The sequence below is a fragment of the Qipengyuania intermedia genome, assembly GCF_019711615.1.
Classification (GTDB): Bacteria; Pseudomonadota; Alphaproteobacteria; order Sphingomonadales; family Sphingomonadaceae; genus Qipengyuania; species Qipengyuania intermedia.
In genome coordinates this window covers 865986-981328 of record NZ_JAIGNS010000002.1, presented here as the reverse complement: position 1 = coordinate 981328, position 115343 = coordinate 865986, and the positions used below count along the sequence as shown (strand labels likewise).

The window sequence follows — 115343 nt, the reverse complement described above, 5'->3', positions numbered from 1 at the left end:
ACAGGCAGGCAGGTTTCGGCAACCGGAGAGCCCCTTTTTCCGCGGTATTCGCCAAGCCGCGCGCAAGCCTTGCGGAAGTTCGATCCGCGCACGCAGGGCCTGCTGCAGAGCCTTGGCCATCGACGCATTACCGGCATCGCTTGGATGGATGCCGTCGACGAGCACGCCGGGTCGCGGTTGCGTCTGGCCGCTACTATCGACCTCTCCGTCGAGCCGGCCGGCAAAATCGCAGACGGTGACGCCCCGCGCGGCTGCGTCGAGAAGCTCGCGGTTCAAGGCCCGGCGCAGGCCATCGGCAGTACCTACGGGAAACAGCGAGGGGGAAGAGGAAACCCCGGTCCACTGGATTACATCCACGCCCGCCTTTTCCAGAAGATCGATCGCCTGGCCGAAGTAGAGGCGCATGCTCTCGATAGCCGCCTCGGACGGGGCGGAAAGGAAGCCGTTCGGGGTGAAAACCGGCAGTACGGCCACACCCGGTACCAATCGGGCTTCGAGACAGTCCTGCAGCTGAAGGATTGTCTGGCTGGCACCCTGTCCCGCCCAGCCGAGGTTCGACCATTCGAATGGGACGCCGCTCGCATTGCTCGACATGGCGACACAGGCGGGAAAGCCGAAGCCTTCGCCAAGGTATGTTGCCCTTCCTTCAATAATGCTGTCACCGAATCCCGCCACGCTAACGACGCGTCCGCGCGCGACGTATTTGGTTCACAGCAGGCGGAACCGCTTGTCGCCGCAAGGGATCGTATCGCCGCCAATGATCGTGCATGGAATAATTAAAGGTTACGGAGGCTAGCCCGGCTTAAATAAGCATACGTGCTGATCACATATTGAACGGAGGTTCGCCACTTTTTCGAGCGGTGTCATAGAAGCCTTCGCAGACCGCGCGAAGGATCGCCGCGCCGACAGTACCATCGCTATAAGATCGTTCGATCATTTCGTCCTTTTGGAACATCGTCGAGCCCGTAACGCGCCATTTTGGATCATAATTTATACGAAGGAGGGTTCTCGATGTCCCTCGTTCGCAATTAAACCATCTATTTTCGCGTAGATTCCGGGCGCCGCTCGGAAAGGTCCGGCCTGAATGAATTACAAGCGCAGCTCTGCGGTTATTACGGTTCCCAGTTACTGATTTTGGATCCAACTCGAAAATAATTCCATCGGGCGTTCTCGCAACAATGTAATTTTCGGCTGGTCTTTGAGAAGCTGAAGCGAACGCGTTTCTATCCATCAGGATTTCCTCTCTTCGTTCATCATCAGCCCAAATCTGGAGATAGCCAACCACGATCAAGCACACCCCAGCGGCCCCAATCCAACTTCGTTTCTGAAACTGAGCGAAATTCATTGCGGCATGCCTTTGTATCAGGGGACAACCTATGCAATCCCGCATTTCAATCGGAGCCTGAATTCTCACGCCCCTGCGTATTCGCCCCACACTCCTCTCGAAATCTGATCGATTCCGCTAGTTGAGCAGTCTTGGGCTGCGTTTTGCACGATATTAGCGACGTTGAATTCCATGACCAACCCGCCAGCATCTTAAGTGAGGCGAAGGTTTTGACCGACGCGGGCAAAAGCGTTCAGTGAGGAAAGCTGACCCTGGTGGATTACCGGTTTAGCAGAAGTGGATAACCAATCGATGCTAGGGGCTTCGTGAGCGATAAAATTGTATTTACGATTTTCTAAACCCCACCGCTGCTTTTCAATGCGCACGCTCAAATTTTTAATCACCCCGCTTTCGGCAACGAATTCTTTTCATCCAGAAAGTCGTAAACTTCAAGATACGTCGATAATTCCAGACTCCATAAGCTTGCGCTCGATGTATTGAGCATACATTGGATAGGCTGTAACCGTCAGGTGGGCATTGTCCCAAATTAGAGGCAAACCTTCATTATTAAATAGATCACATGTCTCGCGAGTACGATCGCAGAAAAAAGCGTGTCGCGAGATCCAACCAATCTGCGAAGTTCGCTCGGTGGCATCGCGTAATTTGTCGTTAGTTCGTAGACGGTCCCAACGCTGGTAGCGATAGAGAGCTCGGTTCAATTTCTCGCCTCTGCTATAGCCGTTGCGCCAAGCCTTCACTGAAAATGACGCTAGGTCCGTGAACATGGCGGAACCGAAGATCACGACCGGCTTTCCCAATTCGTTGTGTAACATATCGGCAAGGTCTAGTCCGTCGCGCCATGTGTGTTCCTGCCATTTCGCCGCAATCAAGATTACGTCGGCTTCACGCAGCAAGGTTCCGATCTCGTTGATCGGCGCCATGCAGGGTTCGCGCAATTCGATTTCGCGAACCGAACTCATGCCACTCATGCATGTATCGTCCATCCGCGCGAAGCGAAATTGTCCAATCTGACTACTGGAGGCCAGCGCGAAAAAAGTATCCTCGGCTAACGAATCTCCTATCACTAAGTAGCGCCGGCAACCATCGTTACAATCGAATGACGCATTGGCCGGAGAAAAACGCTTCCGCACCTCCTCGATTTTTCTTTTTTCCTTTTCGGCGTTTGCAAGGGGTGTCATCCCGCGCGCCTGATAATACTCGGTGAGCGGTTTCTGAAAACCGTTCATTAAATGAATTCCCAATCCAATTGCGGCGACAGTCGCGATCCCGCCAGTCGCCGTCGCAAGAACGGCGCTCCGGTTTAGTTTTTTCCCTCTAAGGGCTGGTCGTTCAACCAAATGCAGACTGGCGAGCGCAATTATATAGACCAATGGGATAAGAGCGATCTTGATGCGGGAGGTTTCGTCCCCAAGGTAATCGAAGTAAACATCGACGTAGCTGAAAAGCGGGTTATGGTAGAGATACAATCCATAGGACATTAGTCCGATATGGACTAGCGATCGGCTCGAAAGAACCTTGTATGCTGCAGTGTCGGGTTGAGCATAGCGAATGAGTAAGGCGGTTGCGAGCACTGGGATCAATGTAACAACACCAGGATGAGCCACGTCTTTCGGAATCATCATTAGAGAGGCGACCAAAATCCCAAGCGAGACCACTCCGATTACGTTGGCGGCTCCGCCTGTGATGCGTCCCTTGTCTGTTAATCTGCGCATGTGGAGCGCCAGTCCCGCTCCGACAGCAAGCTCCCATGCTCGCGTGTGGATCGAATAAAATGACAATTGCGCATTGACTTGGGTGGTCCAGATTGCCGCGACCAAGCTCGCTGTGAAAATCAATACAATTGGGAGGGTGTAGCCTGATCGAAACCGGTGAAGGATGATCAGGAGGACGGGGAAGATGACGTAGAACTGTTCTTCGACAGCGAGGCTCCACGTGTGGAGAAGCGGTGCTTTCGAAGCGAAGGGATTAAAGTAGTCTATTTCGAGATAGAAAAAATAGTTCGATGCGAAGAGAGTGGATGCAAATACGCTTTGTCCTACATCCTTTATCTGTTCTGGCATCAGAACGAAGGGGGCGAGTAAGAGTGTAAGGAGGATTGTAAGGCCAAGCGCCGGCAGAATTCTCCGGGCGCGTCGTTCATAGAAGTGAAGAAGGCTGAAACCTTGCTTACTCTCTAAGCCCTGCACAATGATTGAGGTGATTAGATATCCACTGATCACGAAAAACACGTCCACACCGAGATAGCCGCCCGAAAAGGCAGAAATCCCCGCATGGAAGAGAATGACCGGCAGGACAGCGATAGCCCGTAGACCATCGACTTCTGGACGATAATACAATGTTTGACTTTCCGACCACTATAGGGCGCCCATCCAAGGAAGCGAACCCGCCTTGCCGCCCTAAGGAAAAAGACTTGCGACGCCAAGGGTGCCATTGCCTTAACGCTCATTATCGTTTTTAGTGGCAATGTTTGCGACGGGCACCTATTATTTTTTCAACGTCAAACCTTCCTGCTTCTTCGATCCGCATCTACCGAAGGATGACGACATGCCATTTTATCTAGCGAAGTTCGCGTAAGACCTCCGGCAAATTGTTATCGGGTAGGGCTATCAAATTCGGATAGCTTTAGGAATGCGCCTATTTGGTTCGCTTCAGCAGGGGCCGCCACCATGCTTCGTTATTGAGATACCAGCGCAGCGTCGTGGCGAACCCGTGCTCGAAATCACGGGCAGGAGCGTAGCCGAGCTCACCGCGCGCCTTGGTCTCGTCGATAGCATAGCGCCTGTCGTGACCCTTGCGGTCCTCGACGAAGGTTTTCAGCTCTGAAGTTGGGCGTCCTTGCGCCGCGGGGGCATTGGGGAAGCGTTCTGCCAGCGACGGATCGCTGGCAAACGCCGCATCGACGCCGCGGCAAATCTCTTCGATCACTTCGAGATTGGGCAATTCCTGTCCGCCGCCGATATTGTAGACTTCGCCAGGACGGCCCTTCTCCAGGACCAGCTCGATACCGCGGCAATGGTCCTCCACGTGCAGCCAGTCGCGCACGTTCATGCCGTCACCATAGATCGGCAGCGGCTTGCCCGAGAGGGCGTTGAGGGTGAACAGCGGGATCAGCTTCTCGGGAAACTGGTAGGGACCGTAATTGTTCGAGCAATTGCTCGTCCGCGTGTCGAGCCCATAGGTGTGGTGATACGCCCGCACGAGGTGGTCCGAGCCTGCCTTGGACGCGGAATAAGGCGAATTGGGTGCATAGGCCGTCGTCTCGCTGAACGCGGGATCGTTCGGACCGAGCGAGCCGTAGACCTCGTCGGTCGAGACGTGGTGGAAACGGTGCGGACGGCCCGTACCCTTGTCGAGCCATGCATCCTTTGCGGCTTTCAGCAGGCTGTGCGTGCCCACGACATTTGTGGTGACGAAGGCATCGGGGCCGGTGATCGAACGATCGACATGGCTCTCGGCGGCGAAATGCACGATCGTATCGACATCGCGTTCGGCCAACAGGCGCGAGACAAGCGCTGTGTCGCAAATGTCGCCTTCGACCAGTTCGACACCGTCCAACCCGTCGAGATTGGCAGGGTTGCCGGCATAGGTCAGCGCATCCAGCACCGTGATGGAATCGTCCGGATGCGCCTTGCGCCAGTGGTAGACGAAGTTTGCACCGATGAAGCCGGCGCCGCCGGTCACGATCAGATTAGCCATTGGTTTTTATCTCGTTGAGCATCTTGCGAAGATTTACCCGCCAGTGCGGCGGAGTGCGGCCGAGCGCCGCTATGGTCGAAGTCTTGTCGAGCACCGAATAGTGCGGGCGCTTCGCCGGAGTGGGATAGGCCGAGGTCGCGATCGGCGCGATGGGGATCGCGCGGCTAAGCAGGCCGATTGCCAGTGCCTCCTCCTGGATCGCAAAGGCGAAATCGTACCAGCTGGCCACACCGCTGTCGGTGTAGTGATGCACCCCGGTGACGCGCTTGTCCGCCAGGTCCCACAAGGCAGCGGCCAGATCGGGAGCGTAAGTAGGAGTGCCGATCTGGTCGGCGACGACGCCCAGTTCCTCGCGCTCGCCCATCAGGCGGAGCATGGTTCGGACGAAATTGCCGCCTTCCGGTGCGTATACCCAGGCCGTGCGCACGATCAGCGCATCGTTTGATGCGAGGCGCTCTCCCGCAAGTTTCGTGCGGCCATAGGCGCTGATCGGGGAAGGTGCTGCTTCGGGCGCATAGGGGCGCGACGCAGTGCCATCGAAAACGAAATCGGTAGAGACGTGGACAAACCGCGCCCCAGCTCCGCGCGCGGCCTGCGCAATGTGGCCGACAGCATCGCCGTTCACCGCTTGTGCGAGCGCTTCCTCGTCTTCCGCGCGGTCGACAGCGGTGTAGGCGGCAGCGTTGAACACGATATCCGGTGCGGCGTCTTTTACCGCCCGGCCGACTGCATCGGCATCGGTAATGTCGAGCGTGTCGACATCGTGCTGGACGAGCTGCGATCCCTGCGGAGCCGTTGCCGCAAGGCCCCTGCCCAGCTGCCCCTTGCTGCCGAAAATCAACGCCTTCACGAGAAGGCCTCGATCTCGGAGAGTGGCTTGCCTGCTTGATCCTTCGCCGACAGCTGCGGTTCGATGCCTTCGAGCGGCCATTCGATGCCCACTGCCAGATCGTTCCACAGCAGGCTATGTTCGTGGGCCGGATCGTAATAACCGGTGCACTTGTAGACGAAATCCGTTCCGTCCTCGAGCGCAACGAAGCCATGCGCAAAGCCAGGCGGGACCCAGAACATGCGCTTGTTCTCCGCACTCAATTCCAGACCTTCCCACTTCCCGAAGGTCGGCGATCCGCTCCGCAGGTCGACCGCCACGTCCCACGCCCTGCCGTTGATGACACGGACCAGCTTGCCCTGCGGGTTGGGGTTCTGGAAATGGAGGCCGCGCAGGACACCGCGCGCCGAACGGCTATGATTGTCCTGGACGAAATCCAGATCGAGCCCGAGGTCGGCAAAAACCTTGCGGTTCCAGCTTTCCAGGAAGAACCCGCGCTCGTCCCCGAACACGCGCGGTTCGAGGATCAGCAGGCCTTCGATCGATGTTTCGATGATCTTCACTGGGCCGCCTTGCCGTGCAGCAGGCCGAGCAGGTATTCGCCGTAACCGCTCTTGCGTAAGGGCGCGGCGACACGCTCGAGCTGTTCGCTGTCGATGAAGCCCTGACGCCAGGCGATTTCCTCGGGGCAGCAGATCTTGAGGCCCTGGCGTTCCTCGACGATGCGCACATAGGTGGCAGCGTCCAGCAGCGAAGCGTGCGTACCGGTATCGAGCCAGGCATAGCCGCGGCCCATGATTTCCACGTCAAGCTTGCCAGCTTCGAGGTAGCGCATGTTGAGATCGGTGATCTCGAGTTCGCCGCGCGGACTCGGCTTGAGGTCGCGCGCGAGGCGCACCGCATCGCCATCGTAGAAATAGAGGCCCGTCACTGCGTAATTCGATTTCGGATTCGCAGGCTTTTCCTCGATCGTGAGAGCCCTACCCTCACCGTCGAATTCGACCACGCCGAAGGCCGAAGGCTCGTCCACGTAATAGCCGAATACCGTCGCACCTTCCTGGCGGGCATCCGCATTCTTCAGCATGTCGACGAAACCGTGACCGTAGAAGATGTTGTCGCCGAGCACGAGCGCCGATGGATCGTCCCCAACGAAATCGGCCCCGATATGGTAGGCCTGGGCGAGACCGCCCGGATCGGGCTGGACGGCGTAGGTCAGGTTGATGCCCCATTCCGATCCGTCTCCGAGCAGGTTCTGGAATGCGGCCTGATCGTGAGGGGTCGTGATGATGAGGATATCCCTGATCCCCGCAAGCATCAGCGTCGAGAGCGGGAAGTAGATCATCGGCTTGTCGAAGACCGGCATAAGCTGCTTCGACACGCCCTTGGTGAGCGGGTAGAGGCGCGTGCCCGATCCTCCTGCCAGAACTATTCCGCGTCGCATTATCAAGTACTCCGAATATAATTTTCCGCGCGAAACCAGTTGGTCTCTTCGCAGTCAAGGACAGTGAAGGGTTCGGTCGGAAATCGCGGAGAAGCCGTGTCGCCGCAGCCTCATTCGAGAGGAACCGGTCCGCTTCAGGAAGCGATCCGATCTATGCTGACCTCCAGCCCCTTTCTCACCCCGCGTCGGGCAGTAAGAACGACGTACTGGATTCCGCATTCTGGCCCGATTTCAAACGTGAAACTTCCCTCCGAACTTCTATCCAGTGCTACGTCCCTGCCCTCGCGGCGCGATCCGCACAGAATGTGTGCGTTCATTTCGGCTTCCTGATCGAAGGAGGAGTAACTCGAACTGGCGTCCGAATTGAGCGAGAGCCGGTACGCCCCCTGCGGTAAGCGCAAGTATTTGGTCGCGATGGGCCGTTCGACCAGGTCCCTGTTCTTGAAATAAAGCGTACCCTCGTCGCGGCCCGGGCGGGTCGTCACACCGGGCACGTCATGGAATATCCATCCGAAGGGATTCGGCGATGCGGAGCGCCCGAACGCCAAGTCGTCGGGGTCCATCGTTCCGCAGCGGCTCGGCCAGACTGTCGCCTCCGATCCTGTCTTGCCAGAATCGTACCCAATCAGGGTAATTTGCGAAAGGATGGCACAATCGGTCTTCGCACCCTGCGCCTCGGCTTCGCGCAAAGTGGCGGCAAACAGCTCGCTCGAATCCTGATTGGCCATTGCGGCCGCACGGAAATTGTTCTCGAAGCCGGGGCTCTGCGCGAGCCGTTCGGACAGCACCTGGCGCCCCTGCTCCTGAGTGATGAGTTGCATGATAGCGAGGTTCACAACGCTCTGGTCGCGCTGGCCGCGAGCCAGCGCTTCGAGGCGGAGGGCTGCCGCCTCGTAATTACCCTGCGCGACGGCCGAGCCGAATACGGTTATCTGCACGTAAGCATCCCGCCAGCCCCGTGCAGCCGCCAGCGTAAGGACGTCCGAGGCCAGCTCGACCTCGTCATTTTCTACTGCGGCCCTGGCGAACAGCCCGAGATTGCCTGCGGACACGGGGCGATGCGCGAGGACGCCTGCCATCAGAGACTGGGCCAAGGCGGGATTGCTCTCGATAACGAAGAGCGCCTTGCGGGCGTCGGCAAAACCTCCGAAGCCGGCGGGCATCATCAAGGCAAGACCGGCACTGTTCCGAGCGGAGCGGTCAAGCTGCGCAGCGGTGATGGCAGCCCCTATGAGGAGGAACGCCACCATCGCGACCAAGCGGCGGACATTATCCCGCACGCCCTGACCTACCCTTCTTCTGCGGATTCGTAGGCATAATAGGACGAGCCGTAATATGCGTAGGCGCTACCGGAATGGCGAGCGTCGAACTTCGTCAGTACCACGCCAATGATGTTCGCGCCGACCATCTGGAGACGGCGGACCGCCGAACGGGTGCCACCGCCCTTACCACGCTGCGAATCGATAGCGAGGACGACCGCGTCGACATGGGCGGCAAGCGTAGTCGCGTCGGCAAGGCCGAGCAGCGGCGGCGCGTCGAATACGACGCAATCGTACTGCGAACGAAGCGTATCAACGACCTTGAGGAAGCTTTCCGAGCTCAGCAAGGCAACCGGATCCGGCGGCATTGGAAGTGCCGTCATGAGGTCCAGATTGGCATTGCCCGACTTGAGGATCGCCTTCTCAAGCGGAAGCTCGCCTGCCAGCACCGCGGTGAAGCCGTCGTGTTTGCCGACTTCCTCGCGGCGATGCATCGTCGGGCGACGCAAATCGGCGTCGATCAGCAGGGTCCTGCGGCCAAGATCGGCAATATCGGTCGCCAGCTTGAACGAGGTCGTGGTCTTGCCTTCGGAGGCGACCGAACTGGTGACGACGATCGTTTCCGGAATGCCATTCCCGCTGCTGTAGCGGATGTTCGTGAGCAAGGCGCTGTAGGCTTCGCTGATCGGCGATTTCGGATCCTGCAGCTCCTCTTTCATCTCGTCCTGGTCGACCTGCGGGATCAAGCCGAGCAGCGGGAGACCGAGCTTCTTCTCGACATCGTCCGGATTGCGCATCGCATCGTCGAGCTGTTCGCGGAAGAATACGAAGCCGCCTGCAAAGACCAATCCGCACAGCAGGGCTGCGAGCAGGTTGATCAGCGGACGTGGGCTGGCCGGTTCGCGCGGCGGTTCCGCCGCATCGATCAGCGAAACATTGTTCGAAGTCGCACCAGCGGTCGCATTCAGTTCGTTGAACCGCGTCAGCAGCGTGTTGTAGAGCGCGCGGTCCGTTTCGGCGACACGCTTCAGTACGTTGTACTGGACACCGCGATCCTGCTCATCGAGCGCATCGGCCCGCAGCGTATCGACTTGGTTGACGATCGAATTCTCCCGATCGCGCGCGGATTCATATTGCAGCCTGATCGAATTCTTGATCGATTGTGCGAGCGCCTGGATCTGGGCGTCTAGCTTGTCCACCTGCGCTTTGGCTGCAAGCACATTCGGGTGATCGTCGAGATAGCGCGAGCTAAGCTGCGCCAAGTTCGCTTCCGCGGCGCTGCGCTGTTCCACAAGCCGTTGTACGGCGAGGTTCTGCAGAACTTCGGGAATATTCAGGAGCGGGACATTTGCGATATTCCGCCACTGCTGCTCGGCCGAGACGCGCTGCGCCGTCGCCTGCGCGGCCACATCGTTCAGCTGGACCAGAGAGTTGTTCGTGATGGAGAGGGTCGTCTCCTGATCGGCGTTGACACCCTGCCCCGCGACGCGGATCAGGCCGGCGGCGCGGGAAAACTGGTTAAGGTCGCGCTCGCTCTGCTCCAGCTTCGATCGGGCATCCTGCAGCTGCTGCGCGAGAAATTCGCGGGCATAGGAAGAACTGTCGAACTTGCGCGCCAGATTTCCTTCGATGAAACTTTCGGCGAATGCGTTGGCGATGCGCGCGGCAAGCACCGGATCTCCGCTGAAGAAGGAGACGGAAACGATCCGGCTATCTGGCGGCAGTGTAACCACTAGGTTTTCCGAAACCACGTCCGCGGCGATTTCGGCGCGCAGTTCCTCGATACTCAATGTAGTATCATAGACGTCGATATCTTCTTCGACCGGATACTCTACGCCCTGCGCCTCGAAGAATGCAGGGCTTTCGGCCAAGCCTTCACGATCGACGACCTGCACGGCCAAGGCCCTGCTGGTGACGATGTCTGCCTGCGTCTGGAGGAAGCGGTCGGCATCCATGTAGCTCGCCGCTGCTGCACGCGCGTCGGAACCCTCGATAATCTGGTCTTCCTGCTGCTCGATCAGGATACGCGAGGTCCCGATATATTCCGGCTTCATCAGGATGGTGGCGAGAATGCCAAGCCCGATGAAGACTGCCAGGATAATGGCAATCGCCACGATATTGCGGCGGATCGCAGTAAGGATAGCGCGCGGGTCGATCTCACTTGGACCGGCATTCGCCGAATCGGAAAAGTTCGTGGCGGGAGCAGCTTCGTCGAATTGCAATTCGCCGCGCGAACTGGAGAAGCTGTGTGCATTCGTGTTCACGTTAGAACCTCGAGAAGACGTTTAGGATGGGCGCCGCGCGCAGGAAGTCCTGATAGGCACCTCGCACGGTCGAGTAGCCGACCACGATGCGGTCGCCGCCCAGGATTTGCGGGTCCGGTGCCCGGCCCTCTTGAATATGGCGCAGATTGAAGACCGCGCCGTAACGCTCGCCGTCGATCTCGCGGAAAATCAGCACTTCGTCGTCCACGGCCCGGTCGGTCAATCCCTTCGCGCGGGCGATGGATTCAACGAGCGAGGATGCGCCGGCGATTTCGTAAACACCGGGCTCGACCACACTGCCGGTTACGGTGACGCGCTGGGCAGCGGATTCGACCACCCCGACGACCACCTGGGGATCGCGGATGAAGCGCGAACCAAGCCCGGCTTCGAGTTCATCGCTGAGCTGCTGCGGGGTCTTTCCGACCGCCTCGATCTGGCCCACGAGCGGGAAGTTGATAAAACCGGAAGCATCGACCGAAACGGTTTCGAAGGATAGCTCCGGCTCCTGGAAGACGCGGATCGAGAGACTGTCGAGAACACCGATGCGATACAGGTTCATCCCGCCCCCTGCCTCGGCAGGCGGCATGACGGCATACGCCGCTTCGTCTTTCGGCAATCCTGCCGAAGGAGAGAAGCACCCGCCGAGTGAAAACAGTGCGGCAACGCACGTGAGACGAACAAGATACGACAAATCAACGAACTCTTTTTTGAACTATTGGTCGCGCAAGGATGGCCACCAGTAGTGCAGCAACGCACAGAAGCGTCTGGTTACGAAGCGGATAGTCGACGAAGGATTGCAATGCGATGCAGACAAGCGCAAGTCCCGCAGCCGCGCCCTCCTTCGACCGATTTACGCCTAGCGCTCGATACCAACTTAGGGAACCCCAAATTAACCAGGCCGAAACGATCGCCAAGCCGAAAATACCGGCTTCCACAGCTATCTCGATGTATTCGTTATGCGCACGTCGGGCAAAGCTCGGGCTGATCGTTTCGAGGCTTTCATCGAGCTGGAATACCTCGTCGAAAGCGCCCATTCCGGCACCGACCGGGAAGAAGCGTTCTGCGGATACCAGTCCGTCCTGCCAGATATCGGGGCGCGCGTCCTCCAGATTCTCGAAACGCTCCAGCGTTGCTGCAAGCCGGGTCTCTGCGGTCAGGTAACCCACGGTCAGGAGGATTGCGCCGAGGCCGAGCACAGCCTGGACGACAAGCTTCCGGCTCATCGACAGCTTGCTATCGCGCAAGGTCAGAAAGACCAGATAGGCGAGCGGCAGGATAAGCAGGGCAGTACTCGATCGCGATTGCGTGAGGATGGTGGCGATCGCGAGAATGCTGGCAAGGACAAGCTTTGCCGTGCGCGGTGATACCACACCGCGATCCGAGAAACGGACGCCGGCCAGCGCGCACAAACCGATGACCGAGAACAGGCCGCTGGTGTTGTGACTGGCGAAGAAACCATAGCTCCGCGAGGCGTCGAGGATCGGATAGGGAAGCGGCGACAGGCCTCTCGTGGCAATCTGGAAACCGCCTAGCAGAAGGTTCAACAGCGCGAACAGGACCAGCAGGCGCAAACCTGCCTGGGCAAAGCCGTGCCGGGAGCCGGACTTGCGGACCAGAAGGAGGACGGTGACGGCCGGGACAAGGCTCGCAAATGCAACGATTGTACGGCCGCGATCGAGGGTCATGGGGAACCATTGGTTCGCCACTCCGACAATATCGCGACTTTCGACGGCAATCTCGCGACCAGGCAATGCCTGCCAGATACCAGGCGGCAGCGGCGCGAGTTGAAGCAGCGGCAATGCGATCGTGGCCGCAACGAGGGCCAGAAGCCCCGCACCTAGCGAGCGCATCGAAGCGCGCGCTTCGGTATTGAACCAGCACAGTAGCGCAAGCGCGAGGAGCTGGATGGTGAGGTTGAGCAGGCCGTAACGCGAACCGCCCCCGCCGATGAGCAAGGCGGCACACAGAATCAGGATTGCCGGCCAACCCAGGGCCACAAGCCCTTCGTTGAACACCCCCAACGCGCGAGGATAGGTCTTACCCCGCCTCATAGACCCTCTAACTCTGCTGAAATTTCAGTAGAAACAAAAAAACCCGCCGACCGAGGCCGGCGGGTTCAATTTTATTCAGGCAATTATGCGCCCGGCGACAGATCGTCGTCGTCGTCGTCGCTAGCAGCAACAACGATACCGGCGATGACTGCAGCAGCAGCCAGAACTGCGATGAGGACCGACGAACCACCGAGTTCAGCTTCCTTCTTGGCAGTCGCGGAAGCGCGGCTGACGTTCGAGAGCTTAACCGGCTTCACCGAAACGGTGCCGGCATCGGCTGCACGGGTACCAGCCTGAGCTGCAACCGGTGCGGTCATCATTGCAATGGCGCCTGCGCCTGCAAGAATCTGCTTAATCATTAAAAACACTCCTAAGAATCTATTTTCACTAGAACTCAGCCCTTGGCTAGCAACATTCACTAGGCCACGCAACCTGCAAAAACGTAAACATGCGTCGATTAAGTTACTGAGTATCGACGAAAAGCCACGCTCCAACGCAAGCAAATTCAACGCTGTGGCAATGCTACCACAGTCATTTGGTTCCGAAGCTGGTCAATATGCATTCGGATGCACGAGAACCCCCACCGTCGCGAATATAATTCTGAAATCACGAATTAGCGACCAGCTTCTAATGTATTCGAGATCCGCCTCGAGCCTATGGGTGAGATGATTTTCACTCTCTGTCGCACCGCGATGTCCGCGGATCTGAGCGAGACCGGTCAAGCCGGGCTTGAGCGAATGGCGATGCCAATACTTGGTTTCGATTTCCCAGAACAACTTCGCATTGGCGACCGATCCCAGCGCATGCGGGCGCGGCCCGACAATGCTCATTTCACCGCGCAGAACATTGAGAAGCTGGGGCAATTCATCGATGCTGGTTGCGCGAATGAAACGTCCGACCTTCGTCACGCGAACATCGCCGCGCGATGTCGACTGCCTCCCGTCGCTGTCGAGCATATTCACCCTCATCGAGCGGAACTTGAACATGGGGAACATGCAATTGCCCTGCCCCATGCGCTGCTGCACGAAGAAAATCGGGCCGCCGTCCTCCAGCTTGATAAGCAAGCCCACCAGGAAGAGCAGCGGAGAGAGGAACAGCAACGCAGGCACGGTCAGCGCGAGGTCCATCGCCCGCTTCATGACACGGGCCTGCAGAGGAAGCGATCCGGTCGAGACAACGATGAAAAGCTCGCCGCCCTCACGCTTGAGCGCGATTGCCCCCAGATGCTTCAGAGGTTCCGAGAGGACATCGCCCCGTACCCCTGCAGCGCGCAGGATTTCCGCCCAGTGCGCCCTGCGCTCCGGCGGGCAGCTTATGACAACGCGGTCCTTGCCGCGCATCCACTTCCCGATCGTGTCCAGGCTGGACGGTGACGACTGCACTTGCGTGACGTCGATATCGCCGACCTCGACGGATACCGCTCCGGGAATTTCGATCCTCGGGCCGCCGTCGATGATGACCAGTGCCGAACTGATAGTGGGCCCGTAGACCATCCGAAGGACCCGGTGGAGAGCGTAACGGAACGCCGCCATTGCGCCGAACCCGAAAATCAGGGCGAGCGACAGCATCACGCGCGAAAAGCTTTCCGACGCCTTCGCGTAGAAGATTATGACCGTACACAATACCGCCGCAATCACGATTGCCAGGCCCAGCCTGCCAATCGCGAACCGCAGGTCCTCGAGCGCGCGTAAAGAATAGCAACGCTGGTATACCATGATTACAGTAAAGATCGGGGCGAATGCGAAGAACATCGAATTCACGAAGTCCGATGCCCATTCAGAGCGGTACAGACCGCCGGCGAGCACGAATGCGCCGCCGAGCAGGATCAGGTCCGCGACCAGCATGAAAGTGTATATCTGTAGACGGCGCCGTTCCATATTCGTGTCGGTCGTCGGCACCGCTTCTGGTGTCATTAACATTTGATATCTTGTACTTTTTGGTCAACCACGGTCCGCAGCAAGTCGCGAACCACCCTCATCCGTTCTGTATATTACGGTTAAGTGTAATTGTCGCCCTGCGGATGACATGCACGATAATATTCCGCCACAGATGTCGTATTTGTGCACAACGCCGGTCGGGCTGCGATGATCCCCACCTGCCTTGCCCTTACGCTATCCTCTGCTAAAGCGCGCGCAACTCAATTCGAACTGACAGGAAACCCATGGCCAAGATCAAGGTAGCCAACCCGGTCGTCGAACTCGACGGCGACGAAATGACGAAGATCATCTGGAAGTGGATCCGCGAGAGGCTGATCCTTCCCTATCTCGACGTCGACCTGAAATATTACGACCTCTCGATCGAGAAGCGCGACGAGACCGACGACCAGATCACGGTCGACGCGGCCAACGCGATCAAGGAACACGGTGTCGGCGTCAAGTGCGCCACCATCACCCCCGACGAAGCACGCGTCGAGGAATTCGACCTCAAGAAGATGTGGCGCTCGCCCAACGGCACCATCCGCAACATCCTTGGCGGCGTGGTCTTCCGCGAGCCGATCGTGATCGACAATGTGCCTCGCCTCGTTCCCGGCTGGACCGATCCCATCGTGGTCGGCCGTCACGCTTTCGGTGACCAGTACCGCGCCACCGACACGCTGATCCCCGGTGCCGGCAAGCTGCGCCTTGTGTTCGAAGGTGCCGACGGGAAGAACATCGATCTCGACGTGTTCGAATTCGAAAGCCCGGGCGTGGCCATGGCGATGTACAATCTCGACGACAGCATCCGCGATTTTGCCCGTGCCAGCTTCCAGTACGGTCTCGACCGCAAGTGGCCGGTGTACCTGTCGACCAAGAACACCATCCTCAAAAAGTACGATGGTCGCTTCAAGGACCTGTTCCAGGAAATTTTCGACGCCGAATACAAGGAACAGTTCGACAAGCACGGCATCACTTACGAACACCGCCTGATCGACGACATGGTCGCCGCCGCCCTCAAGTGGAACGGCAAGTTCGTCTGGGCCTGCAAGAACTACGACGGCGACGTCCAGTCGGACATCGTTGCACAGGGCTTCGGCTCGCTCGGCCTGATGACTTCGGTCCTGATGACGCCCGATGGCAAGACCGTCGAAGCGGAAGCCGCTCACGGCACGGTCACGCGCCACTATCGCCAGCACCAGCAGGGCAAGGCGACTTCGACCAACCCGATCGCCAGCATCTTCGCCTGGACGCGCGGCCTCATGTATCGCGGCAAGTTCGACAACACGCCCGACGTGGTGAAGTTTGCCGAAACGCTCGAGCAGGTCTGCATCAAGACCGTCGAGAGCGGCAAGATGACCAAGGATCTTGCGCTGCTCATCGGCCCTGAACAGAGCTGGATGACGACCGAACAGTTCTTCGAAGCCATCGTCGAAGGCCTCGAAGCCGAGATGTCCGCACAGGGTCTCGGAGCGTAAAAACATGCCGCTGCGCCGATATGCAGGCATAGCATTTGGCGCAGCGGCACTGATCCTGGCATCGCCGCTCATCGCGCCGCAAGTTCTCGCTTTTCCGCACTATACGGAGATCGAAGGAAATCGCGTCTGGTCGGAAACGCCGATCGACCGAGCAGATCTTGCGCGCGTGATGGAGCGTGCCGACACGCTGGTTGCGGCGAGCCCGATCGCGCGTGACAGTGAAACCCGCGATATTTTCTTCACCCGCGACGGTTGGAGATGGGTCTGGCTGGCAAACCAGTCACGCGGTGCATTCGGCCTCACCCGGCTCGCGGGTCAGAAGCTGATTATCAATCGCGCCGACTTTGACGCGGATCGTGTCGTACGCGGGCCCGGAGTTGGCGGCTCGCGCCAGCTTTCCTCGGTTATCGCCCATGAGAAAACGCATGGTGTCCTGCTCAACCATTTCGGTTTCGTCGCCATGGCCCTGCAGCCGCGATGGAAGGTCGAGGGGTATTGCGATCATGTTGCGCAGGAGAGCGCCCTCAGCCCCAGTGACGTAAAAAATCTGGAAGAGAGCGGCCAAACCCATCCGGCTTTGATGTATTATCGAGGTCGGAAGCAGGTCGAGCAAGAGCTTGCATCCAACGGCGGTGATGTAACCGCCTTGTTTTCTGCAGAAGATTTTTAGTCGCTGGCCACGCTTGCGGGACAGGTGCAACCAGCCGCGTGAAACCGCCATGCGACTTGCTCGTTAGCACGATAAGCCAGATCATCGGGGTCGGCACAACGCCGGCCCCGTTTTCGTTTGGGGTCGATCGAAATACACGGGGTTAAAATGGCCAAGCAGCCGGCAAAGAAGCGCACCACTCGCCGCAAGGGCAGCGAAAAGTTCGGGCAGAAGCGGCTCGACGTCCGCAATGCGAAGATCAAGGATATTCCCGGCATCGCGAACCTCGTGCGGCGGGTTTACGAGGACATGCCCGCCTATACCCACGGCGAAATCCGCGGCCAGATCAACAACTTCAAGGAAGGGTGCTTCGTCGCCACTCTAGACGACGAGGTGGTCGGCTATTGCGCGACGATGCAACTTGCCGAAGCGCTGGCTTTCCAGGAGCATGACTGGGACGAGATCACCGGCAATGGCTACGGCAGCCGCCACGATCCGACCGGCGACTGGCTCTACGGCTACGAGATGTGTGTCGATCCCAAGGTGCGCGGCGTGCGCATCGGGCGCCGTCTTTACGAAGAACGCCGCGCGTTGGCCGAGGAGAAGGACCTGACCGGCATCGTCTTTGCCGGGCGTATGCCGAACTACCGCCGCCTGCGCCGCAAGGTCGATGGCCCGCAGGATTATCTCGACCAGGTCGTGGCCGGGAAGCTGCACGATCCCGTCCTGCGCTTCCAGCTCGCCAACGGCTTCGAGCCGGAGCGGGTGATGGAAGGCTATCTTCCCGAAGACAAGGCCAGCATGGCGAACGCCGTGATGATGGTCTGGCGCAACCCCTATGTGGAGCGCGACCAGCCGGTGAAAAAGCGTATCCCACGCGGGGTCGAGGCGGTTCGTGTGGCAACCTGCCAGCTGCAGGCGCGCGCAGTGGCGGACTATGAAGAGTTCATGCGTCACGTCACATATTTCGTCGATGTTGCAAGCGATTACGAATCGGACTTCATAGTCTTTCCAGAACTTTTCACGCTTATGTTGCTGAGTTTCGAGGAGAAGGAACTTTCTCCGGTCGAGGCGATCGAGCGGTTGTCCGAATACACCCCTCGCCTGCGCGACGACATTTCCGAAATGGCTATGCGCTACAACATCAACATCATCGCAGGTAGCCACCCCACCCGCATGGACGACGGCGACATCCATAACGTCGCCTATGTCTGCCTGCGCGACGGATCGGTGCATGCGCAGGAGAAGATCCACCCCACCCCGAACGAGCGGTATTGGTGGAACATCAAGGGCGGCGACAAGGTCGAGGTGATCCAGACCGACTGCGGCCCGATCGGCGTGCAGATCTGCTACGACAGCGAATTCCCCGAACTATCCCGCCGCCTTGCCGACGAAGGCGCGCGCATCATCTTCGTGCCCTTCTGCACCGACAGTCGCCAGGGCTATCTGCGTGTGCGCTATTGCGGCCAGGCACGCGCCATCGAGAACCAGTGCTTCGTCGTGCTCTCCGGCAATGTCGGAAACCTGCCGAACGTCGGGAACATGGATATCCAGTATGCGCAAAGCTGCATCCTGACACCTTGCGACTTTCCCTTCGCGCGCGACGGGATTGCGGCCGAGTCCACCGAGAATGTCGAGACGCTCACCATCAGCGATGTGAACCTCGCCGACCTGCAATGGGCGCGCGCGGAAGGCACGGTCCGCAACCTCGCCGACCGCCGCTTCGACCTCTACCGCATCGAGTGGGATGAGGACGGCAAGCACCCCGGAAAACCCCGTCCGCGCCGGGAGCCGCTTGGTCCTGCCGGTCCCGGTGGCGGCTGAGGCTAGAAGCGGGCGTTGAAAGTCGCTGCCGCGCCGACTTCCGCCGGGCTGTCTGCGACATGGTCGGGCTGGTGACGATAGAACAGCGAAGCGCCGCCCCAGCCGAAGGACACCGGCCCGGTCCAGCGTGCTTCGCCAACGACTTCCCGCCCGCTGGGTGCCAGCGAGAGACGTCGGTTGGAGAAAAGCGCGCTTTCGGTCGCGTAATCGTAGCCGGTCGGTACGCGCAGGTTAAGCCCGCCGCGCTCCACGCGGATCGGTTGCGACAGGCGGAACGCCATGCTGTCGGCGAGGCCGAAGACACCGCGGCGCTGCAAATCCACCGACCAGCCGGAGGACCTAAGACCCTTCGAATTGCTTATGAGCCCTGCCTCATCGGCAAAAAACCACCCGTTCTGATACGCTCCGCCGAGCGTCCAGTATGACCCGAAGGAATGCGCGAGCCGCGTCGTTACGGTGAGGCTCTGCGATCCCGCGCCGCCCAGGGACCCGCCGAACCAGCCGCCGAGCAGCGTCTTGTCTTCCCGCATCCAGTCCACCGCGACCGAGCTTTCGACCGGCAGCCCCAGGCTGCTGAGTTCGATACCTGCGCGCGCGAAGCCCAGACGGTCGAACACTTCGGGCTGGCGGTCGATAAGCAATGCATCCGTCCCCAGAGCGATGCGCCCCTCTTCGAACGTCACCGTCGCGCTTGCGTCCGGCGAGAGATCGAAACCTGCCGCAAACGCGCGCTGGTCGCGGCTTCGGAAGGGGGACGCGCCGTTACCCGAACCGGCGATCAGGAACGCCGGTTCGCTCGCGCCTGCCAACTGCGTCGTCAGGCCGCGGGCGCCCTCGTTGACCGAAAAGCCGAATGCCATCTTGGGCGACAACCGCGCGATGACCCTGCCGGCGAGCAATCTGGCAGTGTCCGCCTCGCCGCTCGAAAGGAGGAGTTCCGTGGGAGCTTCCAGCCCTCCCCGTGCGGCGAGCCTGTCCGAAACGCTGAATGCCATCGATAGCGCACCCTCGTTCACGACATGGCGCGTCGCACCCGTCGCAAGGGCTGCGCGCAACCTGTCGTTGTCGCGGTTCGCGTCCTTCAAGCCCCCGCCAAGATCGACCGAGAAGGCCCGATCGTATTTGTCGGTCGCGATTACGGCCATGCCGCCGTATGAAGAAAGCGCGTCGCCCATCGCCGGCGATCCCACCGCAGTCGGCTGGTTTCCGGTCAGACGAATTGTGGTCCCCGCAACCGACATTGCGCCGGCGGGACGGAAGGCCTGGGCAACGTCGAGTATTCCCCTGCCGAAGATCGCATCCGTGCCGACGGCCCCGCCGTCCCTCGCGCTTTCGAGCAGGAGCTCGACGATCTCCGCGCCGCTGAGATTGGGGAATGCCTGCCGGATCAGGGCAACCGCACCAGCGACTTGCGGCGCGGCGAAGCTGGTGCCGGAGAACAGGATGACGAACTGCCCTTCCGAGGTCGTCTCGATGTAGATCTCGCCGTCTTCGTAAACACAGCAGACCGCCTCGCCGCGCGCCGAGAGGTAATATTGCGCGTCGTTGCCGGCCGGATTGGCGAAGCTGGAAAAATCGCCGTTCTCGTCGACCGAGCCGACGATGATCACATTGTCGCCGCCGGCAGCCCGGATATCGCTGGCGAAGGGGGTGGGCTGGAACTGGTCGAAATCGGGATCGCTGCCGTCACCGTAATTGCCCGACGAAACGACGATCACGACCCCTGCAGCAGAGGCACGCCTGACAGCGTCGAGAACCGCATTACCCGGTGACTGGCCACCAAGGCTGAGGTTCACCACGGTTGCCCCGGCGCTTACAGCTACGTCGATCCCGCGAGCGATGTCGCGGTCGAAAAAGCTGCATCCCAGCGAGGGATCATCGGGCGTGTCGGTTGCGCAGCTGCCCGGTGAATCGGCGCGCAGTGCAAGGATTTCGGCGTCGAACGCCATGCCGAGCACACCGATGCCATCGCGCGCACCCGCCGCGACCAGGCTTACATTGGTCCCGTGGTCGTCGACCCCGTTGACGGACCGGTTGCCCGCGACGTCCTGCGACTGGGGATGGATACGATTGGCGAATTCGGGGCTGTCGAGATCGATGCCGGAATCGATGACCGCAATGATCGACCCCGCTCCCGTCGCGCCATTTTCCCACGCGGTGATCGCGCCATGGAACTTGGGACCGTCCGACTGGTCGAACTCGCGTGTCTGGAAGTTGGTCGGAGACGGCGTCGGACTTGGCGTCGGCGTGGGACTCGGCGTCGGCGTCGGGCTCGGTGTGGGCGTAGGCGCCGGACGCGGCGTGCTGATCGGGCGGTCGCTGCCACCCCCTCCTCCACAGGCGTAGAGGACGGACGCCATGCTCAATGCAGCGCATGCACGCAGCAGGTTCGAACGCATTGGGTTTCTCTTCAAAGTGCGACCTTTCACCGCCGATCTATCGCTTTTGCGTTAGCGAACCCTGAACCGGCCAATTCTCCCGTGCATTCAGCGCGCAAAGCCGGATGACAAGGACAGCCGAAGACCATAAGGCAAGTGCATGGCATCTGGCGACCTCGCTTCTCCCGCAATTTCCGACGCACTCGTCATCCTGGGCGCGGCGGGCCTAGTGATCCCGGTCTTCACGCGATTCCGCATCACACCGGTCATCGGTTTCATCCTGATCGGCATTCTCGTCGGCCCCTATGGCCTCGGGCAGCTGGTCTACGAAAGACCACTGCTGGAACATATAACCATATCCGATCCCGAGGCGCTGGAGCCATTTGCGGAATTCGGGATCATCCTGCTCCTCTTCGCAATCGGTCTCGAACTTTCCTTTAACCGCCTATGGCAACTGAGAAGGCTGGTCTTCGGACTGGGTGCGATGGAGCTGATGATCGGCGGCCTGTGCCTGGCCGCGGTTCTGGCCATGATGGGGCAGTACTGGACCGGCGCGCTGGCGCTGGGCTTCGCCCTCGCCTTTTCCTCGACAGCCATCGTCCTGCCAATTTCGGGCAGCACCAGCCCGGTCGGACGGGCGGCGCTGTCCATGCTGCTGTTCGAGGACATCATGATCGTTCCGATCATCTTCATCCTCGGCGCCATGGCCCCCAATGCGCAGGCAGAGGGCTGGAGCGGGATGATCGACACGCTGTGGCAGGGTGCCCTGGTCATCGCGGTGATGATGATCGCGGGCAGGATCGCCCTTCCCCGCCTCTTCGCACAGGCCGCGCGCACCAAGAGCCCGGAGCTATTCCTCGCCGCCGCCCTGCTCGTTGTCATCGGTTCGAGCCTGGCCACGGCAGCCGTCGGGCTGTCGCCCATCGTCGGCGCCCTGATCGCCGGCCTGCTCATCGCGGAAACCGAATATCACGGCGAAGTCGAGACCATCATGGAGCCGTTCAAGGGCCTGGCGCTCGGTATCTTCCTCATTACGGTGGGAATGAGCATCGACCTGCGAACGATCTGGGATAACATCGGCATGATCGCCATCGCCGTGCTCGGCGTCCTCGTATTCAAGGCCCTGCTCACCGGGACGCTACTGCGCCTGATGGGCGCACGCCGGAGCACCGCTGCGGAAACGGGCATCCTGATGGCCAGCCCGTCGGAAACCACCCTGATCGTGCTCGCTGCCGCCAGCAGCGCCATGCTGATCCAGCCCGGGACTGCGCAATTCTGGCAGATCGTCACCGCTATCGGTCTCACCTTCACGCCGCTTCTTGCACGGCTAGGCCGCGTGGTCGGCCGCCGCGTCGAGCCCGCTCCCGAGCTTCCGGAAGATGACGAGGGCGAACCGCGGGTCATCATCATCGGCGCGGGCCGCGTGGGCCGGCTGATCGCGCAAATGCTCGACGAGCATGAGAAACCCTACATCGCGATCGATGCCGATGCCGACATCATCGAAAGTGCGAAGCGGAAGGGGTACCGCGCGGTCTTCGGCGATGCTGCCAGGGGCGATGTGCTGCAGCATCTCGGGATCGAGAATGCGCTTGCGGTCGTCCTCACCATGGACGAGCCGATCCTCGCCCAGCGCGTGGTCGCCAAGCTGCGCGCCAGTTACCCCGATCTCCTGATCGTGGCGCGCGCACGCGACATTGCACATGCGTCCGCGCTCTATCGTGCCGGAGCAAGCCATGCCGTGCCCGAAACGCTGGAGGCGACGTTGCAATTGTCCGAAGCGGTGCTGGTCGACATCGGCGTCGCCATGGGGCCTGTCATCGCCTCCATTCACGAAAAGCGGGACGAATTCCGCGCCCGGATCGAGGAGGACGGCGCGCTGACCTATAAGCCGAAGCTACGCTCGGGCACGATAGACGGCTGATTTTATGTGAACTCTTGCGTTTCCGATGCGTTGGTTAGGCAAAGGAGACACAAATGAGCGACACAGATCCAACCAAACCGATCCCGAACGACGAAAAGTTCAAGCCGCAGAACGTGGCTGATCCCTTGAAGGACCAGGCCCCCGATCAACTACGCGGCAAACCCGGCGATACCGAAGGTTACGATATCGAGCAGGGCTCCAGCGGCGTGACGAAGAAAACGCCCAGCGCCTGATCTACGGTAAGATTTGAAAGCGCCTGACGGACCCCGGTCCGTCAGGCGTTTTCGCGTTCGAGCGCGGTGCGGACGGCGGCAAGCGCATCGTCCGCCTTGGCCCCGTCGGGACCGCCACCCTGCGCCATGTCGGGACGGCCTCCACCGCCCTTGCCGCCCAAGGCTTCGACGCCGGCACGGACGAGGTCGACCGCACTGACGCGATCGGTAAGATCGTCCGTCACGGCAACGGCAAAGGCGCCTTTTCCGTCGTTGACGGCACAAATCGCGGCAACGCCCGATCCCATGCGCTTTTTCGCCTCGTCGAGAAGCGGGCGCAGTTCCTTGGGATTGAGGCCCTCGATCACCTGGCCGGAGAAGGTGATACCACCGATGTCTTCGTCGGCAGTCGCAGCATCACCCGAGCCGCCGCCACCCAACGCAAGGGCGCGCTTGGCTTCGGCAAGTTCCTTTTCGAGGCGCTTGCGCTCTTCAACTAAGGCCGACACGCGCGCGGCGGCTTCGTCCGGAGAGGTCTTGAGAGCGCCCGCGATTGCGCGCACCGTTTCGTCGCGGGTCAGCAGCCACTGGCGTGCCGCCTCTCCCGTCAGCGCTTCGATACGGCGTACGCCGGAGCTGACTGCGCTCTCGCTGACGATCTTGAACAGGCCGATATCGCCCGTCGCTTCGACGTGGGTGCCGCCGCACAGTTCGACCGAGTAATTCGTGCCCTCGTCGCCCCTGCGACCCATCGACAGGACGCGGACTTCGTCGCCGTATTTCTCACCGAACAGCGCCAAGGCGCCGGCAGCCACGGCATCGTCGGGCGTCATCAGGCGCGTGCCGACGGTTTCGTTTGCACGGATTTCTTCGTTCACCTCGGCTTCGATCGCCGCGATGTCCTCGTCCGACAGCGGCTTGGGGTGGGAAAAGTCGAAGCGGAAACGATCGTCCGAAACGAGCGAGCCCTTCTGCGTCACATGGCCGCCGAGACGATTGCGCAGCGCTGCGTGAACAAGGTGCGTCGCCGAGTGGTTCGCACGGATGCGATCGCGGCGCCCGGCATCGATTTCGAGATGGACGGCATCGCCGACCTTGATCGTTCCCTTGGCGACCTTGGCGACGTGCGTGTGCAAACGCCCAAGCGGCTTGTTCGTCGTCGAAACGGCGATCTCGAGGCCCTCGGGCGTCCAGATGCGCCCGGCATCGCCTGTCTGGCCGCCGCTCTCGCCGTAGAAGGGCGTCTGGTTGGTCAGCACGATCACGTCGTCACCTTCGGACGCGCTGTCGAGTTCCACTCCGTCCTTTACGAGAGCGACGACTTCCGCCTCGCCCGTGTCGGAGCTGTAGCCGGTAAACTCGGTCGAGCCTTCGCGCTCTGCGATGTCGAACCAGACTTCCTCGCTGGCCGCCTCGCCCGAGCCTTTCCACGCTGCGCGCGCAGCTGCCTTTTGCTGCGCCATGGCGGCATCGAAGCCGTCCTTGTCGACGCCGATACCGCGATTGCGCAGCGCGTCTTCGGTGAGGTCGTAGGGAAAGCCATAGGTGTCGTAGAGCTTGAACGCGGTCTCGCCGTCCAGCGTGCCGCCCTCGCCCATGTCGCCGGTGGCTTCGTCGAGGAGCTTGAGGCCCTTGTCGAGCGTGCGGCGGAACTGCGTTTCTTCGCGCTCCAGCACTTCCTGAATCAGCGGCTGGCCGCGTACCAGTTCGGGATAGGCAGCGCCCATTTCGCTGACGAGTTCGGGCACGAGGCGATGCATGAGCGGCTGGCTCGCACCCAGCAGGTGGGCGTGGCGCATGGCACGGCGCATAATGCGGCGAAGGACATAGCCGCGGCCTTCGTTACTCGGCAGGACGCCGTCGGCCAGCAGGAAGCTGGTCGAGCGCAAGTGGTCGGCGATGACGCGGTGGCTGGCCCGCTGGTCGCCTTCGGCCTTCACTCCGGTAAGCGCCTCGCTGGCTCCGATCAGCGCCTTGAAAGTGTCGGTGTCGTAATTGTCATGCACGCCCTGCATGACCGCCGCTACGCGCTCGATGCCCATACCGGTATCGATGCTGGGCTTTGGCAGGTCGCCGACGATCTCGTCCGCTTCCTGCGTGAACTGCATGAAGACGAGGTTCCAGATTTCGACGAAGCGGTCACCATCCTCTTCCGGGCTGCCCGGAGGGCCGCCCCAGATGTGATCGCCGTGGTCGTAGAAGATTTCCGAACACGGGCCACACGGACCATCCGATCCCATGGCCCAGAAATTGTCCTTGGTCGGGATGCGGATGATCTTGTCGTCGGCAAATCCGGTGCGCTTCTTCCACAGGTCGAAAGCTTCGTCGTCCGTGTGGTAGACCGTAACCAGCAGCTTTTCGGGATCGAGACCCCACTCCTTGGTCAGCAGCGTCCACGCATGGTCGATCGCCTGTTCCTTGAAATAGTCGCCAAAGCTGAAATTGCCGAGCATTTCGAAGAAGGTATGGTGGCGCGCGGTGTAGCCGACATTGTCCAAATCGTTATGCTTGCCGCCTGCGCGCACGCATTTCTGCGAGCTCGTCGCACGCGGCGCCGGCGGCGTTTCGAGGCCGGTAAACGCATTCTTGAACGGCACCATGCCCGCATTGACGAACATCAGTGTGGGATCGCTGAAGGGCACCAGGGGTGCGCTCTGCACTTCCTCGTGCCCATTGGCGGCAAAGTAATCGAGGAAGGAGCGGCGGATTTCGTTGGTCGACGTCATGGCAAGCGCAAGTAAGCAATCGGCGCGCACCCGACAAGCGCGAAAGACCGCTGAAAGTGTGCAGATTCCCCGATTATCGGGCCGATGTGGCGCTTACGATCCAGCAACTGGCGGGCAATTCGATACGCTCTGCCTCGCGATGGGCACCGAGCATCGTGCGCAATCGCGAGATCGCCTCCTCCCGCTTGTCGCCCGACATTTCCGAAATCGCGCGCGCCGCAGGGCCGATCCTGAGGAAATAGCTCGTCGCGTCGTCCAGAGCATCTGCCCCCTCGCCTGCAATCATGCCGTAATCGATAGGTTCGAACCGGGGGGATCCCCACCCTGCCTTCTCAAGGATGCCCGCCACGTAATCCTGCTCGCCGAACGCGAACGGCCCGGGCGCCCGCGGGTCGGAAGGCGCTGTCGAAACGTCGAGGACCGACGCCAACTCGCGCGCCCACTCATTCTCGGACCGCTCACGAAAACAGGAGAAAACGAGGCGCGATTTCGCAGCGGCCTGGCGCGAAATATGAGTAAATGCAGCGACCGGATCGTCGAAGAACATCACGCCATGGCGCGAAATCACGAGGTCCGGCTTATCATCTGCTGCCGCGTTCCAGCGCGATGCGTCGGCCAGTTCGAAGCTGGCGTTCGGCAAGTCTACCGCACGCTCGCGTGCGACGGCGAGCAATTCGTCGCTTATGTCGACACCGGATACTTTTGCCGAAGGAGCCATTTTCGCCAGGCGTATGGACACCTCTCCCGCGCCGCACCCGATATCGAGAGCACGTTGGAAAGGCACTGCGGTCGCTTCGGCCACGAGTTCCTGCGTGAGCGGGCCGAAACTGCGATCCGTCCGCTGCCACTCGTGCGCCCAGCTCTTGCCGGTCCTTCCCGTCCATTCGGAGCCTGAGACGCCCGCATCAGACATCGTAATAGTCCCTGTACCAGCGCGTGAAACTCGCAACGCCCTCCTTTATATCGGTCGAGGGCACATATCCTGTCAGCCTGCGCAGGAGTTCCGCATCCGCCCATGTCGCCGGAACATCGCCGGGTTGCATCGGCATCAAATTGCGTTTGGCCGTTACGCCGAGCGCCGCCTCGATGGCCGCGATCATGTCGCCAAGCTGCACAGGCTTTGAATTGCCGATATTGACGACCCTCCACGGCGCGACCGGGGAAAGGCTGTCCCCTTCCTCGATATCGACCGGATCTCCGGGCCGCACCGGCGACGCGTCGATCAGGCGGCGAACGGCCTCGACGAGGTCTTCCACATAAGTGAAATCACGCATCATCTCGCCGTGATTGTAGACATCGATCGGCTCGCCCGAGAGCATCGCGCGGGTGAACTTGAACAGGGCCATGTCGGGCCGCCCCCACGGGCCATAGACCGTAAAGAAGCGGAACATCGTGATCGGTAGGTCGAAGAGGTGCGCGTAGGAATGCGCCATCGCCTCGTTCGCCTTCTTCGTCGCCGCATAGAACGACATCTGGTGATCCGCCTTCATCGTCTCGCGATACGGCATCTCCGTATTCGCGCCGTAGGCAGAGGACGTGGAAGCCAGCAGCATGTGCTGCGGCGGATGCGCGCGCGCCGCTTCGAGCAGTTCGAATGTGCCGACGAGATTGCTCTCCAGATAGGAGCGCGGATTGTCGATCGAATAGCGAACCCCGGCCTGCGCCGCGAGATGCACTACGACATCCGGTCGCTCGGCTTCGAAAAGACCCATCAGCAGGCCGGGCTTTTCGATCGCCTCGTTGATCATGCGGCAATTCGGATCTTCGAGCAGTTCGGACTGGCGACGCTTCTTCAGCTCCGGATCGTAATAATCGCTGAGCGAGTCGACGCCGATAACCCGGAAACCATCTGCCAGCAGGCGCTTGCAGGTGAAATACCCGATGAAACCGGCCGCCCCGGTAACGAGCGCCGTGAGGTTTTCCTGCATCAATCCGCTCCGAAGAGGTCGCGCGTGAAGACCTTGTCCCGCACATCGGCCAGCTCTTCGGTCAGCCGGTTCGCCACGATGACATCGCTGGACCGCTTGAATGCCTCGAGGTCCCGCTCGACCCGCGAACCGAAGAAGCTGTCTTCCTCCATGACGGGTTCGTAGACGATGACCTCGATGCCCTTGGCCTTGATGCGCTTCATGATGCCCTGGATCGAAGACTGGCGGAAATTGTCCGACCCGGCCTTCATCACGAGCCGGAAGACGCCGACGGTCTTGGGCTGCTTGGCAATGATCCGGTCGGCTAGGTAATCCTTACGCGTGCGGTTCGCATCGACGATCGCGCGGATCAGGTTTTGCGGAACCTCGCTGTAATTCGCCAGCAACTGTTTCGTATCCTTGGGCAGGCAATATCCGCCATAGCCGAACGAGGGGTTGTTATAATGCGACCCGATCCGCGGATCGTGACCGATGCCTTCGATAATCTGCCGCGTGTCGAGGTCGCGCGACAGGGCGTAACTGTCGAGCTCGTTGAAGAAGGCCACCCGCATGGCGAGATAGGTGTTGGCGAACAGCTTGATCGCTTCGGCTTCGTCGGCATCGGTGAGGAGCACGGGGACATCCTCGTCGAGTGCGGGTCGAAGCAGGAGATCGGCGAATTTGCGGGCCCTGTCCGACTGTTCGCCGACGATGATGCGCGAAGGGTGGAGGTTGTCGTAAAGCGCCTTGCCTTCGCGCAGGAACTCAGGGCTGAAAATGATGCGATCGCTGCCGAAGCGCTCCCGCGCCGATGCGACATAGCCGACCGGGATCGTCGACTTGATGACGACCGTGACCTCCGAGTTTGCGGACAGCACCTTCTGCGTGACGGAGTCGACGGCGGAAGTGTCGAAGAAATTGGTCTCGGGGTCGTAATTGGTCGGCACTGCGACAACGGCGAATTCCGCGCCTTCTACCGCTGCGTCGAAATCGGTCGTAAACTCGAGGTCGAGATCGTCCCTCGGCAGATATTCCTCGACCAGTTCGTCCTGGATGGGGGACCGGCGGTCGCGAAGCATGGCAATCCGCTCTGCAGAGACGTCAACGCCGACGACGCTGTTATGCTGGGAGAGCATGATGGCATTGGACAATCCGACATATCCAAGTCCGAAAACCGCGATCTTCATGGAGTTACCTGTCTTGTCTTACGTGTGTGGGCGTCTGCACGCGAAGCGGCGCCGCCCGGTACATGGTTGGCGCGCCGGCCTGCCGCAATGCCGGGATTACCAGACAAAATAGGCGCCGCCCTTTTCGCGCGCACGCTGCCAGGCCGGGCGTTGATGGATGGCTTCGACGAAGCGGGCAAGCTTGGGCGCCTTGTCGGCAAAACCCTGCATGACGGCGATCTCTGCCGGGAAGCTCATCATCACGTCCGCCGCGCTCCAGTCCCCGCCGACGAAATGGAGATCGTCGCCGATCTTCTCTTCGGCATAGGCGACATGTGCCGCCAGCTGCTCGTCCACCCGGGGCATCAGCGGAGCGGCGGCGTCTCCCAGCCTGCCGGCATAGATTTTCAGCATGACCGGCACGAAAAAGGAGCTTTCGCCGAACTGCATCCACTCGAGATGATCGATCCAGGCATCGCTGCCGCGGTCGGGCAGCCAGTCCTTGCCGCCGTGCCGTTCGCACAGATATTCGATGATCGCCCCGCTCTCGCTGATCATCCGTCCGTCATCCTCGATAACCGGCGACTTGCCGAGGGGGTGGACCTGCTTGAGTTCGGGCGGTGCGAGATTGCTTTCGGCGTCGCGCTGGTAGGAACGGATCTCGTAATCGGCCCCCAGCTCTTCCAGCAGCCAGAGGATGCGCTGCGAACGACTGTTGTTCAGGTGGTGGACGATTACGGTCATTCCGGGCTCCCGATTGATAGCCGGAACTGCCTAGTCGCACCGGAAACGTATTGCCAGTGGCGGATACGGAAAAGCCGGTGCGGCAACATCCATCAAGGAGTGCGCGCACCGGCTTTCCGTTTCATCGGGAGCACCGGGGGACAGTCCGGCTTGCAAGTGGCAGGGGTTGAAGTGCCACCCACGCTCCCGCTTCGAGGGTCAGTGATCAGTCGTCCGCGTCCGGACCGGTCATCATCTCCTCGGCGACCTCGTCGGTTTTGCCGCGAATGGCGGCTTCCAACTTGGCACACATCTCTGGATTTTCTTTCAGGAAGGTCTTCGCGTTTTCGCGGCCCTGGCCGATGCGGACGCTGTCGTAGCTGAACCAGCTGCCCGACTTTTCGACGATGCCGGCCTTCACGCCAAGATCGAGGATTTCACCGATCTTGGAGATGCCTTCACCATACATGATGTCGAATTCGACCTGCTTGAACGGCGGCGCGACCTTGTTCTTCACGACCTTCACGCGGGTCGAGTTGCCGACCACTTCGTCGCGGTCCTTGATCTGGCCGGTGCGGCGGATGTCGAGGCGCACCGAGGCGTAGAACTTGAGCGCGTTACCGCCGGTCGTGGTTTCCGGGTTGCCGTACATCACGCCGATCTTCATGCGCAGCTGGTTGATGAAGATCACCATGCACTTGGACCGGTTGATCGAACCCGTCAGCTTGCGCAGCGACTGCGACATGAGGCGCGCCTGGAGGCCGACATGGCTATCGCCCATCTCGCCTTCGATTTCGGCGCGCGGCACCAGCGCGGCGACGGAGTCGACCACGAGGATGTCGATCGCATTCGAACGTACCAGCGTATCGGTGATTTCCAGCGCCTGTTCGCCCGTGTCAGGCTGCGACACGATCAGTTCGTCGATATCGACGCCCAGCTTCTTGGCATAGACCGGGTCGAGCGCGTGTTCGGCATCGACGAAGGCAGCGGTGCCGCCGGCCTTCTGCGCTTCGGCGATGCAGTGCAGCGCCAGCGTGGTCTTGCCCGAGCTTTCCGGGCCGTAAACTTCGATCACGCGGCCCTTGGGCAGGCCGCCGATTCCGAGCGCGATATCAAGGCCGAGCGAGCCGGTGGAAATCGATTCCACGTTCATCGCTTCCTTGCTGCCCAGCTTCATCGCCGAGCCTTTACCGAACGCGCGGTCGATCTGTGCGAGGGCGGCATCGAGCGCCTTCTGACGGTCTGCAGACATTTCTTTATCCTTCACGAGCTTCAGACTGGCCGCCATGACACATACCCCTTTCGCTTTTCCAGAGCCGTTTTCGACTCTTCAACACAACAGGGTGTACCGCGTTTGTTCCACAAGAACAAGAGTGGAACGAAATTTTTGTAAGAAAGCTAGTCGTTACGTTCGCGAAACCGCACGATCCTGCGGGAATTGGCCGGGATTTCGGTCTCGTAAATCAGCCTGCCATCCTTGATCCGCGTGTTCTTCAGTCCGCGAATTTTCGTGTAGCCCGCTGTTCCCAGGTCGAGCCGCACCGTGACAGGCGTGTCGTTGGCGTTCGAAACCTGCGCGCGCTTGCGGACCCAGCGGCGTTCCTTCTCGGTGTCTTCGCGGTCGACCTCCCCGCACTGGGCGAAGACCTGCGTGCTTTGCGGCAGGTCGAGTTCGATGTCCTCGGACAGTGCAAAATCACGCAGGCGGGTTTCGGCTACGAGCAAATCACCGAACGCGGTGGGTTCGTAAATGGCGATGCCGCCCATCGGAAGGGATTGCCCGAGACCCCTCGCCTTGTCGTTTTTAGTGACGAGGAGCAGCCGGGCTGGATCGAAATATTCGACCTCGTCCGCATCGTCGATCTCGCCATAGTCGCAGGTCACCACGTAGACGAAGCGCGCATCGACCTCGTCCTTGTCGAGGAAAGCGACCTGCTTCTGGCCCTGCGCGGCGACCGTCACGGGCTCGGGTATGCGATAGAGCTTCAGGTCGCCCAATGCTTCTTCGGCCGCGATCACGGACAGCGGCGCGGCCGCTTCGGCCATGACCTTCTGTATCCGGCTGCCTGTCACGACGATCGCTTCGCTGTCCATCGCCATGACCGCGGCCGGCGGGGGCGGAGGAGGAGGCGGTGGCGGCGGGTAGGCAAGCGGGGACCCGGTAGCCGTACTGCCCAATGGATAGCAGGTCAGGCGCAAGGGACGCGCTTCGGGTTCGTCCGCCAGCTCCTCGAAATCGCTTTCGACATTGAGCGTCCCGGCCACCGCCATGAGGTCGGCGTCGGGAAAGCTCTGGCCATTGTCGTTGAGGATCGTCAGCCAGGAAAGCAATTCCATCCTCAGGCCGCCGCCCGCCCTCGCCTCCTGCAGCCGGGCGACGTAGTTGGCTTCCCAGTCGAACCCCCAGGCAAGATAGGACAGGGTGACGGCATAGGTCCCGCCCGCATCGCTGCGCGTGTCGATCGAATAGACCGGTTGCGAGGAAAGGCCCGATGGCACCTCGTCGAAGGTCAGTTTTTCCGGCAGGCCGGAGCACCGCACCGCCTCGAAGCCGTCTTGTGTCTGAAGGACCAGCCCGCCGTCGGCGCGGGTCCTCACGATGGCGCTTTCGGAACTTGCCACCCCGCTGGCCGGATCGGTCCGGGTGATCGTGACGCGATTGCCGAGCGAGCGGTCGACCAGGGCGGCGGGGCTGAGCAGGTCGGCATTGCGGTTCTTCTCGATCGTCCCGCCCGGCAAGCCTGTCACGATAGCGCTGACGGCCACCATGCCTTCCGCGACACCAGTGAAGCGAATGCGTGATTCGCCCGGCGGCAGCGTAACCGTCCTCACTTCGCTGATCATGGCGAAGCCGCGCGGCCAGCGGCGATCCATGCGCTGGTCCTGGCCCCTCTGCGGATCGCGATAGACGGTCACCGCGAGCTCGTTCGGCGCAGACGCATCGACCGTTTCGCGTGCCAGCAGGTCGCCGGCCGGAACGATGGCCGCGAGCGCCGCAACAAGGAGGAGAGGACGGATCACGCCGGGTCGGCGATCAGTAGCGCGTTTCGAAAGTCACGGTGACTTCACGCTTGCTGTTCGCAGCCACGGGCACCGTCCACTCGCGCCGGTCGAGCCCTACGCTGCGCCCGGCGACGTCTTCGCTGATCACGCGGTAATCGCGCGACCACCAGCCGCGATAGAGGCCGCCCTGCGCCAGTTCGACTTCGACCGGCGTCGGCTTTGCGTTGGTGATCGTATAGCGCATGGTGGTGCGCCAGAAGGTCTTGGCCTCCTCGACCTCGACTTCGCGGGTGACCTCACCGTTCTCGATGACACGATAGCGAGCGCTCTTCTCGTATTCGCTGGCGGTGATCTTCTCACGGTCGACGACCTCGGCAAGCACCAGCACGTCAAAGGCGTCACCGGTGCGCAGCGTCAGTTCGCTGCCCATCGGCGTGTGGCCGATGCTGTTCTCGCCGATGAACTGCGGATTGCCCTCGGCATCGCGCTGGTAGAAGCGGACCGCCCCGGCAGGCAGCGCATCGCCAAGGCCCTGGTCGCGGCTGGTGCCGAACTGCACCTGGCTGGCGACGTTGATCGAGCGGTCGTCATTGGTCAGCCAGTCGACAGTGCGCTGGTAGCGCCTGCGTGCAGGAACGCTCTGCACATCGAGGAAGCTCACCTGCTTGGTCTGGTTGTTCGCAATCGTGGTGCGCTCGGAGAGCGGATAGAGATAGAAATCGCCCAGCCGTTCGCGATCCGCGGTTTCGGTGCCCGGCACCATCGAACTGCCCCGCGGCGGCGGTGGCGGAGCGGGCCGGCGACGCGGATCGTAACCGTTCGAGCCGGGCGATCCGGCGACAAGCAGCGTGTCCGCATTATGGAAGGTCGTGCCGGTCTGGTTGGTCAAAGTCACCCAGCCTTGCATGTCGACCGTCCCCTTCTCCTCATCGAACAGGGCGACATAGTCGGCGCTCCAGCCAAGGCTCGGCGTGAGATAGCGGATCGACGCGGGCCGCGTTCCGGCGCGAGTGCTGTCCACGGTCACGGAGAGGGTGGGCCGCGCCCTCAGATTGGTCGGCACGCGGTCGAAGACGGCCCTGACCGGAAGCCCGTCGTCGCGCAGCACCTCGATGCGGTCGCCGATCTTGACCACGACGCCCCCCGCCGTGGAAAGCACGGTGGCGCGCTCGCGCGTTTCTGCGCCGGTCGCCGGATTGGTGCGGATAAGCGTAATGGTCTGGCCGATGGCCTTCTCCATCAGCTTGGTAGGGGTCAGCAGGTCGAAATCGAAATTCTGCTCGACGATGCCCGCTCCGGCAGCCGCAAAGCTGAGCGTTTCCGGTCTGATGCGGGCGGAGACGTCGGGAAATTCGATCCGGCTGCGTCCGGCAGCGATGGACAGCTGGCGCACATCCTGCACCAGCGCCTGTCCGTTGTTGTAGATGGTAACGGAAACGTCGCCCTGTGCGGTGGCATCGGGGTCCGTCAAAGCCTGTTCCGCGGTCTGGGCCAGCAGCGGAGCACCGCCGAGAATTGCCAGTCCCGCCAGTGCCGAAATCGAATACGCCTTCATCGCAGTCCCCTTACCGCTGCCAGGGGCGCCCGATTACTTAGGCGTCCGTCTTGGCCTGTTCTCCAAGTACCTCTGATACCTTGCCGTTTATTTGCTGTACGCTGAACGGCTTGGGAATAAAGTGCATGTTGTCGATGTCGATATCGTTACGCAACTGCTCTTCTGCATAACCCGACATGAAAAGTATGGGGATTTTCGGTTTTACCTTGCGAATGGCCCGCGCCATTGCCGGACCGTCCATCGCGGGCATCACCACGTCGGATACGATCAGGTCGAATTCGGTCGTGCCATTGGCAATCGCTGCCAGGCCTTCCTCGCCGTCGCGCGCGGTGGTGACCTGGTAGCCGGCGCGGGTAAGCGCACGTTCGGCGACCGCGCGGACCATGTCCTCGTCTTCCACCAGCAGCAGCTTGCCGCCGCCCGACCATTCGCTGGCCTTGGTCTCTTCCGTATCCTCCGGACGGGTCACGGCGGGCATCTCGCCCTTGTGGACCGGCAGGTAGATCGTGAAGCGGGCACCGGCAGGCCGTCCGTCGGGGCCGCCGATATTGTCGGCGAAGATAAAGCCGTTCGACTGCTTCACGATACCATAGACGGTAGAGAGGCCGAGACCTGTGCCCTTGCCCTGTTCCTTGGTCGTGAAGAACGGCTCGAAAATCTTGCTGAGATGTTCGCCCGGGATGCCGCCGCCCGTGTCCTGCACGATGAGGACCGTGTAATCGTCGGCAGGCATGATATCGATGCCCATCTTGCGCACATCGCGCGCCGAAACGCGGCGCGTGGCGAGCGTCAGGCGACCCTTCCAGTTTTCCTTGCCGGACTTGGCCGCATGGGCCTGCATCGCATCGCGCGCATTCACCGCGAGGTTGATGATCACCTGCTCCAGCTGCTGCGGATCGGCACGGACCGGTCCCAGCTCGCGGTCGTGGCGCACGGCGAACTCGATCTTGTCGCCCATGAGGCGCTTCAGAAGCTGGCTGACCTCGCTTACAACATCGGGAAGCTGGAGCACCACGGGGCGCAGCGTCTGCTGGCGACTGAAGGCGAGCAATTGCCGCGTCAGGCTGGCCGCGCGGTTGGAGTTTGCCTTGATCTGCTGGATATCGTCGTAATCACTGTCGCCCGGCGTGTGGCGGAGAAGCATGAGATCGCAATAGCCGATGATTGCGGTCAGCACGTTGTTGAAATCGTGCGCGACACCGCCTGCCAGCTGGCCCACGGCCTGCATCTTTGTCGCCTGGGCGACCTGGCGGCGAAGGCGCTTCTCCTCGGTGGAATCGGAGATCGACAGCAGGACCGCCGCATCGCCAAGGCCGCGCACACCGGCTAGGCCGATGGAAACCGGCTCTTCCTTGTCGCCCGACAGGCGGACCGCCATGTCCCCGCTCGACGTGGCGCCTCGCGCAAAGCGGCGGACGGTGTCGGAAATGGCCGGCTTGTCCTCGCGCACCACGAGGTCGGAGGGGAATTGCGGCAAGCCCTTTTCCTCGCGCTCGACTGCGCGCAGGAACGCCTTGTTGGCATAAAGGAAACGCCCGTCGCGGTCGGTCAACGCAAGACCAAGCGGTAAGGCAGATAACAAGGCCTCAAGCTGCGGGACGGCAGCCTTGCCGCTGCCCTGCCAGCCGCCACCGATACCGACATTGCTATCGACCAGCAACATCAGCGATGGCGACTGGTCGGCGGCCTTCTTCTTGTCCGCCTGCGGCTGGGTGAGCGGAATGTGCACCAGCGTCTGCGGCGTGCCCTGCTGGCCTTCCTGAGCGAAAAAGATGCGGTCGCGGTCGTCGGACCGCAGCAGCTGGACGAACTCCTGCCCGGCGAGGCTGTCTGCGGAATTGCCGGCGGCGCGTTCGGCAAGGCCGGGGGTAGCCGCCTGGACGATGCCGTCGGGCGCGACCAGCGCCAGTTCGATGCCAGCGCTCGACAGGATCGCGCCGAAGGGGCCGGAAACCCGCTCCGCCAGCGTGTCGTGGCCATCTTCCTCGACCCGTTCGCCGAAGCGCCAGACAAGGTAATCCTCGCCCCGCCCCACGCGCTCGATACGCAGGCTGAACTTGCGCTCGGCGGACGGCGTCTCGAGCTCCTCGCTTTGCGCCTCGCCTTCGCGCCACGCCTGGCGCGCGGCGTCGGCGAGCCGCTTCCTGCCTTGTTCCGACAAGCTGATCTCGTGCGGGGCAACCTGCCCGCCGAACCAGTCTTCGTAGGTCGCATTGGCGCATACCAGGCGGTTGGCGCGGTCGATGATCGCCACTGCCCGGCGCCGGTTCTCGATTGCGGCTGCCGTCACCGCCCAATCCGGCTGGGCAAGCTGGCCTGCCTCCTCGGGTGCCTTCAAGCGCGCTGCGAGCAGCAGCGTAAGCAGGACCGTCAGCAAGCCGCCGCCATAGGCCAGCGCCACCAGTGACGAGCCTGCCACCAGCCAAACCAGCACGACCGAGGTCACAAGCGCGAAAACGATGCCGAACAACAGCGGGATCGGCGGGAGGATCTGTGCCTCGCCTGGATCGGCCCGGCTCATTGGCCACGCTCCTTCAGGCGTTCGCTAAGCCGCTGTTCCATCCGGATCAGCCGCTTGCGACGCTTGCGGGCGACGATATAGCGCCATGCGAAACTGGCGATCAGGTACCCGAGCCCCGCACTGAAGAGGGCTAGCACAAGGAAGCCGAAAGCGGTCACGCCCCCCACCTCGAGCCAGCGTGCCAGCGCCCCGCCATCCTCTGCCAGAGAACCGGCCCCACCGCCCAGCGTCGCGTCTATGTTCAGCATGGTCTTGCCGGTCTTGTTGGCGACCAGCAGCCAGAACGGCAGGGTAAAGGGATTCGTGACGAAAGTAACAAATGCCGAAAGCGGCACGTTAGCCCGCGCGGGCAGCGCCAGGAAAGCCGCGAGGAAAATCTGCCCGATCGGCACGATAAATGCCGCAAAAAGGCCAAGCGCCACCCCGCGCGGTACGCTGCGGCGGGTAAAGCGCCACAGCTCGGGCGTCAGGAAACGGTGCGCGATGGGTTTGAGGTACTTGTTGCGCGCCATTTCTTCGCGCGTGGGCATGTATTTGCGGATCATGTCCGCTGCCCAGGTTTTCGACCTCTTACCGCTCATCGCCATGATCCCGACATGGCGCTGGCCTGTGCGCTGCACAAGCCGGTCTTGCCAGTTTTATGCGGTGAAGAGACCATGATGGGAGACACGCCTAGCACGATGGACGTTTCCGTCGCCTGAAGCCTCATCCCTTTTCGCGCATCAGGCGCGCCTTGTCGCGCTTCCAGTCGCGGTCCTTGATCGTCTGGCGCTTGTCGTGCGCCTGCTTGCCCTTGGCGAGCGCAAGTTCGACTTTCGCCCGTCCGGTCGAGTTGAAATAGATCGACAGGGGGACCAGCGTCATCCCCTTGCGCTCCACCGCGCCGAAAAGCTTTTCGATCTCGCGCTCATGCAGCAGCAGCTTGCGCGGACGGCGCGGTTCGTGATTGAGCCGGTTGCCATGCGAATATTCCGGGATGTTGGCATTGATCAGCCAGACCTGCCCGTCGCGCACTTCCGCATAGCTTTCCTTGATGCTGGCCTCGCCCGCACGCAGCGCCTTCACCTCGGTCCCCTGAAGCGCAAGGCCGGCCTCGAAGGTTTCCTCGACATGATAGTCGAACCGCACACGCCGGTTGTCGGCGACGGTTTTCTGCTTGTCGAAGGTAGCGGGTTTGGGTCGTGCCATATCGGCGGTGCATGTAGGCGCTTGGGATCGAAAGGTGAAGGGAAAGCTCGGCGCTTGCCCTTCCCTTCAGAATCAGATCAGTCCGGCGTGCTCCAGCGCTTCGTCGACCGCCTTGCGGCTGGCGTCGCTCGCCTTACAGATCGGCAGGCGCACGTCGTCGGGGAACCAGTCGTGCACCCGGCTGAGGGCGTATTTGACAGGGGCCGGACTCGCGTCGGAGAACATCGCGTAATGCAGCGGGAAGAGGCGGTCGTTGATCTCGCGCGCCTTGATCAGGTCGGCAGCGGCAATGGCCTCGTGGAACTCGGCACATAGGGCCGGCGCGACGTTCGCCGTCACCGAAATGCAGCCCGATCCGCCCGCGGCGCTATGCGGAAGCCACAATTCGTCGTTTCCTGAAAGCTGGCAGAAATCGCGGCCGATACCCATGCGGTGATCGGCCACGCGGGACAAATCGCCGCTCGCATCCTTGATCGCGACGATGCGGTCCGGATATTTGTTGACCAGTTCGCAGACCGTATCGTCCTCGATGTCGGTCACCGTGCGGCCGGGAACGTTGTAGAGCACGATCGGCAGGTCGCTGTTCTCTGCAAGAAAGCTGAAATGCGCGATCAGGCCCGCCTGGCTAGGCCGGTTGTAGTAAGGCGCAACGCACAGGCCCGCCGCCGCCCCCGCCTTCTTTGCGAACTGCATGTGGAGCAGCGCGTTGCGCGTATCGTTCGACCCGCAACCGGCGATCACGGGCACCCGTCCGGCGGCCTGTTCGATGCAGACCTCGATCACCCGGTGGTGCTCTGCATTCGAGATCGTGGAGGCCTCTCCGGTCGTGCCGCAGGGGACCAGTCCCTTGCTGCCATTCTCGATCTGCCAGTCGACCAGCTTGCGAAACGCAGCCTCGTCGAACGATCCGTCGCGAAAAGGAGTCGCAAGAGCGGGAATTGAGCCAGAGAACATTTACGCGAGTCCTGCGTTAGAGGTATGAAAACGGGACGCTTTGTGGCGACCCGTGCCGCAATTCATTCAGCGCCTGATAAGGAGGGGCCGGGCACTATGTCCAGCATGGCCAATAAAACTTTCGCTTCGTTCGCATTTCTCGCCGGTACTGCACTGGCGAGCCCCGCAATCGCCCAGACGATCGCCGTACCCGAACGCAGCTTGGTGGCACAGCAACCCACCCGCATGACGCAGGCGCTGTCGCAGTGGGAATACCTGACGAAGGAAGACGATCTCTCCTTCTCGCAATACGCCGGTTTCCTGTCGACCTATCCCGAATTTCCCAAGGCCGCGCTGATCCAGCGCCGGGCCGAGGCCGCGCTCGATAACGAGGCGATCTCGCCGCAATCGCTGGTCGCCTTTTTCGAGAAGAACCCTCCCCTCTCGAATGGTGCCAAGGCGCGCTACGCATTGGCACTTGCGGCGATGAACCGTCCGGAAGCATTCGACCTTGCGCGTGAAGCATGGCGTGGCGGTTCGATGAGCGGGCCGGCAGAAGCCTATATGCAGGGCCTGTTCGGCCAGCGCCTGTCGCCCGAAGATCACGATGCGCGCATGGACGCGCTCCTGTGGCAGGGCCAGCAGGAAGCGGCTGCACGTCAGATCGTGCGCGTCTCGCCCGCTTATCGCGACATGGCGCAGGCACGCCTTGCGCTGCTCCAGGGCACTGATCCGGCCAGCATCGGCCTCACCGTGCCCTCCGGCGCGATGAACGATAGCGGCTACGTCTATAATCTCGCGCGCTATTACCGCAGCAATGGCCGCCTGCCACAGGCGATCAACCTGCTGGCAACGCGTGCACCCGCATCCAGCCCGGCGTTCGACGGGGCCGACTTTGTCACCGAAGCGCTGCGTGCAGCCCAAGGTGCCGGAACTGCCCAGGCGGTCGCCATCGCCAGCAAGGTGGACGACCTCTTCGCGCCCGGGACCGATATCTCCGAAGGCTCCTTCCAGCTGCGCGACAAATACACCGACCTGATGTGGCTCGGCGGAACGAAGGCGCTCTGGTCGATGGGTGACGGGGCGAAAGCGGCTCCGCTGTTCTATCGCTATGGTGCTGCTGCCAAGACGCAGCTCACCCGCGCCAAGGGCTTTTACTGGGCGGGTCGTGCAGCCGCCAAGGCGGGCGACCGCGATGAAGCGCGCCGTTACTGGGAAATGGCCGCGAGCCACCCCGAATATTACTATGGCCAGCTGGCGCTCAGCGAGCTTGGCCGTCCGGTCAAGAATTTCGCCAAGGCCGCTCCCGTCCAGCCCACCGCTGAACAGCGCGCTGCTTTCAACGCGCAGCCCCTGACACTCGCGTTGCGCGAAATGGCTCGCAATCGCCGTGCATGGCAGACCGAGCGTGCCTTCTTCGAGGCTATCGCGGATAATGCCGAAACGCCTGCCGAAATGGCCCTCGTCGCCGAACTCGCACGCGAGACCGGGCTCGAGGAAATGGCGGTGGTTGCCGGAATGGTTGCCGGGGAGCGCGATTTCGCGGACTTCGAATGGCTGGGTTTCCCGACCGTACCGACACATTCGGGCGCAAACTGGACCATGGTCCACGCCATCGCCCGTCAGGAAAGCGAGTTCGACCGCACACGCGTCAGCCACGCCGGCGCGCGCGGTATGATGCAGCTCATGCCCGGGACTGCGCGCGAGGAAGCGGGCAAGATCGGCGTCCAGTACATGTCCGCCAGCCTCACGGGCGATCCCGGCTACAACATCCGCCTCGGCGACGCGCATTTCGCACGTCTCATGGATCGCTATAACGGCGCCTATCCGCTGGCCATTGCGGCCTATAACGCGGGTCCGGGCCGGGTGAACCAGTGGCTGCGCCTCAACGGCGACCCGCGCACCGGAGCGGTCGATTGGGTGTCCTGGATCGAGCAGATCCCCGCCAATTTCGAAACACGCTATTACGTCATGCGCGTGATCGGGAACGCGGTGACCTATGCCAATCTGCACCCCGACAAGTCCGCCTCCTACGAGCGCGATATCCGCCATTACGTCGGGCGCTGATCTGCGCTAGGGCTCGCCGCCTTATGCAGACCCGCAGCAACCCGATTACACCGGCCGGCTATGCCGCCATGAAGGCACGATACGACCATCTCCTGGGCAAGGAACGCCCGGAGATCGTCGAAATCGTCAGCTGGGCTGCGGGCAATGGCGACCGGAGCGAGAACGGCGATTACCTCTACGGCCGCAAGAAAATGCGCGAAATCGACCGCGAGCTCGCCCATCTTGCCCGGCGGATGAAGGCAGCGCAGGTCATCTCCCCGACCGACCAGCCGGACAAGAGCAAGGCCTTCTTTGGCGCGCGCGTCACAATGGCCGACGAGGACGATAACGAGAAGACCGTCACTCTTGTCGGCGATGACGAGCAGGACGCAGGCAAGGGCCGGATCGGCTGGTCCAGCCCCCTCGCCCGCGCATTGAGGGGTGCCAGTGTCGGGGATTTGCGCACGGTAAGGCTTCCATCCGGCATGAAGGAATGGGAAGTCGTCGCCATCGATTATGACTAGGTTCGCCGCAGCCCTCGCCGTAATGATCGCCGCAGCCACTCCGCTCGCGGCCAAGGACAGCCTTGGCGTCTTTTCCGGCTGGGCCGCATTCCTCGACGCCAATGTGCCGCGTTGCTATGCAATCGCCGCTGCCGCACCCGCGCGCGACGGCGCCGCATCCAGCGGCTATGCGACCGTAGGACACTGGCCGAAGCGAGGCATCCGCGGGCAGGTCCACCTGCGCCTGTCGCAACCCCTGCGCGCCAAACAGGCCAGTTTGCGCATCGGCCGCCAGAGCTTTTCCATGATTGTAGACGGGAACAAGGCCTGGGCGCGGGACAAAGCCATGGACGCCGCGATCATCGCCGCCATGCGATCGGCACCGACCATGCGTGTCACGGCGATCGGGGCCAATGGCCGCCGCTTTACCGATGCTTACAAGCTTGCAGGCGCCGCGACCGCGATCGACGCGGCCACCCTGGGCTGTCGACGCTTCAGATAAGGAAAGGGCCGATGGCATCGCTGCCACCGGCCCTTCACTTCACTCAGCTACGATTAGAAACGGTAGCCGAAGCCGACCATGACCTGGTGACGGTCGGTATCGATTTCACCGACATCGACGTCGGCAATATCGCCTTCGAAGTCGAGTTCCGCATCGCTGTAGTTCGAATAGCGATATTCGACCTTGGCGAAAGTGTTCGCATCCAGCGCGTATTCGACGCCGGCACCCAGACGATAGCCATCGGTGTCGAGCTTGGCGGCGTACTCTTCACCGTCGAACGAGCTGTTGATGTTGTAACGGCCGTTCGTATAGCCGCCCTTGGCGTAGACCAGCAGGTCCGGCTGTGCGAGCACGCCGACGCGGGCGCCGACATAAAGGTCACGGCCGGCGTTCACGTCGCCGAGGCCGAAGCCTTCGAAGTCACCATCGTCGAATTCGACGTCTGCGGTGGAATCGGTCAGTTCACCTTCAAGGCCGAGGACCACGCCGCCGGCATTGAAGTCGTAACCGAGGCCAACGCCATAAACGACGCCTTCGATCGACTGGTCGTTGTCTTCGTTAACATCGTCATCGATCGAGCTGCCAGCCTTGCTGACATCGTAACCGCCGACGACTTCGGCGCGCGGGCCGGTGAATGGCGAATTGTCCTGTGCCGCGGCAGGGGCTGCCATGGCGATTGCCGAACCGGCGACCAGAAGTGTTGCAACCTTTTTCATAGTAAACTCCATTGTTGTTTTCGACGCGCCATGTGCGGCGCGTGGAACCATTCAACGGCGGTTTCCGACTGGCGTTTCATTAACCTTGCACAACAAGAAAGTGTTGCAGGCGCGCAACAAAATTAGCGACGAAATGCATCCTGCCGTCGACCAAATGCAGCGGGCGAAAATTTCGACGAACGGTGCAGAGCGCAGGCGAATTCACGGAAACCGAATGCATGATCCTGCATTGTGCACGCCCCTTTCCTTTCACCCTTCACGCGCCTATATGCGTCGCTCCCATGGCCGATACGAATTTGATGAGCATCCCCGGGCAGGTAGACCCGGTTCCCGTCGCGCGTGACATCACGCCGCGTCCCGACGGGCGCGTGGATCTGATGGGCCTGCCCAAGGCGCGCATCCGCGAACTGTTCGAAACCGCCGGGCTGGATGCGAAGCAGGCGAAGCTGCGCTCAAAGCAGGTCTTCCACTGGCTCTACCATCGCGGCGTCACCGATTTCGAAGCGATGACGGACATCGCCAAGACGATGCGCCCTTGGCTGACCGAACGTTTCGTCATCGGCCGTCCCGAAGTGGTCGAGGCCCAGCATTCGAACGATGGCACCCGCAAATGGCTGCTGAAGACGGCCGACGGGCACGAGTTCGAAATGGTCTTCATCCCCGATGCCGATCGCGGAACTCTGTGCGTGTCGAGCCAGGTGGGCTGCACGCTCAACTGCCGGTTTTGCCACACCGGCACCATGCGCCTCGTGCGTAACCTGACGCCGGGCGAGATCGTGGGACAGGTCATGCTGGCGCGCGATGCGCTGGGCGAGTGGCCCAAGGGCAAGATGGATTTCGGCGAGGAAGCGGACGAGACCGAATACCGCGCAGACGGCCGCTTGCTCACGAATATCGTCATGATGGGCATGGGTGAACCGCTCTACAATTTCGAGAACGTGCGCGATGCGCTGAAGCTGGTGATGGATGGCGAAGGCCTCGCCCTCTCCAAGCGCCGCATCACGCTGTCGACCAGCGGCGTGGTTCCGGCAATGGAACGCTGCGGCGAAGAGATCGGCGTGAACCTTGCCGTGTCGCTCCACGCGGTGACCAAGGAAGTCCGCGACGAGATCGTACCGATCAACAAAAAGTACGGTATCGAGGAACTGCTTGCCGCCTGTGCCGCCTACCCCGGGGCCAGCAACGCCCGGCGCATCACCTTCGAATACGTGATGCTGAAGGACAAGAACGATTCCGACGACGATGCGCGCGAACTGGTGCGCCTGATCAAGGAATACGACCTTCCCGCCAAGGTGAACCTGATCCCGTTCAACCCCTGGCCCGGCGCGCCCTATGAATGCTCCACGCCCGAACGCGTGCGCGCATTTTCGAACATCGTCTTCGAAAACGGCATTTCCGCACCCGTACGCACCCCGCGCGGCCGCGATATCGATGCGGCCTGCGGCCAGCTGAAGACCACTGCCGAGAAGAAATCCCGCGCCCAGCGTGATCGCGAAGCGGCAGAGGCCGGAGCCGCGCAGGAGTGAGCGCGGACGCGGACACGATCGCCTATTACGAGGCGAACGCGCCGCGCTACACCCTGTCATTCGGCCAAGGTCCGAGCCGCTTTCTCGACGCATTCCTCGACCGGCTGGATTCCGGGGCTGAGATTTTGGAACTGGGCTGCGGGAGCGGCCGGGATTCCGCGCGCATGCTCGAACGCGGGTTTGCGGTCGATCCGACCGACGGGACCGAGGCCATGGCCCGCAAGGCGCGCGAACGCTTCGACCTTCCGGCACGCAAGCTGCTGTTTTCCGAACTCGATGCGCAAGGTGCTTATGATGCGATCTGGGCACACGCATGCCTGCTGCACCTGCCCCGCGTCGATCTTCCGCCCGTCCTGCGATCCATCCACGCCGCCCTGCGTCCCGGCGGCCTTCATTTTGCCAATTACAAACTTGGCGACGAGGCGCATCCGGACGAAGGCCGCGATCCGCTGGGACGCTGGACCAACCTCCCCTCGCCCAAATGGCTGGAGGAGCGTTACCGCGAAGCGGGTTTCACGATCCTCGATGCCGTGCGCTATCGCGGCGAAGGGGCCGACGGCGTGCAGCGAGACTGGTATGCCCTGACTGTCCGGCGCGGTGACGATTGACCGCAGCGGACGAAGCCTTTCCTACTTTGGCGCCATGTGCTGGAATGGGCCGATGACCGTGCCAAGCCCTCGAAAAACGACCGGAATGCGCCGCTTGGGCGGTGGGCAGGATTTCCTCCCTTGGACCGTGTTCCACCCGTTCCACTCTGTAGGATTGCGGGGCGGTATATGAGCCTGCGCGTGGATGCGATCTGCATCGGCCTACCCAAGCCATTCAACGGCGCGGAACTGAGCGCCATCGACAAACGCCCGCTGGAAGGAACGGCGACCTTTCGCAGTTTCGGCATCGAAGGGGATATGGTCGCCGATACGAAGCACCACGGCGGGATCGACATGGCGGTGCACCACTATCCGACCGACCATTATCGCGCTTGGAATGGGGTACTGGGTGGACATCCCCTCCTGGCAGGCCCTGCCCCCTTCGGCGAAAACCTGATGGTCGCTGGCCTGAAAGAGGACGACGTCCTGATCGGCGATCGCTTCCGTCTCGGGACTGCCTTGCTCGAAGTCAGCCAGCCGCGCCAGCCATGCTGGAAGATAGAGCACCGCTTCGGCCGCAAAGGCATGGTCGCGCATATCCTCGGCGCGCACAATTGCGGCTGGTACTACCGCGTCCTCGAGGAAGGCGAGGCCGAGGCGGGCGACGAATTGCGCAAGGTCGAGGATGGTCATGCCGACTGGCGCGTCGCGCGCGTTTTCGCCGCTCTCTACGACCCGGTGGCAAACCCGAATCAAGACGAGTTGCGTGCGATTGCCGGGCTCGACCGGCTCACCGGAAAATGGCGCGAGAAGGCGTTCGGCAAACTGAAATCATAGCATTTCGTCGCAGGCCTCCGGTCGGTTTATCGCTAATTTCGAGTTAAAGGCGTTTGTTCATCCGCGGTTGTAATCCTCGCCGCAAACTGGCGACAAATCACTCTCGTTAGGGGACGCATAATGAAGAAGATCGCACTCGCCTTCGCCGCCGGCACGATGGCCGTGACCGGCCTCGGAACCGCCGCTCCGGCAGCCGCTGACCCGCCCAGCTGGGCGCCGGCTCACGGCAAGCGCGCCAAGGACCGTATGTACAACAACCAGGGCTATTACGTCACGCCGCGCCGCATCACTCGCGACAGCTACATGTGGCGTGGCCGCGATGGCCGCTATTACTGCAAGCGTGACAACGGCACGACCGGTCTTGTCATCGGTGCCGGTGTCGGCGCACTTGCGGGCCATGAACTCGCCGGTCGCGGCGACCGCACGCTGGGCGCAATCCTCGGCGGTGCCGTCGGCGCAATCGTCGGGCGCGAAATCGACCGGGGCAGCCTGCGCTGCCGCTGATCGACCTGGGATAACAGCAAGCGCCGCGGGCCCATTGGCTCGCGGCGTTTTGCTTGTCCGCACCTGATGCGCGCAAAGGGCTTGATCGCACACGCATTGCTGGTCCAGACCAGCACCATGGATCGATGCGACGAGCTTTCCCGATGACCCGGCCCGCTGTTCTGGTGACGGGTGGCGCGAAGCGGCTCGGGGCCGCCATCGTGAAGGCCTTCGCTGCCGAAGGCTGGCACACCATCATCCACTACCACAGCTCCGACGGGGCCGCGCAGGAACTGGCCGACAGCCTGCCTAGCGCGGAAACGGTCTGCTGCGATCTGCGCGATGGCGAGGCAGCGGTTCAAATGATCGAAGAGCTTGCGCAGCGCCACGAGGATTGGCGGGTGCTGATAAACTCCGCCTCGGCTTTCTCGCCCGACGATGTAACCGGGCTCGATCCCGAAACGAACCAGAGGGCGATGCAGATCAACGCCCGCTCCCCCGCCCGCATGGCACAGGCCTTCCTGAAAGGCGCCAAGTCCGAAGATGGGCGGTGCGTGATCCAGGTCACCGACCAGAAGTTGCGCAACCCCAATCCCGACTTCTTCAGCTACACGATGAGCAAGCATGCTCTCGACGCCACGATCTCGATGCTTTCCATGGGCGCCACCCGTGATAGCGACCGAGTGTACGGCCTCGCTCCCGGAGCGATCCTGCCGAGCCACGACCAGACGGAAGAGGAGGCCGAGCGCTCGCACCGGATGAACCTGCTCCGGCGTCGCACCGGGGCGGATGAAATTGCCGATGCCGCCGTATTCCTTGCGCAAGGCGACCTTGCCAGCGGCCAGACGCTCTTCATCGACAGCGGCCAGCACCTGATGCAGCAGGACAGGGATGTCATCTACCTCGCCCGGGAAGAGGGAGCCGAGGCTTGAAACGTCACGCCCTTTCCACGCGCTTGTGGCATTGGCTGAACGTGTTCTGCGTGGTCGTCCTGTTCATGTCGGGGCTGACGATCTCCAATGCCCACCGCCTGCTCTATTGGGGCGACTGGGGATTTTCCCGCGAGCAAGCCTGGCTCGAAGTGCCCCGCTTCCCCGACTGGATGACCATCCCCGGCTATTACAGCCTGGCGGTTGCACGCGACTGGCATATCCTCGTCGCCTGGCCGTTTGCACTAGGCCTCCTCTTCATGTGGGCCGCCATGCTCCTCAACAGGCACTTCAAGCGCGACATCGCCACCAGCAGACGCGAGTGGCGCTGGTCGAACATCAAGCGCGATATCATCCAGCATCTGAAGCTCGATTTCGACCACGGAGAGGGCAAGTACAACTTCCTCCAGAAGCTGGCCTATGGGCTGGTCCTCGGAGTCTTCCTGCCGATGATGATCATCACCGGAATGGCGATCAGCCCGGGACTGGAGCCGCTGCTCGGATGGATGGTCGACCTCCTGGGCGGAAGGCAATCGGCACGCAGTCTGCACTTCATCTTCGCTTTCGCCATCTTCGGCTTCTTTGTCGTGCATCTGGCCCTGGTCGTCCTGGCAGGCCCTTACCGGCAAATTCGGGACATGATCACCGGAGGACGCATCGATGAAGCGTAGGGCTTTTCTCGCTGCGCTCGGCGCCGGGTTCGTCGCCGGGTGCAACAAGTTCGCCGATAGCGACGCTGGCTCGAAACTGCTGGGCGCCGCGGAAAGGTGGCACAAGAATGCGCACGAGTTCCTGACGGACAGGAAAGCGCTCGCCCCCGAGTTTCCGCGCAGCGCTATCTCTCCTTTCTTCCGGGGCAATGGTTCGGTCGATCCGCAAAACGGCGACTATCCTGCGCAGGCCGAGGCAGGCTTTGCCGACTGGCGGCTGGAAGTCCGCGGTCTCGTCGAAAACCCGCTTTCGCTCAGTCTCGAGAACATTCGCAAGCTGCCCCAGCGCACGCAGGTAACGCGCCATGACTGCGTCGAGGGCTGGAGTGCGATCGGCGAATGGACCGGTCCGCAGCTTTCCCTGCTGCTCGACGTGGCAAAACTGAGGCCCGAAGCGAAATACATCGTCTTCCGTTGCGCGGATAACCTCAACGGGCAGGATTATTACGAGAGCGTCGACCTCATCGACGCTTACCACCCGCAAACGATCGTCGCGCATGAGCTGAACGGCGAACCGCTCCCCATCCGCAATGGCGCCCCGCTACGAATGCGCATCGAACGCCAGCTAGGTTACAAGCACGCCAAGTATCTCACCGCCATCGAAGCGGTGGCCAGCCTCGATGATATCGCAGGCGGCAAAGGCGGCTATTGGGAAGACCGCGCCGGCTACCAATGGTACGCCGGTATCTGATCAATCGGTGTATTTGCGCGCCATTGCGTCCCAGTTGTTGCGCACCAACTGCCCGAGCGCTTCCATGTCGACGTCGGCGCGCTTGATTATGAAGAGGCAGCTCTTCCCCGTCGCATACTTGCCGAGTTTGGCAAACAGTCCGTCGCGCCGCTTTCGGCCGGCTAAGCGCTTCTTGATTGCCTACCGCCTCGCGCTCCTGCTAGCCGCGCGGCCAAGCTAACCAAGGTGCACTCCATGTCCGAAATCAAACGCGTCGTCCTCGCCTATTCCGGTGGCCTCGATACCTCCGTCATCGCCAAATGGCTCGAAGTAGAGCGCGGACTGGAAGTGGTCACGTTCACGGCCGACCTAGGTCAGGGCGAGGAAATCGAGCCTGCGCGCGAGAAAGCGCGAGCTATGGGCATTCCCGACAAGCACATCTTCATCGAAGACCTGCGCGAGGAATTCGTGCGCGATTTCGTCTTCCCGATGATGCGGGCCAATGCGCGGTACGAAGGGGATTATCTCCTCGGCACTTCGATTGCCCGGCCGCTTATTTCCAAACGCCTTGTGGAGATCGCTCACGAGACCGGCGCGGATGCAATCGCACATGGAGCGACCGGCAAGGGCAACGACCAGGTGCGCTTCGAATTGTCCGCCTACGCGCTTGATCCCGATATCAAGGTCATCGCTCCTTGGCGCGAGTGGGACCTGACGAGCCGTACCGCGCTCATCGCATGGGCCGAGAAGCACCAGATCGCCGTTCCGAAGGACAAGCGCGGGGAAAGCCCCTTCTCGACCGATGCCAACCTCCTGCACACCTCCAGCGAGGGCAAGGTGCTCGAGGATCCCTGGGAAGAGACGCCGGACTACGTTTATTCGCGGACCGATCACCCGGAGGACGCGCCGGACACGCCTGAATATATCGAAATCGGCTTCGAGAAGGGCGACGGTGTTTCGCTGAATGGCGAGACCATGAGCCCCGCGACCCTGCTTACCGCCCTCAACGCGCTGGGACGCAGGCATGGCATCGGGCGCCTCGACCTTGTCGAGAACCGCTTCGTCGGAATGAAGAGCCGCGGGATGTACGAAAGCCCGGGCGGCGAGATTTACGCCCGTGCACATCGCGGTATCGAGCAGATCACACTCGACCGCGGCGCGGCGCATCTCAAGGACGAGCTCATGCCGCGCTATGCAGAACTTGTGTACAACGGCCTTTGGTTCAGCCCCGAGCGCGAGATGTTGCAGGCGGCCGTCGATCTCAGCCAGGAGAAGGTCAGCGGGACCGTCAGGCTGAAGCTGTACAAGGGCAACGCAATGGTCGTGGGGCGGAAGTCCGATCAGTCGCTCTATTCCGAAGCCCACGTCACTTTCGAAGATGACGCAGGCGCTTACGACCAGAAGGATGCCGAGGGCTTCATCAAGCTGAATGCCCTGCGACTTCGCCTGCTGGCCAAGCGCGACCGCTAGAGAATTACCAACGAGCCTATCCGTAGGCGCGTAAAATTGCGCGGATGGCGGCGGTAGCGTTCGAATCTTTGCGACGAACGGTTGACTTATCCACCTCCCTCCACAGCGAATTGTGTGGAAAGTGGATAACTCGCCTCTTGTGCGCTTGAAGAATCGGGCGATCAGGCGCAGCTTCAAGTCATCGGAACGGCGAAGAAAGCTTCCGGTCTAGACGGTCTAACGACCTGAAAGACTTAGGAAATTCGGAACCGGAAAGACGTAGCGGAACCTGTCCGCGCGACTTACGAGACCCTCGTGCCGAAGGCTCACGCCGGACGCAAGGCGGGTCGATGACGAAGACGCGTAACGTTCCATTACGAGCCGGGCCAACCCGGTCGGATGCCGAAGGAGGCGTCGCAACAAGGTCTTCGGACCGGATGGCGATGCAACCGTTCGAGGCTCCGGCCATGAACGGAAGGTCGGGCTGCGGAGCTGCCTGTTGAAGGTCGGCTGGGGAAAGTAAGCGAACGGCTTCGGCCGCGACGCGACTGGACCGGGCTGATTGGAGGGTGGAGCCGGATGCCGGTGCGAGCGCCGGTGACAGAACCGGAAGGGAAGTCTTCGGACGGAACGGAAGGGAAAACATCGGATGCCAAGTCTGCGTCCCTTGAACTTCGGTTGAAGGAACACGGCCACGTATCGGTGAGAGTGGGGTCGGCAGCAATGCCGGCCCCATTTGCTATGCGGCACCCTTCCCTCGCGATCCGGCAGCCACAGCGTCCAAATCCACCGAATCGCTCTCTGGTATGCACGCCACCTGGCACACCCCAGATGCAGTAGGAAAGCACGGCCACCTCCGTATCCGCGCGCCGAAACGTGGCCAAAACGAGGCAGTTTACGTCCACGTTAACGACTCCGCGCGCGCCATCGCCTATATCCTCCCGAACCGAACGGGAGGTCCATTCATGGCCAAACGCGCGCTACGCAGCGCACTCTTCGTTGCAGCACTGGTGCTGCCCGGCACTGCCGGTCATTCGGAAGAGCGCGAGCTTACCCCAGTAACCGACACCCATTTCCAGGCGAGCTTCGCCGAATACGCCCCCCTGCCCGCTGCGCCTGCGCCGGGTCCGGAGGCGGTGGATCTCGACACCTTCGATCCCCCGGTCGAGGTGGAGCCCGTCACGACCTCGCTCGGCAGCGGGGTTGCCTCCTATTACGGCCGCCGCTTCCACGGCCGCCGCACCGCGAGTGGCGAGCGGTTCGACATGAACGCCATGACAGCTGCGCACAAGACGCTGCCCTTCGGAACGCTGGTCCAGGTCACCAACCCGCGCACGGGGGCTTCGGTCATCGTGCGCATCAACGACCGCGGTCCCTACGCACATGGCCGCACCATCGATCTCAGCCGCGCCGCGGCCCAGCAGATCGGCATCATCCAGCGCGGTCACGGCTCGGTAGAGCTGGAGCTGCTGAAGTAGGCACCGCGCCTTCGCGCCAGCCCCTCGCCGCTACCACACGAACGCGCCCTTCCCGTCCTCTCCGGTGAAGAGCCACCACTCTCGCCTGCGCCCCTCGTAGGCGGATAGCTGCAGCTCCTCCAGCGCGAGAGGCTCCATCCCCAGCGCCTGCGCCTGTTCCTCGATGCTCGGCGCATCGGCAGGCCGCGCATCGTGCATCGCCAGCACCCGCTCGACCCATGTGACGCAGCACGCGCACAGGTCCTCCTCGTCCAGCGTGTCGGATTGCTCCCCGCATTCCCTACAGAGTGGAACGGGTGGAACACACTCTTGCGCCAATTCTTCGGGCGAGCGCGCCGCCGCCAGTTCCTCGCCCCGCTCCAGCGCCTCGATCCGCTCGTCGAGCACATCCAGCTCGGCCGCGATTTCGGGCTTTTCCTCGAGCCGGTCGAGCCGCGCGAGCAGCAGGCGGTCGGAATAGCGCCTGCGCCGCGCCACCTCCTCGCCGTGATAGAAGACAGCCTCCTCCACCCCGTTGATCGCGCGATCGGCGAGCGTCGCCTCTGCCGAAGCCCGCGCCGCGAGCAGCGCCGCATCCCACGCCCGCGCAAAGCCGGAGGAGCGCCGCCGCGCCCGATAAGCCGTCTGCGCCGAGCACGAGGCCGCCCGGCACGCGAGCCGGACATTGCCGAACAGCTGGAGGCTCTTGAGAAACTCCGCCTGGAGCGAAGGCGTCAACACCGTCCGCCCCTCCCCATGCGGACCGTGAGTGGGAGCGGGTTCGATCGGGACGATGGCGTTCATGGTTCACCTGTGTGGAGTGGAGTGAACCGGACTAGTTATAGACAGGAATGGGAGTAGGACAGCGCTAGATACTGAGCTACGCGACTGGCGAAAAGTAGGGGTCCGAACCTGCTGGCCCGGACCCCTCGATATTGGACGGAACTTGAAGTCCTGCCCAGGAGATCACTTTGTCGCGCTAATTGAGATGCCAATATCAACGGGTTCTAACGACGACTGGGCGGCATCTGTGGCAATCGGGGTTCTAGTGCCATTCGTACCGCGGCGATCGCATTAGGCACCTTGAGTTTGGCGATAATGTTCGAACGGTGAGCCTCTACTGTCCGGTGACTGATCCCAAGAACCTTGGATATCTGCCGCGACGACGCCCCGGTGGCAATCTCATTGAGGACCTCCGTCTCCTTCCGTGTCAGGGTTTTCAGGAGGAAGAATGCTCGTTCACGCGCCGCTTTCTCACGCAGCAACGCTTCAGAACTCTCTTCAATCGAGGATAGCACTTCAACCAACTGCGCTTTGGTGGAAGGCCAACTCAAATAGCTCATCGCCCCGCATCGTATCGTGTCGACGACACGCTGCGGTACGACCTCATCGCTATAGGGAATTATCGGGTAAAACACCCCTCGTTCCCGAACAAACTCGATCGCGTCGTTCAGTTGATCGGCCCGATCCGCCACGAAAATCATGCAGAATTCCGGCCACTCAGCACCCACTTCACCTAACGTGGCCACGGGGTAGGCATAGCCGAAATCGCCCAATGCCCTAACGAGAGCATTCGCGGTCAATGGGTCTCGATCTACTATAATAAACTGAGATTTTGACATCTAACAGCCCCTAAGTTCACGATCGAATCACGCATTTCCCGTTTGAATTTAATCTTGGGAAGCGATCCGTAAGTGGGAACTACGTACGTATTTACTTGTACTCTGAGTAGTCACACAGCCTAATGTCATCTAACTGAATGATACTAAACATGTAGGTTGGCATATTTTAACCGTGTTTCTAAGCTAGCCATCGAAATTGAGCGTTTTCAGGAAAAAGCTCACCACTTTGGAGAACCGATGCCGGGTTTCGAAATATTCAATTCAATCGACCATGCCTCTGATGCTGACGAGCTTCTCGAAGTTGTGAGTGAATTTTTCCGCTCGTTTGGATTTCAGGCCGTCTGCTATGTCCTTCCCAAAAAGAACGATCTTGACGACTATCAGCTATTCGAGCGCGGGATGCCGCGCCGATGGATGAATCGTTACATGGCTCTGAACTACCAGGACATTGACCCACTTCCGACTTATGTAATGTCCCAAGAAAAGGTCATGTCGATAAGAGAAGCTCTAGCCGAACTCGAACCCACTGAGGAGCAAGCTGCTTATTTGGCAGAATTTACCGATTCCCCGGTTACAGACGGCCTTCTCATGCCCACTGTGGGAAGAAAACGCGTGCAAGGTTTCTTCGGTGCAACCCAAGTGAGCGACGAAGATTTAGCGGCTGCTGACAGGTCATTGATGCATGCTATCGCGCAACATACACATTGGAGATTCGATCATTTCGGTACCGGTCGAGAGGAGCCTAGCAAAAAGCTTTCGCCGAGGGAGATCGAGATCCTTCGATGGATCGGCGCCGGAAAATCAAATCCAGAAATAGCAGTGATACTCGGGATCAGCGCTCCGACCGTTGCCACTCACCTCAAGCGATTGTTTGCAAAGCTCGAAGTAAATGACCGCGTGTCGGCCGCCTTGAAGGGATACAAGCTCGGCTTCCTCACGGACGCATGATGCGACCGGCATGTAATAAGAGCATTCCGGCTGCCCGACGGCTCACCTAGCGTCAGGCTCACATTATGCTCTGATTGCGACCGTCAGCTTCGAAGTGCTGACCAGTCCAATCTTCTGAAATTTCGCAACTACTTTCTATGCCCATCAGGCGATAATTTTGGCCCACCCTACATCGCGTTCCGCGCGCACCCCTGCACGACGGTCCGCATCTCCGCATTGTCCTCGCCGAAGGCGTCGGTCAGTTTGAAGCCGCGGCGGTCGAATTCGCGTTTCATGCAGCCGCAGATTTGCGGCGCCTTGGACTGGAATTCCGCCGGGAAGCGCGCGCGAGCGACGCATTGCTCGGCGAAGTCCTCGTCCAGCTTGCGGTCCACCTCCGCCCCGATCTCATCGCTGTTCGACCAGCCGAAAGCGACCAGGAAGCCGACCACTGCGGCGACGAGAAAGACAAGCCATTTCATAACCCACCCTCCCTGAGCTGACGGGTGTGAAGGCTTGGCTATACCACAGGGTGGTTAAGGACTTGCGGGGAGTTTTCTGTTTGCGCCCTCAGACGCCGGGCGCGGCCCATCCGGGCCGCTTGGCTTCGCGGCATAAGCCGCGACGCGCGCTTGCGCTTTGGCGACGCTGGCGCGTCGCGCAAGCGCTCCTACGCTAGCTCGTCTACGTCGCTACTCTGCCGCTTCCTTGGTGGCTGACTGCCGTTCCAGCATCGGCTTGAGGTACTGGCCGGTATAGCTTTCGGGCACCTCGGCCACGTCTTCCGGCGTGCCTTGCGCGACGATCTCGCCCCCGCGCACGCCGCCGCCCGGGCCCAGGTCCAGAATGTGGTCGGCGGTCTTGATGACGTCGAGATTGTGCTCGATCACCACCACCGAATTGCCCTGTTCCACCAGCCGGTGGAGCACTTCGAGGAGTTTCCTCACATCCTCGAAATGGAGGCCCGTGGTGGGCTCGTCGAGGATGTAGAGCGTCTGGCCGGTGCTGCGCTTGGACAGTTCCTTGGCCAACTTCACGCGCTGCGCCTCCCCGCCCGACAGCGTGGTCGCCTGCTGGCCGACCTTGACGTAGCCCAGCCCCACCTCGTTCAGCATGTGCATCTTGTCGCGGATCGGGGGGACGGCCTTGAAGAAGACTTCCGCATCCTCGATCGTCATATCGAGCACGTCGGCGATGGAGTGGCCCTTGAACTTCACCTCCAGCGTTTCGCGGTTGTAGCGCTTGCCGCCGCATTCCTCGCAGGTGACGTAGACGTCGGGCAGGAAGTGCATCTCGATCTTGATCAGGCCGTCGCCCTGGCACGCCTCGCAGCGGCCGCCCTTGACGTTGAAGCTGAAGCGGCCGGGCTTGTAGCCGCGCGCCTGCGCTTCGGGGAGGCCCGCGAACCAGTCGCGGATCTGGGTGAAGGCGCCGGTGTAGGTCGCCGGGTTGGAGCGCGGGGTGCGGCCGATGGGCGACTGGTCGATCTCGATCACCTTGTCGCAATATTCGAGGCCGGTGACCTTGTCGTGCGCGCCCGCGACCACGCGTGCGCCGTTCAGCTGGCGCGCAGCGGAGGCGTAGAGCGTGTCGATGGTGAAGGACGACTTGCCCGAGCCCGAGACGCCGGTGATGCAGGTAAAGGTCCCGAGCGGCAGGCTGGCGGTGACGTTATTGAGGTTGTTCGCCCGCGCGCCGTGTACGGTAAGCTGGTGGCCGTTGCCCTTGCGGCGGGTGGCCGGGACGCTGATCTCGCGGCGTCCGGTGAGATAGTCCGCAGTGAGCGACTTCTTGCTTCGCAGCACCTGCTTCAGCGTGCCCTGCGCCACCACCTCGCCCCCGCGCACACCGGCGCCGGGGCCAAGGTCGACCACGTGGTCCGCCTGGCGGATCGCGTCCTCGTCATGCTCGACCACGATTACCGTGTTGCCGAGATCGCGCAGGCGCTTGAGGGTTTCGAGCAGCCGGTCGTTGTCGCGCTGGTGCAGGCCGATGCTGGGTTCGTCGAGCACGTAGAGCACGCCCGAAAGGCCCGAGCCGATCTGGCTGGCGAGGCGGATACGCTGGCTCTCCCCGCCGCTCAGCGTGCCGCTGGTCCGGTCGAGGTTGAGGTAGTCGAGGCCCACATTGTCGAGGAAGCCCAGCCGCTCGTTGATTTCCTTGAGGATGGCCTTGGCGATCTGGCTCTGCGTGTCGTTGAGATCCTCGGGCAGCTTGAGGAAATAGTTCTTCGCATCCGCCACGCTCATCTTGGTGGGGGTGGCGATGTCGGTGCCCGCGATCTTCACCGCCAGCGCCTTCTCGTTGAGACGCTTGCCATGGCAGGTCTCGCACGGCTGCGCGGTCTGGAATTTCGACAGCTCCTCGCGCATCCACGCGCTCTCGGTCTGGAGCATGCGGCGGTTCAAGTTGCCGATCACACCCTCGAACGGCTTTTTCACCGTATACTGCTTGCGCCCGTCCTTGAAAGTGAGCGGGATGGCGCGGCCCTTGGTGCCGTAAAGGATGATATCGCGGATTTCCTTGTCGAAATCTTCCCACGGGGTGGTGAGATCGAACTCGTATTCCTTCGCGAGGCTAGCCAGCACCTGCATGTAATAGGGCGATGGCGGATTGCTCTTCGCCCACGGCACGACCGCACCTTTCTTGAGGCTCAGAGCCTCGTTCGGCACGACCAGCTGCGGGTCGAACAGCTGCTTCTCACCGATCCCGTCACAGGTCGGGCAGGCCCCCTGCGGCGCGTTGAAGGAGAACAGGCGCGGTTCGACTTCCTCGATAGTGAAGCCTGAAACCGGGCAGGAGAAACGCTCGGAGAACACGATGCGGTTGGCAGGTAGGCCCGCCCCCTTCATCGCGCCGCCACCCTCGGCTTCGTCCTCACGCCCCGGCACCACGCCATCGGCAAGGTCGACATAGGCGAGCCCATCGGCGAGCTTCAGCGCAGTCTCGAAACTGTCGGCGAGGCGCGTTTCCAGCCCCTCCTTCACCGCAAGACGATCGACCACCACTTCGATGTCGTGCTTGAACTTCTTGTCGAGCGCGGGGGCTTCCTCGATCGGATACATCTCGCCATCGATGCGCACGCGGGTGAAGCCAGCCTTCTGCCACTCGGCCAGTTCCTTGCGGTATTCGCCCTTGCGCCCGCGCACCACCGGCGCGAGCAGGTACAGCCGCGTGCCTTCGGGCAATTCCATTACCCGGTCGACCATGTTGGAGACGGTCTGCGCCTCGATCGGCAGGCCGGTGGTCGGAGAGTAAGGTACGCCCACCCTCGCCCACAGCAGGCGCATGTAGTCGTATATCTCGGTAACCGTCGCCACGGTCGAGCGCGGGTTGCGGCTGGTGGTCTTCTGCTCGATCGAGATTGCAGGTGACAGCCCGTCGATGTGCTCGACATCGGGCTTCTGCATCATCTCGAGGAACTGGCGAGCATAGGCGGACAGGCTCTCCACATAACGCCGTTGCCCTTCCGCGTAGATCGTGTCGAACGCGAGGCTCGATTTGCCCGAGCCGGACAGGCCCGTGATCACGATCAGGCTGTCGCGCGGCAGGTCGATATCCACGCCCTTCAAATTGTGTTCGCGCGCGCCGCGTACGGAGATTTTCGTAAGTGCCATGAAGGAAGCGTGTTCCCGAATTGTTCGCTTTGGTCAAGGGGCCGCGATTATGGGAGGTCCAGCCCTTCACTGAGGGCAGCGGACGAGAAGCGCGGGGGTTCCGCGAATGTGGGTTTTGCCTTGGGCGAATACAAGCGGGGACCCGGATTGCCGCCACGCGAGTTTCCTTTGCATGGTCACAACCAACCCGCTCATCGCAATCGGCGCTTTGCTTTCAGTCACTTGCCTCACCGGGTGTAGCGATGCGTCGTCTTCGAAAAGCGAAGTTGTCGCATCCGAAACTGCGACGCCAACGCTCGAAATCGGCCCTGCCGTGACCTCGCTCGACGAGATCGAGGGCTTTTGGCTGGTCGAGCGGTTCAACGAGTTTTCTCCGAGCTGGCGCGAAAACATCGGTTGGCGGCGCGCCTATGTGCAGGTGGGGAACGATGGGCTTGCCTACTCTATCGGTTGCAATCATTCCGGCAATCCGGCCTCGCTGGATAGAAATGGAACCCTGCGCGATACCGGCAACGGGACGCGCACGCAGACACTGATCGGGTGCCCCCCGGAATGGGAAGGCCGCGATGGCAGGTTCTTCGGCTTTTTCGGTTCGAACCCGACAGTAAACCGCGTCGGGGACAGCCGCCTGCTTTTGAAGAGCGGGGAGACCGAACTCGTCCTTGTCGAACCCGAAGCCTGGCGCCTCGCCAACATCCCCGACCGCGACTTCGTGACCGGCAAATGGGTTCCGAGGATGGCCTCCAACTACGACGGATGGGGTCATTCGGGTTTCGGCATCGGCGAGAATGCAGGTGTCATTACGCTCGGTGCGAACAGCATCGATTGGTCGGAATGCCCCGACACCTCGATCGACATCGAATGGACCGAAGACGGTCGCCTGAAAAACAGGAACGGCTCAACGATCCGTTGCGAGGCCCTGACGCGCAGCAGCGACAACGGCCGGAGTCTCGTGATGGGCCTGCTGTCGGCCAGTCCAGCTGTTATCAGGACCGGGAAAGACCACATGACCTTGCTCGTCGGGACCGGGCAAAAAGGCCGCCGGCTGGACTTGCAGACGCTGGAGAGCGTCATGAACCCGCCCGAGCCGCCACCAGTGCCTCCCGGAGAGGTGGAACCGCCGCCCCCACCGCCCTTGTCCGTAAGTAACTGAAAAATGGTTATTTGCCATACGCCTGCCCAGCAGGGGTCGCTCTCCCAAGCGAGTGCCAGGCGCGGTGAAGCGTGGACCCAATCCGCGGGTCTATCCGTTGATTGGGTAAGACAGGCCGCAGATCGGCCCTCCCCTCCGCCCTCGAGCGGAGGATTTCAGATACAGAATTCACGGGAATAGAAACAACAATGAAGCAGGAAGTCGAGCAAAAGGATCGGGTCGCACCGTCATCCGACCACTTGCGGCCTGCGCCCGTTTCCGGTTCGCTTCAGGACGAACGCATTCGCGCGATCATGCGCGAACTCGATCGGCCGCTAGAAAACGAGAAGTGGACCGCGACGCCCCATGCGGGTGAGCAAAAGCGTGCGCGCAGGCTCCTTAAGCGGATAAAGCAACACCGCCGTCACCGCCGGGAATTGAAACGGGCCCGTCAGGCCGCCCAGCAAGTGTTCAATGTCAATCCGAAGTTCTCTACGCGAAAGAGGGCCACATTGATGATGGGCGCGGGTGCAGTGGGACTGGCTGCCTTTACCGGTCCCCCGACGCAAAAGACCCGCGCCGACCAGCAATTGGCAGCTACTTATGTTATGAGCGCGGAAGAGCAGGACATTCGCAAACCTGCAGCGCTCATGAAGGCCAGCGAAGAGTTCAAGCAGGCGCTTATCGAGGAAGAGGGTGTCCGCTATACCGTCTATCGCGACGTGGCAGGCTATCCGACGGTCGGCGTTGGTCACCTGATCACGCCGGGAGACAATTTGCGGGTAGGAGACCGGATTTCCGAAGAACAGGTCCTCTCCTTCTTGGAAAGTGACCTGGCGACTGCCGAACGCGGCGTCCGGATCCTGGTCGGCGACTTGCCATTATACCAGCATGAGTTCGATGCGCTTCTGGACCTCGTCTACAATGTCGGGCTCGGAAACGTTTCGGAAGCGGAAAGCCCGCGACTTAACGCGGCGATCCAGGCCGGCGATTACGAGAAGATCGCAGCGGAACTCGACTACACGCATGCGGCCGGACAGGTTGCTCGTGGGCTGGAATTCAGGTCGGAGCGAAGGGCCATGATGTTCATGGACGCAAGCTACGAAGATCCCAGAGAGACGTAGATCTTTCTAATCGTGACAAAGGTAATGTGCTTCCGCGCAAGATTGTAAGTCTCTGCCAGATGTCATAGGGCATTTATTAGGCCTCACCCTACGGAGGTTGTAGGTGGGGCGAGAAGGGGAAGCCGCGTGAAGACGGCCAATGGGTTTACGGTCGCACCCGAACGGGACGCAGACTGGCTACGAGAAAGCTGGCGTGAGACGGTCCGTTCCGTCCTCATTACCGAACAGCGCGCGTTTTCTGCGAACGTACTCAGCGTCGTCGCGATTGCGGCTGCGGTGCTGTTTCTCGCCGATCCGAACGCTTACGTCCTCCCGTTGATCATGCGTGTGCTTGCACTTGTCGGCGCTCACATGTCCTACAACCACCTGCGCCGACAGATCGACACAGGCCGATCGCTCGATCCGGCGCTACGTATCCTGTCGATCATGCTGTTTTTTGGCGGGATGAGTTGGGCTTACCTCCTGCTTCCCTCCCTTGCCCAGCCGCTGAATGAACCGCTGCGCCTGCTCATTGCCGCCGGAACGATCACCGGTGTCGGTCTGATCGTGACGATGACCGCGCCTTTGCGGGAGCAGACCTTTGCCTTCATGGTCGGTTTCCTGCTCACGCTGTTCGTGGCGCTTTACCTGTATGCCGGGGACGCCCTGCTGCCCTATGCTTTCGGGACGACGGCATTGGTGGTCGGCGTGTCCATGTTCGCCTTCGCCACCGCCCAGCAGCGGAGCGTCTCCGCAGACATGCTGGTGGAGAACCGGCGCCTGAACGAAGACCTCGCCGACGCGCTCGCCCAGGCGGAATTCCTTGCCAAGCACGATCCGCTTACGGGCCTCTACAACCGCCGCGCGCTCTTCGAATACGGTCTCGTAGACGGACAGACCCGGGAAACCGCCCATCTGATGCTGGTCGACCTCGATCATTTCAAGAAGATAAACGACACCTACGGTCACGACATGGGCGACAGGGCTTTGATCGAGGTGGGCAAGCTGATGCGCGACGCCTTGCGGGCCTACGGCGAAGGGCATCATTTCGCAGCAAGATTGGGCGGTGAAGAGTTCTGCGTATTCCTCGACGAGCCCGATGCGGAGCGCGCTCTCGTGTTTGCAGAAGACCTGCGCGAGGGTCTTTCGATGCTGCACGAGACCGTCGGACTGCCGAGCGGTGCGACCAGTGCCTCCATCGGCATCGGGCCGCACGTCCGCACGAGCACTATTGACGACAGCATCAGGCTTGCCGATGCCGCGATGTACGATGCCAAGACCGAAGGCCGCAACCGCGTGCGACAGGTCGATCGCTGAGATCACGCAGTTTCGGACCACATCATGAGCCATCGCCTGTTTGTCGGACTGCGCCCGCCCCCGCCCATTCGCGACACCCTCACCGACCTCATGGAAGGCGTGGACGAGGCACGCTGGCAGGATGACGACCAGCTCCACCTCACCTTGCGCTATGTGGGCGATGTGGAGACGCACCAGGCCGACGATCTTGCCGAGGCGCTTGGCACGATCACCTTCGATAGCTTCGATCTTGTGATTGCATGCTCTGGTTTTTTCGAACGAAAAGGCGTTGTGAGAGCCTTGTGGGCGGGAGTGAAACCCTGCGAGCCGCTGATCCTCTTGCAGCGCAAGGTGGAGCGTGCCTGCCAGAGTGTCGGGATCGAGCCGGAAGGGCGCAAGTTCCTGCCCCACATCACCCTCGCCCGGCTGAATACCGCGAGCGGCCCTGCACAGCCCTTCCTGTCGGCCACCAGCCGCCTGCGGCTCGAGCCGTGGACCGTGCAGGAATTCGTCCTGTTCGAGAGCGAATTGCACCCCGAGGGGTCGATCTACACCCCGATTGTCCGCTATCCTGCCCGGCAATGAAGTTCTCAGCGCATCTCTTCCCGGCGATCGGCCTCGCGACTGCACTGGCGGCCTGCTCGCCCGCGCCCGCCGACATTCTCGCACCGGAGGACCAGAGCGAACCCCTGGTGCAGGTCATCGAAGAGCAAGCCCGCACCGATCCGGTCGAGAATTGCCTCCTGCTGGTCTGGTCCGAACAGGAAGATCCCGACGTGGAGTTCGACCGGGCCAACGATGCGGTCAACGGCGGCGCGATCTCCTGCGCCACCGGCACCAGTCCGAGCCAGTTCGAGGCTGCAATCGAGACCCTGCGCGAGGCGGCGCAAAGCGGCGACAAGGCGCGCCTGCTCGAACAGGTCGGACTTCCGCTGCTTTATATCGACGCCGACGGAGAACGGCGCGAATTGAGCGAGGACCAAATCGACACGCTCTTCGACGAGGTGTTCGACGAGCGCATGGTCGCCGTCCTGCGCGATCTCGACCTGTCGCAAATGACGGTCGACAAGGAACAGGGCGCTTATTTCGAGCTCGGCTCGCTATGGCTGGTAGTCGACGATACCGGAGGCAAGCCGCGCATCGTCACGGTGAACCGCCAGGCGCTGGAAGAAGCGGCCGAAGCTGCGAAGGAACAGGCCGAGCGCGGTCAGGGCAAGCGCTTGGACTAAGCATTTTCCGCCGACCGCTATCGACCGTTCGACGCTGGAAACTTGCACTTAGCCTGCAATTCCTGTTCATGCGCCATTGTCGCAAACGAAACCATATTACGGATGCACACCCGTCCATTCGTTTTTCGCCAATTATTGGAGAGACCATGAAGGCCCAAATCTTGGCCACCACCGCCGCCGCAGCCCTGCTTGCCGGATGCGCAACCATCAACACCGAAGAAGGTGACCCCTTGGCAGACCTGCAAGAAGCCCAGGCCTACAATCCAGATATTCCCGCTGGCACCGGCTATTTCGCCGAGCGCAGCGACCTGCCGTTCCACGCGCCGGACTTCACACGAATTTCGGAAGACGATTACCTGCCTGCCTACGAGCAGGCCATGATGATCCACAAGGCCGAGATCGAGGCGATCAAGAACAACCCGGCGGCCCCGAATTTCGAGAACACCATCGTCGCGCTGGAAAAGGCCGGCGGCATGCTGGGGCGGATCAACACGGTCTTCTTCGCCCTCACCGGTTCGAACACGACCGATCGCCTGGACGAGATCAACACCGAGATCAGCCCCAAGCTGACCGAGCATTATGACGCGATCACGCTCGATCCCGCCCTCTTCGCCCGCGTCAAGGCGGTCTATGACAACCGCGCCGCGATGACGATGACGGTCGAGGACGCAAAGCTGCTCGAAACGACCTACGAAGGCATGGTCCACGCCGGCGCGCTGCTCAGCGATGCCGAGCGCGAACAGGTCAAGGCGATCAACTCGCAGCTGTCGACGCTGACGACCGAATTCAGCCAGGACGCACGCGCCGCGATGAGCGACCAGCCGGTCATCTTCGACAGCCGCGAAGAACTTGCCGGACTTTCGGACAGCGACATCAAGTCGGCTGCCGATCTTGCGACCGAAAAGGGCTTCGACGGCAAGTATGCCATCGCGCTCCAGAACACGACGCAGCAGCCGCTGCTGCCGAGCATGGAAAACCGCGACGCCCGCGAAAAGCTGTTCATGGCGAGCTATCACCGTGCGGACGGCACGACCGATGTCGACACGCGCATGCTGATTGCCAAGATCGCCAAGCTGCGCGCCGACAAGGCGGCGCTGTTCGGTGAAGCCGACTGGGCCAGCTATGCGATGTGGGACCGCATGGCCGAAAAGCCGAAGACCGCGCTCGACTTCATGGAACAGATGGTCCCCGCCCTCGCCGCGACCCAGCGTCGTGAAGCGGCCATGCTGACCGCCGCAATCGCTGCCGACGGCGGCGATTACGAAGTGAAGCCGTGGGACTGGTATCGCTATGCCAACCGTATCAAGGCCGAACAGTTCGACCTCGATGAAGACGCGGTGATGGAATATTTCGTGCTCGACAAGGTGCTCGAGGACGGCGTGTTCTACATGGCCGAAAAGCTTTACGGCCTTACCTTCCAGAAGCGCACGGACCTGCCGGTCTATCACCCGGATGTGACGACCTACACCGTCTTCGACCGCGACGGCAGCGAACTGGGCATCTTCTATTTCGACCCGTTCCAGCGCCCGTCCAAGCGTGGCGGTGCATGGATGAGCAACTTCGTGGAGCAGAGCCATCTGTATGGCACCAAGCCGGTGATCTACAACGTGCTCAACATCCCGAAGGCACCGGCAGGCGAAGTCCAGCTGGTCAGCTTCGACTGGGTGAACACCACCTTCCACGAATTCGGACACGCGCTGCACGGCTTCTTCGCCGACCAGCGGTATGAAAGCCTGTCGGGCACCGCCACGGCGCGCGACTTCGTGGAATATCCCAGCCAGGTCCACGAAATGTGGGCCACCTGGCCGAGCGTGCTGTCGAACTACGCCAAGCACTACGAAACCGGCGAGACCATTCCCGACGAGATGATCGAGAAGATCGAAGCCGCTGCAAAGTTCAACCAAGGCTATGATTTCGGCGAAGTCGTCGAAGCCGCCCTGCTCGACATGAAGTGGAGCGCACTGTCGCCCGCCGAAGCAGCCGCTATCGATACGCCGGAAAAGGTCGACGCGTTCGAGCGTCGTTCGCTCGAAGAACTCGGCCTCGAGATCGACCTCGTGCCGCCGCGTTATCGCAGCACCTATTTCAACCACATCTTCAGCTCGCCCGCGGGATACTCTGCCGGCTATTACAGCTATCTGTGGACCGAGATGCTCGATCGCGACAGCCGCAAGTGGTTCATCGAGAACGGCGGCCTGACCCGCGAGAACGGCGATCACTATCGCGCCACCGTTCTCAGCCGTGGCGGGACGATGGATTACTTCCAGATGTTCCAGAACTTCGCCGGTCGGGCACCCGATGTGACCCCGATGCTCGAGGCGCGCGGCCTTGTCGCTGGCGACGAAGCGGCGGACAGCGAAGTTTCGGACGGTGCGCTGCCCTCGCAGGCCGTGAACTGATTTCCGAAATTTGCAGTAACCGGAGCGGTCGTAAAGCCGCTCCGGTTAATCTCCCGAACCGGGTTCTGGAGAAGAATAAATTCCTTCTCCAGCCTCCCTTTGGTTAATTTCAAGTTTTCATGCCCTGCGTCAAAAATGTCGCATAAAATCAGTTGTTTCGCGAATCGGCCCGACGGCAGCGCCTTTCATTCCGAAACGAACTTAAAAACCTATTTCTGTTTTCTTCGAGCGCAATATTCGGAAATTGTAAGTAAAGTAATTCGTTTACTTTGCGCACGACAGCAGAGATTCCCTCTTGGCAAATAACGCGTTCGAAATACCCCTGAATAAGCGAGTAGAGACTCGCCTTTAGGGAGTAAAAACAATGAAGAAGTCGCTTTTCGCGGCGATGGTGCTTGCCGCCATCCCGACGACCCTTATCGCCCAGTCCAAACCCAATGTTCTTCCCGGCAGCGAACGGGTGAACCCGGCTGCAGAACGCGCCGGCAAGAAAATTCCGGGAAGCTGGATCTGCACCATGGACGCGTCCACATCGGAAAGCGCCGTAGCGCAGGAAGCCGGCAAGGCGGCCATGCGCGGTGCGGGCCGCGTCAAACATGTCTACACCGGCGCACTCAAAGGCTTTGCGCTGAACGTTCCCGACCACGCGATCGCCCGCATCCAGAACGGCAATCCGGCGATCAGATCCTGCGAGCAGGACCAGGTCATGTCCATCGCTACCAAGCAGCGCGGCCGTCCGACCAAGGATGTGAGCGCCATGGTCGATTACACCCCCTGGGGCGTGGCACGCGTCGGCGGTGGCTCCGGATCGGGCTTTCGCCGCGCCTGGGTGATCGACAGCGGCATTGCGAGCCATCCGGACCTCAACATCGATACCGGTCGTTCGCGCAGCTTCGTACCCGGCATCTCGAGCTTTTCCGACGGTAACGGCCACGGAACCCATGTCGCCGGGACCATTGCGGCAAAGGGCGATGGAGCAGGCGTCGTCGGCGTGGCGCCGGGCGCTTCGGTCGTAGCGCTTCGCGTATTCGATGCCAGCGGCGAAGGCTCCAACTCGGCCGTTCTCGCTGCGGTCGACCACACCTATCGCTATGCGTCGCCGGGCGACGTGGTCAACATGAGCCTGGGCGGCGGCACCAGCACTACGCTCGACAATGCGGTGCTGCGCGCATCCAACCGCGGCGTCTACTTCACGCTGGCAGCCGGCAACGAGAGCATGAATGCCAATTACTCCTCGCCCGGCCGCGTGAACGGCTCTTATATATGGACCGTCTCGGCGCATGACAGCAACGATCGGTTCGCAAACTTCTCGAACTATGCCAACCCGCCGATCGACGTGGCAGAGCCGGGGGTCGATATCGTTTCGACCTATCTGAACGGCGGATATGCCTATCTGTCGGGCACCTCCATGGCGGCCCCGCATCTCGCCGGGCTGATCCTGCAGCGCTCGGTTCGCAACGGCGGACGGGTAAGCGGCGATCCGGACGGCAATGCCGACATCATCGGCGTGAAATAACCGAGCCGAAAGGCAATTCGCAAAATGGCCGGGCAACCTCGCGGTTGTCCGGCCTTTGCGCATCTCTATCGCTTGAGTTTGCCGCGCCAGGCGAGCGAGCGGGAATTCATGACAGCGAGATCCTGCGTCCCCGCGATGGCCGCTTCGCCGAGGGAAATGGCCTTCCCGAGCTGTGCGTCGCTGGCATGGCGGTAAGCCGGTGCAGCGATCGCCTTGCGCCAGGGACCGCCCGTCGCATTGTCGAGGAGGATCCGCTGGAAGCAATGGTCGAGATGAACGGGCCATCCGCGCGCGCCGGAAAGGGCAGGCAACTCCTCGCGTGTGAGGACAAACCAGCGCTGGACGAGATGATCGGCAGCCATTGCCCCTCAACGGATCAAAGCGGCAGGAGTGCCATGCGACCGCCGCGTTCCATCCATTCCACACGTGTGTGCCAGACCCGCTCCACCACCTCGGCAGAAAGAGCGCGCTGTGGTGCATCATCTGCCGCCAGCGCCCCTTGGTCGAGCACGATAACCCGGTCCGCGTGGTTCATGGCATGGGCGAGGTCATGGAGCACCAGGACCACCCCGATGCCGCTGTCGGCGGCCCTGCGCAGGTGTTTGAGCAGGGCAAGCTGGTGGCCGAGGTCGAGCGCGGCCAGCGGCTCGTCGGCAAGGATCCACTGTGGCTCTCCCGCCAGCACGCGCGCCAGGAGGACACGTGCGGTCTCGCCACCGGATAGCGACTGAGCGCGCCGGTCTGCCAGATGCTCCACATCGAGCGCTTTCAAGGCAGCGTCCACCAGTTCCCGGCGCCTGTCGCCGTGCGGCATGCGTCCAAGCTCGACGAGACGCCGGACGGGCACGTCCCAGGAAACCGTGTGCTCCTGCGGCAGATAGCCGATTGCCTGCGCGCGCTCTCGTGGCTGGCAGGACGCAAGCTCCTTGTCGCCGAGCCGGATCGTGCCGGACTCGACCTCCAGAAGTCCCGCCAGCGCTTCGAGCAGGCTCGACTTGCCCGCCCCGTTGGGCCCGCAGATCGCGGTGATTTCGCCGGGCCGCAGGCTCAGGCTGGCATGAGCGAGCCTGCGCTCGAGCACGAGATCGCGTGCTTCCAGCATCATGCCAGCCCTTTCCGCATGCGCAGCAACAGCCACAGGAAGAAGGGCGCACCGAGCAGGCTCAGGGCAATGCCAAGGCGAAGCTCGGTGACCAGCGGCAGGATGCGCACGATGCTGTCCGCGACGAGCACCAGCAAGGCGCCCGCCAGCGCGCTCGGCACAATCAGCTGCGATGGGCGCCGATCGGTCAGGGGCCGCACGAGGTGGGGGACGATCAGCCCGACGAAGCCGATGATACCGGCAACGGCGACACCCGCTCCCACGGTCAGGCCGATGCCGAGGATCAGCAGCGAGAGCAGCCGGTTCGTATCGACGCCAAGCGAGCGTGCGACCGGTTCTCCCAGCGTCAGTGCATCGAGACCCGAGCCTGCGCGTATCAGCAATACCATGCCGAGCAGGACCATCGGCGCGGCAAGCCATACCTCGCGCCAGCTGCGGTCGGTCAGCGCGCCGTTCAGCCACAGCACGATCTCGCTCATCGCGAAGGCATTGGGCGCCATGGAGATCGCCAGCGCGGTCAGCGCGCCCGCAAGGCTCGCCACCATGAGGCCTGCCAGTGTGAACAGGGCGACACCCCCGGTTCGTCCGGCAATCAGGGCGAGGAGCGCCATCGCCCCGCCCGCACCGACGAGCGCGAAGAGCGGTAGCAGCCACGCGCTCGCGGTAAAGCCGAAGAAGAGGGCCGTGACCGCGCCCAAAGCCGCCCCCGGCGCGATGCCGAACAGCCCCGGATCGGCCAGCGGATTGCGAAGGTAGCCCTGCATGGCCGCTCCAGCCGAACCGAGGCCAGCGCCAACGACGAGCGCCAACACGGCTCGCGGCAGGCGTAGCTCGCCGAGGATAAGCGCGGCATTGGGCGTGGTTGCGGGGTCGATCCACACCCGCCCCGCAAGCAGCGACAGCGGCAGGGCAATAGCCAATAAGGCAGCCATGACGAGGGCGGCGCGGTTCACGAGACGCCCTTGCGGATCTGTGCTAGCCGTTCTGCCGCACGGATGATGGTCGGCCCGCCGCAATAGAGGAGGCTCGTGTCGAAGCTTTCGCGCCGCATCTGCGGCAAGGTGGCGAGGACGGGGTGACGCTGCCCGGCTTCGCTGCCCGCGACCAGCAGCACTTCCGGAGGGTCGGCCACTACCTGCTCGAGCGACAGGTAATCGGCCTGCGCCATTCCCCGCGCCGCGCCATAGCTTGTGAAGCCGGTGCGCCGCAGGAGATCGCTGATGAGCGCGCCCTCGCCCGGCACGATCCCCGCAGGCTGCCACAGGCCGGCTTCGACCGGCCTGCCCTTGGCGTTGGCATCCAGAAGCGCCCGGTCGATCGAGGCAACCAGGGCCCCACTCTTGCCGGCGTTGCCCGTTAGGCGCGCGATCTGGCGCACCTGATCCATGCTCTCCTCCACGCTGGAGACGCTGCCGAAGGTCTCGACCCTCACTCCGAGATCGTCGAGCGCCGCCCGCGTCGCAGGTGCGATGAAAGTCGAGGCAACTACGATGTCGGGCTGAAGGGCGAGGATTTCCTCCACCGTGCCGCCCGTCGAGACATATCGCGCCGCAACCTCCGGCTTCATCGAACTGGCGCGCGGATCCTTGCTGTAGTGCGAGATTGCCAGCAGCTGCCCGGGATCGGCCACCTCCGCAAGGATCGCATCCGTGCAGGGATTGAGACTGACGATCGTGGGCTTTTCTCCCCTCTCACCCCCTAGCTCCGGGCCACCCGAACAGGCGGCCAGGAGCAGGAGCAAGGCGGGCGCGAGGCGCTTCACATCTGCGCCCTCAGCCCAACGAATGCTCCTCTGCCGGGCGTCTGATAACCGGACACGAGGCGGTAATCGGTATCGAACACGTTCTCGACCCGCCCGAAGAGCTCCAGGCTATCGCCCACGTCGAACGCAGCCCTGATATCCAGCACTTCGTACCCGTCGAGCTCGACGGTATTCGCCGCGTTATCGAAGGACGAGCCCGAGATCCGCAGGTCGGCGCCCAGCTTCAGCCCGAAGCCGCTCTCCCAATCGGCGAACAGGGTGCCGAAATGCTGCGGCCTGCGCGCGAGATCGAGGCCGCTCCCGCGATCCTCCGCATCGACCAGCGCGTATACGCCCGACAGGCGCAGCGATCCCGTCAACTCGATGCCCGCTTCGGCCTCGATACCCTGAGCCCGCGCACGGTCGGTGTTCTGATAGACGCCGAACGGCCGGTCGGGAGTGAAGGCAAAGCCGATCAGATTATCGCTGTCGCGCCGAAAGCCCGTCAGTGCGAGGTACAGGCCGCGATCGCGGCGGCCACGCTCGATCCCGATGTCGAAACTGGTGCTTTCCTCGGGTTCGAGATCGGTATTCCCGTAGAAGGACAGCAATTGGTACAGCGTGGGCGCCTTGAACCCTTCGCCAAGGCTTGCGCGCAGGCGCCAATCATTGCCAAAGCCATAGCTGACATCCCCGCCAAAGCTGGTCGCGGTGCCGAATTGCTCGTGATCGTCGATCCGCCCGCCGACATGGATCGCAAGGCGTCCCATCACCCAGCCGAGCTGGCCGTAGAGACCGGCGATCTCCGTCTCGGCGGGAGCATCGAAATTGGTCTCGAACTCGGTCCATTCCTTCTCGCCGCCGAACGCGAAGCTCAGGCCGCCAAGCAAGCGATATTCACCGCGCAGCTGCACACGCTCGGACTTGCCCTTGCTGCCGAAGGTCACGCCGCCGTCTTGACCGAGATTGTCGCGCTGCGTGTCCGAGAGGCTGTAAGCTGCACGCAGGGTCAGGTCATTGCCGTAATAGGCCAGCCCGACATCGCCCCAGTGACGGCGCGTTTCCTGCGTTTCCAAGGTGTCGGCCAGAGCGAAGGCCGGAGGGGGGAAGCCGTCGATATCGAGCTTGCTTTCGCTCCAGTTGAGATGGGTGAAGATCTCCAGGCTGTCGGTCAGATCGAGAAAGCCGACGCCTCCAAGCGCGAATTGTTCGAAGCCGTCCGCTTCGCTCCCGTTCTCGGCAGCGGAAAATCCGTCGGTGGTGAACCACGAACCGTTCAATCCGAGATAAGCGTTATCGGCGCTGACACCGGTTGCCAGATTGGCGCGGAACGTCTCTCGCGCGCCATATTCCAGCGTTCCCTTCATGCCGGTTTCGGCGCGGGTCGAAATGTCGATGACTCCGCCGATCGCCTCGCTTCCCCAGATAGTCGAGTTGGACCCCCTGAGGATGTCGAATTTCCCCGCCATTCCGGTCAGCTGGTTGCCGAAATCGAACCCGCCGCCTGGAGCAGCCGGGTCGGCTACCCTGACGCCATCCACCAGCACCAGGACCTGGTCGGCGCTTGCTCCGCGAATGTTCACGCCGGTAAAGCCGCCAACTCCGCCATTGCGCGAGAAGGAAAGACCGGGCGTGCGTTGGAGAACCCGCGTGGCGTCTGCACCCTGCACACTTTCGATCTCGTCGCGCTCGATTACCGTAACGGCCTGTCCCGTGTTCTCGAGAGCTGTGGAAAGGCCATTGGCGGTGACTGTGATCATGGGCGTCATGGCTTTGAAACCGTGATGCCTTGGAGCAGTCGCAAGCGGATCGTCGACCTCGATTTCCTGTGCCTGCTCTGCATCCTGGGCGGCGATGATTTCCGCCAGCGCCTCCTCACTTGCCGATTGCGCCGCAGCGGAAACGGGAAGCGTCGAAACAGTCAAAAGAAACAGGTATTTATACACGAAACCTCCTATCATGAACGAACTGCCGCTCATGACGGGAGGGAGCAGGATCGCTTCCATCCGCGTTTGCCATCGGTGCACCCCGCCCGTGGCCGAACGACTGGTACAGGCAGGTCTCCTGGCTCGCCGGATCGGCGCTTTCCCGCCGCCTTCCCACCCGCGAGGGGCAGTGGCATCTGGCGGGATCGCTCCCCGGTCACAGTTGCGGGGGCAGCCGGGGCTTCGTCACCCCGTTCCCTCTTAGGCCCGCCTTCGCGGACAACCCGTACCAATGCCGCAGCCAATAGGGTGGGTTCGCAGGGCGGGCAAGTGCCTTGCTATTAACCTTTCCCCGCTATGCGATCCTGCGGTATGGAGCGCGTCATGCAGCATCGGGAAACACCAGTGTCGAGCAGGAGAGCTGCGCGCGAGGCGCAGGCCCGTTCGCGCCGCCAGATGCTGCGGCGGGTGGCCGTGGTCGTACTCGCCGTCGCGCTGCCCACCGCTGCCGCACAGGGCGCATGGCCCGGCTTTGCCAAGGCGATGGGAATCGCGCAGGGCGAGCCGCCGGTCCAGCCCATGCCGTTCGAAATTGCCGGCCAGAGCTTTCCCGGCTCTGCATTCTATTATCTCGATCAGCCGCCCGAACCGGTGATCGACCTTGCCGAGCTTCGTGTATCGGAAGGCAACCTCGATACCGAACGCTTTACCGAACGCTTCGGCGCTGGCGCGACCGCGCGGGCTTTCCAGAGCGCCGGAAGCGGGATCGACAAGGCGCGCGCGCTGCGATGCCTTTCCATGGCCGTCTATTACGAGGCTGCCAGCGAAAGCCAGGCCGGCCAGGAAGCCGTCGCGCAAGTGGTCCTCAACCGCGTCTCGCACCCGGCCTATCCGGCCAGCATCTGCGGAGTGGTATTCCAGGGTTCAGAGCGCACGACCGGTTGCCAGTTCACCTTCACCTGTGACGGATCGCTCAATCGCCAGCCGTCGCGCGCCGGTTGGGCAAGAGCGCAATCGGTGGCCCTTGCCGCGCTGTCGGGCCGTGTCTTCCAGCCGGTGGGCCTCGCGACCCATTATCACACCCATGCCGTCAATCCGTACTGGGCAAGCAGCCTCGACCTGATCGGATCGATCGGCGCGCACCGGTTCTATCGCTGGAAAGGCAGCGCAGGCCGCGCGGCGGCGTTTACGGGTGCCTATGCGGGCAGGGAGCCCCTGGCGCTGCCGAATACGCCGAGCGCTTCGCCCCTGCCATCGCAGGCCGCGCTTGGCAGCACCTTGCCGCCTCCGGCCGATCCCGTAATCGGCGCGGCAATCGCGCCCGAACCCAAGGTCGGCGATCCCGCCGTCAATCCGGCCCCGGTCGTCGGCTCTCCCCAGTCCGGCGACGTGAAGCCGGAATACCGCAACAGCGGGCGCTGGATCAGGGAGCCAGGCGCGCGAAAAAAGACAGCGGAATAGGCATTTAACCTCTTTTCAAGCATACCGCGGAACCGAAGTTTAGCGGCTGCAGACTAAACCGTCCCTTGAAGCCGGGCCGCGAGGGTAGACAGCCCCGCGGCAGCACAGGAGGATCGGGTCCATGCCAGTTCATTTTGCCGCCGCGCGCTCAGCCGCGCGCTCCCCCGTTGCGCGCATACTTGCAAAGCAAGCGCCCGGGTTCGCGGCAAACGACAATGACGATCAGGCAGGGCAGCCCTTCCCGATGGAAAGCCTGCGCGATGCCCTGATGCATTTCGCAGCGCACGGGATGGGTGCCGCAAAGGAAGCCCACCGGCTGGCGCTGGTGGCGCATGAGGCCGAGCAGTTCGAGGAGCGGGAGCGCTGGGCAGGCATTTGCCGCACGCTCGACGCCCGGGAAGCCAGCGAATTCGAGCGTGCGCTTATCCGGCAGGATGCGCCACTGATAGGTTGAGCCTGTCGTTTCGCCTCACCTGAATGGGGCGACGGCAAAAGCACTGGCCGCGCGGAACCTGAAAGCCGCGCGGCCATTTCTTTCTCACTTCCCTGCGAAAACCCACACTATTGCTATTGCGAACTATTTGCAAAGATAGTTGTAGCATGCGACCTTTTGCCGGTTGCAATCCTATCCTGCGGGGCCTAGGTCGCCCATCGAACACCGGGCGCGCGTACCCACGCGGGACTCCACGCGCCATAGCGGTCCAGGCAATTTCGTCCCGCGCTGTTTGAAGGACGCACTCACCCTATGGCACGCAAGAAGATCGCGCTCATCGGCTCCGGCATGATCGGCGGCACCCTCGCCCACCTCGCTGCGAAGAAGGAAATGGGCGACATCGTCCTGTTCGACATCGCCGAAGGCATGCCGCAGGGCAAGGCACTCGACCTGTCGCAGTGCGGCCCGATCGAAGGCTTCGATGCCAAGATCACCGGCTCGAACGACTATGCCGACATCGCTGGCGCCGACGTCGTGATCGTCACCGCCGGTGTGCCCCGCAAGCCCGGCATGAGCCGCGACGACCTGCTCGGCATCAACCTCAAGGTCATGAAGTCGGTCGGCGAAGGCATCAAGAACAACTGCCCCGACGCATTCGTGATCTGCATCACCAACCCGCTCGACGCGATGGTCTGGGCGCTGCGCGAATTCAGCGGCTTGCCGCACAACAAGGTCGTCGGCATGGCCGGCGTGCTCGACAGCGCGCGTTTCGCCACCTTCCTCGCCTGGGAATTCGACGTATCGGTGAAGGACGTGAACGCCTTCGTCCTCGGCGGCCACGGCGACACCATGGTCCCGGTCACCAGCTACACCACGATCAACGGCATCCCGGTGAACGACTTCGCCAAGATCAAGGGCGTTTCGGAAAGCCGTATCGATGAAATCGTCGACCGCACTCGCAAGGGTGGCGGCGAAATCGTCGGCCTGCTCGGCAACGGCTCTGCCTATTACGCCCCGGCGACCAGCGCGATCGCGATGGCCGAAGCCTATCTCGGCGACCAGAAGCGCATCCTGCCGTGTGCCAGCTATGTCAAAGGCAAGTATGGCCTCGACGGCCTTTATGTCGGCGTACCGACCATGATCGGCGCTGGTGGCACCGAAGAAGTCATCGAGATCGAACTGTCGGACGAAGAGAAGAAGAATCTTAAGGTCTCGACCGACGCGGTCGAGGAACTGCTCGAAGCCTGCAAAGGCCTCGACAGCTCGCTCGCCTGAGCGAACCTTCCAGCCAGGGACGTAATACGATGAAGACGCTTCGCTTCCTTCCTTTCCTTGCCCTCGCCGCCGCAGCGCCCGCAGCGGCGCAGGACAAGCCGGCCTCTGCCGCCGAAATCGTCGACGCGATCGATGCCTGCAAGGCGATTACCTCGCCGACATGGCTCGAGCTGGACGACCTCAGCAAGCATGGCTGGAAGCCGTACCGCAAGCCGGCCGGACGCCGCGCGCAGGTGGTGCGCGGTGCCTACGAAAAACAGGGCAACGAAGCGCTCATCATCATCAGCAAGGCGGAACTGCGGGAAAAGGCCTGCGTCGTCTTCGCACGTCTGGACAGCACGGCCGATTATGGCCCGACGGCCCAGTCCGTATCGCAATTCGTCGGCATGCCGACCCATGCCGATGGCCCGACCTATTTCTGGTCGCTGGGCGATGGCATGAACATGCGGATCGACCCCACCGGCGATAAGGACAAACCCATCGCCCGTTTTGAAATCACGGCTACTGCCCAGGAGAGCGCCGAATGAGCATCCTCGTCGACAAGAACACCAAGGTCATCACCCAGGGTATGACCGGCAACACCGGCACCTTCCACACGCAGCAGGCGCTCGATTACGGGACGCAAATGGTTGCGGGCGTGACGCCGGGCAAAGGCGGCACCGACCACATCGGCCTGCCCCAGTTCAACACCGTGCGTGAAGCCAAGGCCGAAACCGGCGCAACCGCTTCGTGCATCTACGTTCCGCCGCCGTTTGCAGCAGATGCGATCTGCGAAGCGATCGATGCGGAAATGGAACTGATCGTCGCCATCACCGAAGGCATCCCCGTGCTCGACATGGTGCGCGTCAAGGCAGCCCTCGAAGGCTCCAAGTCGCGCCTGATCGGCCCGAACTGCCCCGGCGTCCTGACGCCTGAAGAATGCAAGATCGGCATCATGCCCGGCTCGATCTTCAAAAAGGGCAGCGTCGGCGTGGTCTCGCGCTCGGGCACGCTGACCTACGAAGCCGTCCACCAGACCACCATGGTCGGCCTCGGCCAGACCACGGCAGTCGGCATCGGCGGCGATCCGGTCAACGGCACCAACTTCATCGACGTGCTCGACCTCTTCCTCGACGACGACGACACCAAGTCGATCATCATGATCGGCGAAATCGGCGGCAGCGCGGAAGAAGAAGCGGCCGAATTCATCAAGCAGGAAGCTGCCAAGGGCCGCAAGAAGCCCATGGTCGGCTTCATCGCTGGCCGCACGGCGCCTCCGGGCCGCCGGATGGGCCACGCCGGCGCCATCGTCTCGGGCGGCCAGGGCGGTGCGGACGACAAGATCGCAGCGATGGAAGCTGCGGGCATCCGCGTATCGCCCTCGCCCAGCGAGCTTGGCACCACGCTCGACGCGATGCTGAAGGAACTCGCCTGATCCACTCAGTGATGCGGAAAGGTTTTCTCCTCCCCGGGAGCCTTCCGCACCGCCGAGGCATTGGCAGTATAGGCCGGCAACAGGGTCGGCGCGAAAGGTAGCCCGATGGGTAACGAGAGCCACGATTTCCTGCCCGAGATGGGCGACCAGGAAGGTCCGCAGCAGGGGCCGAGCTGGGGTAACCCGCGCTGGCTGGCCGAAGTGGTCGACAGCGAAGCCGACCTGACGGCTGCGCTCGATCCCACACAGATGCGGCTTGCGGTGAAAGAGGCCGCGGAAAAGGCCGGCAAGGCTGCCGACCCCAAGGCAATCGAACAGGCGGCGGACGACAGCATCCGCGCCATGCTGCTCGTGCGGCTCTACCGCGTTCGCGGCCATCTGGCTGCCGATCTCGATCCGCTGGGCCTGTCCCATCGCGAAGTGCCGGAAGACCTGACGCTGGAATGGCATGGCTTCACCGGCCAGGAAGATCGCGAAGTCTTCGTCGGCGGCGTGTTCGGCTTCGACTGGGTCACCGTGCGCGACCTCTACGACGCCCTGCGCGCAACCTATTGCGGCAATGTCGGGCTCGAATACATGCATATCTCGGACACGGAGGAACGCCGCTTCCTCCAGGACAAGTTCGAGACGCCCGAAGACACGATCCAGTTCACCGAGGAAGGCAAGCGCGCCATCCTCGCAGCGGTCGTGCGCGGCGAGGAATACGAGAAGTTCCTCGGCAAGAAATACGTCGGCACCAAGCGCTTCGGCCTCGACGGCGGTGAAAGCATGATCCCGGCGCTGGAAGCGGTCATCAAGTACGGCGGCCAGCTCGGCGTGCGCGAAATCATTTACGGCATGGCCCACCGCGGCCGCCTCAACGTGCTCGCGAACGTGATGGGCAAGCCTTACAAGGTCATCTTCCACGAATTCTCGGGCGGGTCGTCCAATCCGGACGATGTCGGCGGGTCCGGCGACGTGAAATACCACCTCGGCACCAGCACCGACCGTTCGTTCGACGATATCGACGTGCACATGAGCCTGGTGCCCAACCCCTCGCACCTCGAGGCGGTGAACCCCGTGGTCCTCGGCAAGACCCGTGCACAGCAGGCGATCCGCGACGATCTCAAGAAGCACGAACAGGTCCTGCCCGTCCTCCTGCACGGCGATGCGGCCTTTGCGGGCCAGGGCATCGTTTGGGAATGCCTCGGCTTTTCCGGCGTGCGCGGGTACAACACCGGCGGCTGCCTGCACTTCGTCATCAACAACCAGATCGGTTTCACCACCAGCCCGCAATTCGCGCGTAGCTCGCCTTACCCGAGCGATGTCGCCAAGGGCGTCCAGGCACCGATCCTCCACGTCAATGGCGACGATCCCGAAGCGGTGACCTTCGCCTGCAAGCTGGCGATCGAATACCGCCAGACCTTCGGGCGCGATATCGTGATCGACATGTGGTGCTATCGCCGCTTCGGCCACAACGAGGGCGACGAGCCCAAGTTCACGCAGCCCCTGATGTACGACGCCATCCGCAATCACCCGCGGGTGAGCGAGCTCTACACCAAACGTCTGGAAGATGAGGGTGTCATCGAGAAGGGCTATGCCGACCAGCTGCGCAGCGAATTCGACACCCATCTCGAGGAAGAATTCTCCGCTGCCAAGGATTACAAGCCCGACGAAGCCGACTGGTTCGGCGGGCGCTGGGCGGGCATGAACAAGCCGGCCGATCCCGAAGGCGCACGACGCAATGTCGAAACCGCCATCGAAAAGAAGCTCTTCGACAGCCTCGGCCGCACGCTGACGACCGTCCCCGACGACGTGACCATCCACAAGACCCTGGGCCGCGTGCTCAAGGCGAAGAAGGAAATGTTCGACAGCGGCACCGGCTTCGACTGGGCCACTGCGGAAGCGCTCGCCTTCGGCAGCCTCGTCACCGAAGGCTTCGGCGTTCGCCTGTCGGGCCAGGATTCGGGACGCGGCACCTTCAGCCAGCGTCATGCCGTCTGGGTCGACCAGAAGGACGAGCGCAAGTACATTCCGCTCACCACCCTGCCCCATGGCAAGTTCGAGGTCTACGACAGCCCGCTGTCGGAATACGGCGTGCTCGGCTTCGAATACGGGTTCGCCATGGCGGATCCGAAAAGCCTGGTGATGTGGGAAGCGCAGTTCGGCGACTTCGCCAACGGCGCGCAGATCATGATCGACCAGTTCATCGCGGCCGGTGAAGTGAAATGGCTGCGTGCGAACGGCCTCGTGCTGCTGTTGCCGCACGGCTACGAAGGACAGGGGCCGGAACACAGCTCCGCGCGTCTCGAACGCTTCCTGCAGCTGTGCGCGAACGACAATATCCAGGTCTGCAACATCACCGACCCGGCCAACTACTTCCATGTGCTGCGCCGCCAGATGCTGCGATCGTTCCGCAAGCCGCTGGTCATCATGACGCCCAAGTCGCTGCTGCGCCATCCGATGGCCAAGAGCGACGCCGAAGGCTTCATGGGCGACACGCATTTCATGCGGATCAAGTCGGACCTGACCGACATTCCCGACGAGAAGGTGAAGCGCCTCGTCCTGTGTTCGGGCAAGGTCGCCTACGACCTGATGCAGCGTCGCGACGAGGCCGGGGTGGACGATGTGTCCATCGTGCGCATCGAGCAGCTGTATCCCTTCCCCGGCGAGCCGCTGGCGGTCAGGATCGAGCGAATGAAGAACCTGGAAACGATCGTCTGGTGCCAGGAAGAGCCGAAGAACAACGGCGCCTGGTTCTTTGTCGATCGCCTGATCGAGGAATCGGCGGAAAAGGCCGGCAAGAAGGGCATGCGCCCCTGCTATGCCGGACGCGAAGTCGCCGCCTCGCCCGCCACCGGATATGCCAGCCGCCACAAGGTCCAGCAGGAAGCGCTGGTCAACATCGCGCTCGGCCTGAACGGCGACAATTCCGCCGCCACCAGCAATTGCCCCTGATCGAGGTCGTAAAAGGAACCACCTGACCATGGCCACCGAAGTCAAAGTCCCCACGCTCGGCGAGAGCGTTACCGAAGCCTCCATCGGCGAATTGCTGAAGAACGTCGGCGATGCCGTTGCCGTGGACGAACCGATCGTCAGCCTCGAGACCGACAAGGTCGCCGTCGAGGCACCCTCGCCCGTCGCGGGCGTCATCACCGAATTCAAGGTCGAAGTCGGCGATACCGTCGAAGTCGGCGCGGTTCTCGCAGTGATCGAGGAAGGCGGCGCCCCTGCCGCCAAGGGCGAAGAAGCCGGACGCGCTGCCGAACAGCGGGAAGAAGGAAAGGAAGAGCGCGCCGAAGCGAGCGCTCCCGCAGCCTCTTCCGACGCATCGCAGACGCTTTCGCCGGCCGTACGGCGCGCGGTTCTTGAACACGGCGTCGATCCTTCGACGATCAAGGGCACCGGCAAGGACGGTCGCCTGACGAAGGAAGACGTGATCGCCGCTGCCAAGGCGAAGAAGGACGGCGGCACGATCGCAGATGCCGCTCCCGCCCAGGCAGCTACCCCGTCGGCTCCGGCGGGTGAACGCCGCGAGGAACGCGTCAAGATGACGCGCATGCGCCAGACCATCGCCAAGCGCCTCAAGGGTGCGCAGGACAATGCGGCGCTGCTCACCACTTTCAACGATGTCGACATGTCGGCGGTGATCGAGGCCCGTACCAAGTACAAGGACACTTTCGCCAAGAAGCATGATATCCGTCTCGGCTTCATGGGCTTCTTCGCCAAGGCCGCCTGCCTTGCGCTGAAGGATGTGCCTGCGGTCAACGCCTATATCGAGGGCGACGAGATCGTCTATCACGACTACGTCGACATCTCGGTCGCGGTATCGGCTCCGAACGGCCTCGTGGTCCCGGTAATCCGTGACGCGCAGGACAAGGGTTTCGCCCGCATCGAGAAGGACATTGCGGACTTCGGCAAGCGCGCCAAGGAAGGCACGCTGACGATGGAAGACATGAAGGGCGGCACCTTCACCATCTCCAACGGCGGCGTCTTCGGATCGCTGATCTCGACCCCGATCATCAACCCGCCGCAGAGCGCCGTTCTCGGCCTTCACCGCATCGAGGACCGTCCGGTCGTCGTCGATGGCGAAATCGTCATCCGCCCGATGATGTATATCGCCCTGTCTTACGACCACCGCCTGATCGACGGCCGCGAGGCCGTGACCGCACTGAAAATCATCAAGGAAGCGATCGAAGATCCGACCCGGATGCTGATCGACCTCTGAGGAAGAAATCATGGCTGAATACGACTACGACGTCCTCGTCATCGGCGCTGGCCCGGGTGGCTATGTCGCCGCGATCCGCGCAGCGCAGCTGGGCCTGAAAACGGCTTGTGCGGAAAGCCGCGAAACGCTGGGTGGGACCTGCCTCAACGTGGGCTGCATCCCCTCCAAGGCGATGCTGCACGCGTCGGAATATTTCGATGCGGCGAGCAATGGCACCATGGCCGAAATGGGCATCGAGGTCTCGCCCAAGCTGAACCTCGACGCGATGCACGCGCAGCGGCGCGATGCGGTAAAGGGCCTGACGGGCGGCATCGAATTCCTGTTCAAAAAGAACAAGGTCGACTGGAAGAAGGGCCACGCCACCTTCCAGGATGCGCACACGGTCAAGGTTGGCGACGAAACGGTCACCGCCAAGGACATCATCATCGCCACGGGATCTTCGGTCACCCCGCTGCCCGGTGTCGAGGTCGACAACGACAAGCAGATCGTCGTCGATTCCACCGGCGCGCTGGAACTCAAGTCGGTGCCGAAAAAGATGGTCGTCATCGGCGGCGGCGTGATCGGCCTTGAACTCGGTTCGGTCTGGCGCCGCCTCGGTGCCGAAGTCATCGTGGTCGAGTATCTCGACAAGCTGCTGCCCGGCATGGACGATGATGTCCGCAAGGAAGCAGGCAAGATCTTCAAGAAGCAGGGCATGGAACTGCGCCTGTCGACCAAGGTCACCGGCTGCACCGTAAAGGGCAAGAAGGCCACGCTGACGCTGGAACCGTCTGCTGGCGGCGACGAGGAAACGCTCGAAGCCGATTGCGTACTCGTGTCCATCGGCCGCAAGCCGAATACGGACGGTCTCGGCCTTGATGCGATCGGCATCGAAACCAACAAGCGCGGGCAGATAGAAGTCGATCACGACTTCCGCACCAAGGTCGACGGCGTCTGGGCCATCGGGGACGTCGTTCCCGGCCCCATGCTCGCGCACAAGGCCGAAGACGAAGGCATCGCCTGTGCAGAGAACGTTGCGGGCCAGACCGGCATCGTTAACCACGATCTCATCCCCGGCGTCGTCTACACCTGGCCCGAATTCGCCGGTGTCGGCCTGACGCAGGATGAAGCGATCGAGAAAATGGGCGGCGACAAGAAAGCCATCAAGGTCGGCAAGTTCCCGATGATGGCCAACAGCCGCGCGAAGACCAACCACGAACCCGAAGGATTCGTGAAGGTGATCGCCGAAGCCGAAACCGACCGCGTGCTCGGCGTCTGGGCCATCGCCAGCGTGGCCGGCACCATGATCGCCCAGGCGACGCAGGCCATGGAATTCGGCGCGACGTCGGAAGACATCGCCTATACCTGCCACGCCCACCCGACGCATTCCGAAGCGATCAAGGAAGCGGCGATGGGCGTCCAGGGCAAGCCGATCCACATCTGATACCATGACCGGCAAGGCTACCAGCGGAGCTTTTCTTGGTCCGTTGCTGATAGCCTTGCCGGTCATCGGCGGTTTGTTCGTTTTCCTGCTGAACGAAGCGCCATCGCATTTCGCGTTGGTGAACTCGGCTGCATTGCTGATCGGTCTGCTTTCCGTCTATTTCCTCCGCGCCCCCGAACACATTCGGTCGGTCCGGTATCTCGTCGTCGGATTGCTTCTTGTCCTTTGCCTGCCGATGATCGTGGGCCCCTCCATCGACGGGGTTACGCGATGGCTGCCCCTGGGTCCGGTGCAGCTGCACTCGGGCCAGCTCCTCATACCGCCCCTCGCGGTCCTGTCAGTTCGCCTCGGGAACAAGGGCATGTGGCCGGTCGCCGGTGCTCTGCTGATTTGCGGCCTGCAACCGGATGCCGCGTCATGCCTCGCCCTCACGCTCGTTCTGTTGGCGCTCGCCTTGCGCAACCGGGACTGGAAGCCGGTACTGCTCGCGCTGCTGGGCCTGGCAGTGACTGCCCAGGCCTGGTGGCGGGGAGCATTGCCTCCGGTCGTATTCGTCGAGAACCTGCTGCCCTTCTTGTGGTTGGATCTGGACAAGCCGGTCCAGGCGATAGCGATCGGCCTGCTCCTCTGTGCGCCATTCGCAATCTTGGCGTTTCGACAAGTCGCGCCTGGATATCGCCTGGTTTGGATAGCCGCGTATGGCGGCTTCCTGATCGCCGCGTTATTCGGCCCTTATCCCGTACCTCTGGCAGGATATGGGGCAGCGCCGATAATCGGTATGTTGGCGGGACTTGCGATGATGCGGCCAGAAAAAGGCTTAGGTCACCGGCCGGGCTAGGCCTGCTTTCGATACCCTCGACAGCTTATGATGTTGTCGGCTCCGGAACCGTCCATTAGTCTCGTCATCGAGGGGAGATTCCATGGCTTATCCGCAACTGACCGACAAACCCGGAGCCATCGAAACGGCGGCGCGCATCGCGGCGGGGAAGATGTCACCGCTCGAAGCTGTCGATGCGGCGATCGCGCGGATCGAACATCTCGATACGCACATCAACGCGGTGGTTGTGTGCGATTTCGACCGCGCCCGCGATGCCGCGAAGGAGATGGGGAAGTCATCACCCTCTGATGCAACGCCGCTGTTCGGTGTCCCCATGACCATCAAGGAAAGCTTCGACATCGCCGGCCTTCCCACCACCTGGGGCCATGAAGCGCACAGGGACAATATCGCCACATCGGATTCCGCAGTCGTGCGCGAGCTTAAGGCAGCCGGCGCGATCTTTCTTGGAAAGACCAATGTGCCGCCCGATCTGGCGGATTGGCAGTCGAACAATCCCGTGTACGGCCGGACCAACAATCCCCACGATCACGAACGCTCGCCCGGAGGATCGTCGGGCGGATCGGCGGCTGCGGTAGCGAGCGGAATGGTCTCCTGCGAATTCGGGACCGATATCGGGGGTTCCGTCCGCGTACCGGCGCATTTCTGCGGCGTTTGGGGCCACAAGTCGAGCTGGGGCCTGGTCAGCAAGGAAGGGCACGACCATCCGCTGTTGGCAGGTCGCGGCGCGCATGACGGGGTGCTATCGATTGCAGGCCCCCTCGCCCGCAATGCGGCGGACCTCTCGCTCCTGATGCGCATCACCAGCAATCGCCAGCTCGGGGAACGCCGCGTGCCGGTGTCGCAGATGCGCATCCTCGGTCTTTTGGATCACCCCGATTGCGCGACCGATGACGCAGTTCGCGGTCCGCTCGAGGCCGCTCTGGATGCATTGCGCGGTGCGGGCGCGAGAGTGGACACGGCCAGCGACCTGCTGCCCGACCTTGCCGCGCAGCACGCCGACTATATGCGCATGCTCAACGTGGCCATGGCTCGCGGCGCACCCGGCAGGGACGGCAAACGGGCCAGCGCGACCGATTGGTTCGACTTCCTCGACCTGCAATACCGCAACGAACTGGCCTGGGCGAAGCTGTTCGAAACCTATGATTTCGTCCTGGCTCCGCCGGCGCCGGTCCTTGCTGTGCCGCATGCCGAAGGCCGCGTTTTCGACGGAGAGATCGAAATAAATGGCGGCAGTGTGCGCGGTGCCGCCGGTCTGTGCTGGGCCGGGCTCGCCACCTTCCCCAACCTTCCCTCAACCGTGCTCCCGATCGGTTCGACCGGTGATCTTCCTTGCGGAATGCAGGTCATGGGGCCGCGCTGGGGGGATCTATCCACGATCGCGGCCGCAGAAGCGATAGGGCAGGTGTTGCACTCCTGAGCCTCGCAGCGCATTCCGGCCTGCAGATCAGACGGAGGATTTTGTGGGACAACAGCAGATGATGCGGCGCTTTGCCAAATGGCATATCTGGCTGGCCTGGCTGGCGGGCGTGCCGATCCTGATGTGGACCGTGACCGGGCTCATCATGGTCATCAAGCCGATCGAGGAAGTGCGCGGCAACCATTTGCGCAACGCGGTTACCGAACGCGCGCTGCCCAGCGACACCGAAATCTCGGTCGCCCTGCCGGCCGACAGCACGCGGCCCGTCCGCTCGGTGACGACGCAGATCGAACGCGGCGAGACGGTGACGCGGATCACCTACATGGACGGGGCCAGCGACCGGTTCCGGGCCGACGGTTCGGAAATGGGGCCGATCTCCGAGGTCGAGGCGCGCATGATCGTGGCCGAACGCATCAAGGGCGGCGACCGTGTCGCCGACACCGCGCGATACGATGCCGATAACGTCCCCTTCGATTTCCGGCGGGAAATGCCGGTCTGGCAAGTCGCGCTTACCGACGGGACACACGTCTATGTCGGCGAATATACGGGTGAGATCGAAGCGGTGCGGACGCAGTGGTGGCGCACGTTCGATTTCGTCTGGGGGCTGCACATCATGGACCTGCAGACGCGCGAGGACACCAGCCATCCGATCCTGATCCTGTTCGCGATCCTTGGGGTCCTCGCCTCGCTGCTGGGCTTTGTCCTGATGTTCCGCCGCCGCAAGGCCCGTAAGGTCAAAGCCGCTTGAACGAAGAAATCCTCACGCCGGTTCTCGACTGGCTGGACGTCGCCGGCGTGGCGATTTTCGCCATGACCGGAGCCCTGGTCGCGGCGAAGGAGAAGCAGACGCTCGTCACCCTCACCTTCTTCGCCCTGATTACGGGGGTCGGAGGCGGCACGATCCGCGACCTGCTGATCGGCGCACCGGTATTCTGGATGGTCGACCCCTGGGTGTCCGCGACCTGTCTCGGCATCGCCCTGTTCGCATGGTTCACGCCCACGCGCTGGTGGGAGGGCCGGTTCCTGTCGATTGCCGACGGAATGGGCCTCGCCGCTTATGCGGTCCTTGGCACGGCAAAGGCACTGCAATACGGCGTCCCGCCCGTCCCTGCAGCATTGATGGGGGTGATTACAGGCTGTGTCGGCGGCATCATCCGCGATGTGCTGGCAGGCAGGCCGTCGATCCTGATGCGGCCGGAGCTCTACGTTACGGCCGCAGCCCTGTCCTCCAGCCTGACTGTGGCCGGATCGCTGGCCGGGATAGAGGACTGGTATGTCTGGATCGGCGCGGCGCTGGCCGGGTTCGGCCTTCGCCTCGCCGCCATCCTGTGCAATCTCGCCCTGCCCTCCTATGACGAGCGCGTGGCGAGCAAGGACTGATCCTTAGACGGGATCGCCCGGATAGACCGGACGCTCGTCTTCGCTTTCACCTTCGAGCGGCCCGCCGGGATAGGCCGGCTGGCGCCCGGTTTCGGTAGGAGCTGACGCTTCCGGGGCCATCGCGGTGCGGTCCTCGACCTTGTCCCATTCAGCAGCGTAGCGGGAATCGTCCCACTGTTTGTCGTCGGTCACCGCGGCATAGCCGTCGTCGTCGCGGTCCTCATCGCCCTGCCAATTTCCGGACTGCCCAAAATCGACGTCCCTGACACGGCCGTCGCTGCCGATCTCGCAGGAGAACCCCGCACCGCTTGAGACCGTTCCACTAACCTGCCACCCGCTTGCGGTGCGATCGGCACGATCAACCGTCTCGACGCGTTCGTCACGCTCCACCGCGTCCACGCACATGCTGACGGCGCGGTCGATGCCGCGTCCATCGTCCCAGCGCGCATCGTCGCGGCGGTAGTCCGGATAGTCGCGGTCGCGATAGCGGCGATCGTCGCTGCGCTTCGCCTTGTCCGCAATCGCGGCGATGCCTCCGATGATCAGGACGCCTGTCAGCACGTCGCCGAGGCTGGGGCCGCGATGATGGCGATAGTGCCGGTAGCGGCGATAGCGATGGTTCTCATATGTCTGGTCGGCGGGGTCGTAGGCGGTGACGCCGGCCGGTTTCGCCGACGTAACCGCGACCTGGGGCATGGAAGCCGCAGCGACGGGCGACACCCCGATCGAAGCAGTTGCGAGTACGGCGGGCGCCAAAGCCCAGGTGTGCAATTTCTTCATGCGAAGTTTCCTCTGCATTCGCGCCCCCACCTGGCGCAAAGGATGACCGGACTACCGATGTCAGGCGCCAGCTTTAGCACGGCTGAACCGAACGCAAAAACGGCCCGAACCGCAAGGTCCGGGCCGCTGGTGGATTGGTAAGCGACTAGCGAAGACCGCGAATGCCGCTGAAGTCGACGTGGCTGACACGGCCCCGCTCGATGTAGCAGGTGAACTTGCCGTTATCTCCGCCGCGGTAGCGACGACGGTCGTCGCGATCGTAGCGATCATAGCGATCGTAGCGATCATAATTGCCCCAGCGCCCACCGCGCTGACCATCGACGACGATGCGGCCCTTCACCTTCCAGCCATAGCGCGTGTCGTCCACATCGCGGATGTCGGTGACCTGGGCGTAGCGATAGCCATAACGGCGCGCGTCCTGCTTTGCGGCGCGAACACAGCGTTCGACTGCGGCGCGCGGGTTCCCGCGATTGCGGTATGCATTACGGCGGTAGTCACGACCATCGCGGTAGTAACGGCCGTCGCGGTAATAGCGTCCGTCGCGATAGTAGTCGCGGTCGCGCTTGGCGGAATTGGCGATAGCGGCAATGCCGCCGATGATGACTGCGCCGGCGATGACGTCGCCGACGGAGATACCATCGTCGCGGTCGCGGGCCTGGGCGGGTGTGGCGGTAGCAAGCGCCATCGCACCGACGGCAGCAGTTGCGATCCCACCTTTCGCAATATTCTTCGTGATCTTGGTCATGTGAGGTTCTCCTCATCTCTACCCAGGCGGGATTGCCTCGGTCGAATGAGGTTCTAGGCGAGTCGCACTGAGGTGAGCCTGAATCCCGATTGCAGGCGATGTTCAGGAAAGTATGGTTTTTCCTGAATGTCTATTTCTCAAGCGATTCAATGACATCACGCATAAAGGCCGCGATATCGAAGCGCGATCCGCTTGGGTCCTCTCCCCTCCTCACGATCACTGCGTTCATGCTAGGTACGATTATTATGAATTGCCCGCGATTGCCCATGGCGGCATAAGTGTCGCCCGGGATGCCCTCGGATTTGTTAAAGAGCCAGAACCCCGCGCCATAGCCGAATGGGCCGTCGGGCTGCGGACCGGAAGGCGTCGCGACATAGTCAGCCCATCCTTCTGGCAGGACGCGCGTACCATCGGGCAGGACGCCATCATCGAGGTAGAGCTGGCCGAGCTTCAGCAAGTCGGGCGCAGTTGACCAGACCTGGCTGGAGAGGACGTAATTGCCCTGCCAGTCGGTCTCGGCAACAGTGTGGTTCATTCCTACGCTCTTCAGGAATTCGCTAGGCGGGTAGTCCTCGAAGGTAGCCTCGATCGCCTGCACGGCTGCAAGCGTATCGTTGTTCGCGTATCGGTAGACCGCGCCCGGTGCGTTCACGAGCGGCCAGTCGATCGCGACCTCGTCGACCGTGGCACCGCCGAAATAGAGCGGATCGGTGCGATTGCCGGGCGTATCCGAATAGCGGCCCGAGGCCATGCGCAGCGCGTGGTCGATGGTGATGGCGCTTCGCGGATCTTCCGCGCTCTCGCCCAGCCCTGCGGGCTTCGAGACGTCGGCTTGCCCGCGATGCACGGCAGCGCCGACCAGCGTGGCAGCGAGACTCTTCGCCACCGACCAGGTCCGCTGCGGCGTCATCGGAGAGTATTCGCCGGTGTAGCGCGAAAGGCGGTTGGCGCCTTCCTGGCTGACGATGACGGCCGTTGTCCGCGTCTTGTCGCCATAACCCGCACCAAAGGCCCGATCTACGACCGCCGCAAGCTCCCTGTTTTGCGGTATGCGGTCGTGCCACACGTAGATATTGTCCGAGAAGGCGACATGCTCGCGCTGTGGCGGCCGAGTGGTGCCGATGGGCGCAATGGCGCAGCCGCCTTCCTGCCGGTGCCACGCCATGCGCGGCGGCATGTCGTCGGCCCACTCCACCGACACATGCGAGATAGCGCCCTCCCCATTGGCGAAGCGGTAGACCGTGTGATCGAGAGTCGGGACGATCTCCGCCAGCGGCGCCTGGATGCCTGACAACTCCCAATCGAGCACGCTCTGTTCGGTGCGCTTGGTGCCAGCGCGCTCCGTGTTTGCCAGCGCGCTGCACAGGAACATGGCCTTGTAGCCTGCCGCGAGAGCACGGTCGTACCGGGCGTCGATCTCCTCCTGAGTAGTCGATTGCGCGGCAAGCGGGGTGGCGGCGAGGAGCGCGGCAGCGGCAAGGACTGTTCTGATCATTCCTGCCTTGTGACACGTCTTCAATTGCACGCAAAACAAAAGGGCCGGAGGATTGCTCCCCCGGCCCTTCGTAGTTTTTAAGGCAGTCGCGCTTACGCGTCTTCCATTTCCTCGTCGCCCATGACCGGACCGCTGTCCTGGCCCTTGGCGTCGACGTCGCGGTCGACCAGCTCGATCACTGCCATCTGTGCGGCGTCGCTGCCACGATAGCCGGCCTTGATCACGCGGCTGTAACCGCCTTCACGATCGGCATAACGCTCAGCCAGGACGTCGAACAGCTTCTTCAGCTGCGTTTCGTCCTGCAGGCGAGCCATCGCAAGGCGACGGTTCGAAAGGCCGCCACGCTTTGCCAGCGTGATCAGCTTTTCGATGTAGGGGCGCATTTCCTTCGCCTTGGGCAGCGTGGTCATGATCTGCTCGTGCTTGATCAGCGCAGCAGCCATGTTGCGCAGCATTGCATGACGGTGACCCGTCTTGCGCTGGAGCTTGCGGCCGGAAATCTTGTGACGCATTTTCTAGTCCTTCGTTCGTAGGGGGCCCGTATGAGGTAGCCCGAAACAGGCCGGAAGACGGGGTCCGGCCTATGCCCCTTGAGATAGGTTAGCCGAGCAGCTCTTGTTCGAGCTTCTTGGCCATTTCCTCGATGTTTTCCGGCGGCCAGCCAGGGATGTCCATGCCAAGGCGCAGACCCATCGAGCTCAGGACTTCCTTGATCTCGTTGAGCGACTTGCGGCCGAAGTTCGGCGTACGGAGCATCTCGGCCTCGGTCTTCTGGACCAGGTCGCCGATGTAGATGATGTTGTCGTTCTTGAGGCAGTTCGCCGAACGGACCGACAGTTCCAGCTCGTCGACCTTCTTGAGGAGGTAGCGGTTGAGCTGGTTGGTGTCGCTTTCCTGCGGCTCTGCAGCCTGGCCGATCATCGCCGAAGTCGGCTGCGGGATGCCATCTTCGAAGTGGACGAACAGCGTCAGCTGGTCCTGGAGGATACGCGCAGCGTACGCCACGGCGTCTTCCGGAGTGACGGTTCCGTCGGTTTCGATGTTCAGCGACAGCTTGTCGTAGTCCAGTTCCTGGCCCACGCGAGCGTTGTCGACCTTGTAGCTGACCTGACGAACCGGCGAATACAGGCTGTCGACCGGGATGAGGCCGATCGGCGCATCGGCCGGACGATTCATCACGGCAGGACGATAGCCCTTGCCCGTGTCTGCGGTCAGTTCCATGTTCAGCGTCGCACCTTCGTCGAGGTGGCAGATCACGAGATCCTTGTTCATGATCTCGATATCGCCCGAAACGGCGATGTCGCCAGCCTTCACTTCGCCCGGGCCGGTAGCCGAGAGCTGAAGACGCTTGGTGCCTTCACCTTCCATCTTGAGCGCGATCTGCTTCACGTTCAGGACGATGTCGGTGACGTCCTCGCGCACGCCTGCGAGCGAGGAGAATTCATGCAGCACATTCTCGATCTTGATCGAGGTGATGGCCGCGCCCTGGAGCGAGGACAGCAGCACGCGACGCAGAGCGTTGCCGAGCGTGAGGCCGAAGCCACGCTCGAGCGGTTCGGCAACGAAGGTCGCCTTACGCTTCTTGTCGCCACCGTCCTTGATGTCGAGGGTGTTGGGTTTCTTGAGTTCCTGCCAGTTCTTGATGTTGACGGACATGGATTTCCCCTGGTGTGGATGCGGGCAGGACCGGAGCTCTCAGTGAGCGTCCGGTCCGTGAAGATTGTCGGCGGCCCGTTGCCGGACCGCCAGGCAGGTACGGATCAGACGCGACGACGCTTGGACGGCCGCACACCATTGTGCGGGATCGGCGTTACGTCGCGGATCGAGGTGATCGTGAAGCCGACAGCTGCGAGACCGCGAAGGGCGCTCTCACGACCCGAACCCGGGCCCTTAACTTCGACTTCGAGGGTGCGCACACCATGCTCGGCAGCTTTCTTGCCGGCATCGTCTGCAGCGACCTGGGCAGCATAGGGAGTCGACTTGCGGCTACCCTTGAAGCCCATCATCCCGGCGCTGGACCAGCTGATAGCATTGCCCTGTGCGTCGGTGATGGTGATCATCGTGTTGTTGAAGCTGGCGTTGATGTGCGCAACGCCGCTGGAAATGTTCTTTTTGTCGCGGCGCCTAACGCGGCCGGGTTCGCGTGCCATGATGTTACTTCCTTACATATTCTCAAGAAGGGAAAAGCGCTGGGAGGTCCCAGGCTTACTTCTTCTTGCCGGCGATCGGCTTGGCCTTGCCCTTGCGGGTACGGGCGTTGGTGTGAGTGCGCTGGCCGCGAACGGGCAGGCCGGCACGGTGACGAAGACCGCGGTAGGAACGCAGGTCCATCAGGCGCTTGATGTTCATCGCGGTGTCGCGACGAAGATCGCCTTCGACCATGTGCTCTTCGTCGATCGTTTCGCGAACGCGCAGGATTTCCTCGTCGGAAAGGTCCTGGACGCGGCGAGCGTGATCGATGCCGAGCTTGTCGGCGATCTCAACAGCCTTGGTACGGCCGATTCCGTGAATATAGGTGAGCGCGATGATAACGCGCTTGTTGGTGGGGATGTTTACCCCGGCAATACGAGCCACTTAATTCTCCATGCTCCACAGGGTCCTTTAAAGCGGGACCCTATCTCAACGCCTTGTTTTCATTGACACAGCCGGTCGCTCTTCACGCAAAAAGCCCGGATGGCGTGCTTACAGCTGCCGCCTGCCGGACTCACCGAAAGTGTCGAATGAAAGGCGCGCTTAGGCGGATTCGGCCGTCAGGTCAACAGCCCGCGCACGCAAACGACGAGGCCACCCATATGGGTAACCCTGCGCGTGATACAAGCTCGTCATAGCGCGCGGTCGCGCACGCGTCAAAAATCAGTCCGCCAGCGCGTCGATTTGATCCCCGACGCTCGCCTCTTCTTCCGGCGCCTCGGCTTCATCGCTCTCACCAGCGGGAGCATCGGAAGCGTCGCTATTATCGCCACCGCCCAAGGCGCCGAGCCGATCGCGAAGGCCGCGCAGCTGCTGGTTCATTACCCCGTCGACAGCTTCGGAGATCTGGGCGATCTCGAACCCCATCGACCCGCCGACGTTATATTCCCAGTCGATCCGGGTGCCCCCGTCGATTTCCGAAAGAGTGACTGTCAGCACGCCCGTTGCCGGAACAGCCTGGAGCGGACCGAGGCCGCCGCGCAGGCGCAAGGCCCGGTCGGGCACCGCCTGGACGACGACGGCATGCTGCGCGCTGCCATCGAGGGGAATGTCTCCCTCGCCCGGAATCCTCTCGCAGAAGCACCCTCCGGCGGAAGGTACGAGCGTCATGTTGCCGGCATCCGCAGACCAGGTGTGGGCGTCGTTCCACCAGTCTGACGGCTTGATGAGGGCCAGCCACGTCTCGCGTGGAGTGGCGGCAACACTGGCCGACGCCCTGGTTACGAAACCGCTCTCGCTCGTCGCGACGACCTTTGCGCTCGCCGGCACCGCGAGTGTCGCGATACCGATGGCGGCAAGGGTTGCATGAAGACGCAGCATGGTTCTTTCCCGGATCATTCGGGCGAGTTGTATGAGCGCGGCTGTGGTTTGGAAAGGGCGGTTCGCACCGCCCTCCCACTTCCTCAGGTCAGGATCGCGTCGATCGCGTGGGTGACGTCATCGATTGCGCCCATCCCGTCGACCCGGCTGACGATACCGCGCGCTTCGTAGCCCGGCAGGATCGGAGCGGTTTCGCTACGATAGACCTGCATGCGGTGCCGCACGGTTTCTTCGGTATCGTCGGGACGACGCTTGAATTCGGTCGATCCGCACTGATCGCATACACCCTCCACCTTCGGCTGCTTGAAGGTGTCGTGGTAGCCTGCACCGCAATTGGCGCAGGTGTAGCGCCCGGTGATACGTTCGACGAGTGCGTCTTCGTCGACTTCCAGCTCGATCACATGATCGAGGCTGCGGCCGTGCTTGGCCAGGATTTCGTCCAGCTGGTCGGCCTGTGCCGCAGTACGGGGGTAGCCGTCGAAAATGGCACCGATCTCCGGACCCATGTCGGCAAGCTTGGCATCGATCATCGCCGAAACGATGTCATCCGAGACAAGGCTGCCCGAGTCCATGATGTCCGCGACCTTCCGACCAAGCTCTGTATCCGCCTTGCGCGTTTCACGGAGCATGTCGCCGGTGGACAGCTGCATCATGCCATGATGCTCGACCAGGCGCTGTGCCTGCGTGCCCTTGCCTGCGCCAGGAGGGCCGAGAAGAATTATATCCATCGCGTGACGTCCCTTTCGCCTTCGCTCATGCCTTAACGAAGGCGCCCCTTCAACTTGGCCTTTTTGATGAGGTCGCCATACTGGTGTGCCAGCAGGTGCGACTGGATCTGGCTGATCGTATCGACGGTCACGTTCACGACGATGAGCAGGCTGGTTCCGCCGAGGAACAACGGGATGCCGGTCTGGGCGATCATGTATTCGGGCACTACGCAGACGAAGGTCAGGTAGATGGCGCCGATCACGGTGATGCGCGTGAGAACGTAGTCTAGATACTGTTCGGTACGCTTGCCGGGACGGATGCCCGGGATAAAGCCGCCGTTCTTCTTCAGGTTCTCTGCTGTCTCTTCCGGGTTGAAGACAACCGCAGTGTAGAAGAAGCAGAAGAAGATGATGCCGAGGCCGTACAGCGTCATATAGAGCGGCTGGCCATGCTGGAGGTACTGCAGGATCGTCTGCACACCGCCGCCGAAGCTGCTTTCCGTGTCCAGCGAATTGCCGGCGAACTGGGTGATCGTCAGCGGCAGCAGAAGCAGCGAGCTGGCGAAGATCGGCGGGATGACGCCTGCGGTGTTCAGCTTGAGCGGAAGGTGCGAACGGTCTGCCTGCATCCCGCCGCGCTGCGTCGCGCGCTTGGGATACTGGATCAGCAGGCGGCGCTGGGCGCGCTCGAAGAAGCTGATCAGGAGGATGAGGCCCACGACCATCGCGATGAACCCGAGGAGGATCCCCGTACCGATCGAGCCTTCGCTGTAACCCGTCGTCATGTTCGACACGAAAGTCGGGAACTGGGCGACAATACCGGCCATGATGATCAGCGAAACGCCGTTGCCGATACCGCGACTGGTGATCTGTTCGCCAAGCCACAGCAGGAACATGGTCCCGCCGACAAGGCTGATCACCGCGCCGACGCGGAACATGTAGCCCGGGTCAACCACGGCAGCGATACCGTTGGCTGCGCCGAAACTTTCAAGGCCGGCGGCGAGGAACCAGCCCTGCACCGTGCAGAGCAGGACCGTGCCGTAGCGCGTATACTGGTTGAGCTTCTGGCGTCCGACGGTGCCCTCTTTCTTGAGAGCGGCCAGCGTCGGGTGCAGTGCCGAAGCCATCTGAACGACAATCGAAGCCGTGATGTAGGGCATGACGCCGAGCGCGATGAGGCTCATCCGCTCAAGGCTGCCGCCCGTGAACATGTTGAACATGTCGATGATGCCACCCTGGGTGACATCGGCCAGCTGCGTCAGCGCGCGGGCATTGATGCCCGGTAGCGGAACGAAGCTCAGGAAACGGAAAACGATCAGCGCGCCGATCGTGAACCAGATGCGCTGCTTGAGCTCAGTGGCCTTGGAGAAATTGGCGAGACTTATGTTGCTCGCGAAACTGTCGGCGCTTGATGCCATTGGTCGTCTTCGATCCTAGCTTGTCGCCGGCCCGTCCCGGCGCTGACCGGACAGATAGGGAGCGGAAGGCCGATTGTCGAACCCCCGCTCCCTTATTTCCATCGATTACTTTGCCTTTTTGGCCTTGTTGGCCTCGGTGCGAGCAGCCTTCTTCTCGTGCTCGGGCTGCGCCTTGGGCAGCACTTCAACCGAACCACCGGCCTTCTCAACGGCTTCGATCGCGCCCTTGGAGGCACCGGCAACGACGAACTTCGCCTTTGCCTTGATCTCGCCCTTGCCGAGCAGGCGAACGCCGTCCTTGCCGCCGCGTGCGAGGCCTGCAGCCTTCAGCGCTGCGTGGTCGATGTCCTTCTTGGCATCGAGCTTCTTGGCGTCGATGAACTTCTGGACCATGCCCAGGTTCACTTCGGCGTAGTCCTTGCCGAACGGGTTGTTGAACCCGCGCTTCGGCAGGCGCATGTGAAGGGGCATCTGGCCGCCTTCGAAGCCCTTGATGGCAACACCCGAACGGCTCTTCTGACCCTTCTGGCCACGGCCAGCGGTCTTGCCCTTGCCCGAACCGATGCCACGGCCGACACGGATGCGCTCCTTGCGGGCGCCGGGGTTGTCACGGATGTCGTTGAGTTTGATAGTCATGTCTTGCACTCGCTTTCGCTTTTGTTCGCGCTGAAAAATGGAAGCGGCCCGCTATCGCAGCAGGCCGCTCCCGTCAAATTGTTCCGTCGACTGATTAGTCGACGATCTCGACAAGATGCGGAACCTTGGCGACGGCACCACGCACTTCGGGAGTGTCCTGGCGCTCGACGACCTTGTGCATCTTGTTCAGGCCAAGACCGATGAGGATCTTGCGCTGTCCTTCCGGACGGCGGATCGGCGAACCGATCTGCTTGAGCTTGATGGTTTTTGCTTTAGCCATCTTGATTACTCCGCGATAGCGGCGGCGTCGGCTTCAGCCTCTGCCTCCGATGCACCACCGCGACCAAGCAGGTCGGCGACCTTCTTGCCGCGACGCTGGGCAACCGACTTCGGCGAAGTCTGGTCGGTCAGCGCGTCGAACGTGGCACGGATCATGTTGTAGGGGTTCGAAGTGCCGACCGACTTGGTCACCACGTCTGCAACGCCCAGGCTTTCGAAGACGGCACGCATCGGACCACCGGCGATGATACCGGTACCCGGAGGCGCCGTACGCACGGTAACCTTGCCGGCACCGAAGCGACCGTTGCCGTCGTGATGGAGGGTACGACCTTCCTTCAGCGGGACGCGGATCATCTTCTTGCGTGCAGCGGCAGTTGCCTTCTGGATCGCTTCCGGCACTTCGCGGGCCTTGCCCTTGCCGAAGCCGACACGGCCCGAGCCGTCACCCACGACCACGAGAGCAGCGAAACCGAAGCGCTTACCGCCCTTCACCGTCTTGCTCACGCGGTTGATGTGGACGAGCTTCTCGATGATGCCATCGTCTTCTTCTTCGCGACGACCGCCACGGCGGTTATCACGACCACCACGGCCACGGCCGCGATCGTTGCCACCGCGGCCACCGCCACGGTTGCCACGTCCGCGCGGCTGACCTTCGGCACCCTGTGCAGGGTCCTGGTTGGCAGCAGCTTCCGAAGGCGTATCGGCGACTGCCGGCTCTTCGTTGGTCACGGCGGTTTCGGTTTCGGCCGTCACGACCTTTTCTTCGGTCTTTTCTTCGGTCTTGTTTTCATCAGCCATGATCAGAACTCCAGCCCGCCTTCACGGGCGGCGTCGGCCAGCGCTTTCACGCGGCCATGGAACAGGAAACCACCGCGGTCGAACACGACGTTGGTTACGCCGGCCTTCTTTGCAGCAGCGGCGATGTCGGTGCCGACCTTCTTGGCGGCGTCGACATTGGCACCCGAGCCCTTCACGCCCAGCGTCGAGGCAGCGGCAACGGTCTTGCCGGCAGCATCGTCGATGATCTGCGCGTAGATGTGCTTGCCGGTGCGATGGACCGACAGGCGCGGCTTGCCACCAGCGCGGCTGCGAAGCGCAGTGCGCACACGGCGGCGGCGGCGTTCGAAAAGGGAAAGCTTTGCCATCTTACTTCTTCTTCCCTTCCTTGCGGAAGATATACTCGCCGCGGTACTTGATGCCCTTGCCCTTGTAAGGCTCGGGCTTGCGCCACTTGCGGACGTTGGCCGCAAACTGGCCCACGGCCTGCTTGTCACTACCGCTGATTTCGACGGTGGTCTGGTCCGGGGTCTTCACCTCGATACCTTCCGGAACATCGAGGTCGACGTCGTGCGAGAAGCCGAGCTGAAGCTTGAGCTTCTTGCCCTGCGCCTGTGCACGGTAACCGACGCCGTTGATCTCGAGGACCTTGGTGAAACCTTCGGTAACGCCTTCGACCAGGTTCGACACCAGCGTGCGCTGCATACCCCAGTGGTTGCGAGCGGCGCGCGTGTCATTGGCCGGCTTGACCGAGATCTCGCCGTCTTCCAGCTTGTACTCGACCAGATCGGACATGCCCATGGAAAGGGTGCCCTTGGGGCCCTTAACACTCAGCGTGCCGTCTTCGATCTTGGCCTCGACCCCGCTCGGGATCGCGACGGGTTTTTTACCGATGCGGCTCATCAGAATACCTCCGCCAGCACTTCGCCACCGACGTTGTCGGCACGTGCTTCGGCGTCCGAGAGCACGCCCTTCGGCGTCGAGACGATGGTGATGCCAAGGCCGTTGCGGACCACGGGGAGTTCTTTCGAACCCGCATAGACGCGGCGGCCGGGCTTGGAGACGCGGGCGACGTGCTTGATAGCCGGTTCGCCTTCGAAATACTTCAGTTCGATCCGCAGCGCGGGGTGCTTGCCGCTGTCGTCTGCAGAGTAGCCACGGATGTAGCCTTCGCGCTGCAGCACTTCGAGGACGTTTGCACGCAGCTTGCTGGCGGGCGAAAGGACGCTGTCCTTCTTCGCCTGCTGGCCGTTGCGGATGCGGGTGAGCATATCACCCAGGGGATCGGTCATAGCCATCTATCGATTCCTCACCAGCTCGACTTGGTCAGGCCCGGAATCAGGCCCTTGTTGCCGAGGTCGCGCAGTTCGATACGGTTAAGGCCGAACTTGCGGTAATAGCCGCGCGGGCGGCCGGTGGTGGAGCAGCGGTTGCGCACCCGGGTCGGGTTTGCATTACGCGGCAGTTCAGCCATCTTGAGGCGCGCGATCAGTCGCTCGCCTTCATCGAGGCTCTCGTCGTCTGCGATCGCCTTCAGCTTTGCGAACTTATCCGCATACTGCTTGACGAGCTTCTTGCGACGCTCGTTCTTGTTGATCGAACTCAGTTTCGCCATTGGACTTAAGTTCCTTCCTTATCTCTCGATCGGAAGGCGGCTCACGCCGCCTCCTTCTCTTCCGACTTTTCAGCCGGGAACGGGAAACCGAACAGACGCAGCAGTTCGCGCGCTTCTTCGTCGGTCTTCGCCGTGGTGGTTACGATGATATCCATGCCCCGGACCTTTTCGATCTGGTCGTAGCTGATCTCGGGGAAGATGATCTGTTCTTTGAGGCCCATTGCATAATTGCCGCGACCGTCGAACGACTTGGCGTTGAGGCCACGGAAGTCGCGGATGCGGGGCATTGCGATGGTCACAAGGCGATCCAGGAATTCGTACATGCGCTCACGACGAAGGGTGACCTTCGCGCCGATCGGCATGCCTTCACGCAGCTTGAACTGCGCGATCGACTTCTTGGCCTTGGTGATGACCGGCTTCTGGCCGGCAATCAGTGCCATCTCTTCGGCTGCAGTCTGGACCTTCTTCTTGTCCTGGCTGGCTTCGCCCACACCCATGTTGAGGGTGATCTTTTCCAGCTTCGGGACTTCAAGACGGTTCTTGTAGCCAAATTTCTCGGTCATCGCCTTGACGATCTGGTCGTCGTAGCGCTGCTTCATGCGAGGCGTATAATCAGCCATCGATGGTCTCCCCGGATTTGACGGCGACGCGCACCTTCTTGCCGTCCTTTTCTTCGAAACGGACGCGGGTGGGCTTGCCATCCTTGGGATCGGCAACAGCAACCTTCGAGATCGGCATCGGTGCTTCGAAGCGGTCGATGCCACCCTGCGGGTTCTGCTGGGTCGGCTTGCGGTGACGGGCTGCGATGTTCACGCCTTCGACGACGATCTTGCCGTCCTTGGGGTTCACTTTCGAAACCGTGCCGGTCTTGCCCTTGTCCTTGCCGGACAGGACCACGACGGTGTCACCCTTCTTGATCTTTGCGGACGCCATTACAGCACCTCCGGAGCAAGCGAGATGATCTTCATGAAGCCGCGGCCACGCAATTCGCGTACCACCGGCCCGAAGATACGGGTGCCGATCGGTTCTTCGTTCTTGTTGACGAGAACCGCGGCGTTGCTGTCGAAGCGGATCACGCTGCCGTCCGGGCGGCGTACGTCCTTCTTCGTGCGCACGATGACAGCGCGATGGACATCGCCCTTCTTCACCTTCGTGCGCGGCTGGGCTTCCTTGACGGAAACCACGATCACGTCGCCGACGGACGCGGTGCGGCGCTTGGAGCCGCCCAGTACCTTGATGCACTGGACGCGCTTTGCGCCGCTGTTGTCCGCGACGTCGAGATTGGATTGCATCTGGATCATTGATCCGTTTCCTTCTCACTGGCTTGCCGGAACAAGTCCGGCAGTTCCTAACGTCTAACTCAGTTGCCTGCGGCTTCGACTTCGAGGTCAGCCTCGACAGCCTGCGTTCCGCCTGCCGTTACTCGATCCTTGACCAACCAGGTCTTGGTCTTCGAGATCGGCTTGGTCTCTTCGATGCGCACGACGTCGCCGAGCTGGTACTCGTTCTTCTCGTCATGTGCGTGGTACTTCTTCGAGCGACGGATGATCTTCCCGTAGAGGGGGTGTTTCACCTTACGCTCGACCAGTACGGTCACGGTTTTGTCGGTCTTGTCGGAGGTGACGGTCCCGATCAGAATACGCTTGGGCATGGTCTACTCCTTAAGCCTTGGCAGCGGCGCTGGCGCGCTCGGTCTGCAGCGTCTTGATCTTGGCGATCGAGCGGCGGACTTCGCGGATGCGGGCGGGCGCTTCGAGCTGGTTCGTCGCAGCCTGGAAGCGCAGGTTGAACTGCTCACGCTTCAGGTTGGTCAGTTCCTCTGCCAGCTGGTCGTCGCTCTTCTGGCGCAGATCTTCGATCTTGCTCATCATTCGCCTCCCAGGTGCGAGGAGTCACCCAGACGGGCAACAACCTTGGTCTTTACCGGCAGCTTCATGGCTGCGCGGCTGAACGCTTCGGCGGCCAGCGGGCCGGCTACGCCGTCGAGTTCGAACAGAATACGGCCCGGCTTCACGCGAGCGGCCCAGTATTCGACGGAGCCCTTACCCTTACCCTGACGGACTTCGGCAGGCTTCTTCGATACCGGCACATCGGGGAAGACGCGGATCCAGAGACGGCCCTGACGCTTGATGTGACGCGTGATCGCACGACGCGCAGCTTCGATCTGGCGTGCGGTGATACGCTCGGGCTCGAGGGCCTTGAGGCCGTACGAGCCGAAGTTCAGCGTGGTGCCGCCCTTGGCGTTGCCATGGATCTTGCCCTTGAACGCCTTGCGGTACTTGGTTTTCTTCGGTTGCAGCATGGTTCTTTCCTAATCCTGCAATCAGCGAGCCGGACGGACGCCGGACGTCTGCGATTCCATCATGAGACGGTCCTGCGCGGTCGGGTCATGGCCGAGGATCTCACCCTTGAAGACCCACACCTTGATTCCGATGATGCCGTAAGCGGTAAGCGCTTCAGCTTCAGCGTAATCGATGTTGGCGCGCAGCGTGTGCAGCGGCACGCGGCCTTCGCGATACTGTTCGACACGTGCGATTTCTGCACCGCCAAGACGGCCGCCACACATGATCTTGATGCCTTCGGCACCAAGGCGCATGGCCGACTGCATGGCGCGCTTCATCGCGCGGCGGAAAGCGACACGGCGAATCAGCTGATCGGCGATGCCCTGAGCGACGAGCTTCGCGTCGACTTCCGGCTTGCGGATCTCGACGATGTTCAGCTTCACTTCGCTTTCGGTCATCTTCGACAGCTGCGCACGCAGCTTCTCGATGTCCGCGCCCTTCTTGCCGATGATGACACCGGGACGCGCAGCATAGATCGAAACGCGGCACAGCTTGGCCGGACGCTCGATCACAACCTTCGAGATGGCAGCCTGAGCGGCGTTCTCGAGGATGTACTTGCGGATCTCGATGTCTTCGCTCAGCAGCTTCGCATAGTCGCGCCCTTCGGCGTACCAGCGGCTGTCCCAGGTGCGGTTGATCTGCAGGCGCAGACCGATCGGATTGCTCTTATGGCCCATCTTACGCCTCTTCCTGCTCGCGAACTACGATACGCAGGCGGCTGAACGGCTTCAGGATGCGCGTCGACTTGCCGCGACCACGGGTGTGGAAGCGCTTCATCGTGATCGACTTGCCTACCGAAGCCTCAGCAACGACCAGCGAGTCGACGTCGAGGTTGTGGTTGTTTTCCGCGTTGGCGATCGCCGAGGCGAGAACCTTCGTGGCATCCTTGGCCATCGCCTTCTTGGAGAAGGCCAGGATGTTGAGGGCCTCTTCGGCCTTCTTGCCGCGGATGAGCTCGGCAACGAGGTTCAGCTTCTGCGCGGAACCACGGATGGTGGTGCCTACTGCCAGAGCCTCGTTGTCGGCGACGCGACGGGGAGCTTTCTGCTTGCTCATCAGCGCTTACCCTTCTTGTCGGCAGCGTGACCCGGGAACGTGCGCGTGGGCGCGAATTCGCCAAGCTTGTGGCCGACCATTTCTTCCGAAACGGCTACGGGGATGAACTTGTTGCCGTTGTACACGTTGAACGTGAGACCGACGAACTGGGGCAGGATGGTGCTGCGGCGCGACCAGGTCTTGATCGGCTTGGCATTGGTTGCATCCTGAGCCTCTTCGGCCTTCTTCAGAAGGCTGAGTTCGACGAACGGACCTTTCCAGACGGAACGAGCCATGTCGGATTACCTCTTCTTCTTCGCGTGACGCGAACGGATAATGAACTTGTCCGTCTGCTTGTTCTTGCGGGTGCGGGCGCCCTTGGTCGGCTTACCCCACGGAGTGACGGGATGACGGCCACCGCTGGTGCGGCCTTCACCACCACCGTGCGGGTGATCGACCGGGTTCTTGGCGACACCGCGCGTCAGCGGCTTGATGCCCATCCAGCGACGACGACCGGCCTTGCCCAGGTTCTGGTTCTGGTTGTCCGGGTTCGACACGGCGCCAACGGTGCCCATGCAGTCGGCGCGCAGGTAACGCTGCTCGCCGCTGTTGAGACGCACGATGACCATGCCGCGGTCACGACCGACCAGCTGGACATAGGAACCTGCAGCGCGGGCGATCTGGCCGCCCTTGCCCGGCTTCATTTCCACGTTGTGGCAGATCGTACCGACCGGCATCTGGCCGAGCAGCATTGCGTTGCCGGGCTTGGTGTCGGCCTTTTCGGCTGCGATCACCTTGTCGCCGACAGCGAGACGCTGCGGAGCGAGGATGTAGGCCTGCTCACCGTCTTCGTACTTCACGAGTGCGATGAAAGCGGTGCGGTTGGGATCGTATTCGATCCGTTCCACGGTGCCTTCAACGTCGAACTTGCGACGCTTGAAGTCGATGAAGCGGTACTTCTGCTTGTGCCCGCCGCCGATGCCACGCGAGGTGACATGGCCCTTGTTGTTCCGGCCACCGGTCTTGCGCTTGCCTTCCGTGAGCGACTTGACGGGCTTGCCTTTGTACAGGCCCGACTTGTCGACGAGGATGAGGCCGCGGCGTGCGGGGCTCGTCGGTTTGTAGTTCTTGAGTGCCATTGTTTCCTAGCCCCTCAGATACCGCTGGTGACGTCGATGCTATCGCCGTCCTTCAGGGTGACGACAGCCTTCTTCACGTCGTTGCGCTTATAGGGCTTGCCGCGCCAACGCTTGGTCTTGCCCTTGACATTGATCGTGTTGACGCCGGTCACGCTCACATCAAAGATCGCCTCGATGGCTTCCTTGATCTGCGGCTTCGTTGCGTCGTTGGCCACTTTGAAGACGACCGCGTTATGCTCGGAAGCAAGGGTCGACTTTTCGGTGATGTGCGGTGCGAGCACGACGTCGTAGTGACGCGCGTCTACTGCCTGCTTCTTAGCCATTGAAACGGCCCTCCAGCTTTTCGACCGCGTCCTTGGTGAGGACCAGCGTGTCGTGCTTCAGGATGTCGTAAACGTTGGCGCCCATGGCGGGCATTACGTTCACGCCCGGCAGGTTTCCGGCGGCCTTCTTGAAGCCGTCGTTCACGCTTTCGCCGTCGATGACCAGGACCTTGCCGTTCCAGCCATTCTTGTCGAACATGCCCTTCAGCGCCTTGGTCTTGGCGTCCTTGAGCTCGAGGCTGTCGACGACGACGAGGCCGTCCTTCGCCTTGCTCGAGAGAGCCATCTTGAGGCCGAGTGCACGGATCTTCTTGTTGAGCGACTGCTCGAAGTCACGCTTGCGCGCACCGTGAGCCTTACCACCGCCGATGAAGATCGGAGCGCCGCGATCGCCGTGACGTGCGCCGCCCGAACCCTTTTGGCGACCGAACTTCTTACCCGTGCGGGCAACGTCCGAACGCTCACGCGTGGGGCGTGCAGTGCCGCGGCGGTTTTCGAGCTGCCACGTTACTACGCGGTGAAGGATGTCGGCACGCGGCTCGAGACCGAACACATCTGCGTTCAGTTCGATGTCGCCCGACGCCTTACCGTCGATTTTCTGGACCTTGACCTTCACGATCAGGACTCCTTGCTATCGGTGGCATCGCCCTCGGCACCAGCTTCCTGCTGTGCGAGAAGCTTCGCCTGGGTTTCGGCGTCCACCTCGGTGTTCACTTCGTGCTCGGCTGCGCTTTCGACCAGGCCTGCAGCCGCTTCTTCCGAAGCGAATTCGTCCTGATTGCGGCGCATGACGCCCGGGAACGGCAGTTCCTCGGCCGGAGCAACCTTCACGGCATCGCGAACCATCAGCCAGCCATTCTTCGCGCCCGGGACCGAACCCTTGACGAAAAGAAGACCGCGATCGGCGTCGGTGCGCACGATTTCGAGGTTCTGCTGGGTGCGCTGACGGTCGCCCATGTGGCCGGCCATCTTCTTGCCCTTGAACACGCGGCCCGGATCCTGACGGTTACCCGTCGAACCATGCGAGCGGTGCGAGATCGAGACACCGTGGGTGGCGCGCAGACCGCCGAAGCCCCAACGTTTCATGGCGCCGGCAAAGCCCTTACCCTGCGTGTGACCGGTGATGTCGACCTTCTGGCCAGCGATGAAGTGCTCGGCGGAAATACGGGCGCCGACCGGAAGCAGAGCTTCCTCGCTGTCGACGCGGAATTCCGCGACCTTCATCTTCAGCCCAACTTCTGCCTTGGCAAAAGCTTCGCGCTGCGGCTTGTTTACGTTCTTCTGCTTCGCTTCGCCCGAACCGACCTGGACGCCATAATAGCCGTCGCGGTCCTGCGTGCGATGTGCGGTGACCTGGCAATCTTCCAGCGAAAGAACGGTCACGGGTACGTGCCGTCCGTCCTCTTGGAAGAGGCGGGTCATCCCGACTTTCTTTGCGATCACGCCTGTGCGCATCGTCAAACTCCTCAACAGAGGCACCCAGAGGCCCATCCCCAGGGTGCATGCCAGCCCGATGATATGATGCGCGCCCCGTCCGGGCTGATTGCTTCCGAGAAGGAAGCAGACGGGGGACGCAGTCCCGGGCTGTTGCCCGGCGGTATCCCGATGTCTTGCCTGACCCGAAGGTCTGGCGGGGCAATCGAGAGCCCCTTTGAACTTCCGGCTGCTTTAAGGTCCTGCCGGGGACCGGATCAGTGGCTTAGGCCAGCTTGATCTCGACGTTCACGCCAGCTGCGAGGTCGAGCTTCATGAGCGCGTCGACGGTCTGGGCGTTGGGCTGCACGATGTCGAGCAGACGCTTGTAAGTGCGCACCTCGAACTGCTCGCGCGACTTCTTGTCGATGTGCGGGCCGCGGTTCACGGTGAACTTCTCGATGCGCGTCGGCATGGGAATGGGACCACGAATGAGGGCACCCGTACGACGTGCGGTGTCTGCGATTTCACCAGTTGCCTGGTCGAGAACGCGATGGTCGAACGCCTTGAGGCGAATGCGGATATTCTGTGCTTCCATTACCTACACCGATGCGAAAGAGCCAAGCGGGCCGGGGGTGACCCGCAAACAAAAAGAAAGGTCCGCCTCGCATTGGAGCCGGCTTCCCGGAACGAGCGACCTTCCATGAATTCGATAAATCAGAGACGAATCTCTGTCTGTGGGCGCGCATATACGGGTGAGACCCGCATCTGGCAACCCCCGATTTCCGCCAAATCCAACTAGCGGGATCGAGGTGCGATCAACCGTGCCTCATCACCGATCGCGAGCCCCCAGAAAAGCGGAAGGCCCGCCCTTCCCCGAAAGGAAGGACGGGCCTGCCATTAAAGCCGAAGCTTACTTCTTGATCGAGCCAACAACGCCCGAGCCGACCGTACGGCCGCCTTCGCGGATTGCGAAGCGCAGGCCCTGGTCCATGGCGATCGGTGCGATCAGCTTGACGTCGATCGTCACGTTGTCGCCCGGCATCACCATTTCCGTGCCCTCGGGAAGGATCACTTCGCCGGTGACGTCGGTGGTGCGGAAGTAGAACTGCGGACGGTAGTTCGCGAAGAACGGCGTGTGACGGCCGCCTTCGTCCTTCGAAAGGACGTAGACTTCTGCGCTGAACTCGGTGTGCGGCGTAACCGAACCCGGCTTTGCGAGAACCTGGCCACGCTCGACATCTTCACGGCCGACGCCGCGGATCAGGGCACCGATGTTGTCGCCAGCTTCACCGCGATCGAGCAGCTTGCGGAACATTTCGACGCCGGTGACGGTCGTCTTCGAAGTGTCCTTGATGCCGACGATTTCGACTTCGTCGCCAACGTTCACAACGCCGGTTTCGACACGGCCGGTGACAACCGTACCACGACCCGAGATCGAGAACACGTCTTCGATCGGCATCAGGAAGTCCTTGTCGACCGGACGGTCGGGAGTCGGGATGTAGGTGTCGACCGCTTCCATCAGTTCCTTGATGGAGTTTTCGCCGATTTCCGGATCGCGACCTTCGAGAGCGGCCAGAGCCGAACCCTTGATGATCGGAATGTTGTCGCCGTCGAAGTCGTACGAGCTCAGGAGTTCGCGAACTTCGAGTTCGACGAGCTCGAGGATTTCTTCGTCATCGACCTGGTCGACCTTGTTCAGGTAAACGACCAGCTGCGGAACGCCGACCTGACGCGCAAGCAGGATGTGCTCGCGGGTCTGCGGCATCGGGCCGTCGGCTGCGTTCACGACCAGGATAGCGCCGTCCATCTGGGCAGCACCGGTGATCATGTTCTTCACGTAGTCGGCGTGCCCCGGGCAGTCGACGTGCGCGTAGTGACGGTTTTCGGTTTCGTACTCGACGTGTGCGGTCGAGATGGTGATGCCGCGCTCACGCTCTTCGGGAGCCTTGTCGATGTTTGCGAAATCGACGGCCGAACCCTGAACCTTGGTGATAGCCGCGGTCAGCGTGGTCTTGCCGTGGTCGACGTGGCCGATGGTGCCAACGTTGACGTGCGGCTTATTGCGCTCGAATTTTTCCTTCGCCATTTTCCAATAACCTCTGTCTTAAAAATTGGGATTTCTGCGGGAAGAAACGGCGCCCGCGGAATCAGGCGCCGCCCCTAGACGGTGAAGCTGCCTTACGCAAGCTTCTCCTTGACTTCCTGTGCCACGTTCGCCGGAACTTCGTCATAGTGGCTGAACTGCATCGAGTACTGAGCGCGGCCCTGGGTAAAGGAACGTAGCTCGTTCACGTAGCCGAACATGTTCGCGAGCGGCACGTTGGCTTCGACAGCCTGTGCATTACCGCGCGTGTCGGTGCCTTGGATCTGGCCACGACGCGAGTTGAGGTCGCCGATGACGTCGCCGAGGTAATCCTCGGGGGTCACGACCTCGACCTTCATGATCGGCTCGAGCAGCTTGATACCCGAACGTTCGGCGACTTCGCGCATTGCACCGCGACCGGCGATTTCGAACGCGATCGCGCTCGAGTCGACGTCATGGTATGCACCGTCGTAAAGTTCGACGGTGAAGTCGATGATCGGGAAGCCTACGAGATGGCCGCTTTCGGCCTGCTCGCGGAAGCCCTTTTCGATGGCCGGAATGTATTCCTTCGGAATGTTACCGCCCTTGATGCTGTCTTCGAAGACGAAGCCCTGGCCGCGTTCACCCGGGGTGACCTTGACCTTGACCCGGCCGAACTGACCCGAACCACCCGACTGCTTCTTGTGGGTGTAGTCCACGTCAACCGGCTTGCCGAGGTATTCGCGATAAGCGACCTGCGGTGCGCCGACGTTTGCTTCGACCTTGAATTCGCGCTTCATGCGATCGACGAGGATGTCGAGGTGAAGCTCGCCCATGCCCTTGATGATCGTCTGACCGGATTCGTGGTCGGTGGTGACGCGGAAGCTCGGATCTTCGGCAGCCAGGCGGTTGAGCGCAACGCCCATCTTTTCCTGGTCGGCCTTGGTCTTCGGTTCGACGGACAGCTCGATAACGGGCTCCGGGAATTCCATACGCTCGAGAATGATCGGCTTGGAAGCATCACACAGCGTATCGCCGGTGGTGGTTTCCTTCAGGCCGGCAATTGCGACGATATCGCCGGCAAATGCCTCATCGATGTCTTCCCGGTTGTTGGAATGCATCAGCAGCATACGGCCGATCTTTTCCTTCTTGTCCTTCACCGAGTTCAGGACGCTGCCCTTCGACAGCTGGCCCGAATAGATGCGGGTGAAGGTCAGCGAGCCGACGAACGGGTCGTTCATGATCTTGAACGCCAGCGCCGAGAACGGAGCATCGTCCGACGACGGACGGGTTGCTTCTTCGTCGCTGTCGGGCAGGACGCCCTTGATGGCCGGAACGTCGAGCGGCGACGGCATATAGTCGACAACCGCGTCGAGCAGGGGCTGGACGCCCTTGTTCTTGAACGCCGAACCGCACAGCACGGGCACGAAGTCGCGTGCCATGGTGCCCTTGCGGATCAGCTTCTTGAGCGTTGCGGCATCGGGCTCGTTACCTTCGAGGTACTGCTCCATGACATCGTCGTCCTGTTCGACGGCGGTCTCGACCAGCTTCTCGCGGTATTCGGCAGCCTTGTCGGCGAGCTCGGCAGGGATATCGACGTAGTTGAACGTCGCGCCCAGACCGTCGTTTTCCCAGACGATGCCGCGCATGTTGACGAGGTCGACCACGCCGGCGAGGTCGCTTTCCGCGCCGATCGGGAGATAAAGCACCAGCGGCGTCGCGCCGAGGCGGTCGATGATCGACTGCACGCAGTAGTAGAAGTCGGCACCGGTGCGGTCCAACTTATTCACGAAGCACATCCGGGGGACGCCGTACTTGTCGGCCTGGCGCCAGACGGTTTCGGACTGCGGTTCTACGCCGGCGACGCCGTCGAAAACTGCAACAGCGCCGTCGAGTACGCGGAGCGAGCGTTCGACTTCGATGGTGAAGTCGACGTGTCCGGGCGTGTCGATGATGTTGATGCGGTGCTTGGGACCCTTACCGTCTTCGGCCGACCAGAAGGTGGTCGTTGCAGCCGAGGTGATGGTGATGCCGCGTTCCTGCTCCTGCTCCATCCAGTCCATGGTAGCGGCGCCGTCGTGAACTTCGCCGATCTTGTAGGACTTGCCGGTGTAGTAAAGGATACGCTCGGTCGTGGTGGTCTTGCCGGCATCGATGTGGGCCATGATGCCGATGTTGCGGTACCGCTCCAGCGGATATTCGCGAGCCATGTGCTTTTCCTTAAGACTGGGGGAGGAGACGAATTCTCCAGCCCCATATGGGTATCATTGTGACCGCTTGAAGACCGCGGGGAAGGAAACCCCCTCCCCCGGCCCCACAAGCGGAACGGCTTACCAGCGGTAGTGCGAGAAAGCGCGGTTCGCGTCCGCCATGCGGTGCGTGTCTTCGCGCTTCTTCACGGCGTTGCCGCGGTTGTTCGACGCATCCATCAGCTCACCCGACAGACGTGCTGCCATGGTGGTTTCCGGACGGCCGCGAGCAGCCGAGATCAGCCAGCGGATCGCGAGTGCCTGGGCACGCTCGGGGCGAACCTCGACCGGCACCTGGTAGGTCGCACCACCGACACGGCGGCTGCGAACTTCGACCTGCGGCTTGATGTTGTCGAGCGCGGCGTGGAAAACCTCGACCGGGTTGGCCTTTGCCTTTTCCTCGACCACGTCGAGCGCGGTGTAGACGATACCTTCTGCAACGGCCTTCTTGCCGTCATACATCAGGTTGTTCATGAATTTCGAAAGGACCTGATCGTTGAATTTCGGATCAGGCAGGATTTCCCGCTTCTCGGGACGACGACGACGACTCATTGATTATCTCCTAAGTCCCGTGAATTACTTCGGACGCTTCGCGCCATACTTCGAGCGCGACTGCTTGCGATCCTTGACGCCCTGCGTATCGAGCACGCCGCGAAGGACGTGGTAACGAACGCCGGGAAGGTCGCGAACACGGCCGCCGCGGATGAGCACAACGGAGTGCTCCTGCAGGTTGTGGCCTTCGCCCGGGATGTAGGAGATGACTTCGCGCTGGTTGGTCAGGCGGACCTTGGCAACTTTACGCAGAGCCGAGTTCGGCTTCTTCGGGGTGGTCGTGTAGACACGGGTGCAAACGCCGCGCTTCTGCGGGTTCTGCTCCATTGCAGGGACCTTGGACTTGGCCTTCTGCGGAACGCGGCCCTTGCGGACCAGCTGGTTAATAGTCGGCATGAGTTCTCTCTTCACCGTTTCGATGGCGGCGACTAGCAGGTTTCAGGATGGTTCGTCGGGTTCGTGCCAAGCGCCGCACCGATGCCGCAAAGGGCACCTGGGCGGTCTGTTCGCACGAGCCTGAAACGCTCCACCCATCGGCCCACACGGCCACCGGGTTACTTTGACGGCTGCCCCGAGCGAAACTGGTTCGCTGCAATAGAAAAGAGCCTCGTCGCATCAGCGACAGGCCCCCGGGTCATGACCGGCAATGTTCAGCTCTATCTGGCCAGCGTTGGTTTCGCACAGGGCGATTCCCTCACCGGATGGCCGCGCACATAGTGTGAGAGGGGGTGTGGGTCAAGCCGTGCCGCCCTCTTCAGCGCTCAACTGACGCAGGTGCTCGGCAACTGCAAGGTCGAGGTCCTGGTAGACGTAAGGCCCCACATGGTAAGACCGCTCTATACGCTCGGTAATCTGCGGCGGCGTCGGTTGTGCCGGATGGCGGACCGCGCCGCCTTCGTCTTCCCAGGATTTGACCGGATCGACGGGTATGGCCGGCGCAAGCGACTTGAGCGGTTCGGTATCACCTGCATAGCTGCCGTAGATGATCGTTTCCGGCCGGTTGACCGCTTCATCCGGCTTTTCCGCGCGCAACGTGTCTCGCAATCCGCGAATGCGGGCGGCGTATTCGGCAACCTTGACGAAATGACTGTCCTTGGCCGCCGTATCGCCGGAAGCCGAAGCCTTCATCACCGCAATCTGGTGCTTGTGTAGCAGTTCATTGAGATCCATGGCTCGCCTCCTGCGGCAACCGTAAGGTAATTCGGGCGCATCCTTGTGACGCGCCCGAAAGGTCATGCATCAGCCCTGCTGCTTGCTGGCCTGTTCACCCTGCTTGCCCGCGCCCTGTTCTTCCTGGCGCAGGTTGATTGCCTGCGGCTTTCCGCCGTCGACCTGCTTCGTTTCGTAGCCGAAGCGCTGCCCCTGCTCGGGAGCGGAGGATTCCTTCCTCAGATCGGCCTTGGCGAAATGCAGCACATCGCCGCCCTTTTCGGCAGTGATCGTGCCCTCGCCCTTGCCGCTGTCGTAGTTCTTGATGGTGCCATAATGTGTCATGGGAATAGTCCTTCGATTTCGCGCAGGCGTTCATCAGCGACCGCTTGTGCGCGGGCTAGAAGGCGAAATGGAAAGAAGAGAGGGCAACTGGCCCTCGGGACCGTCGATCGCGACTGGTAGCTAAATCTAAGATGGGGTGTTTTCGCCGGATTACAAGGCGGTGGAGCTGTTTTGCTGGCCGGGCCTGAAACGCTCCACCCATCGGCCCACACAGCCACCGGGTTACTTTGACGGCTGCCTCGAGCGAAACTGTTTCGCTGCAATAGAAGAGAGCCTTATCGCTATCTGCGACAGGCCCCCGGGGTCATGATCGGCAATGTTCAGCTCTATCTGGCCAGCGTTGGTTTCGCGCGGGGCGCCTCCCTCAGCGGATGGGCGCGCACATCGTGTGAGAGGGGGTTTGGGTCAAGGGAGAGAAATATCTCTTGTAACACGAGCTCTGAACACCAAGGTGCAGGAAAACCAGATACTTAAAGGAAGGCAGTAGGTGAGCAACGATACTTTAAGAGTAATAGCTTCTAAGGACGGCTACGAAGCAAATGCGTTGGGCAACGCATTGGGATACGTGAAAGCTATCGCCGAAGCTAAAAAGATTGCTGATCCAGATGTGATTTTGCTGACACACACGAAGCAGCAGCTCGAACACACATCTATTGCGAGTGCCCTTGGGAAAGGGGCTGCAAAGGCGCTGGCCTCAAATCAACGGATTGACCTTCCGTTTGGAGGCACCTTACGCAATGAAACCCTCCGCACGATATCGCCATACATTGCGAACAAAATCATCATTGTGGGCTACGGGGAAGACAAAATCCTAGACTTCGTGGATGGCATAACTGCCCCCGCGGGTATTGTGGTTATCCCCGATCTCCCTGGTAGCGCCGATAAGTGGAAAGAGCGTTGGAATCCAACTGTCCACGGTGAAAAGCGCGGCGAAGCCGCTACCTTGATTGACGACAAGGTTACAGTTAGCGCACTCACCACATTGTCGAAGGTTATCAATCTCTCGACAGGACTTTCTCATCCACGTGACAAAGAGATGGCTAATGAGATTCTTAGAATCCTGCGCACGAAAGGTCACGCAATCGAACACGAGAAATTCAAATCCTGGGCGATCCGTAACGGTTGGAAGCCGGATGGCGCTCAACAGCTCGCTGAAGTCGCTGAAAAAATTGCGAAGCTGAAGAATAATCCCAGCCTTGCAAAAATCCACGACCCACATGGTCGGTACGCCCGGTGGAAAGAAAAATCCTGACCCCTTTATTTCTGAGCCCCCATTTACTATTTTCAGTTGGCTGACTTGTTGCCGTGTTCTCGGCGTGGCCCAACTCGGGCGCAGGCTTGGATACCGGCGACCATCGCGGCGCGCTTCGTGTCGTGGTGCAGGTCGACGCCCACGCATCAATCGACGTTCAGGCTTCGCTTGAAGTTCGCCCGCACGCCCCGGCTGATGGTTGCGAGGTAGCTGGTTCGCCGATGGTGGCCTGTCGATCTGCCCGCGAAGTTAATTGTCGGCCTGGGCGGGTGACCGCGCAAGGGCTTGACTTGCCGAAAAAGCTGCTACGCTGAAACGGGAGAAAAGTATGCGCCGTCGCGGAGTCATCGCCAACGCCTCTTGGCTCGTTTTCGAGTCATTCGCGTTCGCACTGTTTGTTGCCGTGTTCTCGGCGTGGCCCAACTCGGGCGCAGGCTTGGATACCGGCGACCATCGCGGCGCGCTTCGTGTCGTGGTGCAGGTCGACGCCCACGCGTCAATCGACGTTCAGGCTTCGCTTGAAGGTCGCGCCTAGCCGGGGACAACCTTTGTCGACAGGTCCCACAGCTAAGGCCCCCAACCCAGACGCTTTTAAGCGACTTCGTGAGACACGAACGCTTTTGAAAGCGTGGCAAGTTATCAATCGAAACGCCGAAACGTCAGGTAGCCGCACAACACGCCAACGCGCTCGCGAATTCGGCCAGAACTTGCCTGCAAATCTGAGAAAGATTCAGACTGATCTTCGTGAAGGGTACTCGTTCGAAGCCCCCTATGGCGCTACGCCAGATAAGGGTCCGGGCAAGGCGGGGAAACGTCCTATTGTCGTCGCTCCGATCCGCGACCGCATAGTTCAACGTGCTATCCTCGACATCCTCCAGACGAAATCGCTATTCCCGAAGGTCTCGGATGTTCTGAATACCCCTACGTCGATTGGTGGAATTCCTGGCAGAGGGGTAGACCACGCAATCCGACTTTTTTCACAGGCCGTCGAGGACGGCGCGACCTATGTTATGGGTTCCGACATCGGAAGCTTCTTTACGAAGATTGATCAAACCGAAGTTACTGCGTTTTTGCGGAAAGCCGGCGTGGGCGGTGATCTGCTCGGGCTCGTCTCCGACGCCCTCAGGGTCGAATTGCGAAACTCGAAAGATTTATCAGAAGAGGACCGGGCGTTATTTCCCACCGGGACAGACGGCGTAGCGCAGGGTTCACCCCTGTCTGCACTGGCTGGGAACATCGTTCTTCATGACTTTGACCAACGGATGAATGAGCGCGGAATTATCTGCATCAGGTACATTGATGACTTCCTTTTGTGCGGGGCAAGAAAAGATGCGGTCAAAAAAGCTATGCTCTCAGCAAAGGCTATTTTGTCCGAAAAGGGCATGACGATCTATGACGCTTGCGAAGCACCGAACAAAGCTTTTGCAGGCTCGGCAAACAGTGGTCAGGTATTTCTCGGATACAAACTCATTCCCGGAGAATTTCCGCCTTCCGACGCATCGTGCGAAAAGCTGATGGAAAACATTCAAGCTGAACTCGCATCTGGCCGAGCGACCATTGGGAAAGTTCTGTCTGGGCGAACGCTCAACGGTGGCGAAAGGGCCTTTGTACAAACGCTAGCGCAAGTTGATCGGATTATCAGAGGTTGGCGAGAATCTCACAAAATGTCTGACTGTCCTGAGGTGTACTCGCTGCTCGACAAAGATATCGACCATCGAATAAATGCCTTCATGCGCTTCTATCGTGAGAAAGCCAAAGGGCGCCGGAGTAGCCTAGTCCGAATGGCGATGGGTGTCAGTCCACTAGTCCGATAACCGATCAATGTTTCCAAGGTTTGGTTTTTCGCCCCTCAAACGTCGGGTGGAGCGCGTCCGCGCTCCTTGGCTTCGCCGCATAAGCGGCGGCGGCCGGTCGGCCTTTCGGCGCGCTGGCCGCGCGCCGGATTTCGCCAATGTTGCGGTGACGTACCCCCGGCCCATCCCACTGATTTCACACCACACGAAAAAAAATGTGGCACAAATTTGTCATCGGTGCGTAGTATGGTCGAAGCGCGGGTTTCCGCGCTCGGAATCCACATAAAGGGGAATACCACATGAAGTTCAACAAACTGGCAATCGTCGCCGCTTCGGCAGCCGCTCTCTCGCTCGCAGCTTGCGCCGAAAGCGAGCAGGAAGCTCAGGAAGACCTGGTCGAGCAGCAGGCTGAATCGCAGGAAGACCTCCTTGAAGAGCAGGCCGACCTCGCAGAAGCACAGGGCGACGAAGCAGCTGAAGAAGCTCTCGACGCCGAAGCAGACGCCATGGGCGAAGCCGGCGACGCAGCAGAAGACGCTGTCGACGAAGGCATGTAAGCCACACAGCCCGCGGTTCACTCCGCAGGCGACAAAAAGCGGTGTCCGTCGAAAGGCGGGCGCCGTTTTTTTTGGGGTTTTTGTTTTTGCCCTCAGGCGCCGGGCGCCGCACGTCCGTGCGGCTTGGCTGCCTCGCATAGGCTCGGGCGGCCGGTCGGCCTTGCCTTCGCCTTCGGCTCGGATTTGGCGCTCATCTGACAGCTGTTTCCTACTCGGTTTGGTTGTGCCTTGTGGCTCGGCCTATGAACGAAACCACTCGTGTCACGCCTCGACAGGCGACTTCTGCCGTTGCCAATCCCGGGCCGGAGCTTGATCCGGACGATCCGCTGCTCGACTTCGCGCCCTATATTCACAAGCAGCCGCGGCGCAATTCCATCACGCCGGACCTCCAGCGCCGCTTCGTCGCCACGCTCGCGGCGACGGGGATCGTCGTGCAGGCGGCGCGCTCGATCGGGAAGAGCATGGAGGCGCTCTACAAGCTGCGCGCGAGGCCGGGGGCGGAAGGGTTTGCCGCCGCGTGGGACGAGGCGGTCGGATATGGCGTCTGGCGGCTGGAGGATTGCGCGATCGAGCGTGCCCTGGCCGAGGGGCTCTACAACCCGCGCGCCAATTCGCTGCTCTGCTTCGTTCTCGCCTATCGCGGCCGCTATCGCGAGGACGTGCGCAACATCGTCCCCGGCCATCCCACCTACGACCGCATCCGCGACGAGGTGCTTGCGGCGGAGGGGCTGGTCTAGCCCGCGCGCCCGCATTGCGGGGCTTAGCCCTCCGGCTGCCCTGTGCTATGCGGCGCAGGGACAGACGAAGGAGCCGACCCATCGCCGACGATCCCCCCTCCCCCGATCACGTGCCCTGGCGCGGTGGCTGCGGGCCGGGTTCGATCACCACCGCGATCGAGGACGGCCGCCGCGTCTGCATCCGCCGCGTCGACCGCGCGGACGAGGCGCTGATGCGCGCAGGGATAGAGCGGATGTCGCCGCACTCTCGCTATCTGCGGTTCTTTTCCGGCATGCGCACCCCGCCCGACTGGGTGATCGACCGCCTGCTCGACGCGGACGGGGTGATGCACCTTGCCTGGGGTGCGCTCGACCTGTCGGAAGACCCGCCGCGCTCCGCCATCGGTGCCGTCCACGCCTTTCGCGACGAGGAGGATCCGGAATGCGCGGAGTTCTCCGTCGCCATTATCGACGATTTCCACGGCCTCGGCCTCGGCAAGCTGCTGACGGCGACGATCCTGCTCGACGCGCGCGAGGAAGGGATCACGCGCTTCCATGTCGAAACGCTGAGCGAGAACCGCAGCGCGACGCAGTTCACGCGGATGCTGGGCGGCGTGGGGAGCGGGACGGTCGACGCCTCGCGCGGTTGGGTGCTCGATATCGACGAAGCGCTGGAGCGCTTGCGGCACCAGGCCGACCCGCCCGGCATCGCGCACGTCTTTGCGGCGTTCGAGAGCTAGGCCAGCTCGCTCGCCAGCAGGCCGTAAACCGCCACATCGCGCAGGCCCGCGTGCGTCGTCTCATGCTCGCGGAACAGGGCTTCACGCGTGAAGCCAAGCCGTTCGAGCAGGCGGATCGAGGGGGTATTGTCCACGTCCACCTCGGCGGTGAGCTTGCGCAGGCCGCTCGCGAACAGGTGATCGACCAGCGCCGCAGTGCATTCGCGCGCAACGCCCCCGCCCTGCCGGTCCATACAGGTGACGTAGCCGATCTCCTCGACCCCATCCTCATGCGCAGGCACGGCGACGAACCGCCCCGCGACGCGGCCATCCGCATCCTCGGCGATCCACGTGCGCCCGTTCCAGCCCGGCTCTGCCAGCCAGCCCCAAAGCTCATCCTCGGAAGTGAAGGCCGGGCGCGAGAGGTAAAGGCACTGCGCCTCATCCGCGAAGGTCGGGAACAGCGCAGCCGTATCCCCGCGCCTCAGCGGGCGCAGGGTGAAGCGCTCGGTACACAGGGTGTCGACGTCGCGCATGGACAAAGCCAGCGCGGCGGTCAGGCCGTCAGGAAGGCGACCAGCGCCTTCACCTTCTTGGTCCGCCATTGCGGCGTCGGAGCGACCAACCAATACGCGCGCGTGCCCGGCTCTGGCCCGTCGAGGACTTCGAGCTGGCCCGCCTCGATCGCTTCCTTGGCGAGCAGTTCGGGCAGGATAGCCTTGCCCAGACCCGCCATCGCACCCGAGAGCGCCTGTCCGGCATTGCTGACCGTGACGTGTGCAACGGTGCCGTCCTGCAAGGGCAGGCCCCAGTCGATCCACTTGTCCGGCGCACCCGGCGCAGCCACCGTCACGCGGCGAGCCGCGGCCAATTCGACG

Annotated in this window: 118 protein-coding genes and 1 riboswitch (2 of these 119 cut by a window edge); of the genes, 43 read left to right on the top strand and 75 right to left on the bottom strand. The window is 61.9% G+C overall.

The window, feature by feature from the left end; genetic code table 11:
* The 13 genes from K3179_RS13630 to K3179_RS13485 form a co-directional block, all read right to left on the bottom strand.
* Positions 1-675, bottom strand: partial view of an SGNH/GDSL hydrolase family protein gene (locus K3179_RS13630; protein WP_425594753.1) — the 5' portion only. It extends 78 nt beyond the left edge of the window; 675 of the gene's 753 nt are visible here — the first part of the coding sequence; its start codon is at positions 673-675; its stop codon lies beyond the left edge, outside the window.
* 148 nt (positions 676-823) lie between these two features.
* Positions 824-1345: a surface-adhesin E family protein gene (locus tag K3179_RS11120; protein ID WP_221565010.1), complete on the bottom strand. Its 522-nt coding sequence runs from the start codon at positions 1343-1345 to the stop codon at positions 824-826.
* A gap of 428 nt (positions 1346-1773) precedes the next feature.
* Positions 1774-3681, bottom strand: a complete 1908-nt coding sequence (locus K3179_RS11115) for an acyltransferase family protein (RefSeq protein ID WP_221565008.1) — start codon at positions 3679-3681, stop codon at positions 1774-1776.
* A 298-nt stretch (positions 3682-3979) separates the two neighbouring features.
* Positions 3980-5041, bottom strand: coding sequence for a dTDP-glucose 4,6-dehydratase (gene rfbB / locus K3179_RS11110; protein ID WP_221565005.1), 1062 nt, complete (start codon positions 5039-5041; stop codon positions 3980-3982).
* Complete coding sequence (rfbD, locus tag K3179_RS11105) at positions 5034-5891, bottom strand: dTDP-4-dehydrorhamnose reductase (RefSeq protein ID WP_221565003.1); 858 nt, start codon at positions 5889-5891, stop codon at positions 5034-5036. Before rfbD ends, rfbB begins: the two co-directional genes overlap by 8 nt.
* Positions 5888-6433 (bottom strand): dTDP-4-dehydrorhamnose 3,5-epimerase, encoded by a 546-nt coding sequence (rfbC, locus tag K3179_RS11100; RefSeq protein WP_221565001.1) that lies wholly within the window; start codon positions 6431-6433, stop codon positions 5888-5890. The genes rfbD and rfbC overlap by 4 nt, the downstream gene beginning before the upstream one ends.
* The gene (gene rfbA / locus K3179_RS11095) at positions 6430-7311 is read right to left on the bottom strand and encodes a glucose-1-phosphate thymidylyltransferase RfbA (RefSeq protein WP_221564999.1); all 882 of its coding nucleotides are present in this window, start codon (positions 7309-7311) and stop codon (positions 6430-6432) included. The genes rfbC and rfbA overlap by 4 nt, the downstream gene beginning before the upstream one ends.
* A 134-nt stretch (positions 7312-7445) precedes the next feature.
* Complete coding sequence (locus K3179_RS11090) at positions 7446-8591, bottom strand: hypothetical protein (RefSeq protein ID WP_221564998.1); 1146 nt, start codon at positions 8589-8591, stop codon at positions 7446-7448.
* 8 nt (positions 8592-8599) lie between these two features.
* The gene (locus tag K3179_RS11085) at positions 8600-10834 is read right to left on the bottom strand and encodes a GumC family protein (protein WP_221564996.1); all 2235 of its coding nucleotides are present in this window, start codon (positions 10832-10834) and stop codon (positions 8600-8602) included.
* A 1-nt stretch (position 10835) separates the two neighbouring features.
* The gene (locus K3179_RS11080) at positions 10836-11525 is read right to left on the bottom strand and encodes a polysaccharide biosynthesis/export family protein (RefSeq protein ID WP_221564994.1); all 690 of its coding nucleotides are present in this window, start codon (positions 11523-11525) and stop codon (positions 10836-10838) included.
* A 1-nt stretch (position 11526) separates the two neighbouring features.
* Positions 11527-12831, bottom strand: coding sequence for an O-antigen ligase family protein (locus tag K3179_RS11075; protein ID WP_221564992.1), 1305 nt, complete (start codon positions 12829-12831; stop codon positions 11527-11529).
* Positions 12832-12968: 137 nt separating this feature from the next.
* A complete protein-coding gene (locus K3179_RS11070) occupies positions 12969-13244 on the bottom strand; it encodes a hypothetical protein (protein ID WP_221564990.1) in 276 nt (91 codons plus the stop codon).
* A gap of 192 nt (positions 13245-13436) precedes the next feature.
* Positions 13437-14798, bottom strand: coding sequence for a sugar transferase (locus K3179_RS13485; RefSeq protein ID WP_247712949.1), 1362 nt, complete (start codon positions 14796-14798; stop codon positions 13437-13439).
* A 248-nt stretch (positions 14799-15046) separates the two neighbouring features.
* Between K3179_RS13485 and K3179_RS11060 the strand changes: the two genes are divergently transcribed.
* The 3 genes from K3179_RS11060 (at position 15047) to K3179_RS11050 (ending at position 18749) form a co-directional block, all read left to right on the top strand.
* Positions 15047-16276 carry an NADP-dependent isocitrate dehydrogenase gene (locus tag K3179_RS11060; protein ID WP_221564988.1) on the top strand — a complete coding sequence of 410 codons (1230 nt, stop codon included), beginning with the start codon at positions 15047-15049 and terminating at the stop codon, positions 16274-16276.
* Positions 16277-16445: 169 nt separating this feature from the next.
* Positions 16446-16946 (top strand): hypothetical protein, encoded by a 501-nt coding sequence (locus K3179_RS11055; protein ID WP_221564986.1) that lies wholly within the window; start codon positions 16446-16448, stop codon positions 16944-16946.
* Between the two features lie 147 nt (positions 16947-17093).
* Positions 17094-18749, top strand: coding sequence for a carbon-nitrogen hydrolase family protein (locus tag K3179_RS11050; protein ID WP_221564984.1), 1656 nt, complete (start codon positions 17094-17096; stop codon positions 18747-18749).
* Positions 18750-18751: 2 nt separating this feature from the next.
* Here the strand turns inward: K3179_RS11050 and K3179_RS11045 are convergent, their stop codons facing one another.
* Complete coding sequence (locus tag K3179_RS11045; protein ID WP_221564982.1) at positions 18752-21148, bottom strand: S8 family peptidase; 2397 nt, start codon at positions 21146-21148, stop codon at positions 18752-18754.
* A 139-nt stretch (positions 21149-21287) separates the two neighbouring features.
* On the opposite strand from K3179_RS11045, the gene K3179_RS11040 reads away from it, so the two are divergent.
* Both K3179_RS11040 and K3179_RS11035 read left to right on the top strand, forming a co-directional pair.
* Positions 21288-23048: a cation:proton antiporter domain-containing protein gene (locus tag K3179_RS11040; protein ID WP_221564979.1), complete on the top strand. Its 1761-nt coding sequence runs from the start codon at positions 21288-21290 to the stop codon at positions 23046-23048.
* 53 nt (positions 23049-23101) lie between these two features.
* Positions 23102-23281 carry a hypothetical protein gene (locus K3179_RS11035; protein ID WP_221564969.1) on the top strand — a complete coding sequence of 60 codons (180 nt, stop codon included), beginning with the start codon at positions 23102-23104 and terminating at the stop codon, positions 23279-23281.
* A 41-nt stretch (positions 23282-23322) separates the two neighbouring features.
* Here K3179_RS11035 and alaS read toward each other — a convergent pair whose 3' ends face one another.
* From alaS to dapA, 12 genes are all read right to left on the bottom strand, one after another.
* Positions 23323-25986 (bottom strand): alanine--tRNA ligase, encoded by a 2664-nt coding sequence (gene alaS / locus K3179_RS11030; protein WP_221564967.1) that lies wholly within the window; start codon positions 25984-25986, stop codon positions 23323-23325.
* 73 nt (positions 25987-26059) lie between these two features.
* On the bottom strand, positions 26060-26899 hold the full coding sequence (locus K3179_RS11025) for a class I SAM-dependent methyltransferase (protein ID WP_221564965.1): 840 nt from the start codon (positions 26897-26899) through the stop codon (positions 26060-26062).
* Positions 26892-27914, bottom strand: a complete 1023-nt coding sequence (locus K3179_RS11020) for an NAD-dependent epimerase/dehydratase family protein (protein ID WP_221564963.1) — start codon at positions 27912-27914, stop codon at positions 26892-26894. The genes K3179_RS11025 and K3179_RS11020 overlap by 8 nt, the downstream gene beginning before the upstream one ends.
* Entirely contained in the window at positions 27914-29080 is a 1167-nt protein-coding gene (locus K3179_RS11015) for a nucleotide sugar dehydrogenase (protein ID WP_221564961.1), read from the bottom strand. Before K3179_RS11015 ends, K3179_RS11020 begins: the two co-directional genes overlap by 1 nt.
* Positions 29081-29176: 96 nt before the next feature.
* Entirely contained in the window at positions 29177-29803 is a 627-nt protein-coding gene (locus K3179_RS11010; protein WP_221564942.1) for a glutathione S-transferase family protein, read from the bottom strand.
* A 205-nt stretch (positions 29804-30008) separates the two neighbouring features.
* Positions 30009-31070 carry a recombinase RecA gene (gene recA, locus K3179_RS11005; protein WP_090478629.1) on the bottom strand — a complete coding sequence of 354 codons (1062 nt, stop codon included), beginning with the start codon at positions 31068-31070 and terminating at the stop codon, positions 30009-30011.
* Positions 31071-31180: 110 nt separating this feature from the next.
* The gene (locus tag K3179_RS11000; protein WP_221564940.1) at positions 31181-32803 is read right to left on the bottom strand and encodes a DUF4139 domain-containing protein; all 1623 of its coding nucleotides are present in this window, start codon (positions 32801-32803) and stop codon (positions 31181-31183) included.
* A 13-nt stretch (positions 32804-32816) separates the two neighbouring features.
* Positions 32817-34340 carry a DUF4139 domain-containing protein gene (locus K3179_RS10995; protein WP_221564938.1) on the bottom strand — a complete coding sequence of 508 codons (1524 nt, stop codon included), beginning with the start codon at positions 34338-34340 and terminating at the stop codon, positions 32817-32819.
* Between the two features lie 37 nt (positions 34341-34377).
* Positions 34378-36861 carry a hybrid sensor histidine kinase/response regulator gene (locus K3179_RS10990; protein WP_221564936.1) on the bottom strand — a complete coding sequence of 828 codons (2484 nt, stop codon included), beginning with the start codon at positions 36859-36861 and terminating at the stop codon, positions 34378-34380.
* The gene (locus tag K3179_RS10985; RefSeq protein ID WP_221565621.1) at positions 36858-37442 is read right to left on the bottom strand and encodes a DUF2062 domain-containing protein; all 585 of its coding nucleotides are present in this window, start codon (positions 37440-37442) and stop codon (positions 36858-36860) included. Before K3179_RS10985 ends, K3179_RS10990 begins: the two co-directional genes overlap by 4 nt.
* 124 nt (positions 37443-37566) lie before the next feature.
* Positions 37567-38049: an SsrA-binding protein SmpB gene (gene smpB, locus K3179_RS10980; protein WP_090478640.1), complete on the bottom strand. Its 483-nt coding sequence runs from the start codon at positions 38047-38049 to the stop codon at positions 37567-37569.
* A 72-nt stretch (positions 38050-38121) separates the two neighbouring features.
* Entirely contained in the window at positions 38122-39003 is an 882-nt protein-coding gene (gene dapA / locus K3179_RS10975; RefSeq protein WP_090478643.1) for a 4-hydroxy-tetrahydrodipicolinate synthase, read from the bottom strand.
* A gap of 105 nt (positions 39004-39108) precedes the next feature.
* On the opposite strand from dapA, the gene K3179_RS10970 reads away from it, so the two are divergent.
* The 3 genes from K3179_RS10970 to K3179_RS10960 are packed head-to-tail and all read left to right on the top strand — an operon-like array spanning position 39109 to position 42033.
* Positions 39109-41049, top strand: coding sequence for a lytic transglycosylase domain-containing protein (locus K3179_RS10970; RefSeq protein ID WP_247712948.1), 1941 nt, complete (start codon positions 39109-39111; stop codon positions 41047-41049).
* 23 nt (positions 41050-41072) lie between these two features.
* A complete protein-coding gene (locus tag K3179_RS10965) occupies positions 41073-41552 on the top strand; it encodes a GreA/GreB family elongation factor (protein WP_221564931.1) in 480 nt (159 codons plus the stop codon).
* Positions 41545-42033: an invasion associated locus B family protein gene (locus K3179_RS10960; protein ID WP_221564929.1), complete on the top strand. Its 489-nt coding sequence runs from the start codon at positions 41545-41547 to the stop codon at positions 42031-42033. The genes K3179_RS10965 and K3179_RS10960 overlap by 8 nt, the downstream gene beginning before the upstream one ends.
* A gap of 53 nt (positions 42034-42086) precedes the next feature.
* Here the strand turns inward: K3179_RS10960 and K3179_RS10955 are convergent, their stop codons facing one another.
* The gene (locus K3179_RS10955) at positions 42087-42749 is read right to left on the bottom strand and encodes an outer membrane protein (protein ID WP_221564927.1); all 663 of its coding nucleotides are present in this window, start codon (positions 42747-42749) and stop codon (positions 42087-42089) included.
* A gap of 281 nt (positions 42750-43030) precedes the next feature.
* On the opposite strand from K3179_RS10955, the gene rlmN reads away from it, so the two are divergent.
* The 9 genes from rlmN to K3179_RS10910 all read left to right on the top strand — a co-directional run bounded on the left by rlmN (position 43031) and on the right by K3179_RS10910 (position 51418).
* A complete protein-coding gene (gene rlmN, locus K3179_RS10950) occupies positions 43031-44275 on the top strand; it encodes a dual-specificity RNA methyltransferase RlmN (RefSeq protein ID WP_221564925.1) in 1245 nt (414 codons plus the stop codon).
* Positions 44272-44883: a class I SAM-dependent methyltransferase gene (locus K3179_RS10945; RefSeq protein ID WP_221564914.1), complete on the top strand. Its 612-nt coding sequence runs from the start codon at positions 44272-44274 to the stop codon at positions 44881-44883. The genes rlmN and K3179_RS10945 overlap by 4 nt, the downstream gene beginning before the upstream one ends.
* A gap of 168 nt (positions 44884-45051) precedes the next feature.
* Entirely contained in the window at positions 45052-45699 is a 648-nt protein-coding gene (locus tag K3179_RS10940; protein ID WP_221564912.1) for an MOSC domain-containing protein, read from the top strand.
* A gap of 120 nt (positions 45700-45819) precedes the next feature.
* Positions 45820-46203: a glycine zipper 2TM domain-containing protein gene (locus tag K3179_RS10935; RefSeq protein ID WP_160595107.1), complete on the top strand. Its 384-nt coding sequence runs from the start codon at positions 45820-45822 to the stop codon at positions 46201-46203.
* A gap of 143 nt (positions 46204-46346) precedes the next feature.
* Positions 46347-47114: an SDR family oxidoreductase gene (locus K3179_RS10930; RefSeq protein WP_221564910.1), complete on the top strand. Its 768-nt coding sequence runs from the start codon at positions 46347-46349 to the stop codon at positions 47112-47114.
* Complete coding sequence (locus K3179_RS10925) at positions 47111-47782, top strand: cytochrome b/b6 domain-containing protein (RefSeq protein ID WP_221564908.1); 672 nt, start codon at positions 47111-47113, stop codon at positions 47780-47782. Before K3179_RS10930 ends, K3179_RS10925 begins: the two co-directional genes overlap by 4 nt.
* The gene (locus K3179_RS10920) at positions 47772-48512 is read left to right on the top strand and encodes a molybdopterin-binding protein (RefSeq protein ID WP_221564906.1); all 741 of its coding nucleotides are present in this window, start codon (positions 47772-47774) and stop codon (positions 48510-48512) included. The genes K3179_RS10925 and K3179_RS10920 overlap by 11 nt, the downstream gene beginning before the upstream one ends.
* Before the next feature lie 234 nt (positions 48513-48746).
* A complete protein-coding gene (locus K3179_RS10915; protein WP_221564904.1) occupies positions 48747-49961 on the top strand; it encodes an argininosuccinate synthase in 1215 nt (404 codons plus the stop codon).
* A 944-nt stretch (positions 49962-50905) separates the two neighbouring features.
* Positions 50906-51418: a septal ring lytic transglycosylase RlpA family protein gene (locus K3179_RS10910; protein WP_221564902.1), complete on the top strand. Its 513-nt coding sequence runs from the start codon at positions 50906-50908 to the stop codon at positions 51416-51418.
* A 30-nt stretch (positions 51419-51448) separates the two neighbouring features.
* On the opposite strand, the gene K3179_RS10905 is transcribed toward K3179_RS10910, so the two are convergent.
* Together K3179_RS10905 and K3179_RS10900 are read right to left on the bottom strand one after the other, a co-directional pair.
* Positions 51449-52201, bottom strand: a complete 753-nt coding sequence (locus tag K3179_RS10905) for a hypothetical protein (protein ID WP_221564900.1) — start codon at positions 52199-52201, stop codon at positions 51449-51451.
* 203 nt (positions 52202-52404) lie between these two features.
* Complete coding sequence (locus tag K3179_RS10900) at positions 52405-52953, bottom strand: response regulator transcription factor (RefSeq protein ID WP_221564898.1); 549 nt, start codon at positions 52951-52953, stop codon at positions 52405-52407.
* Positions 52954-53175: 222 nt separating this feature from the next.
* On the opposite strand from K3179_RS10900, the gene K3179_RS10895 reads away from it, so the two are divergent.
* On the top strand, positions 53176-53967 hold the full coding sequence (locus K3179_RS10895; protein ID WP_221564896.1) for a helix-turn-helix transcriptional regulator: 792 nt from the start codon (positions 53176-53178) through the stop codon (positions 53965-53967).
* A gap of 167 nt (positions 53968-54134) precedes the next feature.
* Here the strand turns inward: K3179_RS10895 and K3179_RS10890 are convergent, their stop codons facing one another.
* Together K3179_RS10890 and uvrA are read right to left on the bottom strand one after the other, a co-directional pair.
* On the bottom strand, positions 54135-54428 hold the full coding sequence (locus K3179_RS10890) for a hypothetical protein (RefSeq protein ID WP_221564894.1): 294 nt from the start codon (positions 54426-54428) through the stop codon (positions 54135-54137).
* A gap of 210 nt (positions 54429-54638) precedes the next feature.
* Complete coding sequence (gene uvrA, locus K3179_RS10885) at positions 54639-57563, bottom strand: excinuclease ABC subunit UvrA (protein WP_221564892.1); 2925 nt, start codon at positions 57561-57563, stop codon at positions 54639-54641.
* Positions 57564-57735: 172 nt separating this feature from the next.
* On the opposite strand from uvrA, the gene K3179_RS10880 reads away from it, so the two are divergent.
* From K3179_RS10880 to K3179_RS10850, 7 genes are all read left to right on the top strand, one after another.
* On the top strand, positions 57736-58716 hold the full coding sequence (locus K3179_RS10880; RefSeq protein ID WP_221564890.1) for a hypothetical protein: 981 nt from the start codon (positions 57736-57738) through the stop codon (positions 58714-58716).
* A gap of 188 nt (positions 58717-58904) precedes the next feature.
* Positions 58905-59819: a lysozyme gene (locus K3179_RS10875; RefSeq protein ID WP_247712947.1), complete on the top strand. Its 915-nt coding sequence runs from the start codon at positions 58905-58907 to the stop codon at positions 59817-59819.
* A gap of 126 nt (positions 59820-59945) precedes the next feature.
* On the top strand, positions 59946-61115 hold the full coding sequence (locus K3179_RS13600; protein WP_221564888.1) for a GGDEF domain-containing protein: 1170 nt from the start codon (positions 59946-59948) through the stop codon (positions 61113-61115).
* A gap of 24 nt (positions 61116-61139) precedes the next feature.
* The gene (gene thpR, locus K3179_RS10865; RefSeq protein ID WP_221564877.1) at positions 61140-61679 is read left to right on the top strand and encodes an RNA 2',3'-cyclic phosphodiesterase; all 540 of its coding nucleotides are present in this window, start codon (positions 61140-61142) and stop codon (positions 61677-61679) included.
* Positions 61676-62323 carry a hypothetical protein gene (locus K3179_RS10860; protein ID WP_247712946.1) on the top strand — a complete coding sequence of 216 codons (648 nt, stop codon included), beginning with the start codon at positions 61676-61678 and terminating at the stop codon, positions 62321-62323. Before thpR ends, K3179_RS10860 begins: the two co-directional genes overlap by 4 nt.
* A gap of 161 nt (positions 62324-62484) precedes the next feature.
* Complete coding sequence (locus K3179_RS10855; RefSeq protein WP_247712945.1) at positions 62485-64722, top strand: M3 family metallopeptidase; 2238 nt, start codon at positions 62485-62487, stop codon at positions 64720-64722.
* Between the two features lie 364 nt (positions 64723-65086).
* Entirely contained in the window at positions 65087-66238 is a 1152-nt protein-coding gene (locus K3179_RS10850) for a S8 family serine peptidase (protein WP_221564866.1), read from the top strand.
* 65 nt (positions 66239-66303) lie between these two features.
* On the opposite strand, the gene K3179_RS10845 is transcribed toward K3179_RS10850, so the two are convergent.
* From K3179_RS10845 to K3179_RS10825, 5 genes are read right to left on the bottom strand one after another with little or no spacing between them, the layout of a single operon-like run.
* The gene (locus K3179_RS10845) at positions 66304-66600 is read right to left on the bottom strand and encodes a GCN5-related N-acetyltransferase (RefSeq protein ID WP_221564864.1); all 297 of its coding nucleotides are present in this window, start codon (positions 66598-66600) and stop codon (positions 66304-66306) included.
* Positions 66601-66614: 14 nt separating this feature from the next.
* A complete protein-coding gene (locus K3179_RS10840) occupies positions 66615-67343 on the bottom strand; it encodes an ABC transporter ATP-binding protein (RefSeq protein ID WP_247712944.1) in 729 nt (242 codons plus the stop codon).
* Positions 67340-68293, bottom strand: coding sequence for a FecCD family ABC transporter permease (locus K3179_RS10835; RefSeq protein ID WP_221564862.1), 954 nt, complete (start codon positions 68291-68293; stop codon positions 67340-67342). Before K3179_RS10835 ends, K3179_RS10840 begins: the two co-directional genes overlap by 4 nt.
* Positions 68290-69102 carry an ABC transporter substrate-binding protein gene (locus tag K3179_RS10830; protein ID WP_221564860.1) on the bottom strand — a complete coding sequence of 271 codons (813 nt, stop codon included), beginning with the start codon at positions 69100-69102 and terminating at the stop codon, positions 68290-68292. Before K3179_RS10830 ends, K3179_RS10835 begins: the two co-directional genes overlap by 4 nt.
* Positions 69099-71027, bottom strand: coding sequence for a TonB-dependent receptor plug domain-containing protein (locus K3179_RS10825; protein WP_345722716.1), 1929 nt, complete (start codon positions 71025-71027; stop codon positions 69099-69101). Before K3179_RS10825 ends, K3179_RS10830 begins: the two co-directional genes overlap by 4 nt.
* Positions 71028-71118: 91 nt before the next feature.
* A riboswitch (cobalamin riboswitch) is annotated at positions 71119-71309 on the bottom strand.
* Positions 71310-71390: 81 nt separating this feature from the next.
* On the opposite strand from K3179_RS10825, the gene K3179_RS10820 reads away from it, so the two are divergent.
* From K3179_RS10820 to K3179_RS10765, 12 genes are all read left to right on the top strand, one after another.
* The gene (locus K3179_RS10820) at positions 71391-72467 is read left to right on the top strand and encodes a cell wall hydrolase (protein WP_247712943.1); all 1077 of its coding nucleotides are present in this window, start codon (positions 71391-71393) and stop codon (positions 72465-72467) included.
* A 121-nt stretch (positions 72468-72588) separates the two neighbouring features.
* Entirely contained in the window at positions 72589-72921 is a 333-nt protein-coding gene (locus K3179_RS10815; RefSeq protein WP_221564857.1) for a hypothetical protein, read from the top strand.
* 291 nt (positions 72922-73212) lie between these two features.
* Complete coding sequence (mdh, locus tag K3179_RS10810) at positions 73213-74175, top strand: malate dehydrogenase (RefSeq protein WP_221564855.1); 963 nt, start codon at positions 73213-73215, stop codon at positions 74173-74175.
* A gap of 29 nt (positions 74176-74204) precedes the next feature.
* The gene (locus tag K3179_RS10805; RefSeq protein WP_221564853.1) at positions 74205-74702 is read left to right on the top strand and encodes a hypothetical protein; all 498 of its coding nucleotides are present in this window, start codon (positions 74205-74207) and stop codon (positions 74700-74702) included.
* On the top strand, positions 74699-75589 hold the full coding sequence (gene sucD / locus K3179_RS10800) for a succinate--CoA ligase subunit alpha (protein ID WP_221564852.1): 891 nt from the start codon (positions 74699-74701) through the stop codon (positions 75587-75589). Before K3179_RS10805 ends, sucD begins: the two co-directional genes overlap by 4 nt.
* Before the next feature lie 105 nt (positions 75590-75694).
* A complete protein-coding gene (locus K3179_RS10795; RefSeq protein ID WP_221564850.1) occupies positions 75695-78526 on the top strand; it encodes a 2-oxoglutarate dehydrogenase E1 component in 2832 nt (943 codons plus the stop codon).
* A gap of 28 nt (positions 78527-78554) precedes the next feature.
* On the top strand, positions 78555-79796 hold the full coding sequence (gene odhB, locus K3179_RS10790) for a 2-oxoglutarate dehydrogenase complex dihydrolipoyllysine-residue succinyltransferase (protein ID WP_221564848.1): 1242 nt from the start codon (positions 78555-78557) through the stop codon (positions 79794-79796).
* Between the two features lie 10 nt (positions 79797-79806).
* Positions 79807-81219: a dihydrolipoyl dehydrogenase gene (gene lpdA, locus K3179_RS10785; protein ID WP_221564846.1), complete on the top strand. Its 1413-nt coding sequence runs from the start codon at positions 79807-79809 to the stop codon at positions 81217-81219.
* Positions 81220-81223: 4 nt separating this feature from the next.
* Entirely contained in the window at positions 81224-82057 is an 834-nt protein-coding gene (locus tag K3179_RS10780) for a hypothetical protein (RefSeq protein ID WP_221564844.1), read from the top strand.
* Between the two features lie 82 nt (positions 82058-82139).
* Entirely contained in the window at positions 82140-83474 is a 1335-nt protein-coding gene (locus K3179_RS10775; RefSeq protein WP_221564842.1) for an amidase family protein, read from the top strand.
* A gap of 43 nt (positions 83475-83517) precedes the next feature.
* A complete protein-coding gene (locus K3179_RS10770) occupies positions 83518-84222 on the top strand; it encodes a PepSY domain-containing protein (protein ID WP_221564840.1) in 705 nt (234 codons plus the stop codon).
* Complete coding sequence (locus tag K3179_RS10765; protein WP_221564838.1) at positions 84219-84854, top strand: trimeric intracellular cation channel family protein; 636 nt, start codon at positions 84219-84221, stop codon at positions 84852-84854. The genes K3179_RS10770 and K3179_RS10765 overlap by 4 nt, the downstream gene beginning before the upstream one ends.
* A 3-nt stretch (positions 84855-84857) precedes the next feature.
* On the opposite strand, the gene K3179_RS10760 is transcribed toward K3179_RS10765, so the two are convergent.
* From K3179_RS10760 to K3179_RS10580, 37 genes are all read right to left on the bottom strand, one after another.
* A complete protein-coding gene (locus K3179_RS10760) occupies positions 84858-85634 on the bottom strand; it encodes a hypothetical protein (RefSeq protein WP_221564836.1) in 777 nt (258 codons plus the stop codon).
* A gap of 145 nt (positions 85635-85779) precedes the next feature.
* Positions 85780-86379, bottom strand: a complete 600-nt coding sequence (locus tag K3179_RS10755) for a hypothetical protein (protein ID WP_221564834.1) — start codon at positions 86377-86379, stop codon at positions 85780-85782.
* Positions 86380-86509: 130 nt separating this feature from the next.
* On the bottom strand, positions 86510-87874 hold the full coding sequence (locus K3179_RS10750) for a serine hydrolase domain-containing protein (protein WP_221564832.1): 1365 nt from the start codon (positions 87872-87874) through the stop codon (positions 86510-86512).
* A 92-nt stretch (positions 87875-87966) separates the two neighbouring features.
* Positions 87967-88386 carry a 50S ribosomal protein L17 gene (rplQ, locus tag K3179_RS10745; RefSeq protein ID WP_090478754.1) on the bottom strand — a complete coding sequence of 140 codons (420 nt, stop codon included), beginning with the start codon at positions 88384-88386 and terminating at the stop codon, positions 87967-87969.
* An 88-nt stretch (positions 88387-88474) separates the two neighbouring features.
* The gene (locus K3179_RS10740) at positions 88475-89530 is read right to left on the bottom strand and encodes a DNA-directed RNA polymerase subunit alpha (RefSeq protein WP_221564830.1); all 1056 of its coding nucleotides are present in this window, start codon (positions 89528-89530) and stop codon (positions 88475-88477) included.
* Positions 89531-89634: 104 nt separating this feature from the next.
* Positions 89635-90024 (bottom strand): 30S ribosomal protein S11, encoded by a 390-nt coding sequence (gene rpsK, locus K3179_RS10735; protein ID WP_090478760.1) that lies wholly within the window; start codon positions 90022-90024, stop codon positions 89635-89637.
* Between the two features lie 55 nt (positions 90025-90079).
* Positions 90080-90448 carry a 30S ribosomal protein S13 gene (gene rpsM / locus K3179_RS10730; RefSeq protein ID WP_100259017.1) on the bottom strand — a complete coding sequence of 123 codons (369 nt, stop codon included), beginning with the start codon at positions 90446-90448 and terminating at the stop codon, positions 90080-90082.
* 279 nt (positions 90449-90727) lie between these two features.
* A complete protein-coding gene (locus K3179_RS10725; RefSeq protein ID WP_247712942.1) occupies positions 90728-91384 on the bottom strand; it encodes an SRPBCC family protein in 657 nt (218 codons plus the stop codon).
* 83 nt (positions 91385-91467) lie between these two features.
* Entirely contained in the window at positions 91468-92112 is a 645-nt protein-coding gene (locus K3179_RS10720; protein ID WP_221564826.1) for an adenylate kinase, read from the bottom strand.
* A gap of 32 nt (positions 92113-92144) precedes the next feature.
* A complete protein-coding gene (gene secY / locus K3179_RS10715) occupies positions 92145-93509 on the bottom strand; it encodes a preprotein translocase subunit SecY (RefSeq protein ID WP_221564824.1) in 1365 nt (454 codons plus the stop codon).
* 105 nt (positions 93510-93614) lie between these two features.
* Entirely contained in the window at positions 93615-94145 is a 531-nt protein-coding gene (gene rplO, locus K3179_RS10710) for a 50S ribosomal protein L15 (protein WP_090478767.1), read from the bottom strand.
* A gap of 94 nt (positions 94146-94239) precedes the next feature.
* Positions 94240-94425: a 50S ribosomal protein L30 gene (rpmD, locus tag K3179_RS10705; RefSeq protein WP_160595145.1), complete on the bottom strand. Its 186-nt coding sequence runs from the start codon at positions 94423-94425 to the stop codon at positions 94240-94242.
* A gap of 5 nt (positions 94426-94430) precedes the next feature.
* Positions 94431-95225, bottom strand: coding sequence for a 30S ribosomal protein S5 (gene rpsE, locus K3179_RS10700; RefSeq protein WP_224803434.1), 795 nt, complete (start codon positions 95223-95225; stop codon positions 94431-94433).
* On the bottom strand, positions 95225-95569 hold the full coding sequence (rplR, locus tag K3179_RS10695; protein ID WP_221564822.1) for a 50S ribosomal protein L18: 345 nt from the start codon (positions 95567-95569) through the stop codon (positions 95225-95227). Before rplR ends, rpsE begins: the two co-directional genes overlap by 1 nt.
* A gap of 1 nt (position 95570) precedes the next feature.
* Positions 95571-96104: a 50S ribosomal protein L6 gene (gene rplF, locus K3179_RS10690; RefSeq protein ID WP_090478773.1), complete on the bottom strand. Its 534-nt coding sequence runs from the start codon at positions 96102-96104 to the stop codon at positions 95571-95573.
* Positions 96104-96499 carry a 30S ribosomal protein S8 gene (gene rpsH, locus K3179_RS10685; RefSeq protein ID WP_090478776.1) on the bottom strand — a complete coding sequence of 132 codons (396 nt, stop codon included), beginning with the start codon at positions 96497-96499 and terminating at the stop codon, positions 96104-96106. The genes rplF and rpsH overlap by 1 nt, the downstream gene beginning before the upstream one ends.
* Before the next feature lie 11 nt (positions 96500-96510).
* Entirely contained in the window at positions 96511-96816 is a 306-nt protein-coding gene (gene rpsN / locus K3179_RS10680) for a 30S ribosomal protein S14 (protein ID WP_090478779.1), read from the bottom strand.
* Positions 96817-96857: 41 nt separating this feature from the next.
* Positions 96858-97436, bottom strand: coding sequence for a 50S ribosomal protein L5 (gene rplE / locus K3179_RS10675; protein WP_221564820.1), 579 nt, complete (start codon positions 97434-97436; stop codon positions 96858-96860).
* On the bottom strand, positions 97429-97749 hold the full coding sequence (rplX, locus tag K3179_RS10670) for a 50S ribosomal protein L24 (protein ID WP_090478785.1): 321 nt from the start codon (positions 97747-97749) through the stop codon (positions 97429-97431). Before rplX ends, rplE begins: the two co-directional genes overlap by 8 nt.
* Positions 97749-98117, bottom strand: a complete 369-nt coding sequence (gene rplN, locus K3179_RS10665; RefSeq protein WP_006831888.1) for a 50S ribosomal protein L14 — start codon at positions 98115-98117, stop codon at positions 97749-97751. The genes rplX and rplN overlap by 1 nt, the downstream gene beginning before the upstream one ends.
* Before the next feature lie 59 nt (positions 98118-98176).
* Entirely contained in the window at positions 98177-98467 is a 291-nt protein-coding gene (gene rpsQ / locus K3179_RS10660; RefSeq protein ID WP_100259025.1) for a 30S ribosomal protein S17, read from the bottom strand.
* Positions 98468-98477: 10 nt separating this feature from the next.
* The gene (gene rpmC / locus K3179_RS10655; RefSeq protein ID WP_090478791.1) at positions 98478-98684 is read right to left on the bottom strand and encodes a 50S ribosomal protein L29; all 207 of its coding nucleotides are present in this window, start codon (positions 98682-98684) and stop codon (positions 98478-98480) included.
* Entirely contained in the window at positions 98684-99118 is a 435-nt protein-coding gene (gene rplP, locus K3179_RS10650; protein WP_090478793.1) for a 50S ribosomal protein L16, read from the bottom strand. Before rplP ends, rpmC begins: the two co-directional genes overlap by 1 nt.
* 21 nt (positions 99119-99139) lie before the next feature.
* Positions 99140-99835, bottom strand: coding sequence for a 30S ribosomal protein S3 (rpsC, locus tag K3179_RS10645; RefSeq protein ID WP_160607321.1), 696 nt, complete (start codon positions 99833-99835; stop codon positions 99140-99142).
* Between the two features lies 1 nt (position 99836).
* Positions 99837-100214 carry a 50S ribosomal protein L22 gene (rplV, locus tag K3179_RS10640; RefSeq protein ID WP_090478798.1) on the bottom strand — a complete coding sequence of 126 codons (378 nt, stop codon included), beginning with the start codon at positions 100212-100214 and terminating at the stop codon, positions 99837-99839.
* Positions 100214-100489: a 30S ribosomal protein S19 gene (gene rpsS, locus K3179_RS10635; protein ID WP_221564818.1), complete on the bottom strand. Its 276-nt coding sequence runs from the start codon at positions 100487-100489 to the stop codon at positions 100214-100216. The genes rplV and rpsS overlap by 1 nt, the downstream gene beginning before the upstream one ends.
* Before the next feature lie 6 nt (positions 100490-100495).
* Entirely contained in the window at positions 100496-101332 is an 837-nt protein-coding gene (gene rplB, locus K3179_RS10630; protein WP_221564816.1) for a 50S ribosomal protein L2, read from the bottom strand.
* Positions 101333-101346: 14 nt separating this feature from the next.
* A complete protein-coding gene (locus K3179_RS10625; protein WP_090478807.1) occupies positions 101347-101655 on the bottom strand; it encodes a 50S ribosomal protein L23 in 309 nt (102 codons plus the stop codon).
* Positions 101648-102271: a 50S ribosomal protein L4 gene (gene rplD / locus K3179_RS10620; protein ID WP_221564813.1), complete on the bottom strand. Its 624-nt coding sequence runs from the start codon at positions 102269-102271 to the stop codon at positions 101648-101650. The genes K3179_RS10625 and rplD overlap by 8 nt, the downstream gene beginning before the upstream one ends.
* A gap of 2 nt (positions 102272-102273) precedes the next feature.
* Complete coding sequence (gene rplC / locus K3179_RS10615) at positions 102274-103110, bottom strand: 50S ribosomal protein L3 (RefSeq protein WP_221564811.1); 837 nt, start codon at positions 103108-103110, stop codon at positions 102274-102276.
* Positions 103111-103354: 244 nt separating this feature from the next.
* Complete coding sequence (rpsJ, locus tag K3179_RS10610; RefSeq protein WP_006831877.1) at positions 103355-103666, bottom strand: 30S ribosomal protein S10; 312 nt, start codon at positions 103664-103666, stop codon at positions 103355-103357.
* 315 nt (positions 103667-103981) lie between these two features.
* Positions 103982-105157, bottom strand: coding sequence for an elongation factor Tu (gene tuf, locus K3179_RS10605; RefSeq protein WP_221564810.1), 1176 nt, complete (start codon positions 105155-105157; stop codon positions 103982-103984).
* 92 nt (positions 105158-105249) lie between these two features.
* Positions 105250-107343 carry an elongation factor G gene (gene fusA, locus K3179_RS10600; protein WP_221564808.1) on the bottom strand — a complete coding sequence of 698 codons (2094 nt, stop codon included), beginning with the start codon at positions 107341-107343 and terminating at the stop codon, positions 105250-105252.
* Positions 107344-107463: 120 nt separating this feature from the next.
* Positions 107464-107934, bottom strand: coding sequence for a 30S ribosomal protein S7 (gene rpsG, locus K3179_RS10595; protein ID WP_090478824.1), 471 nt, complete (start codon positions 107932-107934; stop codon positions 107464-107466).
* Between the two features lie 24 nt (positions 107935-107958).
* Entirely contained in the window at positions 107959-108330 is a 372-nt protein-coding gene (gene rpsL, locus K3179_RS10590) for a 30S ribosomal protein S12 (RefSeq protein WP_006831873.1), read from the bottom strand.
* Between the two features lie 339 nt (positions 108331-108669).
* Complete coding sequence (locus tag K3179_RS10585) at positions 108670-109104, bottom strand: hypothetical protein (RefSeq protein ID WP_221564798.1); 435 nt, start codon at positions 109102-109104, stop codon at positions 108670-108672.
* Positions 109105-109173: 69 nt separating this feature from the next.
* A complete protein-coding gene (locus K3179_RS10580; protein WP_221564796.1) occupies positions 109174-109428 on the bottom strand; it encodes a cold-shock protein in 255 nt (84 codons plus the stop codon).
* Positions 109429-109915: 487 nt separating this feature from the next.
* Here K3179_RS10580 and K3179_RS10575 point away from each other — a divergent pair, with 487 nt between their 5' ends.
* The 6 genes from K3179_RS10575 (at position 109916) to K3179_RS10550 (ending at position 114486) form a co-directional block, all read left to right on the top strand.
* The gene (locus K3179_RS10575) at positions 109916-110680 is read left to right on the top strand and encodes a hypothetical protein (RefSeq protein WP_221564794.1); all 765 of its coding nucleotides are present in this window, start codon (positions 109916-109918) and stop codon (positions 110678-110680) included.
* A 328-nt stretch (positions 110681-111008) separates the two neighbouring features.
* A complete protein-coding gene (locus K3179_RS10570) occupies positions 111009-111215 on the top strand; it encodes a hypothetical protein (protein WP_221564792.1) in 207 nt (68 codons plus the stop codon).
* 172 nt (positions 111216-111387) lie between these two features.
* A complete protein-coding gene (locus K3179_RS10565; RefSeq protein WP_221564790.1) occupies positions 111388-112494 on the top strand; it encodes a reverse transcriptase domain-containing protein in 1107 nt (368 codons plus the stop codon).
* A gap of 278 nt (positions 112495-112772) precedes the next feature.
* Complete coding sequence (locus K3179_RS10560; protein ID WP_090478840.1) at positions 112773-113030, top strand: hypothetical protein; 258 nt, start codon at positions 112773-112775, stop codon at positions 113028-113030.
* A gap of 242 nt (positions 113031-113272) precedes the next feature.
* Positions 113273-113767 (top strand): hypothetical protein, encoded by a 495-nt coding sequence (locus K3179_RS10555; protein ID WP_221564788.1) that lies wholly within the window; start codon positions 113273-113275, stop codon positions 113765-113767.
* 47 nt (positions 113768-113814) lie between these two features.
* Entirely contained in the window at positions 113815-114486 is a 672-nt protein-coding gene (locus K3179_RS10550; RefSeq protein ID WP_221564786.1) for a GNAT family N-acetyltransferase, read from the top strand.
* Here the strand turns inward: K3179_RS10550 and K3179_RS10545 are convergent.
* Together K3179_RS10545 and K3179_RS10540 are read right to left on the bottom strand one after the other, a co-directional pair.
* Complete coding sequence (locus K3179_RS10545; protein ID WP_247712941.1) at positions 114483-115070, bottom strand: GNAT family N-acetyltransferase; 588 nt, start codon at positions 115068-115070, stop codon at positions 114483-114485. The two genes, K3179_RS10550 and K3179_RS10545, sit on opposite strands and share 4 nt — an antisense overlap.
* A protein-coding gene (locus tag K3179_RS10540; RefSeq protein ID WP_090478850.1) for a LysR substrate-binding domain-containing protein crosses the window boundary here: on the bottom strand, positions 115022-115343 show its final stretch. Its footprint extends 464 nt past the window's final position; 322 of the gene's 786 nt are visible here — the last part of the coding sequence; its start codon lies beyond the right edge, outside the window; the stop codon is at positions 115022-115024. Before K3179_RS10540 ends, K3179_RS10545 begins: the two co-directional genes overlap by 49 nt.

Coding starts and splice junctions, on each gene's coding strand:
- K3179_RS11120 (WP_221565010.1), bottom strand. CDS start 1,345: ATGAATTTCGCTCAGTTTCAGAAACGAAGTTGGATTGGGGCCGCTGGG.
- rfbB (WP_221565005.1), bottom strand. CDS start 5,041: ATGGCTAATCTGATCGTGACCGGCGGCGCCGGCTTCATCGGTGCAAAC.
- rfbA (WP_221564999.1), bottom strand. CDS start 7,311: ATGCGACGCGGAATAGTTCTGGCAGGAGGATCGGGCACGCGCCTCTAC.
- K3179_RS11070 (WP_221564990.1), bottom strand. CDS start 13,244: ATGATTAAGCAGATTCTTGCAGGCGCAGGCGCCATTGCAATGATGACC.
- K3179_RS13485 (WP_247712949.1), bottom strand. CDS start 14,798: ATGACACCAGAAGCGGTGCCGACGACCGACACGAATATGGAACGGCGC.
- K3179_RS11060 (WP_221564988.1), top strand. CDS start 15,047: ATGGCCAAGATCAAGGTAGCCAACCCGGTCGTCGAACTCGACGGCGAC.
- K3179_RS11055 (WP_221564986.1), top strand. CDS start 16,446: ATGGAGCGTGCCGACACGCTGGTTGCGGCGAGCCCGATCGCGCGTGAC.
- K3179_RS11050 (WP_221564984.1), top strand. CDS start 17,094: ATGGCCAAGCAGCCGGCAAAGAAGCGCACCACTCGCCGCAAGGGCAGC.
- K3179_RS11045 (WP_221564982.1), bottom strand. CDS start 21,148: ATGCGTTCGAACCTGCTGCGTGCATGCGCTGCATTGAGCATGGCGTCC.
- K3179_RS11040 (WP_221564979.1), top strand. CDS start 21,288: ATGGCATCTGGCGACCTCGCTTCTCCCGCAATTTCCGACGCACTCGTC.
- K3179_RS11035 (WP_221564969.1), top strand. CDS start 23,102: ATGAGCGACACAGATCCAACCAAACCGATCCCGAACGACGAAAAGTTC.
- alaS (WP_221564967.1), bottom strand. CDS start 25,986: ATGACGTCGACCAACGAAATCCGCCGCTCCTTCCTCGATTACTTTGCC.
- K3179_RS11025 (WP_221564965.1), bottom strand. CDS start 26,899: ATGTCTGATGCGGGCGTCTCAGGCTCCGAATGGACGGGAAGGACCGGC.
- K3179_RS11020 (WP_221564963.1), bottom strand. CDS start 27,914: ATGCAGGAAAACCTCACGGCGCTCGTTACCGGGGCGGCCGGTTTCATC.
- K3179_RS11015 (WP_221564961.1), bottom strand. CDS start 29,080: ATGAAGATCGCGGTTTTCGGACTTGGATATGTCGGATTGTCCAATGCC.
- K3179_RS11010 (WP_221564942.1), bottom strand. CDS start 29,803: ATGACCGTAATCGTCCACCACCTGAACAACAGTCGTTCGCAGCGCATC.
- recA (WP_090478629.1), bottom strand. CDS start 31,070: ATGGCGGCCAGTCTGAAGCTCGTGAAGGATAAAGAAATGTCTGCAGAC.
- K3179_RS10995 (WP_221564938.1), bottom strand. CDS start 34,340: ATGAAGGCGTATTCGATTTCGGCACTGGCGGGACTGGCAATTCTCGGC.
- K3179_RS10990 (WP_221564936.1), bottom strand. CDS start 36,861: ATGAGCCGGGCCGATCCAGGCGAGGCACAGATCCTCCCGCCGATCCCG.
- K3179_RS10985 (WP_221565621.1), bottom strand. CDS start 37,442: ATGAGCGGTAAGAGGTCGAAAACCTGGGCAGCGGACATGATCCGCAAA.
- smpB (WP_090478640.1), bottom strand. CDS start 38,049: ATGGCACGACCCAAACCCGCTACCTTCGACAAGCAGAAAACCGTCGCC.
- dapA (WP_090478643.1), bottom strand. CDS start 39,003: ATGTTCTCTGGCTCAATTCCCGCTCTTGCGACTCCTTTTCGCGACGGA.
- K3179_RS10970 (WP_247712948.1), top strand. CDS start 39,109: ATGGCCAATAAAACTTTCGCTTCGTTCGCATTTCTCGCCGGTACTGCA.
- K3179_RS10965 (WP_221564931.1), top strand. CDS start 41,073: ATGCAGACCCGCAGCAACCCGATTACACCGGCCGGCTATGCCGCCATG.
- K3179_RS10960 (WP_221564929.1), top strand. CDS start 41,545: ATGACTAGGTTCGCCGCAGCCCTCGCCGTAATGATCGCCGCAGCCACT.
- K3179_RS10955 (WP_221564927.1), bottom strand. CDS start 42,749: ATGAAAAAGGTTGCAACACTTCTGGTCGCCGGTTCGGCAATCGCCATG.
- rlmN (WP_221564925.1), top strand. CDS start 43,031: ATGGCCGATACGAATTTGATGAGCATCCCCGGGCAGGTAGACCCGGTT.
- K3179_RS10940 (WP_221564912.1), top strand. CDS start 45,052: ATGAGCCTGCGCGTGGATGCGATCTGCATCGGCCTACCCAAGCCATTC.
- K3179_RS10935 (WP_160595107.1), top strand. CDS start 45,820: ATGAAGAAGATCGCACTCGCCTTCGCCGCCGGCACGATGGCCGTGACC.
- K3179_RS10930 (WP_221564910.1), top strand. CDS start 46,347: ATGACCCGGCCCGCTGTTCTGGTGACGGGTGGCGCGAAGCGGCTCGGG.
- K3179_RS10920 (WP_221564906.1), top strand. CDS start 47,772: ATGAAGCGTAGGGCTTTTCTCGCTGCGCTCGGCGCCGGGTTCGTCGCC.
- K3179_RS10915 (WP_221564904.1), top strand. CDS start 48,747: ATGTCCGAAATCAAACGCGTCGTCCTCGCCTATTCCGGTGGCCTCGAT.
- K3179_RS10910 (WP_221564902.1), top strand. CDS start 50,906: ATGGCCAAACGCGCGCTACGCAGCGCACTCTTCGTTGCAGCACTGGTG.
- K3179_RS10905 (WP_221564900.1), bottom strand. CDS start 52,201: ATGAACGCCATCGTCCCGATCGAACCCGCTCCCACTCACGGTCCGCAT.
- K3179_RS10890 (WP_221564894.1), bottom strand. CDS start 54,428: ATGAAATGGCTTGTCTTTCTCGTCGCCGCAGTGGTCGGCTTCCTGGTC.
- uvrA (WP_221564892.1), bottom strand. CDS start 57,563: ATGGCACTTACGAAAATCTCCGTACGCGGCGCGCGCGAACACAATTTG.
- K3179_RS10880 (WP_221564890.1), top strand. CDS start 57,736: ATGGTCACAACCAACCCGCTCATCGCAATCGGCGCTTTGCTTTCAGTC.
- K3179_RS10875 (WP_247712947.1), top strand. CDS start 58,905: ATGAAGCAGGAAGTCGAGCAAAAGGATCGGGTCGCACCGTCATCCGAC.
- thpR (WP_221564877.1), top strand. CDS start 61,140: ATGAGCCATCGCCTGTTTGTCGGACTGCGCCCGCCCCCGCCCATTCGC.
- K3179_RS10860 (WP_247712946.1), top strand. CDS start 61,676: ATGAAGTTCTCAGCGCATCTCTTCCCGGCGATCGGCCTCGCGACTGCA.
- K3179_RS10850 (WP_221564866.1), top strand. CDS start 65,087: ATGAAGAAGTCGCTTTTCGCGGCGATGGTGCTTGCCGCCATCCCGACG.
- K3179_RS10845 (WP_221564864.1), bottom strand. CDS start 66,600: ATGGCTGCCGATCATCTCGTCCAGCGCTGGTTTGTCCTCACACGCGAG.
- K3179_RS10840 (WP_247712944.1), bottom strand. CDS start 67,343: ATGATGCTGGAAGCACGCGATCTCGTGCTCGAGCGCAGGCTCGCTCAT.
- K3179_RS10820 (WP_247712943.1), top strand. CDS start 71,391: ATGCAGCATCGGGAAACACCAGTGTCGAGCAGGAGAGCTGCGCGCGAG.
- K3179_RS10815 (WP_221564857.1), top strand. CDS start 72,589: ATGCCAGTTCATTTTGCCGCCGCGCGCTCAGCCGCGCGCTCCCCCGTT.
- mdh (WP_221564855.1), top strand. CDS start 73,213: ATGGCACGCAAGAAGATCGCGCTCATCGGCTCCGGCATGATCGGCGGC.
- K3179_RS10805 (WP_221564853.1), top strand. CDS start 74,205: ATGAAGACGCTTCGCTTCCTTCCTTTCCTTGCCCTCGCCGCCGCAGCG.
- sucD (WP_221564852.1), top strand. CDS start 74,699: ATGAGCATCCTCGTCGACAAGAACACCAAGGTCATCACCCAGGGTATG.
- K3179_RS10795 (WP_221564850.1), top strand. CDS start 75,695: ATGGGTAACGAGAGCCACGATTTCCTGCCCGAGATGGGCGACCAGGAA.
- odhB (WP_221564848.1), top strand. CDS start 78,555: ATGGCCACCGAAGTCAAAGTCCCCACGCTCGGCGAGAGCGTTACCGAA.
- lpdA (WP_221564846.1), top strand. CDS start 79,807: ATGGCTGAATACGACTACGACGTCCTCGTCATCGGCGCTGGCCCGGGT.
- K3179_RS10780 (WP_221564844.1), top strand. CDS start 81,224: ATGACCGGCAAGGCTACCAGCGGAGCTTTTCTTGGTCCGTTGCTGATA.
- K3179_RS10775 (WP_221564842.1), top strand. CDS start 82,140: ATGGCTTATCCGCAACTGACCGACAAACCCGGAGCCATCGAAACGGCG.
- K3179_RS10760 (WP_221564836.1), bottom strand. CDS start 85,634: ATGAAGAAATTGCACACCTGGGCTTTGGCGCCCGCCGTACTCGCAACT.
- K3179_RS10755 (WP_221564834.1), bottom strand. CDS start 86,379: ATGACCAAGATCACGAAGAATATTGCGAAAGGTGGGATCGCAACTGCT.
- K3179_RS10750 (WP_221564832.1), bottom strand. CDS start 87,874: ATGATCAGAACAGTCCTTGCCGCTGCCGCGCTCCTCGCCGCCACCCCG.
- rplQ (WP_090478754.1), bottom strand. CDS start 88,386: ATGCGTCACAAGATTTCCGGCCGCAAGCTCCAGCGCAAGACGGGTCAC.
- K3179_RS10740 (WP_221564830.1), bottom strand. CDS start 89,530: ATGTCCGTCAACATCAAGAACTGGCAGGAACTCAAGAAACCCAACACC.
- rpsK (WP_090478760.1), bottom strand. CDS start 90,024: ATGGCACGCGAACCCGGCCGCGTTAGGCGCCGCGACAAAAAGAACATT.
- K3179_RS10725 (WP_247712942.1), bottom strand. CDS start 91,384: ATGCTGCGTCTTCATGCAACCCTTGCCGCCATCGGTATCGCGACACTC.
- K3179_RS10720 (WP_221564826.1), bottom strand. CDS start 92,112: ATGGATATAATTCTTCTCGGCCCTCCTGGCGCAGGCAAGGGCACGCAG.
- secY (WP_221564824.1), bottom strand. CDS start 93,509: ATGGCATCAAGCGCCGACAGTTTCGCGAGCAACATAAGTCTCGCCAAT.
- rplO (WP_090478767.1), bottom strand. CDS start 94,145: ATGACTATCAAACTCAACGACATCCGTGACAACCCCGGCGCCCGCAAG.
- rpmD (WP_160595145.1), bottom strand. CDS start 94,425: ATGGCTAAAGCAAAAACCATCAAGCTCAAGCAGATCGGTTCGCCGATC.
- rplR (WP_221564822.1), bottom strand. CDS start 95,569: ATGGCAAAGCTTTCCCTTTTCGAACGCCGCCGCCGCCGTGTGCGCACT.
- rplF (WP_090478773.1), bottom strand. CDS start 96,104: ATGAGCCGCATCGGTAAAAAACCCGTCGCGATCCCGAGCGGGGTCGAG.
- rpsH (WP_090478776.1), bottom strand. CDS start 96,499: ATGGCTATGACCGATCCCCTGGGTGATATGCTCACCCGCATCCGCAAC.
- rpsN (WP_090478779.1), bottom strand. CDS start 96,816: ATGGCGAAACTGAGTTCGATCAACAAGAACGAGCGTCGCAAGAAGCTC.
- rplE (WP_221564820.1), bottom strand. CDS start 97,436: ATGGCTGATTATACGCCTCGCATGAAGCAGCGCTACGACGACCAGATC.
- rplX (WP_090478785.1), bottom strand. CDS start 97,749: ATGGCGTCCGCAAAGATCAAGAAGGGTGACACCGTCGTGGTCCTGTCC.
- rplN (WP_006831888.1), bottom strand. CDS start 98,117: ATGATCCAGATGCAATCCAATCTCGACGTCGCGGACAACAGCGGCGCA.
- rpsQ (WP_100259025.1), bottom strand. CDS start 98,467: ATGCCCAAGCGTATTCTGATCGGGACCGTCACCTCCGACAAGACCGAC.
- rpmC (WP_090478791.1), bottom strand. CDS start 98,684: ATGAGCAAGATCGAAGATCTGCGCCAGAAGAGCGACGACCAGCTGGCA.
- rplP (WP_090478793.1), bottom strand. CDS start 99,118: ATGCTGCAACCGAAGAAAACCAAGTACCGCAAGGCGTTCAAGGGCAAG.
- rpsC (WP_160607321.1), bottom strand. CDS start 99,835: ATGGGCCATAAGAGCAATCCGATCGGTCTGCGCCTGCAGATCAACCGC.
- rplV (WP_090478798.1), bottom strand. CDS start 100,214: ATGAGCAAGCAGAAAGCTCCCCGTCGCGTCGCCGACAACGAGGCTCTG.
- rpsS (WP_221564818.1), bottom strand. CDS start 100,489: ATGGCTCGTTCCGTCTGGAAAGGTCCGTTCGTCGAACTCAGCCTTCTG.
- rplB (WP_221564816.1), bottom strand. CDS start 101,332: ATGGCACTCAAGAACTACAAACCGACGAGCCCCGCACGCCGCGGCCTC.
- K3179_RS10625 (WP_090478807.1), bottom strand. CDS start 101,655: ATGGCTAAGAAGCAGGCAGTAGACGCGCGTCACTACGACGTCGTGCTC.
- rplC (WP_221564811.1), bottom strand. CDS start 103,110: ATGCGCACAGGCGTGATCGCAAAGAAAGTCGGGATGACCCGCCTCTTC.
- rpsJ (WP_006831877.1), bottom strand. CDS start 103,666: ATGGAAGCACAGAATATCCGCATTCGCCTCAAGGCGTTCGACCATCGC.
- tuf (WP_221564810.1), bottom strand. CDS start 105,157: ATGGCGAAGGAAAAATTCGAGCGCAATAAGCCGCACGTCAACGTTGGC.
- fusA (WP_221564808.1), bottom strand. CDS start 107,343: ATGGCTCGCGAATATCCGCTGGAGCGGTACCGCAACATCGGCATCATG.
- rpsG (WP_090478824.1), bottom strand. CDS start 107,934: ATGAGTCGTCGTCGTCGTCCCGAGAAGCGGGAAATCCTGCCTGATCCG.
- rpsL (WP_006831873.1), bottom strand. CDS start 108,330: ATGCCGACTATTAACCAGCTGGTCCGCAAGGGCCGCGTTCCGCAGAAG.
- K3179_RS10585 (WP_221564798.1), bottom strand. CDS start 109,104: ATGGATCTCAATGAACTGCTACACAAGCACCAGATTGCGGTGATGAAG.
- K3179_RS10580 (WP_221564796.1), bottom strand. CDS start 109,428: ATGACACATTATGGCACCATCAAGAACTACGACAGCGGCAAGGGCGAG.
- K3179_RS10570 (WP_221564792.1), top strand. CDS start 111,009: ATGCGCCGTCGCGGAGTCATCGCCAACGCCTCTTGGCTCGTTTTCGAG.
- K3179_RS10560 (WP_090478840.1), top strand. CDS start 112,773: ATGAAGTTCAACAAACTGGCAATCGTCGCCGCTTCGGCAGCCGCTCTC.
- K3179_RS10555 (WP_221564788.1), top strand. CDS start 113,273: ATGAACGAAACCACTCGTGTCACGCCTCGACAGGCGACTTCTGCCGTT.
- K3179_RS10550 (WP_221564786.1), top strand. CDS start 113,815: ATGCGGCGCAGGGACAGACGAAGGAGCCGACCCATCGCCGACGATCCC.
- K3179_RS10545 (WP_247712941.1), bottom strand. CDS start 115,070: ATGGCGGACCAAGAAGGTGAAGGCGCTGGTCGCCTTCCTGACGGCCTG.